This is a genomic window from Ruegeria sp. CDSC079, assembly GCF_059610505.1.
Genome location: NZ_JBXWNT010000002.1, coordinates 453331 through 538714, shown reverse-complemented (window position 1 = coordinate 538714; position 85384 = coordinate 453331). Strand labels below are relative to the sequence as shown.

The window sequence follows — 85384 nt, the reverse complement described above, 5'->3', positions numbered from 1 at the left end:
CCAATCTCCTGAATCGGCTTCTTCTTCGCCTCACGCGCAATTTCGATGTCAGATTTATAGCTCATTGGGTTTCGGTCCCTGATTGAATTCCGTGCAAACCCGACGCAGAACGCCGGCGCTGCTCACTCCATACCGTTGTGTACCAAATTGGTGGCTATGGATTCCGACATAATTGCGCCTTGAAACGTCGTAGCGTCACATCGGCACCTTCCGATCGGAAATTGCGGTCCCTTATGGTGTCCAGGCTCTCTGATCGGGGACAAACAGTGTAAGCTCATCGCCCAGATTCAGCTCTCCGGGTCTTTCGACCCAAGCCGTGACCCCCCTCCGTCCCTGCGCTGCGGGCTTGAAGGCAGCACCATATCCGGGCAAGTCAGCCTCGATCTCGCGCCCTGGCAGGATACAGGGCCGGTTTTCCATGTCGATCGTCAGCGTCAGGCCATTTTCCACCTGCAAACGAGACGAGGGCGGAATATGGGTGAAATCCGGAATGCCGCGCAAGACAATGCTGACACCCAGATGGGACGGGTCCAGCTTACCCAAGCCCATTTCCTGCGCGATGGCATCAAGTTCTTCTGCGGACAGGATCGATAACTGCCGCACATTGCGAATTTCGGTGCCTACCGGGTACAGGTTTTTGACCCGCACACAAGAAGTACGATTCACCCCTTCGTGACGCGCGCCTTGATCACCCGAGAAACCCAAATCCAGACTGTCCACGGAATTGGCCCGGAGAGTTTTACCTGCTGGTACGTGGCCCAACCAAACAACTTCGCCCGTGAATTCGGTTTCGCGCAATACCGGCATATTTATCCCTTTTTCAGAACTGACATCTGATGCGGTATAAAGGGCAAACCTTCGCGATTGAAAAGAAAAAAGACCCGGGACAGGCCCGGGTCTTTGAAAGTTTAAGCCGTTGGTTCCGGCTCCATCCCGCCATCGGGCGGAGTTTTCTTAACCTTGGTTTTCGGAATGGCTGTCACGCTGGGGGCGCTGCCCTCATCAGGTTTGTCGCCCTCGTCATCGCTTTCGCTGGGCGGCTCGCCATTCATGACGCGTTTGATCTCGTCACCGGTCAGGGTTTCATATTCCAGCAGCCCTTGGGCCAGACGTTCCCATTGCTCGTTCTGTTCTGACAGGATCTGATGCGCACGCTCATATCCTTGCTGGATCAGGCGCTTGACCTCTTCCTCGATCAGTTCCTTGGTATGGGCCGAGACCGAGAACCCGGCAGTGTTGCCAGAATAGCCATCATGCGCTTCGGCATAGTCGATATTGCCGACCTTGTCCGACATGCCCCAGCGCATCACCATCGCCCGCGACAGTTGGCTGGCCTGCATGATATCGCCCGCCGGACCGTTCGAGACATGGTCCTCGCCATATTTGATCACCTCAGCCGCCTTACCGGCCATGGTCATGGCCAGCTTTTGCTCACACTCATCGCGGTGATAGTTTAGGCGGTCCATTTCTGGCAGTGACACCACCATGCCCAGCGCACCACCACGCGGAATGATCGTTGCCTTATAGACCGGATCACACAACGGCAGCGTCATACCAACAACGGCATGCCCTGATTCGTGATAGGCAGTCTTTTCCTTCTGGTCCTGGGTCAGCACCATCGAGCGGCGCTCGGCACCCATCATCACCTTGTCCTTGGCATTCTCGAAATCTTCCATGGTAACAAAGCGGCGACCGACGCGGGCGGCCATCAGCGCGGCCTCATTCACGAGGTTGGCCAGATCAGCACCCGAGAAGCCCGGAGTCCCGCGCGCGATGATGCGCAAATCGACATCAGGTCCGAGAGGCGTCTTGCGTGCGTGAACGCCCAAGATCTTCTCGCGGCCTTTGATGTCGGGGTTGCCGACAGTCACGTTGCGGTCGAAACGGCCCGGACGCAGCAGCGCAGGGTCCAAAACGTCCTTACGGTTGGTGGCCGCCAGGATAATCACGCCCTCATTGGCCTCGAACCCGTCCATCTCGACGAGCAACTGGTTGAGCGTTTGTTCACGTTCGTCATTACCCCCGCCATAACCGGCACCACGATGGCGGCCAACGGCGTCAATCTCGTCAATAAAGACGATACAGGGAGCGTTTTTCTTGGCCTGTTCGAACATGTCGCGGACACGGGATGCACCGACACCGACGAACATCTCAACAAAGTCCGAACCCGAAATGGTGAAGAAGGGCACACCCGCCTCACCCGCAATGGCGCGGGCCAGCAGCGTTTTACCGGTCCCCGGAGGGCCCACCAACAAAGCGCCTTTTGGAATCTTGCCACCCAGACGACTGAATTTCTGCGGATTGCGCAAGAATTCTACGATCTCTTCCAATTCTTCCTTGGCCTCGTCGATGCCAGCGACATCATCAAAAGTTACACGGCCATGCTTTTCGGTCAGCATCTTGGCTTTGGACTTGCCAAAGCCCATCGCGCCACCTTTGCCGCCACCCTGCATCCGGTTCATGAAGTAGACCCAGACACCGATCAGCAGCAGGAAAGGAAGAAGAGTGACCAGGAAAGACTGAATGCCCGATTGCTGTTGTTTCACAGCCTGAACCGGGATGCTTTCATCGATCAGCAGTTTGGTCACCTCGGCATCGCCGGGCTTGATCGTGACATAGCTTGCGCCGCTTTGCGTGGTATAGCGAATTTGCTCGCCATCCAATGTCACGTTTTTGACTTCGCCGCCTTCAACAGCGGTCACGAAATCAGAATAGGTTCTTTCATTGCTCTGAAGCGTTCCACCTGGTCCGCTGAACAGATTGAACAGTGCAAGGATCAGCAAAAACAGAACGACCCAAAAGGCGATGTTACGAGCGTTGCCCAAGAAAAATCTCCCAAAAGATTTCGGCAGATGGGGATCTGCCGGGTTGCTCTTTAAAATAGAGATGATTCAAGCAGGTTCAATGCGATAAAACCGAAGAGTGAAACTCGGGCTCTTCTGGCGTCAGTTCTGCAAGCCAACCATTTGAGAAACCCACCATAGGTGCAGATACCAAGACCTCTCCACTCCAGACGGACGGAGACGCCAGAAGCGCGGCGCGCGGTTTTCCAAGTGCACGCCAATCTGGCACGGCCTGCAAACCAGCCGCACCTAACGGGTGAACCTGCGCGTCGGGAATCGCCGGGCCAGACAGGATCCACCGTCCATCCCAAATCTGACCGGGTGCGCCGGGTGCGCTCTCAACGGCATTTAGCTCTCTGCAAATCCACATTTTATCGGCTTTTGGGATCAAGAGGCATCCACCAATCGTTGCCGCCTCACCCTGATCAATCGCGAGCAGCGCCCGGTCTGTTGCAGCCTGACGCGGTGGATATCCGCGGCCCGCAATCCAGCGGACACAACCTGTAAGAAGACGACGTCGAATTTCCGCAGGCAGAGTGGAAAATTTCGCGCGATCGACACAGATATCGCCGCCATCGACACTCAGGACCTGACGGGCGGAATCCTGCGTAATCTGCTCTAATGCTTCACGGGCTTGAGCAAGGTTTTCAGCAACGCGGGACAGAGAATGCGCCGAAATCCCAATTTCGGACAAGCCGGTCAACGCGTCGCGCGCCTTGATACGATCAAACCGCCGGTCGTGATTCGATGGATCCTCGATCCAATCTGTGCCAATCTCGGCAAGATAATCGCGCAGTTGTTGCCGGGTGATCCCCAACATCGGTCGCAGCAGCATGATCCCTTGATAGCTCCGCATTGCGGGCATGCCGGACAATCCCGTCACACCAGCAGCGCGCGCCAATCGCATCAGCATGGTTTCGGCTTGATCATCGGCGGTGTGTCCCAGGGCAATCGCGCCGATCTGCTTGTCACGCGCCCAGTCTGACAGCAACTGGTACCGGGCCTGCCGCGCCCTATCCTGCAGGTTACCTGTCTGGTCCCACCCCTGCCAGTGCAACGTCTCATGTGGAAGGCCCAGACCCTGGGCAAGCTGCGCCACCCAATCTGCCTCCGCCACCGCTTCGGGGCGCAGATTGTGGTTCACCGTGGCGACAAACAGCTCAACCTGTTCCTCTTGGGCGATGTGCTTCAACAAACTCAGCAAAGCAACTGAGTCACCGCCACCGGATACCGCAACACCTAGACGGCGCGGAAGGTTTTCCGGCAATCGCGCGCGGAGTTCGGATTTCAGGAGTGTGCCTTGTGTGGTCAAGTACAACCCAGTGACGTCATTTCCTGCGTGGCGCTGGAGACCAATGCCGAGGCCGGGAACCGGACGCTAACCTCGCTCAGTGTGATACACGCCTGTTCGGTCTGTCCCAGACGGCCCAGCGCAGCACCCAGTTCGAACAAAGCCTCAGGCGCATAGGCGCCTTCGGAATCGCCGGTGAAGCTGGCAAGGAATGCCTTTGCCGCTTCGCGGGTGTCGCCAATGCCCTCCAACGCCTGTCCGCGCTTTAGGTGTGCTTCGGGCGCAAGCGGGCTTCCGGGATATGATGTATCGAATACTGCGAACTGATCCGCGGCGGCCTGGAAGTTTCCATCGGCCAGCGCCTGAGCAGCGGCATTGAAATCCGCTTGCTCGCCTACTGCCAACTCACCCAGGTCGGCATCGGTTGGCGCTGTCGGAGCAGTAGGGGCTGCGGATGTGATGTCCGTTTCTCCGCCCAGAGTTGTTGTATCACCGAGCGTACTCAGGTCGCCGCCTTCCAGTTCGACCAAGCGAAACTCAAGATCACCGATGCGGTTGGTGCCGTCGGTTACAATATTCTGTACACGCTGGTTCAACTGCTCGGTCTGGCGCGTCAGGCGCTGCAACTCGGCCTCTATGGCATCAACGCGTTCAAGTATCGAACTGCCGGACAGGTTCGGGGCCGGAGAGCCGGTTGTTGAAAACTCGCGCTTGAGCCGCTGAATTTCCACATGCAGCACCGTCAGTTCCTGCCGGATATCCGCCAAGGTTTGCTGATCCTGTGCTTGTGCCAAACCGGCGGTCGCCAAAACTGCGGCCAGAACCCATCCTGCTAGTTTCATCGTCTTATCCCAAAGTTGATCCGGTCAGCACCGTGACTGCACGACGGTTTTTCGAATAGCAGTCCTCGGTGCTGCAAATCTCGATCGGACGCTCTTTGCCAAAACTGACAGTTGTCAGCCGGTTGCCCGCTACTCCGCGGGAAATCAGGAACTCGCGGGCGGCATTTGCCCGGCGCGCACCCAGTGCGAGGTTATACTCACGCGTGCCCTGCTCATCCGCATGGCCTTCGATCGTTGCCACAAAGTCGGGGTTGGCCATCAGCCAGTCGGCCTGCCCCTGCAGCACTGACTGCGCCTGCGGAGTAAGCGTCGACTGATCGACTGAAAACAGAACCCGGTCACCAACAGTTTGCTGGAAATATGCAGGCGAGCGCGGATCACTTGGAGAGCCCGCGGCCAGCCCGCCATTTGCGCCATTGCCAAAGCCGCCGCCCAGCGCAGACGGATCGTTATTGGTGCAGGCTGCCAACGCGCCAAACACACCTAGTGCTAGGATTTTGCCCAATACGTTCATCTCAGGTGCCTCGTTGTTTTTTCTCTTTATTGCCGTCTCTGTAGCATAGTGCAGGTTCCTTGTGAACTTTTCCTGCCAGCAGCCGTGATCAATTCTGCAGTGGACCCCATGACGGATCGCTGCCCCCATCCGGGGTGCGGATCGGGCGCAGGTTGCGTCCCGAGATATCAACCGAATACAGCGTCGCCCGGCCACTTGCGCCCTGGGTTTCTCGGGTGAACATGATCACGCGACCATTAGGGGACCATGTCGGTCCTTCGTCCAGAAACGACGAGGTCAGCAAACGCTCTTCGCTGCCATCTGTTCGCATGACACCGATATGAAATCGGCCTTTGTTCTGCTTGGTAAACGCAATCAGATCGCCACGGGGGGACCAGACCGGCGTTCCATAACGGCCCTGACCAAAGCTGATCCGCGTCGCCTCGCCCCCGTTTGCGGGCATGATGTAAAGCTGTGGCGTGCCCGAACGGTCGCTTTCAAACACGATCTGGGAACCGTCTGGCGAATAGCTGGGGGCGGTTTCGATCGCGGGCGTATTGGTCAGCCGCACGCTTTGCCCGGAAGCCAGATCCATTTTCCACAGGTCCGTATTGCCGCCCTGAATAAGCGAATAGACGATCGACCGTCCATCCGGCGAAAACCGGGGCGAAAAGCTCATCGTGCCGCCCTGGGTGTTCAACTCAGTCCGCCTGACCCGCTCGATATCCAGAACATAGATGCGCGGCTGACCGGATTCGTAGCTGGTATAGAGCAGTTGATCACCGGCAGGTGAAAAGCGTGGTGCCAGAACAATGGCGGCGCTGTCGGTCAGGTACTGCACATTCGCACCATCATAATCCATGATCGCCAGCCGTTTCAGGCGCTGGTTTTTGGGGCCGCTTTCCGAGACAAAGGCAACGCGACTGTCGAAATAGGCGCCCTCGCCCGTTACACGGCTATAGACTTGATCCGCCACTTTATGGGCCATGCGCCGCCACCCTTCAGTCGTCCCGGCAAACTGCAGACCGTTGCCCAGCTCCTGCCCAGAAAACACATCCCAGACCCTGAACCGCACCGTCAGGTGATTGCCCGACACATTCACAGCACCTGTCACCAAAGCCTCGGCATTGATGGCTTTCCAATCCGCAAACCGAACGGGATCTTCAAAGCTGGCCACTTGGCTGATGAAAGCATCAGACAGAATTTCGCGAAACAGCCCCGTTCCGGTCAGATCCGCCGCCACAACCCGCGAGATATCCTGGGCGTATTGGGCTGCCGCCGTACTATCGGGAACAAAACTTGGAACCGCAAAGGGCAAGGGTTCGATGATCCCCTGATCCAACTCCAGGCGGAGCGGCCCACTTTGGGCGTGAACGGGTGCCGACACCAGTGTCAGGCCAAGCAACAGGCTGGTCAGAAGTCTCATCATTTGATCCGCATCCTCTCGGGATTGAATGTAATCTCAATATCCTGCCAATGCTCGTATTTATCGGTTGGCAGGTCATATCCTTTGGCTCCACAGCGCAAAATGGCACGTCGAGCGGCCTCATAGGCTTGTCTGGCTGCGCCGTCAGAACCGCCTGAGCTGTCGATCATGTGCAAGCTGCCGCCAACCACCTTGCCATCACGGGTCAACGAAAATCCGACAACAACAACTGTCTGCAGAGCATCCGTGGACAAGGACCCGACGTTCCAGCATTGGGAAACGGCCAATCGCATCGCGTCCTTTTCGCCGCTGGTCAAGGGCGGACCAGAGGGTTCACTCCCTTGTCCCAACGCCTCGGCCAGCGCATCTTTGATGGCTGTTTCCGTCTGCGCGGGCTCTGTGGGTTCGGGCTCGGGCGTCTCCGCCACTTCGGGCTCGACCGGTGGCGTCGGGCGGTTGGGACGGATCCGCGGGCGCGGCGATGTTCGGGGAGCGTTTTCTTTGGGCTCTTCCGCTTCGGTCACAATCTCGTCAGCCTTTTCCTCGGGGGCGGTCTGATCCTGCTGTTCCTGCTGGGTCTCGGCTCCCTCGTCCAAAGATACGGCCGGGGTTTCGATTTCATCAGGCGCGGCCTCGGGCGGAGGCGGCGCAACCGGCACCGGCGCAACATTCTCGGCCGGGCTGGGCTGTGCTTCTGGCCCAGAAGGCACCGTAAGGTCGACGGTCTCGGGGGCGGGAGTGTCCAACACCGGTGGCTGTTCAATCACCACCGGTTCTGGCGGCGGCTCAACCGGTTCAGGCTCAGGATCCGGGTCCGGGTCGGGTTCAGCAGGTTCCGCCTCTTGCAACGAAGGCTGCTCCTCCACTACCGGTTCCGACGCTGGATCCTCTTCTGTTGGGGCCTCAGGCGGCTGCAGCGCTGTTGGCGTCGGCACTTCGGGCGCATCCCGCTGAGCGGTCATTGCCGCAAATTGCTCAGCCGAAATGACCGAGACATCCTGCACGGCCATAGGTAATGGTTCGGACCGGAAGGTGCCGCCGAAAAATGCCCAACCAATCAGACTGACATGGGCAATCGCCGAGATCTTGGTGCCGGTATCCACCGTGCGGCCTCACTCTCCACCGTCGTCCAGTGTCGGGCCGCCCGTATCGGTCACCAGCCCCACATTGGAGAACCCACCCGCATTAAGCGCGCCCATTACCTGCATCACCTGCGCATAAGGGATCGCACCATCCGCGCGCAAAAACACTCGGTCGCTACTGCGTTCTGCTGCGATGGCACGCAGTTTTCCAATCAGCTCTTCGCGCAGAATATCCGTGGTTTGGATTTGCACCCTGCCATCCGCGGTCAGCGTGACGGTCAAAGGTTCCTCGTTATCGCCGGGCAGCGCACTGGCCGCCGTTTTAGGCAGATCAACCGGGACACCAACAGTCAGCAAGGGCGCAGCCACCATGAAGATGATAAGCAGCACCAGCATAACGTCCACAAAGGGTGTGACGTTGATCTCAGCCATCGGCTGCGCGCGACCGCGACGCCGACCCCGCCGGCGTCCATTCCCGCCCGAGGATTGCTGTACCGCAGCCCCCATCTCAGCTGTCCAGCTGGCGCGACAGAATGGTGGCGAACTCATCGGCAAAGGCTTCATAGCCTCCAACGATCCGATCACTATCTGCGCTGAGTTTGTTATAAAAAATCACCGCCGGAATCGCGGCCAACAGGCCCAGGCCGGTGGCCAGCAACGCCTCGGCAATACCGGGCGCGACAACAGCCAGGTTGGTGTTCTGCTGCTCGGCAATCTCGATGAACGCATTCATGATACCCCAAACCGTTCCGAACAGACCAATGAAGGGTGCAGTTGAGCCGACAGTGGCCAGAATGGGCAGGCCCTTTTGCAGCGCCTCGGCCTCTTTCGCGATGGCCACATCCATCGACCGATCAATGCGTGCAGTGGCACCAGCTATCAGCCCGCCATCAGTGCGGTGCGAGCGGCGCCATTCGATCATGCCCGAGGCAAATATCTTCTCCGAACTGCCATCGGGTTGGGTACCGATCTGCTCGAACAGTTCATCCAGGGGGTTCCCGGACCAGAAAGCCTCATCAAAAACCTGAGCTTCACGCCTTGCAGCACGGTAATTGATCAGTTTCTGGATGATGATCCCCCAGGACCAGACTGATGCGCCAATCAGCATCAGCATTACCAGTTTAACGATAAAAGTCGCGCGGGCAAAAAGCCCCCACATGGAGAAATCGATCTCCTGCGCCAGCGCCAGCGTTTCAGCTTCCATGAACCTGCTCTTTGTTTTGCCTGACAGCCTTACGGCCTTGTTTTGTCAAACGCTAACGCAGATGGGGGCGAATTGCCAACAGAACCACCCGGGCCCTGCAAATTGTTACAACAATGCGCGAATCTCTGCCGGAAGGCGTACGGGCTTGCCCTGCGCATTCATACAGACGGCGGTAACGATGGCGCGAAAAATCTCCTCTTCGCCCCGTTTGACCACTTGCGCCATGATCAGACGGACACCGGACAGAGACTTGATTTCGGTCTCGATCTCCAGATCGTCGTCAAATTTGGCCGGGGCCAGGTATTCCGCCTCGATCCGGCGTACGACCCAGACGATACCCGCGTCGCGCATGGCATTCTGGTCGTTGCCCAAACGCCGCACATAATCAGACCGGGCGCGTTCGATGTATTTCAGATAATTGGCGTGATAAACGACCCCGCCCATGTCGGTGTCTTCATAAAATACTTTAACGGAATAAACGTGCTTCATTGCGGTTGATCCAATCTGGCAAACAATCTCAGCGCATGAGAGGCATCCTGCGCCGCGCCCGGCAGGACAGGATCGTATGCCGCCCGGATCAACCCGGCAATGTCTGGTCGCAATATCGTCGCGTCACCCGCCACTGCCAAGGGCGACTGGTTGCGAAAAGCGGTATCGGACCAGAGCAGCACCGTTTGCACCACCTGGCTGAGCGCAAGCGTTTCAGCGGGGATTTGCGACAATTCATTGTCCATCCGCAAAAACACAAAGGCCGCACGAATGGCGCCGTCTTCTTCAAAACGGAATATCCGGTACTGGTTGGCATCGGCCGCGATCAACCGATCAACCAACGGCCCCAGATCAGGGACCAAACGGTCCAGATCGGGCACTTCTGTCAGTTCTTTCCAGTCGCGGAAGAAAAAGACCATGCAGTTGGCGCCAAGCTCGGGGTCGGTTTCTGCCATCTGATGCCCTGCCAGTGTTACCACTGCCTCGAACGCGCCTTTGACCGTGGCCAAACTTTCATCTTCGACCCCAAAGACGATCGGCACGATGGGGCGGCCCCAGCGCGCAAACAGGAACTCTCCGCTTTCGCGGGTGAACAGGGCTTGAATGTCTTCGGGTGTCACGCGCAATCCTCGGCAATCGGACATTGTTTGGCGGAACCCTTAAAAGCTCACACGCGCGGCTTCAACCAAACAGATCGTTTTGCCCCTTGGGTGCGGCCATGCCCAGATGCGTCCACGCCTTCTGCGCCAGCATCCGGCCACGCGGTGTGCGTTGGATCAGGCCTTGCTGCAAGAGGAAGGGTTCGATCACCTCCTCCAGCGAGTCCCGGCTTTCCGACAAAGCTGCCGACAAGGTTTCGATACCTACCGGCCCGCCCGAGTAATTCTCGGCGATCAGCTTCAGATACCGGCGGTCCGCGCCGTCCAGCCCCAGATGATCGACCCCCAGCCGCGTCAACGCCCCATCAGCCAAATCGCGGGTGATCCGTCCATCGCCTTCGACGATTGCGAAATCCACCACCCGCCGCAGCAGGCGCCCGGCGATCCGAGGCGTTCCGCGTGACCGGCGCGCGATCTCTCGGGCACCACTGTCATCAGCCGGTGCTCCAAGCTTGCGCGCGTTGCGGGTGACAATCTCGTGCAATTCATCAACGGTATAGAACTGCAGGCGTGTCGGGATGCCAAAGCGGTCGCGCAGCGGCGTGGTCAGCAGCCCCATCCGGGTTGTGGCCCCGACCAGAGTAAACGGCTGCAACTCGATCCTCACCGTGCGCGCGGCCGGGCCTTCACCAATCACCAGATCCAGCTCGAAATCCTCCATCGCCGGGTACAGGACCTCTTCGACCGCTGGATTCAATCGATGGATTTCGTCAATGAACAGCACATCGCGCGCTTCCAGATTGGTCAGGATCGCCGCCAGATCGCCCGCCTTTGCCAGAACCGGGCCAGATGTCATCCGAAAATTCACGCCCAACTCACGCGCGATGATCTGCGCCAGCGTGGTCTTGCCCAGACCCGGAGGGCCATGGAACAGCGTATGATCCATTGCCTCACCCCTTTGGCGAGCTGATTGAATAAAGATACGCAGATTGGCGCGCGCCTCGGCTTGACCGATGAATTCGTCCAGTCCCTGCGGGCGCAAGGCGCGGTCATTGTCTTCCGGCAACGGCTCGGGGCGCAGGGTGGGATCGGCATCTACCATTCAATCACCCTTTCGGAGCCAATAGTTTCAACGCAGCGCGGATCAGGTCCGCCTCACCCGCTTCGGGCAAGCTTGCCGCGGCTTCGGCCACGGCTGACGCGGCCTCGGACGGGCCGTAGCCCAGATTGGAGAGTGCCGACAATGCCCCGGCAGATGCTGCTGCATTACCTGATGCGCTTATGGTGGGCCGCTTTGGCACAGGTGTCGGTTCAGTCAGTTCCACCACATCCAGCGCGGGGCCATCCATTGCCTCGGTCACCGTGCCGCCCATGGCCATAACGCCGGGCGCCTTGTCTTTGAGGTCCAGCACGATCCGCTGCGCGGTTTTGGGGCCTACGCCCTTGGCTGCCTTGACCGCCCCCCAATCGCCCAGAGCAATCGCCCTGCTGACACCATCGGGGCCCAAGGCGCTGAGGATTGCTAGCGAAACCTTGGCCCCGACCCCTTGCACCGAGCACAGCAGGCGATGCCATTCCTTCTCGACCAGCGAAAGGAACCCGTAAAGCTGCATCAAATCCTCGCGCACCACCATGTCGGTGTAGATCGAGATCGCCTCACCCACGCCCGGCAGCGCAGCCATCGTACGGTCCGAGCAATAGACCAGATAGCCGACCCCACGCACGTCGATCAGCACGTGATCCGGCGCGCGGTAATCCAACCGGCCTGTCAGCTTGCCAATCATGCCCGCACCTGTTTCATCCGCGACTGTGGCGTTGCCCCGTAAAAGGAATGACAGATCGCTATCGCCAGCGCATCCGCGGCATCCGCGCCCTTGGGCTGACAGCCCGGCAGTTGCAACTTGACCATATGAAGAACCTGTTCCTTTTCGGCATGGCCCACGCCCACAACCGTTTTCTTGACTCGATTGGGCGCATATTCTCCCACTGGCAACCCGGCCTGCGCCAGCGTCAACAACGCCACACCCCGCGCCTGACCCAGCTTTAGCGTACCGGCCCCGTCCTTGTTCACAAAGGTCTGTTCGATGGCGGCCTGATCGGGCTGATGCTCGGCAATCACTTCGACGATCTGATTATGGAGCGATAGCAACCGCTCTCCCAGATCATCCCCGTCCGATTTACATAACCCATTGGCAACATGACTGAGACGGCTGCCATGTGATTCGATGACGCCCCATCCCAGGGTCCGTAGCCCCGGATCAATGCCCAGAATTCGCATATATAGCCTCGGCCTGCTCGGATTTGTGTGTTCTTTTTTACCGACTAGCACGAAACAAGAACATTTTCCAAGCGAATTGACTGATGGTCAGATTGCGACACGGTCGTCCTGTCTCCGACAGAATGAGCTGATTACGACCGGAAAATGTCGGGTTTCGACCAGTTTGATGAAGGCAAAATTGCCAATAAATTAAGGCGTTTCCATGTTTTTCGAGCGTTGCAAAAAACGCATAGGACACATGCAATTTCTATGCTTGTGCAGTCAGAAAACCATCCCTAAATGCCCGTCAGATCGCAAGATCAGAGTTTAACACAAACCGGAAGGAAACAGGATATGGCTGCACTGGACACAACCCGCACCACCACTGGCTCATTTGGCCTCGTCGGCCGTATCGGTACGACTTTCGCAATGGTCGTAAACGCCGTTGTCGAATGGAATGATGCCCGCGTTACACGCAACGCGCTGAGCGGTCTGTCGGACCGCGAGCTGGAAGATATCGGCCTGTGCCGTGGCGACATTGAAATCGTCGTGGAAGGCCGCCGTTAAGGCAAAGCAAACCTACCGTTGATTTTCCCCTTCTCCCTCGGGGCAAAGAAGAACGCCGCGTATCCCCGGATACGCGGCGTTTCTAATCAAAGCGGAAGAAACTTAGCGGAGAACTTTGCTGAGTTGAGACGAGAGGGCCTGTGATACCGGGTCGATCTGCATGATCCATGCCCCCGCCTTCTCCACTTCGGTCCCTTGCGCAAGGCTATCGACACGATACTGGTAGGCCGACGACCCCAAGCTGGTCAGCAAAAGCGTTTTGAATGCGAACAGCCCAGCCAAGCAGATCAGCAGAGCCTTTGCAGGCACCGCGGACTGAACCCGCTGTGGTTTCATTACAACCAAGCCATCTTTGCGCATAGTCGCACGATAACCACGGGTCATCTTCGAATGTTTCTTGTTCAGCCGATGAACGCGCTGATCAAATTCAATTTGTTTTCCAGTCATGGCAGCCTCCAAATCAACCGCCCCCCAATTCCACGTCATTGACGGTAAAAACAGATTGCGACAAAAAAGAGGCGAAACTCTACAAAACTCCTGCAAATGGCCCGATTTTAGCCCTGTTTGGTTAAGACTAGCGACGTCCATTCACCAATTTGGTCATTTCTAGAGGCATTGAAGCCATTTTGGAGATAAACGGAAACAACGTCCTCGGCTTGCTCGTTAAGGATTCCCGATAGAATCGCCTTACCCCCAACCCGCAGATTCGCTGAAATTTCGGGCGCCAGGGCCACCAATGGGCCCTTGAGGATGTTGGCGAATATCAGGTCATAGGGCGCAAGAGATTTCAGCTCCGGATGATCGAACCCCGCAGCCTCGACACATTGAACCTTCCCTGACATGCCGTTTGCCTTCAGGTTGGCTTCAGCAACTTCGACAGCAACCTGATCAATATCGCTGGCGATGATGTCCCCCTCCCAAACACGAGCGGCGGCCATCGCAAGAACGGCGGTGCCGCAACCGATATCTGCAACTTTTGTCGCGGTAAAACCCTGATCGAGCAGAAAATCCAGAGCCTTGAGACACCCAAGGGTGGTGCCGTGATGCCCGGTACCGAAAGCCATTGCAGCCTCAATCAACAAAGGGATACGGCCTTCGGGCAGCTTGTCGGCATCGTGACAGCCATAGACGAAAAAGCGGCCAGCCTCGACAGGCGCCAATTCACGGCGGACATGGGCGACCCAGTCGGTTTCGGGCAGTTCCGAGATTACAAAGGGTTTGGATCCGAACGCAGCCGCCAGAACCGCCAGTGCCGTTTCATCCGGCGCTTCGGTGAAGTAACCGCCAATCTCCCACAGGCCCGAGCCATCTTCGACTTCGAATACGCCCACGCCCGTGGGTTCGGGATCAAGACGCTCCATGGCTTCGCCCAGACCATCGGCTGATTTTTTGCCGGTCAGGGTGGTAAGCGCGGTGAATGTGGGCATGGGAGCCTCCTGTGTCAGCTGACACAGCGCCTAGGGTGCGGGCCCGCGAAGGTCAAGCATTGGCAGCTATTCCGCCGGAGCGGGCGCGTATTTCGACAGTATCGTCTCATTCCCAAGCTCTGGGTGGCGCGGGATCAGCAGCGACAGCGATAACGAAATCAACGCCATCGCTGCAGCCACTGCAAAGACCGCTCCGGGCGAGTACACCCAGAGCAGGCCCAGAAGCGCTGGTAGGAATACCGCGGCGATATGGTTGATCGTAAAGGCAACCGCTGCGGTTGGCGCAATATCTGCCGGATCGGCAATTTTCTGGAAATAGGTTTTAAGCGCCAGAGCCAGAGCGAAAAGCACATGGTCAATCACATAGAGAGTAGCCGCCAGAACAACGCCCCAACCGAACCAATAAATGCCGCCATAGGCTGCAAATACAACGGCCAGGCCTGCATATTCGAAAATCAAAGTGCGACGTTCACCGAATACGGACACAGCTTTGCCTAGCATCGGCGCAACCGAAATGTTGATAACCAGGTTGATCAAGAAAAGACCGGTGAGTTCGTGGACCTCAAACCCGAATTTCTCGACCATCATGAAACCGGCGAAAACGACAAAGATCTGACGACGCGCGCCCGCCATGAACTGAAGCGCATAGTACAGCCAGTATCGGCGGCGCAGCACAATTTTTTTGGTTTGCGGAGTCGGCGCGTCGAACTGCGGATAGGCGACCAGACAGAACAACGCCAGCAAAGCCGTCAGCCCACCCGCAGCCATGAATACAGTGTTATAGGACAGATCGAACCGATCCCACGTCAGGACAATCAGCCCATAGATAACCAATGTCGAAGCTGATCCCATGGCGACCATCCAGCCCAGAAATTGCGGCGCTCGGTCCTTGGGCAACCACTGCAGCTGAAGGGATTGGTTCACGGTTTCATAATAGTGGAACCCGATCGAGCTCAGCAGTGTGACGAACAACAAGCCACCAAGGCTTGGGAACCACGCTGTCACCGCAGTCGCAACACCCAGCATGATCAGCGAGATCATCGCCAGCACCTGCTCCCGAACAAACAAGATCACGGCAATTACGCCTACAGCCAGAAAGCCTGGGATCTCGCGCACGGTATGCAGCAGGCCGATGTCGGCACCGTCGAAATTCGCCACTTCAATAACGAAATTGTTCAACAACGCGCTCCATGCGTTGAAAGCAATGGGCATGGTCAGTGCCATCACGAATAAAAGCGTGATGGGACGGCGCCAGAACGGAAGGCTTTGCGCCTCGGAAAGTGGCATGGGTTTCAGCATGAGAGTCCCTCTACGCCCATTTTCAGGTTTTGGCGAGTAGGAAGAAGGGCACGCACATTGGCTCTGCATGAATGCAGAGGTCAGTAGAAATTTTGCGGGTCAATATCAACGGTCAGCCTGATGTCACCTTTCAGCCGCAGCGGTGCTATCCAACGGGCGATGGCATCCTGAATTGGCGCTCCTTTGGGGGCTTTGACCAGCAGCCGCACCCTGTGTCGCCCGCGGATACGCGCAATGGGCGCAGGCGCTGGACCAAAGACCTGCGCACCGATCTGCCGCAACGGGGCGTCGTTGCGGGCCATGGCGTTGCCGATGTCAAAAACAGGACCGACCTCGAGGCCAGACAGAACGATACCGGCCATGCGTCCATAGGGGGGAACACCGGCGGCCAACCGTCCGGCGGCCTCGGCTTTCCAGAACCCTTCTTCATCGCCCGAAAGGATGGCGCGAATGACGGGATGTTCCGGTTGAAAGGTCTGCAACAGCGCCTGTCCGGGCTTATCCGCGCGCCCGGCGCGGCCAGCCACCTGCCGCATCAGCTGGAATGTGCGTTCGGCGGCGCGCAGGTCCGCCCCATGCAGACTGAGATCGGCGTCAATGACACCCACCAATGTCAGTTTCGGAAAATTGTGCCCCTTGGCCACCAGCTGCGTACCAATGACGATATCGGCGTCACCGGCAGCAATCTCTTCGATCTTTGCTTTCAATGCGCGCGCCGATCCAAACAGATCGGATGACAGCATGGCAATATTTGCCTCGGGAAATGTTGCCTCAGCCTCTTCAGCCAGCCGTTCGATCCCCGGCCCGACCGGGGCCAGCTTGCCCTCGACCTGACAGGAGGGGCAGACCTCGGGCATGGGTTTGGTCTCACCGCATTGGTGGCACATCAGACGCTTGAGAAACCGGTGTTCAACCATGCGCGCATCGCAGTGATCACAGGCAATCTGCTCGCCACAAGCCCGGCACAGGGTGACCGGCGCATATCCCCGGCGGTTAATAAACAGAAGGGATTGTTCACCCCGCTCGATCCGCTGATGGACGGCCTGCCGCAGCGATGGAGAAATCCACGTCCCCGGCTGCATCTTCTCGGCCCGCATGTCGATGGGCTTCATCTCGGGCAACACCGCATCGCCAAAGCGCGAAGTCAAATCGAGCCGCTCATACTTGCCTGCTTCGGCATTGGCCCAGCTTTCCAGTGACGGCGTCGCACTTGCCAGAATAACGCGCGCGCCGCAAATGGCGGACCGCAGCACAGCCATGTCACGGGCGCTGTAATGCACACCATCTTCCTGTTTGTACGAAGTGTCATGTTCTTCATCGACCACGACCAACCCAAGATTGCGAAACGGCAGAAACAGGGCCGAGCGCGCGCCGACAACAAGCTGTGCATCGCCCTGCCCCACCATGCGCCAGACTCGTCGGCGTTCGGTCATCGTCGCGCCCGAATGCCACTCTGCCGGGCGCGCGCCGAAACGTGCCTCAACGCGCGTCAGGAATTCGGCGGTCAGGGCAATCTCGGGCAGCAGAACCAGCGCCTGCCGCCCCTGGCGCAACGCTTCGGCGACGGCCTCAAGATAAACCTCGGTCTTGCCCGACCCGGTGACGCCTTTCAGCAAGGTCGTGCCATAATCACCCGTTCGCAGACCAGATTGCAGGGTTTCCACTGCTGAGGCCTGATCATCGGTCAACGCCTTGCCCGGCAGATCCGGATCCAGATGTGGATAGGGCAGATCGCGCGGGCTGTCTTCTTCGCGAACCGCACCGAGTTTGACCAACCCCTTCACGACTGAAGAGGTCACACCCGCCTGTTCGGCCAGTTCCTTCAGCGTAAAGGCCAACCCGCCGTAGTCGCGCAGCAACTCCAACACACGGGTCCGCGCGTCGGTCACCCTGTCAGGGTCCCTGTCGCCAAGCCGATAGACCTTGCGCATCGAAGGCGGATCGCCCAATCCGGGTGCGCGCGTAGCCAATCGCAACATCGCAGGCATCGGAGTCAGCGTGTAATCGGCGACGCGCCCCAGAAACAGGCGCATCTCTTCGCGCATCGGCGCGACTTCAAGCACCCGGATCACCGAGCGGGTCTTGGCAAGGTCAAAGCCACCCTGCCCCGGCCCCCAGACCACGCCCAAGACTTTGCGCGGGCCCAGCGGCACCTCGACAAAAGCGCCCAGAAAGCACCCGCCCTCGGGCGCCTTATAGTCCAGCGTCCGGTCCAGCGGTTGGGCGGTCAGCACCGCCACCAACTCACCTTGGTCGAAAAACTCCTGAGTGCTCAATGCATATCCTTGGCAAGGGGTTCCAGCATGGGTCTCTTTGAGGTAAAGCCATCCGCGACCAAGGCCAACCCATCAAAGGACTGCCCGCATGAAATTCTTCGTAGACACAGCCGAGATCGACGCAATCGCCGAACTGAACGATCTGGGCATGGTGGACGGTGTCACCACCAACCCTTCGCTGATCCTGAAATCGGGCCGCGACATTCTGGAAGTGACCAAGGAAATCTGTGATCTGGTTGACGGACCGGTCTCGGCCGAGGTCGTGGCAACCGAAGCCGACGACATGATCGCCGAAGGTCGCAAGCTGGCCAAGATCGCCCCGAATATCGCTGTCAAAGTGCCGCTGACATGGGCGGGCCTGAAAACCTGCAAAACGCTTAGTGACGAAGGCCAGATGGTCAATGTGACCCTCTGCTTCTCGACCAATCAGGCGATTCTGGCCGCCAAAGCCGGCGCAACTTTCATCTCGCCCTTCATCGGACGTCTGGATGACATCAACCTAGATGGCATGGACCTGATCGCTGATATCCGTCAGGTCTATGACAATTACGGATATGAGACCGAAATCCTCGCCGCATCGATCCGCACCGTGAACCACGTGACCGACAGCGCCCGCATCGGCGCTGATGTCATCACCGCACCACCCGCTGTGATCAAAAAGCTGGCCGATCATCCGCTGACCGATAAAGGCCTTGAAACCTTCCTGTCCGATTGGGCCAAAACGGGTCAGAAAATCCTCTGATTCTGCGCGAACCCGCGCGGCGCCCCTGGCGCCGCGCTCGGCCCAGCTGCTTTGAATCTGATCTCGGATCAGATCTCTGCAGACCGGAGTTTTCCCGACCACATTCCCCGCGAAATTCAAATTGACGCTCATTTTTCCCGAGGCAGATCCGGCAAGCCGTGCTATAAGGCCGAAAAATAAAAAAGACCGGACAGGACATGAGCAGCAACACCATACTCAAGGACACCTTGCGCGAGGCGATTCTGGCCGAACCAGATGCCATTCTGGATGACAAGGACCTGATGCAGGCCCTCGTCACCGCAAATGAGCAGGCGCGCGGGAATAACGTCATCGACCTGCGCGGCATAGCCATGCAACGGCTCGAAGCCCGGCTGGACCGGCTGGAGGATACGCACCGCTCGGTCATTGCGGCAGCCTATGAAAATCTGGCCGGCACAAATCAGGTTCACCGGGCCATTCTTCGGCTACTTGAACCGGTCGGATTTGAGGAATTCCTGCACATACTTGGTGCAGATGTGGCTGACATACTGCGTGTCGACCGCATTACGCTGGTTCTTGAAACGACGGCAGTCCAGAAAGACCCGGCAATCTCAAGACTTGCAGGCGTGCTGGCCATCGTCGAACCCGGTTTCGTCGACAACTATCTGACCTTTGACCACAGCGGCCCAGCACGCGAGGTCGTCTTGCGTGAAATCATCCACCCCGCACACAGGATATTCGGCAGTGATGCGGATCACCTGCGCTCCGAAGCTTGTCTGAGGCTGGATTTGGGCGAAGGCCGACTGCCTGGCATGATCATCATGAGCGCAAAAGACCCCAGGCACTTTACGCCAAAGCTGGGCACGGATCTTCTGACTTTCTTTGCTGGTGTCTTCGAACGGTCGATGCGCCATTGGCTGTCGTGAGCCTTATTTCTCCGGCTTGTCGTGACGCACTGCAAAACTGGCTTGATGGCCTGGGGGCCTTGTCAGGCCGGTCCGAAAACACGCTTACCGCCTATCGGGGGGATGTGTCCGAATTTCTGTCCTTCATGACACTGCACCATAGCGAAAGTCAGGGGATGGCGGCGATTGCACGGATTACAATCTCGGACATGCGGGCATGGATGGCCGATCAGCGCGCATCCGGCGTTGGCTCGCGCTCGCTTGCGCGCAAACTTTCCGCCGTAAAAACCTTCTACCGTTGGCTTTCCGAGCGTGAAGGGTTTGAGCCGACCGCAGTTCTGTCGACGCGCGCCCCCAAATTTACCCAAAAACTCCCTCGACCCATGGCCGAGGATGCCGCACGTGCGATGATTGAAACGGTCGAGATGCAATCCGCCAGCGACTGGGTTTCTGCCCGCGACGTTGCGGTCGTTACTCTTTTATATGGCTGCGGTTTGCGTATTTCCGAGGCTCTCTCACTGACCGGAGCGGATACCCCTTTGCCCAACTCGCTGCGGATCACCGGCAAGGGCAACAAAGAAAGAATCGTTCCGGTCCTGCCGGTCGCGCAAACAGCTGTAGATCAATATGTAAAGCTGTGCCCTCACCCCCAATCCAGGGAGAAGGCACTGTTTCGCGGGGTTCGCGGAGGCCCCCTGAACCCCCGAGCCATTCAAGGTGTGATGGCCAAAGCGCGCCAGCAGCTTGGGCTGCCCTCCACTGTAACACCCCATGCCATGCGCCACAGTTTCGCGACCCACCTGCTGTCTGCGGGCGGTGATCTACGCACCATTCAGGAATTGCTGGGCCACGCATCGCTGTCCACCACCCAAGCATATACTGCGGTCGACACGGCGCGCCTGATGGAAGTTTACAACCGCACCCACCCAAAAGCCTAAGCAAACACTATCCAAATTGACCGGGCTTTTGGTTTGCATCTGGCCCGCGCATCATTCAAGAGACACCATGACACACAGATTCAAAGCTCTTTCCGTACATCTATTCACCGCGACCGGCGCCGTATTTGCAATGCTCGCCATGCTGGCCGCCGTCGAAGAGAAGTGGAGCCTGATGTATCTGTGGCTGGTCGTCTCGTTTATTGTGGACGGTATCGACGGCCCCTTGGCGCGGCACTATCACGTCAAAAAGAACGCCCCGGAATTTGACGGCGTGCTTCTGGATCTGATCATTGATTACCTGACCTATGTGTTCATCCCGGCCTTTGCCCTGTTCAAATCGGGCTTGATGGACGGCTGGACCGGCTGGTTCGCCATCATCGTCATCACCTTTGCCAGCGCCATGTATTTCGCCGACACGCGGATGAAAACGAAGGACAATTCCTTTTCCGGCTTTCCGGGCTGCTGGAACATGTTCGTCATTGTGATCTTCGCGCTCGAGCCCAATTTCTGGGTTATCCTGCTGCTGGTGACGCTGCTTTCGCTGGCGATGTTCCTGCCATTGAAGTTCATCCACCCAGTGCGCACAGAACGTTGGCGCAATGTGTCATTGCCGATGGCATTTGCCTGGACCTTCTTCGCCGGATGGGCTGCCTGGGTCGATTTCCACCCCGAAAGCTGGGCCCATTGGGGTCTGGTGATCACCAGCTTGTATCTGGTGTTCGCAGGAATTGCCCAGCAGGTGATCCCGCCGCGCAAAGCTTAAGGTCACAGGACCTCCTGCACCTCGAACTCGGTTCCGTTATGGGCGAACACATCACCCTGTTGCAGGCCAGCCATCGCCAAGTAAATCGGGCTTTGGGTTGAGATGCCCATATAAGTTTTGCCGTCCACTTCGAACCGCGTGGTCGAGACGCAGACCACAAAGCGCCGGTTGTTGAACTTGACCACCGCACCCGGTTGCACCCTGTCGGTCAGATCAAAATCCGTATTCTCGATCACATCGATCTTGGCATGATGAGCATGAACCGGCGCATCGAAGGCTGCTGCCAGATCGGCATTCTCACGCGAGGCTGCGATGTCATCCTTGTCATGCCCTTCCCGGTCATCAAGCTGCGAATCTTTCAGGAAAGCGTCGTAATGCGCCTGCGCGGTCGCAAGCTCTTGCTCTTCAAGCGACATAAGGCGGTCGATGATGGCCTTTTTACGAGCTGCCAAGTCTGGTTGATCGGTCATACCATGCGATCCTTTGAAATCTCTATTTGAAACAAATTGGGCATCAACCAGCGGGATTGCAACAGAATTCCGCTTTCTAGATCAGCAGACCGGCGGCGCGTTCATGGCGTAACAGCGCGACTTTGGTTTCAATCCCGCCATCACCTGAAAACCCGCCCAGCCCGTTTGCGGCCAGCACCCGGTGGCAGGGGATAATCACCGGAATGGGATTGGCGCCACAGGCCTGCCCCACCGGTTGCGGGGGCTGACCGAGTTCCTTCGCGAGATCACCATAAGTTCTGGTTTCGCCCAGCGGAATGGCAAACATCAGGTCGCAAACCTGACGCAGGAATTCCGACCCCTCGATACGGTAAGGCAGATCGAACCTGTCCAACCGCCCCTGATCATAGGCGCGCAGCTGCGCGGCGGCCTCCTGCAACAGGGGCGTGACTTCGCCCTGATTGCCGCCATTCCAGATCAGACGCGTCACCGCGCCATCTGTTCCTTCAACACCCAAAGTCCCGAAACGGGTCTCAACCGCAATCATTCCCATGCGAACAGGCTGACAGAAACCGCGCGCATCACAACCCGAATTCTGCGGATCCGGATCTTCATCTGGCCAAAAATACCTCGGAGCGCGAGGCAGAGCCTCGCAAAAGACTCCGCCTCAGCCGCAGAACACTGATTAGCTCAGCGCGTCGTTACAACGCCCGCACACGCCGTCATGCGCATGGCGCCCAACATCAGGCAGGATTTTCCAGCAGCGCTGACATTTCTCGCCCTCAGCCTTTTCGAACACCACGGCCACGCCCTCGATTTCCGGCACGCGGAACGCCTCGGCCGGGGCCGGATCTCCGGTGACGGTCAAACCGGACGTGATGCACATGTCATCGACGTCAAACGTTGCCAGAAGATCGCGGGTTTCACCATCTTCGACATGCACGATCGGTGCGGCCTCAAGGCTGGAACCGATGACCTTATCCTGTCTCTGAACTTCGAGCGCGGCAGTCACAGCGCGGCGGACCCGGCGGATCTTGGCCATGCCAGCCTCAAGCTCGGTATTGCGCCAGTAGGCAGGCGTCTCCGGGAAGTCCACCAGATGGACCGAGCTGTCGTCACCCGGGAAACGCTCCAGCCAGACCTCTTCCATAGTGAAGACCAGAACTGGGGCCAGCCATGTGGTCAGACGGTGGAACAGTATATCCAGCACGGTGCGCGCGGCACGACGGCGCAGATTGTCGCCGTCGCAATACAGCGCATCCTTGCGGACGTCGAAATAGAAGGACGACAGATCAACGGTTGCAAAGGTGAACACCGCACTGAATACGCCCTGGAAGTCGAAAGACGCATATCCTTTTCGCACCTGTTCATCCAAATCGGCCAGACGGCTGAGCACCCAGCGTTCCAGGCGCGGCATATCCGCAGGGTCCACCCGGTCGGCCTCAGAAAAATCAGCCAGCGAGCCCAGCATGAACCGCATGGTGTTGCGCAACCGACGATAGCTGTCGGCGGTGCCCTTCAGGATTTCAGGTCCGATCCGCTGGTCAGCGGTGTAATCGGTCTGAGCCACCCACAGGCGCAGGATATCGGCACCGTATTGCTTGATGACCTCTTCGGGCACGATGGTGTTTCCCAGCGATTTGGACATCTTGTTGCCCTTGGCATCGAGCGTAAAGCCATGGGTCACCACGTTGCGATAGGGCGCGCGGCCCTTGGTGCCGCAGGCCTGCAGCATGGACGAATGGAACCACCCACGATGCTGGTCGGTGCCTTCCATATATACATCGGCGATGCCGTCCTCGGTGCCGTCCTCACGGTCGCGCAGCACAAAGGCATGGGTCGAGCCCGAATCGAACCAAACATCCAGAACGTCGAACACCTGATCCCAGTCATCCGGGTTATAGTCATTGCCCAGGAAGCGCTCTTTCGCGCCGTCAAGATACCAGCAATCGGCCCCGTCCTGTTCAAACGCTTCTTTGACGCGCGCATTCACGCCAGGGTCGCGCAGCAGAAAATCGGGATCGGTCGGCAAAGCGCCCTTCTTGGTAAAGCAGGTCAACGGTACGCCCCAGGCGCGCTGGCGCGACAGAACCCAGTCTGGCCGGGCCTCGATCATGGAATACAGACGGTTCCGGCCGGTCTGCGGGGTCCATTTCACCAACTCGTCGATCGAACGCAGGGCGCGTTCGCGGATGCTATCGCCCATTTCGCCCATGCCGTCGTCCAGTTTGCGGTCGACCGAGGCAAACCATTGCGGCGTGTTGCGATAGATGATCGGAGCCTTCGAGCGCCAGGAATGCGGATAGCTGTGCTTGATCTTTCCGCGCGCCAGCAACCCGCCAACCTCAACCAGTTTATCGATCACGGACTTGTTGGCATCACCCTCACCGCCCTTGCGGGACAGGATGTATTTGCCGCCAAAGAACGGCAGATCAGCGCGGAACGAACCATCGTCCATCACGTTATAGGTGATGACCTGCTCCAGCATGCCAAGATCACGGTAGAGCTCAAATTCCTCCATCCCGTGCGACGGCGCGCAGTGAACAAACCCCGTTCCTTCGGTGTCGGTCACGAACTCAGCCGCGCGGAAGTCACGGATGTCGTCCCATTCGCCATTACCGCCCTCGGCCCCGGCCAGCGGGTGGGCCAGTTGGACAGATGACAGCTCATCTGCTGTGATATCACGGACGCGGGTCCACTGGTCGTCGTTCAAGCGGGCGCGGCCCAGCACGTCAGCGGCCAGATTGTCCGCCAGCAGGAACTTGTCGCCAACAGCAGCCCAGCATTCCTCTGGTGCATCAGTGACTTCGTACAGCCCGTAGGAGATGTCCTTGCCATAGACCACAGCCTTGTTCGAGGGCATGGTCCACGGGGTTGTCGTCCAGATCACAACAAACGCGTCATCCAGATCGCCCGCATTCACAACCTTGAACTTCACCCAGATGGTGAAGCTTTCCTTGTCGTGATACTCGACCTCGGCTTCGGCCAGCGCGGTTTTTTCAACCGGCGACCACATGACTGGCTTGGACCCCTGATAGAGCGTTCCGTTCATCAGGAACTTCATGAACTCATCCGCGATCACAGCCTCGGCGTGATAGTCCATGGTGATGTAGGGATCGGCCCAGTTGCCGGTGATGCCCAGACGCTTGAACTCTTCACGCTGGATGTCGATCCAGCCCTCGGCGAACTTGCGGCATTCCTGACGGAAGTCGACAACGTTCACCTCGTCCTTGTTCTTGCCCTTCTTGCGGTACTGTTCCTCGATCTTCCATTCGATCGGCAGACCGTGACAATCCCATCCTGGCACATAGCGCGCGTCGTGGCCCATCATCTGATGGCTGCGCACGATCATGTCTTTGATCGTCTTGTTCAGCGCGTGACCGATATGAAGGTGACCGTTCGCATACGGAGGGCCATCGTGCAGGGTAAAGGGCGTGCGGCCCTGTTTTTCACGCAGGCGGTCATAGACACCGATCTCTTCCCAGCGTTCCAGCCATGCGGGTTCGCGCTTGGGCAGGCCTGCGCGCATGGGGAAATCGGTTTTCGGCAGGTTCAGCGTGTCTTTGTAATCAGGTGTTTGGGTCGTGTCGGCGCACATTGGGGGCGTCCTTTGGATGATCTGGTCGTATTGGGATCGAAGCGGTCGGTGCGAGTTCTCAAACACCTTTGCCCGGCGTCTCAGTGGTCAGAGCGCCGGGGAAATAATTCGAATAATGATGGCCAGACGGGCATACATGGCCGCGCTTATAGGACGCTCACAGCTAATGGTCCAGAGGTTCCGCCCCTTGTGGCGATTGGCGCAGCTTTGCCCAGCGATTCAGCCACGCCAAACCGGCCAGTGCAAGCCCCAGCGCCAGCAGCGAAAAGACCCGGATCAGGCCGCCCAGCCCGGCGATGTCGATCAGAAATACCTTAGCCACGGCCAGTCCGATCACAGCCAGCCCCACTTTGCGCAACAGGTCGGACCGACGGGCCAAAGATTGATAAAATAGCGCCGCGCCTGCAATCAAAAGGGCCAAGGTATAGGTGTAAAGCTCTGGTTGGCTGACCCCAGCCCCGACATACATGCCACCGGGACCCTGCCAGAAATGACGAATAGAAGCACCCAACCAATATGCTGCAAGCGCACCCGCAAGACCGAAACAGCCCTGCCGCAACCAAACCGGCATCGGTTCAACGCGCCAGGCTGACATGGCAAGGACCCCGGCAGGAAGAAGGTAGGCTATGGCAAGCGTGTTCATCAGCGCAGGCCCCAACACGGGATCACTGTGCAAATAAAGAACGGGATTTGCCTCGGTCAGCGCTTGCGCAAGTCGGAACAGGGCATGGGCGGCAAAGAACGCCGCCAGCCCATAGCGGACATAGTTCAACGGCCCGCCCAAAGCGAACCGCCGTATCTGTGCCGCCGCCAACAGCAGCCAGATCACCGCCATCAGGCCCAACCCCCAATGGCTGTCCTCCATCCCTCCTTGACCGAACCCTTCCAGCCAGCGCAGCAGCAGCAATGACAGCAATATCCCCGCGGTTGCCCAGGCTGCGCTTTCCAGTAGCAAGATTGCAACGGGGCGGTTCAATCCCCGGATCAGGCCCCAGGCGAGAACATATCCAAGGGTGGCGGCGCCATAGACCAACGTCATTTCACCGACCGGCACCGTATTGGCCCAGTACAGGCCCGGGTTCAGGATCAGCCGCACAGTCACCGTGAAGACCCCGGCCCAGATAAACCAACTGAGCTGAGGCAGGTTGAACCGACGATCCAGCGCGGCAGCGGCTACAACGGTCACAACCAGCGCAATCGTCAAGGCGCCAGAACTCAGCACGATGACACAGGCAAATGCAAGACAGGACAGCGCGGATAACGTGGCCAGCGCAGGACGTATACGTTGTTCACCATCCACGCGCGCATAGCGTTCGGCAAAGACCACCATCAAGGCACCCAGAGCCATTGCGTGCAGCCCCCAGAAATACGCGCCCAAAACCTCGGCCGGGCGCCAAGCGATCTCAAGAGCGATGGCAAGTATCGGTGCGGTTATTACCGCCCCAGCCGCCCAGACCACGCCATAGCGCCCCTGCTGCATCGACCGCCACGCCGCCGCAACCGACAGGGCTGCACCCAGTGCCACAAGCAATGTCACGACAAAGGGAAAATCCGCCTCGGGGGTTTCGGCATAGGTCTCAGCAAAACGCTGTGCGACTTTGCCACGATCCAAACCCTGGAGAAATACGAGCCAGACAAGGCCAACAATCGGGAAAACACTGATGTCCTGAAGCGCCCTCGCCCCGCTTGTCCAAACGATCATCGCAAAAGCCAGACCAGCCAAAAGCGTCAGGCTCAACCAGAACTCACCGGCGGAATCCGGCCAGTGCAGCGCCAGGATGGCCGAGCTGACCGCAACCGCACCGAATGCCAGACGCGTCGGAAACTCGGGCCATGCCTCGCCGCTTTGGCGTCGGATCATTTCGCTGACCATCGGGCCGGTGTGATCAGGCCAAATTCGCCGGACCGGAATTGCAGTAGTGATGAGCGCAAAGGCGGTGATGCAGGTCAGATAGCCCGGCTCTGTCATCGGTTCCGACAGGACCAGCAGCAGACACGAAGAATAACCTCCGACCAGTGTCAGAACCGAAATCCACGCCCATCGGCGCACTGTATCTATGCCCAGGCCCAGAACCGTTATGGTCAGGAAGTAGCCATATAACCAGGTCGGATCATCCGAAGAGCCACCGACCAAGAATGGGGCGGCAAAGGCACCTGTCAGTCCGACAGCTGCCAATAGCGGACCATGGAACCAGCCCAAAACCAGCCCGACAGATGCAACGCCAATCATGGCGACAAGCGCAAATTCAGGGCCGATCAAGCCATATAGTTGCCGCGCCGCCAGAACGCCGCCAAACAGTGTGACCAGCCCCGCGCCTGAGAACACCGAGGGCAAATAGGCGCTCGCGGAGTCCACGCCATCGCCATAGCGCCTGCGAATGACCTCTCCGCTGACAATCAGCGCCGCGCCAAACAGCAATGCGGCAACGACACGTGCCGACGGCGGCAGCAACCCGTTCTCGACGCCGTATTGCACCAAGAAAATTCCGGCCAGTGCCAGCGACAGTGCCGAAACGACATAGAACCAGTTTTCCTGCAGCCATTCCTGCAGCAACGCGAAACGGTCAGAGCTGAAAACCAGTGCTTCTTGAGGAGATTGCGGGGGGATTGGCTGTTCGGTCTCAGGTTGGTCGGCTATCGGCCACACTGGAGGCGCTTTGGTCGGAATATCCTGCGCCTTGGGCTCGGGCTCTGTCGCGGGTTCTGGTTCAGTATTGGTGCCTTGTTTCAGTGACAGGATGTCCGCCTCTAACCGGACGACCCGCCGCCGCAACCGAACCTGACTGACAAGCAGCAGCACAATGGCCAAAGGAATAGCCAGCGCAACCAACGCAAGAAGGACCAGAAGGGATTCCAACCTGTTTCTCCTATCAAATTCTCTGCAGGCTAACCTGATGCATCAGGTAGAAACAGTCCGGAATACCGTCCTGCATACCGCGACATGGCCTGAAATCAAAACAGGTCTATCGAAGGGCGGGAAATCATGAGCCAGACTATGGCCAAAACGGCCAGAAATGCGGGGATCCCACATGCAAACCAAAGCCGGAACAATATGAAATACGAACGCGGCAGAGCAGTATCGCGATCTGCCGCCTCTTGCGCGAGGTTCCGCATCTTTATCTGCATCCAGACGACCGGCAGCCAGAAGACCCCGGTCAAGACATACAGCAATAGTGACAGCAGCACCCACCCTTCGACCAGTGACCAGCCCAATCTGAAGGCGAGCAAGCCACCTGAAATTGGCTGCAAAACAACGGCGGTTGTGGTGAACAGCATATCGGCCAGCACCACGATTGCCGCCGTCTGGGCAATGAAACGCGGGTCGCGTGACCGATGGGCCATCAGCATGAAGAATGCGATTCCGGCCCCGGTTCCCAACAAGACGCAGGCCCCGATCACATGAAACCAGCGCAAGATCAGATCCGGGTCCATCATCGGCTTTTCACCATTGGCAGTGCGACCAGCGACAACATGATCGCGGGAATGACTTTAACAAGCGGTCCAAGCGGGTCGAGCCACAAAGCAGGAACCATAAATGAGGCCGCCAACAGGTAAAAGATCGACACACCGAGCTGAGCCATGCAGGCGCGTTCTGCCCAGGGACGCCAAAGGATCGCAAGCCCCAGAAAGATATCGACACATGACCAGAACAGCACACTGACCACAGCGGCACCACTGGTCCAGCCTGCGACGGTTAGGACTTGTGTGGCTTGCGGCAGGCTCAGCAATCCGAAAACACCTGAGAGAACCCAGAAAAGGCTGAGCACCGCAACCGTCAACGGCATCAGCAACGACATCCGTGCAGCCAACCTGTGTTCGCGGGAACAGGCCATGCTGCGATAAATCTCGGGCATCGAACCCATGGATTCGCCTGTCACCCTGCGAAAAGGGGCCGGGTCGCCAAGAACTCCGGTAGCCATGACTGTCATTGCGTTGCTGCGAAGGGGCGAACGCCACCCCAAGCGCCCAAGTTGATCGGCGCAACCGGCGGCGAACTTAGCAACCACAGCCGGTGCCGTTATCCGAACACGTGCCTTAGGGAACCCCATCCAACGGCGGGTTTCGTCCAGAACCTCGGACAGCGAATGAGCCTGATCCTCGACCAGATCATAGGTTCCCTGTGGCAACGTCTCATCAACGGCCGCCGCCACGGCGCTGCTCAAATCGGCCAGTCCAACACATTGAACCAGCGTCTGCGGAAAGGCGATCGGTTGCACAAGCGGAATTGCGGCCAGCATGCGCAACAAGGTCGTTCCACCATAGTCAGTCTGCCCGATCACAAGGCCCGGCCTTAGAATCCACAGCGGCACACCACTGGCCTGCAAGGCGGCATCCCCGGAGGCTTTGGTGCGCATAAATTCCGTGTCGGCCTCTGGGCTGCTTCCGGTTGCAGAAATCTGTATCACGGCAATGCCGCGCGCGGCGCAGGCCTGCCCGAGGGCGGCAATCGCAGTGTGATGCACCGCCTCGAGATTGTCCTTTGGTCCGTCCTGCAACGCCCCGGCGCAGTTCACGATACAATCAAAACCTGACAGAATTTCCCGCCAATCGTGTGGGTGCGTGAGCTGGCGCAAATCTCCCTGAGCCAAAGACATCCCGGGCAGGATTTTCTCACCCAGGTTTGTATCGCGCACAAGGCCGCATACATTGGCACCTCGATCCGAAAGAGACCGCATCATCGCCGCGCCGATAAACCCATAAGCGCCTAGAACAAGTATATTTTTCCCAGAACCTTGCATCGGGCACCTTACCTGCTGAAGTTGCGCCCCAACCTAGCGGGTCGAGCGGCAGCCGTCTGCGGCACCGGGCAAACTGCGACAATTCCGACCGCTAGGGGTGAAACAGTGAACCGACGAAATAGGCGATTGCGGCAGCGGCCCCACCAATCAGCAGCGTTTCGATCCCTGACCGCCACCACGGAGCCAGCGACCAGCGGCTTTTGAGGGCACCAATGGCAAAGAAAACACCCATCGTCATCCAGGCCGAAGCAGCAAATGCCCGGTCCACCGAAAACAGAAACGGCAAAAGCGGAACCATGCCGGCCACAAGAAAGGCAAAAAACGTCGCCACCGCAGCTTTGCGCGGATGCGGATCGACGTTGCCCAGGCCATATTCTCCCTCGATCATCAGGTCGATCCAGTTGTCATGGTTTTCCGTGATCGCATCGGTGGCTTCGTCCAGCACACGGCCCGACAGTCCTTTCTGGGCTAAAATCTCGCGCACCTCGTTCCGTTCACCATCGGGGTAAAGATGTATATGACGCTCCTCGATCGCGCGAATGCGCCGGATGTTATCCAGTTCAGCCTTGGTGCCCGAGTAATTCCCCGCCGCCATCGAAAACCCGTCAGCCAGCACATTGGCCAGCCCCAGCGCGATGATGATGAACGGTGACAACCCCGCCCCGGCAACGCCCGCAACGATGGCAAAAGTGGTGACTGATCCATCGATCCCGCCGTAAACCACATCACGCAAAACGCCACGCCCCGGCGGCGCGTTGATACGTGCCGCGATTTCTTGCTGGCTGTGTCCATGGTCTGTCATGGGTGCCTCCTGCTTTGTTATGATGCGCGGCTGGCAGGAACGCTTTGTCTCAGGTCAAGTTTTCGAAAACAGCCCCGCCAGCGCACGCTTGATCATCGACCGGGTCGAGGGCTTGTGACGGTCCGAGAACGGTAAAGGACGGCAGACCTCCATCGCGGCCACGCCGACGCGCGCGCTAAGCGCCCCGTTAACCAGGCCTTCGCCAAACCGCCGCGACAGTTTGCTTAGGACAGAGCCGCCCAGCACCGGTTCCAGCAAGTCATCGCCCATAGCCACGGCGCCGGTTGCAACCAGATGCACAAAGACCGCCCGGGTCAGGCGCCAACTGCCCAGAAAACCGGCCCGCCCACCATAGATCTCGGCAACGCGGCGGATCATCCGCAGCGAAGCGGCCAAAGCCGTCGCCACATCCGCAAGAGCCAAAGGAACCAGAGCGGTCACCGTCGCGACCTGACGCGCGGCGGCCTCGACTTCTCGACTGGCCGCGGCATCCAGAGGGGCCAGCAGCTCATCCTCGGCCAGAGCCATCAGATCTGAGGCATCGAAAGGCTCAGCGATTCGTTTGGCCAGCCTATCGCGGCCCCATCGAACGTCCTCGCGCCCGTTGTAAAATGCCAACAACCGGTTGGTTACGGCGCGGGCTTGCGTCAGATCCGCCTCTGCCAACGCGGTGTCTGCGGCGCGACGGATTCCATCAACACGCGAAAGCCGCCCGATCGCGGCAAGTTCTCGCAAAGCGATGATCAGGGCAACCAGCAGCAACGCGCCAATCAGGCCAGTTACGACCCATCCCAAAACCGGCGCGCGCAACAGCAAAGCGGTCACAAAATCCCATGCCGCCACCGAGACAACCGCGCCGATGACCGCCGCCGCCAGTCCCCAGAACCAGCGTGACAGGGCCGACGGTTTCCGTGCAGCCAGACGCGCGGCGGCCTGCATCGCCTTCCCCTGTGGTTCGCCCGCATCCGGAACGGGCGGTGCCAAAGCGACATCCGCAACAGGTTCCTCGGGATCAAGATCGATCAGAACCGGACCCTTAGCCATCAGCAGCCCTTTCTCTGTTCCAGACAAATTTGATGTCCGGCAGGTTTTCGTCATTATCGGCCCCGTCACCGCGGGCAATCTCGGCAAATCCGTTGCGCTCGTAGAATCTTCGCGCGCCATGGTTGGCCTGAAAGGCGAACAGGGACAGCTTTTGTCGGCCAGATTTCGCCTGATCCAACAGGCGCTGCCCAATGCCCTGATTGCGCGCTGACGCACGCAGGTAAAGCGAATGGACCTCTGAACCATTCAATGCCAGAAAACCAACTACACCATCCTCGTTTTCAGCAACGGTGATCCAGTCGCGATCAATCATCACGCCGCAAAAGGCGATGGTTTCGGCACAGGAATGCAGCTCTGGCATCCACTCATTTTCACAAGCAAAACCATGCAGGATTTTCCCCGTCGCGCCAGCATCCGTGCTGCGCGCAGGGCGGAGCGTTACGGTCATAGCCGGTCTCCGATCAGGAACTGGGCCGCGCGATCAAGTCGGATATGGGGCGGGCCGTCACCCGATCGCAGGGTCAGGTTCGCAGGCGCAAAACTCATGAACCCATAGTCTTCGCCCAGCCAGCTTTCTGCTCCGCTGCGGGCTGCCCCCAACAAATGAGCCGGGTCTTCGGGCAACTCACCGGGGTAGAAGGCCGCCTGCTTGCCGTCAAGCAAAGTGCCCCGCACGCAGGCAAGCGGCACTCCTTCATGGGTTCGCATCTCTTCGGTTGTTGCCCGCAAAGCCGCCAGTGACACAGCCGAGGTCTCGGCCCCGGCAAAACTGGCGCGGTCACGGGCGTCGCGGGTCAATGCCTCCATGATGCTGGTCAGACGTGGATGTTGCAGGTGGTGCAAATGATCGGCCTTGGTGGCGGCAAATAAAATGCGCTCGACCCGTTTGCCCAGAAGATACTGGCTGAGCCACGCGTTGCGCCCCGGACGGAAGGCCGACAGGATATCTCCCATCGCTCGGCGCATATCCTCAACCGCTTTCGGCCCTTTGTGAATCGCACCCAGCGCGTCGACCAGAACAACCTGTCGATCGATCCGGGCAAAATGTTCGCGAAAGAACGGTTTGACCACGCGCAATTTATAGGCTTCGTAGCGCCGCGCCATTTCGCGGTGCAGGCTGTTACGGGTGGCGACCCCTTCGACTGGCAGCGGCGCGAAGGTCAGAACCGGTGATCCCGCCAGATCACCCGGCAACAGGAACCGTCCCGGCGTACAATCGTAGAACCCGGCATCGCGCGCCGTGTTCAGATAGCCCGAGAACGCCTGCGCCAAAGATTGCGCCACCGGCTCATCATGTTTTGCCTCCGGCGCGACCGCTTTGGCCTGCGCCAGAAACTCTTGTGCCTCGGCCCGCTCTGTGATGCGGGTCAGCGTTTCGGTTGACCAGTCGTCATATGATTTGTCCAGCAGGGCCAAGTCCAGCAACCATTCGCCCGGATAATCCACAATATCCAGATGCACGGTTCGCGGCCCCTTCAGGCCAGACAGCAGACCGGCAGGGCGAACCTTGAACGACAGGCGCAGCTCGGACACGGCGCGGGTGCTTTCCGGCCAATGCGGGTTTGGCCCGGTCAGCGCAGCAAGGTGGTTTTCATAGTCGAACCGGGGCACGGTATCATCCGGCTGCGGCTGAAGGTAAGCTGCGTTGATCCGTCCCTCATGCTGCGCAACAAGGCCCGGCATTCGCCCACGGTCCAGCAGGTTTGCAACAAGCGAGGTGATGAACACCGTTTTGCCCGAACGCGCTAACCCGGTGACACCAAGGCGGATGACCGGCTCGAACAGAGCTTCGGAAACGCTGTCGCCCACGGATTCCATGCCGCGCACAAGACTGTCTGCCATAGATGAGATGACCAAGCCGTCGCCCCGCTTTTATCGTTTCGCTCAAGATAGGTAGCCACCGTCCGACATGCCAGCGCTTTCCGGCCCCTTGCCCGCCGTCGCGCAGCACGGTACCAGCAGCCCATGCCCAGATACGCGTTGAAAGTCGAATATCACGGAAAGCCGTTTGCCGGGTGGCAGAGGCAGAAAGATCAGCCCTCGGTTCAGGGGGCGATCGAAGAGGCATTGTCGCGGATACAACCCGGGGACCACACGATCGCTGCGGCAGGTCGCACCGATGCCGGTGTCCACGCGCTAGGACAGGTCGCCCATTGCGACCTGATCAAGGAATGGGACCCTTTCCGACTGTCCGAAGCGCTGAACTATCACCTCAAGCCGCAACCAGTGGCCATCGTGAAAGCCGCACGGGTGGACGATGACTGGCATGCGCGGTTCTCGGCGCTTGAACGGCAATATCTGTTTCGCATCCTGATGCGCCGCGCGCCTGCTACCCATGACGCGGGGCAGGTTTGGCAAGTTAGTCACCCGTTGGATATTGATGCGATGCAGGCCGCGGCGGACATGCTGATCGGACGGCATGATTTCACCACGTTCCGGTCCACGATCTGTCAGGCCGCCAGCCCGGTCAAGACGCTGGATGAATTGCGCGTGGAGCAGGTACAGGGCTTTTCAGGCCCCGAGGTTCATTTCCACGTCCGGGCACGGTCATTCCTGCACAATCAGGTGCGAAGCTTTGTTGGCACGCTGGAACGTGTCGGCGCCGGGTCTTGGACGCCCGAAGATGTGCGCGACGCGCTGCAAGCTGAGGAGCGTGCCGCCTGCGGGCCGGTTTGCCCGCCACAGGGGCTGTATCTTGCGCGGGTCGGCTATCCGAACCCGGTGTTCGACTAAAGCGCGCGCAGTAAAAGGCCACCAGCTATCACCGCAATCAGCAACCCGGCGACCAGTTCGATGGTTGGGGCCAGCACCTGTGCAAACCGCGTCGCTGAGGCCGAGGCCAGCATCCCCCCGCGCAGACCGAAAGAGGTCCACCCTACCAGAGTGGTGACAGTCGCAGTGCCCAGCGCCATGCAGAACGCCCCGGCGATGCCAACGATGGCGATGCCCATCTGCCAGGTCAGGATCAACACAAACAGCGCCCCGGTACAGGGGCGTGCGGCGATTCCAGCGATCAGCAACGCCGCCTCGCGCAGGCTACCGACCTGCGCCACCTCATCCGCAGACGGACCATGCCGGTGGCCGCAATCCGAACAGGTTTCGTGATCGTGGTGATGATGATCTGCGCCGTGATCCCGGCTGCGTTTGGCAAAGCTCCGCAAGGCGCGAAACACTAGCCAAAGCCCGATCGCAGTGATCGCCCCATAGCTGACTGGGGCCATGATTTGCTCCGTTGTGTCGACCAGTCTTTCCCGAGACATCTGGAACACCAGCACACCGGCATAGACCAGAACAATCGCGGTTACGGCCTGTCCAAGGCTGGACAACACACTGATCGCTGAAAGCCGCCAGAACGCCACACGCCGACCAAGCCCATAGCCACCGATCAGGACTTTGCCATGCCCAGGACCGATGGCGTGGAAGAACCCGTAAGCGAAGCACACCGTCAACAAAGTCATGACCGCCTGAGGTTGTTCGGCGCGGGCAGCGCGCAGAGACCGCGCAATCTGGTTCTGAAATGCACGCTGTTCACCGGCAGCCCATGCCGCAAGTTGGTCAAACCCGCCGCTGAACCAGAACCAGAGCAGAACTCCGACCGCCAGAACAAACGGGACAATTAGGTATTTGGACATGAAATACGGATCTCGGTTGCAAAGTTTTCGCCCACCATCGGGATGTCATTTTCCTCAAGGTCGTAATTGGCATCCAGCGTCAGCAGAAACGCCTGCATTTGGGCAAGCTGTCCGTCGACATCCGGCTCGACGCGGTCAATCTGGCAGGTCTTACTCCCCGAAACCGTCACCGGGCGCGTCAGGTCATATGCGGTGTAATATGTCTCATCAAACGCCTTGGCCGATAAGGCGGTGGCCGGTACAGGCCCCCCTTCGACACTGCGCAGATGCGAGGTCACGATGCGCCCGTCCTCCATCAATGCTTTCGGCTCCAGTGGGCCAGAAAGCGGCAATACCTCAGCCTCGGACCAGACGACCAGATCGCCGTTATAGCCTTGATCCCACTGTGCATCGAACCCGGACAGGAAATCCTGTTCGCTTTCACTTAGAAGACCGTCGCCATCCTGATCCAGCTTCATGTCTTCGAGGACAAGCAATGAGTAGAACTCGTCATAGGCCCAGGTCACACGGACATGGGTCAGCTGCCCGGAATCGTCCACAATGAATTCCAGCCCCGTGTCGATAAAGACATGCGGGTGCGTCATCGCCGGGATCGGCAAACAGCAGGTCACTAGGGTCACAAGCCAGCGCATGGGCGAAAGATAGGGTGTCGGCCTGCGCCCGGCAATCCCATTTGGGCCGGGCGCGCAGAAGCTGGCCGATGGCTCAGGCAGGTGGGAACAACACAAGGGTCTGCAGGGCTGTTCCAACCGGCCCTTCGGTGTCATACAAAACCGATTGCGACATGCCGATACCCGAGGGCTGCCAATGGCAGACAGACTCGGAGGCCAGCCAATCCGAGACCGGCTCGCGGTGCACCTGAACCGTCAAATCGGTATTCATGAACCCCATCTCGGTTGTGGGGGCATTCCACGAAATGCCATTGCCGCAATCTGCCAGTGGACACAGCGCCTGAATCGGAGATTGCACCTCGTCCCCAAGCAGCGGAGGCGTGCGCATCCAGATCGTTTTGGGACCGACGCCCTGATTTCCACCCTTGGGATAGAGGACATCGGAATAGGTCGCGAACCCAGGAAGATCGTGCCGAATTTCGCCGATGGGAAATGGGCCGTCCACCGAGTCCGCCAGTTGCGGAGATGAGAGAGCGACATTGGGAACCGGGCCAAGGTCGCGGCGGGCAAGGTGCATAGTTGTGGCTACGGCGCATAAAGTGTTGTCCAGATCGTGCACAGTAACCCGAGTGGTCGCCAGCGTTCTGGTGTGCCGCATCGTCTCGGCCGCAACCCGCAACCCGGACAGGGGCAGCGGGCGCAGCAGATCGACCGTCAGCCGGGTCAGCATCTTACCGGGACCAATTTCAGATTCCGCGGCGCGCACGATCAGACCGCTGACCGGACCAGCATGGCAATGTTCGGCAGACCACGGACCCCGCGCCGGGTCATTGCCGACAAAAACCCCATCCGCGCGTAGTCTGAAATAGGGCAACCTGAACATATCAGATTTCAAATCCACTTGGGACCTCAGACCTTTTCCTGTGTATGCTTTTTCAGCTCAGTCCGTGCGACCTGACGACGATGCACCGCGTCCGGCCCATCGGCCAGCCGCAGGGTCCGTACATGCGTCCACGCGGTCGCCAGCGGCGTGTCCTGACTTACCCCTTGCCCGCCATACATCTGCACCGCCTCATCAATCACTTTCAATGCGACCCGCGGTGCCACGACCTTGATCTGGCTGATCCATGGGGCCGCCGCGCGCGCATCGCCCTGATCCATGTACCAAGCAGCCTTGAGGCAAAGTAGCCGGGCCATTTCGATCTCCATCCGGCATTCGGCTATGATATCGAAATTCGCCCCAAGCTGCGCCAGCTTCTTGCCAAATGCTTCGCGTTGCAGCGACCGTTTGCACATCTGCTCCAGGGCCATCTCTGCTTGCCCAATAGCGCGCATACAGTGGTGAATACGTCCCGGCCCCAATCGACCCTGAGCGATCTCGAACCCGCGCCCTTCGCCCAGCAGGATATTCTCGGCAGGCACCCGGACATTGGTAAAGCGAATATGCATATGCCCGTGCGGCGCATCATCATGGCCGTAGACTTCCATCGGGCGCAGCACCTCGATCCCGGGCGTTCCCGCCGGCACCACGATCATCGACTGGCGTTTGTGAACAGGCAAGTCATCACCGCCAGTCCGGACCATGACGATATAGACCTTGCACCGCGGATCACCGGCGCCTGAGGCCCACCATTTCTCGCCATTCAGAACGTAGGATTCGCCGTCCAGCACACAGGACATCGAAACATTGGTGGCATCGGACGAGGCGACATCCGGTTCGGTCATCAGATAGGCCGAACGGATTTGCCCATCGAGCAGCGGCTTGAGCCACACTTGCTTCATCTTTTCGGACCCGTACCGCTCGAATACTTCCATGTTGCCCGTATCTGGGGCCGAACAGTTGAAGATTTCGGCACCCAGCGGGGTCTTACCCATTTCTTCAGCAAAAAAGGCGTATTCCACAGTTGTCAAACCCAGCCCTTTTTCACTGTCGGTCAGCCAGAAGTTCCACAATCCCGCCGCCTTGGCCTTGGCCTTCAACCCTTCAAGGATATCCGCCTGCCGGTCGGTATATTGCCAGCGGTCACCTTTGTTGATTTCAGCATGGAACTCTTCTTCCAGCGGCATGACTTCATTTCGGATCATCTCTGTTACGCGGGTCAGCAGTTCGCGGTTTTCCTCGCGCAGGCCGAATGACATGTTCATGAGTTTTCTCCTCCGCCCCGACACGCGGGCATTACCTTTGGGCCGAGAATGACTTAGCCACCGTCATGATGTCCAGTTGGGTGACGGGACGTCACCCACCCCATATGAGATTAAACGGGTGCAGTAACCGGAGACTGGCGACCGTATAGCCGTCAATAACCTGCGTCGCGCGCGGGTGTAGCAACCCAATTAGGGTGTGAAAATCCAGTTACCATTGGCATCTTGGCACCTGCGGGTTCTGATCTCACGGGTCTGCTCGGCACTCGGAGGTCGGATAAAATGCTGCAGATGCACGCAATTATCGCGGACCTCGCGCACACGGACGGTGCCCTTGGCCCCGGTCTCGGTGCTGATCCATTCACTTTCGGCACCAACCTGCGGCACACCACTGTCCAGCATGGTGTCTGTGGTTGCACTCAGCAATGTGAAATCATCCGGGCTCAACCCCGACTCTGCGATGATGCGAGACAGCGGTTTCGCGCTGCCGGCAACACCAATGCTCAGCACCAGAACACCTGCAACTAATAGTGATCCCCAAATTCTCATACCGCCTCGCAATTCTGCAACCAATTTACATTCAAGGATATACCCGGGAAGGCACAGGGCCAAGCCCTAGTCTGCAACCTTCAAATTATCCCGAAGAAACCTATTGCAACTCTGACGCTAGGCCATGCCGAGCGTCCCTCGCATAGTGCACGAAACACGAACCAGAGGCATTTGATGGCACACCCGACTTATTATGCGCCCCATGGCGGACACCCCGGACAGGACACCCTGTTAACAGATCGCGCCATGTTCACCGAGGCCTATGCCGTTATACCCAAGGGTACGATGCGCGACATCGTCACCAGCTATTTGCCCTTCTGGGAAAACACCCGCCTGTGGGTTTTGGCACGCCCCCTTAGCGGGTTCGCCGAAACCTTTTCGCAATACATCATGGAGGTCCAACCCGGTGGCGGTAGCGATACGCCCGAAACGGACCCCGCAGCGCAGGCGGTGTTGTTCGTTGTCGAAGGGGCGGTCACATTGACGCTTGAGGGAAGTGTTCACGTTTTGGAAACTGGTGGATATGCCTATATCCCCGCTGGTTCCAAATGGGCGTTGCGCAACCATACGGAGCAGCCAGCGCGGTTTCATTGGGTTCGAAAGGCTTATGAGGCAGTGCCCGGCCTGCCCAAGCCGGACCCGATCATCACCAATGAACAAGAGGTCGCCCCGATCGAAATGCCGGGCACCGAGGGTCGCTGGGCCACAACACGTTTCGCGGATCCGCAAGACCTGCGCCACGACATGCATGTCAACATCGTGACTTTTGAACCCGGCGGCGTGATCCCATTTGCCGAAACCCACGTCATGGAACACGGGCTGTATGTGCTGGAAGGCAAAGCCGTTTACCGGCTGAATCAGGACTGGGTCGAGGTCGAAGCCGGAGACTTTATGTGGCTGCGCGCCTTTTGCCCTCAGGCGTGCTATGCGGGCGGTCCCGGGCGGTTCCGGTATCTGCTGTACAAAGATGTGAACCGCCAGATGCCTCTTTCACCAGGCGGGCGCTAGGATAAATTCGGCCTTGGCGGAACTGGGCAAGCGCGGTAATCTGGTGGAATAATAAACGGTTTTAGTTCAGGAGATTGTACGATGGCACTGCGCAATGTAACGCTGGCACTGGCGGCTGCAATCGGCCTGACGGCCCTTGATGTGACCCCTGCAACCGCCAAAGAGACGAATACCGTCAACGTCATGAGCCGCACCTGGGCCATTACCCAGGTTTCGGAAGCTCCGGTCGTATACCGTGCCACACGTGATAACAACAATCTCAACCCATTCGGCCCCCCGCCCCGGCTGCGCACTATTCAGGCCATCGCGGCGATTCAGCAGGCAACCGGGTGCAAGCCGATTGTGGCCAGCATGTACCAGAACATCTCGGGCCAGTTCTTTTCACAGGTCAGCTGTAACTGACCCGGACAGGAAACTGGCATTGAGGTTAATTCAAGCCCCTGCCATAGCTTGCGCATGAAACTCGCAATTAACGGATTCGGCCGCATCGGCCGCACGATTTTGCGGCAGCTTCTGGCCATGCCGCTCGGTCACGACATCGAACTGGTGCTGATCAACGACATCGCACCGCTAGAGACCTGCGCCTATCTGTTCAAGTACGACAGCACCTTCGGACCCTATCCGGGCAAAGTGGAACAGGGAACTGCGCAACTGGTTGTCGATGGGCACGCCATTCCTGTTACACACAGCCCCAACCTCAGCCGGGTTGATCTGTCCGGTGTAGATGTCCTGATGGACTGCACCGGCGTTGCCCGGACATCGGATGTTGCCAGTCAGGGCCTGACCGCAGGGGCAAGGAAAGTACTGATTTCCGGCCCCTCGCCCGCGACCGAGGCCACAATCGTTCTGGGCGCAAATGAGGATCATCTGGGCAATGCGCGGATCGTGTCAAATGCCTCTTGCACCACCAACGGGCTGGCTCCGCTGGTCAAGGTTCTGGACGCGATCGCTGGTGTCGCGTCGGGCCATATGACCACCATCCACTGCTACACCAACAGCCAACCGATGATCGACGCTCCGCGTGGTGATCTGGCACGGTCACGCGCCGGAGCGCTGTCGATGGTCCCGACCACCACCAGCGCTATGCACTTGATAGACGAAGTCCTGCCCCATCTGGCCGGGCGCATCTCGGGCGCGGCAGTCAGGGTGCCGACCGCAAGCGTCTCGGCAATCGATCTGATCGTGACATTGGAACGCGGGATGAGTGCCGAGGGTTTTGAAACCGCCCTGCGTGCAGCCGTTGCAGAGTCTCCCGTTCTGGGTTGGACGGATGAGCCGCTGGTGTCATCCGATTTGCGGACGCGGCCGGAATCTCTGATCATTGCAGGGCCAGAAACCCGGCAGATCGGGGAAACTCAGGTTCGTGTTTTTGGCTGGTATGACAATGAATGGGGGTTTTCAGCCCGCATGCTGGATGTCGCTCGTTTGATGGCCGACACATAGGCGGATCGCGACCTAACGCGATCCGCCGGTTTTCTTTCCGTTACTTGCCGGGAAGGCTGCCCGACCCGTGCCCCGACATGCCGCCCGAGACCTCTTCGGTTGCCTCATCCGCCAACTCATCCGGCAGGATCAGGTTCAGCACGATGGCAATCAAAGCCGCAGGCAGCAGCCCGCTTTTCATCAGGATGCCCAGAGTATCGGGAAGATGTTGCACCGCGCCCGGCTCAAGCTGCAGACCGAAGCCGATTGACAGAGCGATGGCAAAGATCACCATGTTGCGCCGATTCCAATCCACATCGGACAACATCGAAACACCCGCGGCGACAACCATCCCGAACATGACGATGACGCCACCGCCCAGTACTTCGATCGGAACGGTGCGGATGATCGCGCCAACCTTGGGCACCAGGCCGCACAGGATCAGAAACAAGGCGCCGATGGTGACAACATTTCGGCTCATGACGCCGGTCATTGCGATCAGCCCGACATTCTGGCTGAACGACGTGTTGGGTAAGCCGCCGAACACGCCCGCCAGGGCCGAGCCGAAGCCGTCAGCATAGGTTGCACCGGTGATTTCCTTGTCCGTGGCTTCGCGCCCGGCTCCGCCTTTGGTCACACCCGACACATCCCCCACCGTCTCAACTGCCGAAACAAAGGCCATCAGACAGAACCCGATTATGGCGGCGAATGAGAACTCGAATCCATACTTGAAGGGCACAGGCAGGGCGAACGTTGCAGCGCGGCTCCAGCTTGTTCCGATTGCCTCAAAAGTGATCATGCCAACCATCAGGGCATAGACATACCCAACCGCAAGACCAATCAGAACGGCAGAAACCGAAAGCATTCCGCGCGTAAAGAACTTCAGCCCCAGCGTTACCACAACCACGACCAAAGCAGCCGACCAGTTCAGCGCCGAGCCGTATTCAGGCGTTCCAATGGCCGGAACCCCTCCGGCGGCGTATTGAATGCCGACCTTGACCAACGCCAGACCAATCATCGTCACCACAAGGCCTGTGACCAGAGGTGGCAAGGCAAAACGGATTTTGCCAATCACCGTGCCCAGCAGGGCATGGAACACCCCACCGATAATGACACCGCCAAACAATGCGGCCAGACCATCGACGCCTTTGCCGGCAACCAGCGGGATCATGATCGGCAGAAAGGCAAAGCTGGTGCCCTGAACAATAGGCAAAGCCGCTCCTACCGGGCCAATCGTCACCGTTTGCAGCAAGGTCGCGACGCCGGCAAACAGCATCGACATCTGGATCAGGTACAGCAGTTCGGGAAAATCGGGGGAGTTCGAACCGAACCCGAACCCGGCGGCCCCTGCAACGATGATCGCAGGCGTCACGTTCGAAACGAACATCGCCAGAACATGTTGAATGCCCAGCGGAACTGCCTTGTGCAGCGCCGGGGTATAATTTGGATCCCGAAGTTGTTCGGGTGTCCCTATTGAAGTGTCAGCCATGAGTTACTGTCCTCTCTGTCAGATTCACGGGGGTCTTACCGCTTATGCTGCGGCTTCATTTGGCTACGACACCACCTGATAAGGGGTATCGAACCAGTATTCTTCCAGGTTGGGCCCATCGCCGATCCGATCAACAACGGCGAACAATCCAGGGCCATGCAACGGTGTCAAAACGCCGTGCCAAGTCCCACGATGATAATTCACCGCCTGACCGGGCCGGGTGACAAAGACACACGGCTCGCCCGGCTGCCCGTCAACATCTGGTGCTACAACGACCAGAAAGGGTTGATGGGTCATGGGAACAAAGGCCTGACTGCCATCAGGATGCCGTTCAACCATATCCAAATGGTACGGCAGGGTTCGGGGGTTGGCGTTAAACAGGCTGATCCCGGCGCGGCCGCCCGCGAAATCAAGGGCCGCCCGGTCGTGAAAACGCCCGCACTGGCCCTGGTTGATGATCTTGTCCGGGTCGCCCGATGCCTCGATCACATCTCCGAACGGGGCAAAAGCGTCAGGCGTTAAAGGAACAGTCCGGATCTGTTTCATGAAGGCAACACATCCCTCAGGCGGAATTCTGCTATACGCTCGACCTGTCGGCAGGCCTCGGCGAATTCTGTGTCCCGGTCCTGATCTATCCGCCGCTGAAACGCCTGCTGGATAGAGGCTTTGTCATGATCGCGCACAGCAATAATGAAGGGAAATCCGAACTTGTCGGTATAGCGCCTATTCAGATCGGTGAAGGCATCGCGTTCGGCATCCGTCAACGCATCCAGCCCCGCCGAGGATTGTTCCGCCGTGCTTTCCTGCGTCAGTCGCTTGGCCTGTGCCAGCTTGCCTGCCAGATCCGGGTGCGCGGTCAGCACGCCCAGCCGCTCCTCTTCCGAGGCCGAACGGAACATGCGCGTCAGTGCGTTATGCAACCCGCCGGCAGTATCGTGAGCCGCGCCGAGTTCCAGCCCATGGGCGCGCTCTGCAATCCAAGCCGAATGTTCGAAGATCCCGCCATAAGCGGCAACGAAAGCGTCCCGCGCCATTTCTGACGGCTTTGGACCTGATACAGGCGGGTGCTGCGCTGCCCAATGCTGGGCGATCTCCAGACGGGTCGCGAACCAGACATCCGAGTGCCCACGCGCATAATCCAGAAACCGTTTCAGCGCCATGACCCGACCTGGACGACCGATCAGGCGGCAATGCAGACCGATCGACAACATCTTGGGCGCACCGGCTTCACCCTCGGAATAAAGCGCGTCGAAACTGTCTTTGAGATAGGAATAGAACTGATCGCCCGAATTGAAACCTTGCGGCGTTGCAAAGCGCATATCGTTACAATCGAGAGTATATGGTACGATCAACTGGTCCCGGCCAGAGGCCTGCATCCAATAGGGCAGATCATCCGCATAGGTGTCCGCCACATAGGCAAAGCCGCCCTCTTCGGCCACCAGACGCACGGTGTTCTCGGAACACCGGCCGGTATACCAACCATAGGGACGTTCCCCCACGACCTCGGTATGCAGGCGGATGGCCTCTTCTATTTGAGCGCGCTCTTCCGCCTCAGACATATCCTTGTGTTCGACCCATTTCAGGCCGTGACTTGCGATCTCCCAACCTGCGTCTTTCATGGCGGCAACCTGATCGGGCGACCGTGCCAGCGCCGACGCGACACCGTAAACGGTTATGGGCAAGTCCTGCATCAAGCGGTGCAGACGCCAGAACCCTGCCCGCGATCCGTATTCATAGATCGATTCCATGTTCCAATGACGCTGGTCTGGCCATTGCGCTGCGCCGACAATCTCGGACAGAAAGGCCTCGGACGCGGCATCACCGTGAAGCACGCAGTTCTCGCCACCCTCTTCGTAGTTCAGCACAATCTGAACGGCCAGATTTGCTCCGCCAGGCCACTGGGCGTTTGGCGGGTTGGCTCCGTATCCGATCATGTCACGGGGATAGCGAGGGGGCTGCATGAATGTTCCGTCTCAGTTGTGTTACACTACCTACGCTTTACCGCAGAATTGGAAGCAGTATTATCAAATCAATCCGAACGCTGTTTCCTTTTCTTTCGGCATTCCCAAAGTCTCGGGTTTCGCCCCAGACTGCGTCAAACAATACTCGATTGCAGTTTGCGGTTTTCAACAACCACTCGTTGCGGTGATCGGAATATGAGGAGAAACGCGTGGCAGGATACCTGACAACCCATGTTCTGGACACCGCCAAAGGCTGTCCCGCAAAGGGGCTGAAAATTGCTCTGTACGCGATTACCCAGGACGGACGCCACAAACTGGCTGAGATGCTGACCAATGCAGACGGGCGAACAGACAGCCCAATACTACCGCAAGCAAACTTTGAAACCGGGGAATATGAACTTGTTTTCAGCGCGGGTGACTATCTGCGCGCCTCTGGCCAGGCGGATGACGAACCGCTGTTCCTGGATGAGATTCCAATCAGGTTTGGTATGTCTGAAGCAGACGCCCACTATCATGTGCCGCTCTTGCTTTCGCCATACAGCTACTCCACGTATCGTGGCAGCTAACTGACCGGGCGAACCTCCCACCCGTCGATCGCCCCTGCCGGGCCTCCTCCTGTTGAGCCGGGCGCCGCACCTGTTGGGCGCGGCGCGGATAGTGACGGTTACAGCTCTTCGAGAAAATTTACGCGCGGCCGGGAGCCTTTGCTAACCGTTGATGTCCGAGTTTTGCACAACCTTGCCAATTCGCGCGATCATGAAATCCATGAACAAACGCGCCTTGGGATCCTGGTGACGTCGATGGGTATAGAGACACGCCATCTGAACAGAGACAGGAGGTGTCTCCTTCGCAACCACCACCAGACGTCCTGCCTTGAGATGTTCCGCTGCCTCAAACACAGGTTTCATCGCGATCCCCTGCCCTGACAACGCCCAATCGGTCAAAACATCTCCGTCATCGCATTCAAACCGGCCCGACACGGCATAACGTTTTGGCCCGTCTGGAGTTTCCAGCATCCACTGAAACTCCGCAGCGCCGGGATACCGCAGGTTAAGACACTCGTGCTTGTCGGACACAAGATCGGCTCCGTTTTGCGGCATCCCCCTGCGTTTTACATAGTCCGGTGCGGCACACAGAACCCGCGCGCAATCCGCGATCTTGCGAATACGCAGGGTGCTGTCCTCGGGCTGACCAATGAAAAAGGCCAGATCCAATCCTTCGGTCGTCAGGTCCACTGACCTGTCGGTCAGGCGCAATCGCACATCAATTTCGGGGTATTCCGAGAGAAAATCCGGCACATGTGGGGCTAATAACCTGCGCCCGACGCCCAAAGGCGCGGCTACGAACAGTGACCCGCGGGGGGCTTCGGTCAGGTGAACAACCTGCGCCTCGGCTTCATCTACGGCATCCAGGACCGCAACCGCTCCGGGGTAAAACGCACGTCCCTGCTCGGTCGGGCTGAGGTTACGTGTAGTCCTCTGAAACAGACGCACGCCCAAATGATCCTCAAGCTGTGATATTCGCGCCGAAGTCACCGCCGGTGAAACACGCAAATCCCTCCCGGCAGCAGACATGCTGCCCAGATCATAGACACGAACGAAGGTGCGAATATTGTCGAGATAGGACATCTTATCGTTTTTTTTGATACAGTTTGACAATATACGGGAATACCGAAGAAAAGCCAGTTTGCCTAGGGTGACGATAACCTACTGGAGAGAACTCTCATGTTTGAATTCGCCGTGTTCTGGGATTGGATGGCATTTGCTGTGCGCTGGCTGCACGTAATCACTGCTATCGCCTGGATCGGATCATCCTTTTACTTCATCGCTCTGGACCTTGGCCTGAATCGGGATATCCCCGGCCCCGCCGACGGGGAAGAATGGCAGGTACATGGCGGCGGCTTTTACCATATTCAGAAATACCTCGTCGCACCCGAGCGGATGCCGGATCATCTGACCTGGTTCAAATGGGAAAGCTATGCCACCTGGCTTAGCGGAGCTGCGCTGTTGATGATCGTCTACTGGGTTGGTGGAGAGCTTTATCTGATTGATGCCCAAAAGGCCGATCTGGCGCTGTGGCAGGGCATTCTGATCTCGGCTGCCTCGTTGACTATGGGCTGGCTTATCTACGACTTCCTATGCAAATCCGGTCTGGGTGAGCGCCCAACATTACTGATGGTGCTGCTGTTTGTCCTGCTGGTGGTGATGGGCTGGGGGTACAACCAGATATTCACCGGGCGCGCGATGATGCTGCATCTGGGCGCATTCACCGCCACGATCATGACAGCGAATGTATTCTTCATCATCATGCCGAACCAGCGCATCGTCGTAGACGACCTTAAGAATGGCCGAACCCCGGACCCGAAATACGGCAAGATCGCCAAGTTGCGTTCGACTCATAACAACTATCTGACCTTGCCTGTGGTTTTCCTGATGCTTTCGAACCACTACCCGCTGGCCTTTGCCACCCAATACAACTGGATCATTGCGGCGCTGGTATTTCTGATGGGTGTCACAATCCGTCACTACTTCAATACACGCCACGCCCGCGCCGGTGATCCGACCTGGACCTGGCTGGTGACCGCTCTGCTATTCATCGCCATCATGTGGCTGTCCACGGCGCCTATGTACAAACCTCTGGAGGAGGCCGAGGCGCAGCCGCTCACCGCATTTGAACAGAAATACGCAGCAGCAGACGGGTTCGAACAGGCACATGATGTCGTTCTGGGGCGCTGTTCCATGTGCCATGCGCGCGAACCGGTTTGGGACGGCATCCTGTGGGCGCCAAAGGGCATTCTTCTGGAAACCCAAGGTGACATCGCCCGCAATGCGAAACAGATTTACCTGCAGGCCGGTGTCAGTCACGCCATGCCACCCGCAAATGTCACCTATATGGAACCGGAAGATCGCGCGGCGATCATTCGCTGGTTCCGCAATGCTGGCCTTTGAACTGGCACTGAGCCATCACTTGTTCCGCTAATTTTCTTGGCCAAACGATAAACGCTTCCCCTACACGATTACAGATGTTCTAACTATCCTTAAGGGGCCGCCACATCCGAAAAGGCGCCGAAATTAATTTCTAGTTGGGGCAGCTGGAGCCAATAGATGCAGCGAATAAGACAATGCAGCTTTGTGAGAAATTGTCTGTTCGGAATAGTCGTCGCCACATTACCCACATCGCTGGCCGCATTGGAAACCGTCCTCACGGCACCGGGCGCTCCGAAAGCGCTGGTTGAACGGATCGAAGATACCGCATCGGTGACAACCGCAGAATCCCGCGGGCTGGACACACCGCTTGAACTTTTGTCAGCGGCCCTGTCGGACTATACCACCATTGTTCAGATCCTTTATGACGAAGGCTATTTCAGTCCCGTCGTCAGCATTAAACTGGACGGGAAAGAGGCGGCGGAACTCAGCTCACTCAACGTGCCCAATCAGATCAACAAAATCGTGATTGCTGTTAAAACCGGCCCAACCTTCACATTTGGCCAGGCGGTGGTCCGGCCGATCGCGACCGAAACGGTTCTTCCCGAAGACTATGCGACGGGCAAACTGGCCACCACCGGCGCCATTCAGCAAGCCGCGTCAGCAGGCGTGCAGGGATGGCGTGACGCTGGTCATGCCAAGGCCGAGGTCAGCGGCCAGAAAGTCATTGCCCGCCACGCCCAGGCAAAGCTGGATTCCCGCATTGACCTCGCCCCAGGACCGCGTCTGAGCTTTGGAAAAATGTACATCAAAGGCGACAGCGATGTTCGCCACAGGTCCGTCGAACAAATCGCCGGCTTCCCAACCGGAGAGGTGTATTCCCCCCAGCAGGTGCAAAAGGTCGGAACCCGGCTTCGCCGCACCGGCACGTTTAATATTGTCTCGATCGAAGAGCACGACACTCCCAACCCTGATGGCTCCCTGGATTTCGATGTCTATCTTGAAGACATGCCCAAACGCCGCCTGACCTTTGGTTTGGAAGTGGCCTCGCGCGATGGGATGGAGCTGTCGACAACCTGGACGCATCGCAACGTGTTCCGCCGCGCCCAACGCCTGCGGTTTGAGGCATCGTTGCGCAATATTGGCGGGGCCGAGGATCTGGACGGGCGCATCGGGCTGCGGCTGGATCAGCCCGACCGGCTGGGCCCCGATGACAGCACGTTCTGGAGCGCCCTTCTGGAACGTCGCAACACCGACAATTACAACGTGACGGTGACGTCTCTGGCCTATGGTGCAAGACGCACATTTTCAGACCGCCTATACGCCGAAGCATCCGCCGGGTTTCAGTGGTCGGATGCAGATGACGCCTATGGCGACGGGCGTAAGTTCCGCTATTTTATCATGCCGTTCCGATCAGAATGGGATGAAAGGGACAGCAAGGTCAGCGCCACCAATGGCTATTACCTGGATGCCCGTGTGATGCCATTTGTCGGCCTGTCCGACACAGAAACAGGCCTCAGGATGTTTGCGGACGCGCGTGCCTATACCAGTCTGCGGACGCAAGGTCGTCTCGTGCTGGCAGGACGGGTCCAGATTGGGTCAATTGTAGGACCCGCCTTGGACGGGGTCACACCCGATTTCCTGTTCTTTTCGGGCGGTGCGGGCACTGTGCGCGGTCAGCCCTATGAAAGCCTCGGCATCCCTGTTGGCAATGAGGTTGCTGGCGGCAAGTCTTTCCTCGGGCTGTCCGGCGAGGTTCGCGGCAAGATCACCGAGACAATATCGCTGGTCGGGTTTTATGATTATGGTGTTGTAGACACGTCCTCTTTTGTCAGCAGCGCCGCTGAGAGCCATTCCGGCGCCGGGCTTGGGATCAGATACGACCTTGGCGGCTTTGGCCCCCTGCGTCTGGATCTGGCCCTTCCCGTTCAGGGCGACACCGGAGATGGTCTGCAGTTTTACATCGGAATTGGTCAGGCATTTTGACACATCGTTTCTCATATCCAGTTGTTGCGGCGGTTCTGCTGTGGGTGCCGTACCCCGTTCTGGCGCAGGACGAAGGCGGCAGTATGCTAGAGCAGTTTCTGCAGGATACCCTGTCCGGTGATGATCAGAACGTAACCGTCAAAGGCTTGCAAGGCGCGCTGAGCGCACGGGCCACAATCGCAGAGATCACGGTATCGGATGATGAGGGCGTCTGGCTGACCATCAAAGATGCCGAACTGGATTGGAACAGACTGGCCCTGATACGGGGGCGGTTCTCGGTCAATGCGCTGACAGCGCAAGAGATCGACGTAGCCCGCGCGCCGGGCACCACAACCAAAGATGCCCCTCCTCCTTCTGCGGAAACCCAGACATTCCAGCTGCCCGAGCTGCCTGTCGCAGTTGAAATCGGCGAAATCCGCGTGGATCAGTTGTCGCTGGGGCAGCCGCTGATTGGGGTGGCCGCCGACTTATCCGTCACCGGAAATCTGTCGCTTGCTGATGGAACGCTGGACACCAATCTCGACGTGGTGCGGCTGGACCGTGCCGGAGATGAGATCAGATTGACCGCCGGGTTTGACAACTCGACAAGCGAGATCAATCTGGACCTGAACGTGGCCGAGGCATCCGGCGGGCTTATTTCGACCGCTTTGAACATTCCCGACAGCCCAACGATCGAGCTGACGGCAAAAGGCGCCGGACCGCTGACGGATTTCACCGCCGATATCGGGCTGAGCAGTGACGGGCAGCAGCGTCTGGCCGGGCAGGTTCGGCTTGGTTCGACCCCTGACGACACTGCGGAAGGCATAGCATTTACCGCCGATCTGAACGGAGACCTGACTCCTTTCGTCGGCCCTGCCATCGACCCGTTTTTCGGGACGGACTCGCGGCTGTTCGTGCAGGGTCAGACCCTGCCCGAAGGGGCGCTGGACCTGTCCGATCTTCAGCTTGCAACGCAGGCCCTAAACCTTGAGGGGAAGTTGGCCCTTGCCGAAGGTGGCACATTGCAGTTTGCCGCCTTGCAGGGACGCATTACCCCGCCGCAGGGACAGGCGGTCACGCTTCCGGTTGGCGGTGGTGACAAAACGATCAAGTCCGCGCAGATCTCGACCTTGTTTGATCAGAAGAACGGCAATCTCTGGGATCTTAGCCTGACAGCAGATAAGTTCAAATCCCCCCAGGCCGAACTTGAGAGCATGCAAATTATCGCGCAAGGCGTGCTCGATCAGACCCTTGGATTTACGGTGAACGGCGATCTGCAGGCCAGCGTCACTGGCATAGATCTGACCGATCCGAACCTGAACACAGCCGTCGGAGACCGCATCACGCTGGACGGGCAATTTGAGTATGGCGATGACCAGTCGCTGACATTGTCCGGTTTCGAACTGGTCGGGTCGGATTACACTCTGGCCCTGGACACGCTGATTAGCGGATTAACCAGCGGATTGGCTGTTGATGGCAAAGCAACGCTGGACGCTACCGACCTGTCCCGGTTCTCTGGCCTTGCCCAGTTGGAACTGGCAGGGTCGGCGTCGGCAGAGGTTCAGGGCAAGGGCTCTCCGCTTGAGGGCAGCTTTGATGGCAAAATTGTTGTTCAGGGCAACAACCTGTCTACGGGCCGCAACGATATCGACCCCGTAATCACCGGCCAGACCACCATCGCTCTGGATGCTCGCCGTGGGGCGGATGGAATATCCATACGCGAGTTCAAACTGAACGGTCAGGCCGCGCAGGCACAGGCAAGTGGCGAAGTGACCACGCCTGATGGCAATCTGACAATCGACGGTCAGGCCAGCCTCAACGCGCCCGACCTCTCGGTCTTTTCCGGGCTGGCCCAGCGGCAGCTGGGCGGGTCGCTCAGCGCCCAAATGGACGGCAAAGGCACCCTGCAGACGCAAGAGTTTGATGGCACGGCCAGCATTACGACGCAGGATCTGCAGACAGGTATGTCCGAAGTCGATCCTCTGCTTGCAGGCAAAACCGTGATCACCTGGGATGGTGCGAAAACGGGAGACCTTATCGACATACGCAAAGCCACCATCAACGGACGGGCCCTGACAGCACAGGTGAGCGCGTCGATCAATGACCCAACCGGCAATCTGGTTCTTGATGGTCAGGCACAGGTGACTGTCCCTGATCTTTCGCTATTTTCGGACCTCGCGGGCCGGGATCTTGCCGGGTCGGTTACCGCGGATATCAATGGCAACGGAGCTTTGTCCAGCCAGACCTTCGACATAGCCGGCGATGTCGATGCGCAGGACGTCCAGATTGGCATCAGTCTCGTCGACAAACTGATCGAAGGTCGAACGACGCTGCGTGTCGATGCCGAGAACAGTGATCAGAGTCTGAATGTCCAAAACTTCAAACTGCGGGGCACCGCCTTGACCGCAGACGCTTCGGGTCAGGTCAGCAAAGAGACCGGCGGGCTGAGCTATTCGGTAAAACTGGACGATCTGGCGCGGATTTCCAAGACGTTGTCAGGACCACTGACGCTGGAAGGCAACGCCGCACCAACAGCTTCGGGCCTTGAAGGAAGAGTCAGCTTGCGTGGGCCGGACAGTTCATACGCGTCGCTGACGGGGTCGGTCGGCTCTGACGGATCGGCAGACTTGGACTTTGACGCCGAGCTAAACAAGGTCGAGCGTTTCGCCCCAGACTTTCCAGGTACAATCACCGCCAATGGGACCGCAAAGCGCAAGGCAGGCGTCTGGACCATCAACTCTTCGGCGCAGGGTCCGGCACAGATCACCGGCGAAATCTCGGGCACGTTCGATGAAACCACAGGAAACGCCGATCTGAATGCGCAAGGCGGGGTTAATATCGGTATCGCAAACCTGTTCATCACCCCCAACCAAATCGACGGGACTGCGCGGTACGACCTTAGCTTGAATGGCCAACCCTCGCTTGAGGCGCTCAGCGGGTCGATCACGACCTCTGGAACCTCGTTGGCGATACCGGGTGCCGGTCAGACCATTACCGGCATCAGCGGCGCGGTCGAGTTGGCCAACAACCGCGCCAACATCTCCCTAAATGGTGGAACCCGCGCCGGGGGTAATTTCACCGTCGCGGGCCCGATTGACCTGACGCCTCCGTTCAATGCGCAAATTACGACCACGCTCAATCGTCTCGTGCTGACGGATCAGCTTTTGTACGAGACGATCCTGAACGGGCAAATCGCAATGACCGGAGCTTTGGCCGGCAACAGCACAATAGTCGGGCAAATTACATTCGAAGAAGCCAATATTAACCTCGCCGCCGCCTCGGGTGCGGTCGGCGCTGCACCCATACCAGAGATCGAACATATCAACGAAAACGCGGCCAGCTATCGGACTCGGGAACGTGCCCGTTTGGTAAAACAGGACGATGCCACCCAAAGCGATTCCCGTATTGCGCTGGACATCGCTCTGCTCGCCCCCAAGGCCGTGTTTGTCCGAGGTCGAGGCGTGAATGCCGAACTCGGCGGACAGCTGTACATAGGCGGTACAACAACCTCGATCATTCCTTCGGGCCAGATCGCTCTAATCCGAGGCAATTTCGACATTCTGGGCCGCAGGCTGGCCCTGACAAAAGGGATCGTGACCCTACAAGGCGACTTGACACCCTATATCGAATTTGAATCCTCAAACAGCACCTCGGACGGGACCGCTACAATCGAAATCGCCGGGCCGCTGGACGCCCCCGAGGTCAACGTGTTCTCGGATCCGGAACGGCCAGCAGAAGAGGCGCTGGCCATGCTGTTGTTTGGCAACCGTTTCTCTGAGCTGTCCCCCTTTGTCATTGCCCAGATGGCGGCTTCGCTGGCGCAGCTCAGCGGTGCAGGAGGAGATGCAACCAAGGGTCTGAGGGAGTCGACCGGTGTCGACACAGTCGATATCGGAGCAACGTCAAGCGGCGGAATTTTGGGCGCCGGGGCGTATCTGGGTGACAATCTCTATACCGACTTTAACGTGAACACCGAAGGAAATACCGAAGTGAACCTCAATCTGGACGTCACCGATAATATCACCATGCGCGGAACCGTTGACGGGCGGGGGGAAACGGGATTGGGTGTCTTTTTCGAGCGCGACTACTAATCCTGCGCGAAACTCTGCATCTGTGACAACAGTTTCGGGCCAAATCACAGGAAGGCAGGGAATTTCATTAACCCCTTAACTATCAACTTCTTAACATGACAGCGAATGCACAAGTCGCTCTATTCATTTCGTGCGACACGAATTTTCATTGCCATTCGTTTCGAATTTTTGACGTTTCGTACCAATTTCATTGCCAGGTCCGTGCCTATGCAGGAAAAGAAGGCAGCGCCTGGTTTTGCGGCGCCTTTATCGAGTGACGTGTTGACCAGTACGACCTGATTATAGAGGGGGAAAAACTCAAAATCGGGGAAAGCAAAAGATCAAAATTCAAGTCTTTTCATTACTAAAAATATTGAACTGCCCACCTTCCCATCCACTGCGTATTCTGTACCCAGTAGCGATGGGAAGGTGGATTATCTAAACGAACCGATAAGCCGGATGTTTCTGCCGAACGATGTCAGGTTTGTTGTGGTGAAGCTTTGACTGTTGCCGGGCTTTCCGCTGACGCCATCTCGGACAGCCAATCACGCACGGCGCCGTGCCGACTACGGGCGATAGCGATCTTTTTGCCGCAGCCCAGAACCAGATATCCGACTTCATTCAGGCTTTGAGCAATATCCACACACCGATTGGCAACCCAAAAGGACCGATGCACCTGTAGGCCATAGCATTCTGGCATTTGCGATAGGATGCCTTTGAACGTTGAACGCACCAGCACTTCTTTTTCATCTACACGCAGGGTGACATAGTGCTGCTGAGCCTGAACGAACAAAATGTCCTTGGCCAAAAAATTTTGCCCATTGGCGGACACTAAACCATTGGCCACAGGAACACGGGATTCGACTCTGCTATCCGGCTCGTCCTCGGGTTGCGGATCGCCGGCGCGCAGGCGGGCCAGATAAGGTGGAAAAACCCAAACGATTACGATCACTTCAATTCCAACGACGAGAAAGTACTGAGGCAGCAAAAGCGGCGAGTTTTCAAAGCTGAAAGACAGAAATGTACTGAAAACCATTGTCGTTGCGAATTGGGCAAACTTCATCGCCCCATACGCAATGGGAAAACATGTCAGCGGGGTGAAAAACCGTTTGATGCCCAGATATCGGCTGCAGAATGCTTCAAAAAGCAACATCAGCACCACCGAGCCCATATACCCCAGCAATCCGCACATCCAATAGATCGTGCGCCCCAGCCCGTTTAGCGGTTCAGCAAACAATGACGGCGTCGCACCAATGAGCAGCAGCATCAAAGCAGGCAGAAACATCAGGAAGTTTCTGGACAGGAAAAAACTAAGGACTTCGCTCAGGATCGCATCAACCGACATACCCGGCAATACAACAAACGAAAGCTCAGCCTGTTTCAAATCGTTATACACGTCTTGCGGTTTCATTCAGCCCTTGTTGCTCTGATCGCGCTACTACCATCTATTTCGGCTTCGGCGCCTAGGCCCGACTGCCCACAGGTTCGGGCCCTGCGCAATCGGTTCCCCAATTTCGTTTCCAAACCCAATCAAGACCTAACCTGACGACCGCAAAATGGGCGCTTTGGTGGCGTTTTCTTAGGCTCAAAATTGCTGAAACCAGAGAAATATGGCGCAAATGGCGCAAAGCTGAGTGGGAAATGCCTATTTCCGCGTTGACGTCGCGGAAACCTAAAAGGGCGACCTCGCAAGGCCGCCCTCAAAAATTCTACTCCGACACTCTTACTCAGCCGCGATTGCGTCTTCGATCTTTTCAACTCGAATGGCCGAGAATTTGAACTCAGGGATTTTACCATAAGGGTCGATGGCCGAGTTGGTCAGGATATTCGCCGCCGCCTCAACATAGGCAAAGGGGATGAACACCATGTCCTCTGCAATCGCCCGGTCGGCACGCACCATGATCTCGATCGAGCCGCGACGGGTGGTCAGGCGAATGGTCTCGCCCGGTTCAATTCCCATCAGCTTCAACTGGCGCGGGTTCATCGAACAGTTGGCCTCTGGTTCAACCGCATCCAGCACCGTGGCTCGGCGGGTCATTGACCCTGTGTGCCAATGTTCAAGCTGACGACCCGTGGTGGCGATCATCGGATACTCCTCATCCGGCGCTTCATCCGGCTGGATCACACTGGCAGGAGTGAACTTGGCCCGCCCATCGGCACGAGGGAAGCCATCACCAAACACAATCGCTTGGCCCGGATCGGTCTCAGACAGCGACGGGTAGGTGATTGTTTCGGTCTCCAGCCGCTCCCAGGTGATGTTGTCGAGAGACTCCATCGTCAGCTTCATCTCGGCAAACACTTCGGACACATCCGAATAAGACCAGTTCAGACCAATGCGCTGCGCAAGTTCGACGGTGATTTTCCAATCCTCGCGCGCCTCGCCCGGAGGCGCCACAGCCGGACGCACTCGTTGTACCTGACGGTTGGTGTTCGACACGGTGCCGTTCTTTTCATACAGCGCCGAGGCAGGCAGGATGATGTCGGCGTAGTTCGCCGTTTCGGTCAGGAAGATGTCCTGCACGATCATCAACTCCAGCTTGGCCAGCGCGTCCCGCGCGTGGCCAACATCGGGGTCGGACATGGCTGGGTTTTCACCCTGAATATACATGCCCTTGATATTGCCCGCATATGCTTGATCGATGATTTCAGTGACGGTCAGGCCTTTTTCGTTCGAGAAATCCTCAGATCCCCAGACCGAGGTGAACTGTGCCCGGATGTTGTCATCGGTCACCGTTTTGTAATCGGGCAGGAACATCGGGATCAGGCCCGCGTCCGACGCGCCCTGCACGTTGTTCTGACCGCGCAGCGGGTGCAGGCCCGCGCCGGGTTTACCAACGTTGCCGGTCATCAACGCCAGCGAGATCAGGCAGCGCGAATTGTCAGTGCCGTGGATATGCTGACTGACACCCATACCCCAGAAAATAAGCCCGGCCTTGGCCTGTGCAAAGATGCGCGCCACGCGGCGCAACTGATCGGGTTCGATACCGCAGATCGGGGCCATCGCTTCGGGGGTGAAGGCGCGCAGGTGTTCCTTCTCGGCCTCCCAGTTCTCGGTCCAGCGGTGGATGTACTGGCTGTCATACAGCTCTTCCTCTACGATCACGTTCATGATCGCGTTCAGCATCGAGACATCGGCACCGGGGCGGAATTGCAGCATCTCATCGGCAAATTTACGCATGCCGACACCACGTGGGTCCATCACGATCAGCTTGCCGCCGCGCTTGGTGAACTGCTTGAAATAGGTCGCCGCAACGGGGTGGTTCTCAATCGGGTTGGCCCCGATGATGATGGCCACATCCGCGTTTTCGATCTCGTTAAAGGTTGCGGTCACAGCACCCGAACCGACGTTTTCAATCAGCGCCGCCACCGATGAGGCGTGGCACAGACGCGTGCAGTGGTCGACATTGTTGTGCCCAAATCCCTGACGAATGAACTTCTGGAACAGATATGCTTCTTCGTTGGTGCATTTGGCCGAGCCAAAGCCCGCGACATTGCGTGGGTCCTGATCGCGCAACACCTTCAGTCTGGAGGACGCCAGGTCCATCGCCTCTTCCCAGGTCGCTTCGCGGAAATGGGTCGACAGGTTCGAAGGGTCGACATTCAACCCCTTGGCGGGCGCATCCTCACGCCGGATCAGCGGTTTGGTCAGGCGGTGTGGGTGGTGGATGTAGTCGAAACCAAAGCGGCCTTTGACGCACAAGCGGCCTTCGTTGGCCGGGCCGTTGATGCCTTCGACATACTTGACCTTGCCGTCCTTGACCTTCAGCGAGACCTTGCAGCCGACGCCGCAGAACGGGCAGACGCTTTCGGTCTCGGAATCATAATCCTTGCTGTCGCCCTGCTGCTTTTCGTCCAACACAGTGGCTGGCATCAATGCACCGGTCGGACAGGCCTGAACGCATTCACCACAGGCCACACAAGTTGAATCGCCCATCGGGTCGTTCTGATCGAACACCACTTGCGCGGTGTGACCACGCCCGGCCATCCCGATCACATCATTGACCTGCACATCCCGGCAGGCCCGGACGCAGAGGTTGCAGTTGATGCAAGCATCCAGATTAACCCGCATCGCGATATGGCTGTCATCCAGCAACGGGATTTTCTCGGCCTCTTTGGCAGGGAACCGGCTGTTGCTGACATCGTTCAGTTCGGCCATGTCCCAGAAATGGCTGGATTTATCGTGCGCCTCTTCGGGTTGATCGGCGACCAGCAATTCCATGACCATTGCGCGCGATTTCTCGGCACGGTCGCTGTCGGTTTTCACCACCATGCCGTCCGCCGCAGGGCGAATGCACGAAGCGACAAGAGTGCGCTCGCCTTCCACCTCGACCATGCAGGCGCGGCAGTTGCCGTCGGGTTTATAGCCCGGCTGCGGCTTATGACACAGGTGCGGAATGGTGAACCCCTGCCCCTTGGCGGCTTCCCAGATGGTCCAGCCCTCGGGGACGGTGACGTCATCGCCGTTCAGGTTGAAGGTGACGGTCTTGGTTGGGCTTGCATCAAGCATGGCTCTGTCTCCCTCAGATTTCGTCAGCGAAATGTTTCATGACCAGGCGGATCGGGTTCGGGGCCGCCTGCCCCAGACCGCAGATCGAGGCATCGCCCATGACCTGACACAGGTCTTCCAGTAAATCCTGGTCCCACGTGTCAGCCTGCATCAGCTTAACCGCCTTTTCGCAGCCCGCCCGGCAGGGCGTGCATTGGCCACAGCTTTCATCCTCGAAAAACCGCAGCATATTCAGCGCCGCGTCGCGGGCAGTGTCCTGATCGGACAGCACCACCACGGCGGCCGACCCGATAAACGTACCCAGAGGTTGCAGCGTGTCGAAATCCAGCGGCACGTCGTCGATTGACGCAGGCAACAGGCCCGAAGACGGCCCGCCCGGTTGATAGGCTTTGAAAACGTGACCCTCGGCCATGCCACCAGCGGCCTCAATCACATCCAATATGGTCGATCCCGCAGGCAACAGATAGACGCCCGGCTGCGCCACCCGGCCCGAGACCGAATAGCTGCGCAGACCCGTGCGCCCATTCTTTTCCGTGCTGTTCAGCACTTGGGGCCCTTCGCGGCAGATTTTCGACACCCAATAGAGCGTCTCGACATTGTGCACCAAGGTCGGACGGTTAAAGACCCCAACCTGCGCCACAAACGGAGGCCGGTGACGCGGCAGGCCTTTCTTGCCTTCGATCGACTCGATCATCGCGGATTCTTCGCCGCAAATATAGGCACCGGCGCCCCGGCGCAGATCGATATATCCTTTTTCAACCAGGCCAGCCTGTTCCAGCGCGGCAATCTCGCGGCGTAGAATTTCCAGCACCGCCGGATATTCATCGCGCATATAGATAAAGCAGGTCTCGGCCTCTACCGCCCAGGCAGCTATTAGCATGCCTTCAAGGAAGACATGCGGCGTGCGTTCAAGGTAGTAGCGATCTTTGAACGTACCAGGCTCGCCTTCATCGCCATTCACGGCCAGATAACGGGTGCCTTCGTTCATGCGAACGAAGCCCCATTTCTTGCCGGACGGGAAGCCAGCTCCACCCAGACCGCGCAAGCCCGAGGACAGGATGTCTTCCTGTACTTTCTCCCAATCACCGCTCTCGCGCAGCTCTTTCAGCTTGGCATAGCCGCCGTTTGCTTCATATGCCGCAAAGGTTTCATAGGCGGGCAAATGGGCGTGGGTATCATCCGCAGCAATCGCCGCCTGCACCTTTTCAGGAGTGGCATAGTCGATATGGTTATGCCCGATTTCCAGCACCGGCGCAGTATCGCAACGACCCATGCAAGGCGCACGCAGGACACGGACGTTGGAAGGATCAAGACCGTCTTCCAACGCCTTTTGCAACTGCTGGGCACCGGCCATTTCGCAGGACAGGGAATCGCAGACGCGGATGGTCAGCGCGGGCGGCGGGGCTTCATCCTCTTTCACCACATCGAAATGGGCATAGAAGGTGGCGGTCTCATATATCTCGGCCTGACCAATCCGCATCTCGACTGCAAGCGCGGCAATGTGGTCAGCGCTGATATGGCCGTGTTCGTCCTGAATCAGATGCAGAAATTCGATCAAAAGGTCGCGACGGCGGGGGCGATCCCCCAGCAAGCGCGCAATCTCGGCCGCCGCCTCATCCGTGAACTGACGGCCTTTGGGCGTGTGCCGCCCCTTGCCTTTACCTGACTTCCAGACGCCCTTTGGCGCGCCTGATGGCTTGGTATCTAATGGTGCCATGATGCCCTCCGATTCAGGCCCCGTGTCTCATCAGACTAGCATATCGTCAAATCGCATATTTCAATCGCACGATAACGACACCTTATCACCGCAAAGACGTCACCACCGCGCGCAGCGCTCCAACCGTTGGCAGTTCCGGATCGCGTGTCAGGGTCGCCAGACAGATAGGTTTGCTGACCACCGGATCGACCAAAGGCAGAACCTTTGTTCCCTTCAGATCCCCCAATGCCCGTACCAACACGCGTGGCACCACGGTGGCCGCCAATCCCTCACGCGCCATGACCATTGAGGCAGTGAACCCGCTGGTTTCCGCGACCACATGAGGATGCAGGCCCTGTTCGGCGAAAATCCGGTCTAATATGCGGCGGTTCTGCATCTGCGGTTCAAGTAGGCTGACCGGAAATTCGGCGACCCGTGCCCAGGGAATTGGCCCCGTCTCGTCTGTCATATGAGACGGGATCAACAGGACATAGGTTTCTTCATACAGCGACTGTACCTGCCGCAAATCGGTGCCGATACTGTCGCCATATGTGATGCCCGCATCCAGACTGCCTTCGTCCAGCCGATGTTGAATGGCCGTAGCCGACATCGTTTCGATCCGAGTGATGATGCGCGGATGCGCCTGCTGCAGACGCTTGATCAACCGGCCCGTAAAGGCGATTGCAGTCGGGATCACGCCCAGTATCAGAGTCCCCGTGATTTCCCCCTTTGCCGCCTGCACCTGCTGTTCCAAGGCCTTGGTGTCGTCCAGAATGCGCCGCGCCCGCTGGACAATCATCTCGCCCTCTTCGGTCAGGCCCTGAAACCGGTTGGCACGGCGGACGATGGACACGCCCAACCGATCCTCTAGGTTGCGAATACGCATTGAAAACGCAGGCTGGGAAATCCCGCATTCCTCGGCTGCCTTTGCAAAATGCCGGTGCCGCGCCAAAGCGCTGAGCAGTTGCAGGTCGCGGATTTCGATCATGTGGCGGCATCACTCATATCAGGTCGGTGCCGACACTAGCGGAATTCCTTGGGATGAGGAAAGCAGGAGTTAAACCCGGCCCCTCAACTCCGCATTCAACATCATGCGCCAAACGTTGCCACGCAATGTCTGAAGGACCCCGGCGCTTTGGAGGTGTTCCTCTTTTTGTAGCCCGCTACTGGTGATGCTGTTTGATGTTTCTTCGCTCACCTCTGCGAGAATGAAACCACTGCAGGTCTGTTCGAGGCATACCCCCGGTGAGGCGTTCCTCGAACAGGCTTTTCACGTCGCTACGTGGGATACATCTTTGTCTGGTGAGTATATGTCCAAGATGTTCCAATGTCCGGTCGTTGGTGTCGGATTATTGATCATTGGGACATCAAGAACAGTGGGTTTGCCGCTGGCTATCGCCGCTTCCAATGCGGGCAACAGCTCGTCAGCAGCGCCCAGCCTGTGCCCCTCTGCGCCGTAGGCCCGTGCAATTTCTGCATAACCCGGTCCGTTGGCCGGCGCTTCGGCCGACCCTGGGAAGGTTGTACCATAGGTTAAACCGTAATGCGCCTTCTGAAGACCTGCGATCGTGCCGAAGGCGTTGTTGTTCATAACCAGCCAGATGATACCCAGATCAAGCTCGACCGCAGTCGCAAGCATCGACGGGTTTTGGCCGAAACCACCATCACCAACCAGGCTGATCACCACACGATCAGGTGCTGCCAGCTTCGCGCCGATCGCGCCCGGAGGGCCAAAACCCATTGTAGCAAAACCACCTGGGGTCAGGATCGAACCGGGTTTCAGGATATCGAATTGTTGTCCGACGCCGTTCTTGTTCCATCCGACATCCGTTGTGATGATGGCATCCTCGGGCAGAGCCTTGCGGGTATCTGCCAGAATACGCTCGGGCATCATCGGAAACGCTGATGAAGTGGCCATTTCCACATTGCGCGCTTTGAAGCCCATCCGGAAATCAGCAATCTTTTGTTCAACAGCGGGGCGCTTGAAACCGCCCGGATACATTTTGCGGGCAACCCGGTTGAGCACGCGCAACGCGGCCTTGGCATCCGCAACAACGCCGATCTCGGTGGGATAGTTCCGACCGATCTCCTGCGGCTCAATGTCGATATGAATGACCTTCGATCCGGGAATGTTGAACGTGTAGCCAGGGTACCAACTTGAACAATCAGCCTCTTTGAACCGAGTGCCCACGGCAAAGATGTAGTCCGCGTTCAGGCAGGACTGGTTGACCAATTCGGTGCCCCAAAACCCAGTCATTCCCAGCACAAGTGGATGGTCGTCCCGCAACGCGCCTTTCCCCATCAGGGAATGCGCGACTGGTAGGCCCATATGTTCAACGAATTCTCGCAACTCTTCGCTGGCCTGTGCCAGAAGAATACCACCACCGACATAAGCGACTGGGTTTTCGGCTTTAACCAACGCTTCGACAATCTCTCGCGCTGTCTCGTCGTCAATCGACGGTTTCTTGAGCGCGCGCGTGTTGTCGCGGATACGGTCGAAACTGTCCGCGGGGATCACCTCTGAGAAGATATCCATGGGGACATTGACCAGAACCGGTCCAGGCTGACCACTTTCGGCCAGATGGAACGCCTTCTCCAGTATCTCAGCCATCAGGTCTGCGCGGTCCACCCGCCAGGCGCGTTTGACAAAAGGCCGATAGATCTCCCACTGGGCGGCGTCTGCGTGCAGGTTAACCTCCTGATGCGGATGCTTGCCATAGTAATGTGTAGGAATGTCACCCGCGATCACGACCATGGGGATACAATCCAACGCCGCATTGGCGACCCCGGTGGCGCAATTAGTTAGTCCCGGGGAGAGATGGGACAGCACCACCGAGGCCTTGCCCGTCACCCGCGCATAAGCGTCCGCCGCGTGGCTGGCGATCTGTTCGTGCCGTACGGTGACGAAATCGATGGGACTTTCCGCCAGCGCAGCCAGAACCGCGATGTTCGTGTGGCCGCACAGGCCGAACACATGCCTGACCTCACGGCGTTCGAGAAAGTCAACGATATGTTCAGCGACGGTTTTGCCGTCCAATTTACTTGCGTCCATCACGCGACCTCCTGTCCGTAGAACTCACCGAACAGGTCTGGCTCCGAGGGGCGATCCTCGGGGATCGGACGGCTGACCCAAGTGTAGTTCATCATGTGTTTCATGGTGACGTTTTCATTGGTGATATTGCCGCCCCAGATGCCGCAGCCCAGGCTGCTGGTCATGGGCATGCCATTGGTCCAGGCGCCCGCATTGGCCTTGGACTGAGGCTGTCGAACCATCATACGGCTGACCGGAGCCAGACGCGCCAACCGATCAATGTGATCGTCATTATGGCTATAAATCCCGCAGGAATGGCCCTTACCTCCGGTGTTGTAAATCTGGCCGACCGTTTCCAGCGCGTCATCGAATGTGTCGAAGTGATATAGCGCCATCAGCGTGGTCAGTTTTTCCTTGGAGAACTTGTGCTGCGGCCCGATTTGCCCCTGATTTTCAACCATCAGGAATTTGCGATCTTCTGGGATCGAGAAACCGGCGACTTTGGCCGTTTGCTGAGGCGGACAGGCGATGGTCGGGAACGTACGGTTTCCTTTCTCATCCCACATGGCTGCTTCAAGCATGGCCTTCTCTACGTCAGAACAAAGATAACCACCTTCGGCTTCAAGCGCCTTGACCATATCATCGTAAACCGAGCGCTGGATGATAATGTTGCCATCTGCCGAACAACCAGACCCAAAGTCAGACGTCTTTGAAATCCGTGTATTCTGGGCAGCGATATCCAGATCCGCAGTTTCATCAATGACGATAGACGAATTGCCTGCGCCGACACCGTAAGCCGGACGCCCTGAACTATAGGCCGCTTTGACCATTGGCTTCCCACCTGTTGCCAGCGTCAGATCACAAATCTCCATCAGGTGCTGGGTAAGAGGGATCGAAGGTTTGCGGATCGATTGGAACAAGTCTTCCGGGGCTCCTGCTGCTCGACAGGCTGCGCGCATAACCTCGACCATTTCATAGGTCGTGACTGCTGTGCGTGGATGCGGGCTGAAGATGACCGCATTACGGGCGTTAGCGGCGGAAACACCGGTCACCGGTGGTGTCATCGCCGGGTTTGTCATTGGGATCAGGGATGCGATCACACCCGCAGGCTTGGCGTATTTCACCAGGCCTTTTTCCTCATCAACCTCGACGATCCCAGTCGACGGGGTGCGCAGGACATCGCGCAGTACCATGTGTATTTTGAACCGCTTTGCAGGGCGTCCTTCGCGGTCACCAATGCCGCTTTCGTCCACCCCCTGCTGAGCCAATCGCGTAAAGGTTTTTTCGTTCCCCGCGTACCACGCTATGGCCTGAGACAGACAGTCCAGCCTGTCCTGTTCCCAATCCTCGATTTTGGCCATGGCCGCGCGGGCACGTTCCAACATATCAGCCGCCAGTCGGCGGTCGTCTTCAGTGAGCTCTTTGCCCATGATGATCCTCTTGGTGTTTTAGAATTGCTGCATTGGGCATGCGGCGCTGAGATCGCGCCTCACCGAATGTTCGCTTGGCGTGGCTCAGACAGCGACGCGCGTGCTCTTCGTATCCCAACTCGGCAACGCGGCTTTGGTTGGGCAGTTCAATGGAATAGTCGACAGGGGGCATCCGCTCGATGATGCCGGTGAAATCAATCCAACCTTCACCGGGATAAAGCCGCGCATCGCGGGCCAGTTGGATCATGCCCTCACGCGTATCCGCGATGCCTGGTAGACAGTCAGAGATATGCAGAAAGTGAAACAAGTCCGAGGGGACGTGCAGCAGTTCTCCTAGATCCACCCGGCTTAGGTGCAGATAAAGCGTATCGACCAGAATACCGCCATTCGGCTGATCGGAGGCGCGGACAATATCCAGCGCCTCATCCAGAGTACGCAGGCGTGAAAAGCTGGGGAACTCCAGATCGACCGTCAGCCCGTAGGGCGCGGCCAGTTCGCAGGTCTCGGAATAGACGTCAATCAGGAAGTCGCGATCATCGCGGGTGTTGGTCCACGCGCTCATGATCATGCGCTTTGCACCAAGCTCTCCGCCTATTTCCAGAGAGGGTTCAAAACTGCGCGGGTCGACATCTTCGGTGATGCGCGCAAGCTCGACATCAAGAACTTTCAAGCCCGTCGTGGAAAGAGCGGTTTTAGTGGCCTGCACCTGTGCCTTGTCGATCGGGGATTGAGTAAACTCACCGGGCACATGCATCGGAATGAAACGCGGGCTGACGGCATCGTAACCGGACCGGGCAGCAATGTAGACTAGCTCGGGCGGCGTGCAGCCGATCAGCGTCAGATGCGCCAAGGAATAGAGAGAGGGGCATGAGCCGGCCTCTTCGGGTTTCACCATGAACGACAGCTCCATACGTCTGCGAATCTAATTTTCATCATATTTAGTAAAAAATATCTGATATTTTTTAAAATATCAACTCTTAGCGACGCGACTTAAACTGAAACCACCGGACGGGCTCTCGAGCGGGTTTAATCATTTTTTTACAAAAGCTTATATGATGATCCAATCGTTCTGAACTGGCGAGGCCCCACAGAGGCATCGTTAAATCGGACGCGTCTGCGCCGTGATCACCACCGGGATAGGCAGGCCAATCAGCCGGAACCCTGGCGCCATCAAGGCGCGCAGGCTCTGGCGATGCCGTATTGATCGGCCTTGGTGCGGTTTTCTAGAAGATCGAGGTTGCCGCAGATCATGACTTTGGCATTGGGAATTTTTGAATGTGGTTTTAGATCGACATCGTTTACACGACCAACGCCAACAGGGCCGGACCGGAAAGATTTCGATGTCTCACATCTCATCATTCCTGTCTTCGTAGAGGGGTAAGTAATTCGGGGGCACAGGGCCTTTGTTCCGACCGCCCTGGTTCATCTGTTCCCAGGCGTGGGCAAGTATTCCAACCGAACGGGACAAGCAAAACAGCCCCCGCGACAGGGGCGCGGGAAAGCCAAGTTCGCAAAAGATCACGGCTGTCGCGCCATCGATGTTCATCGCAATCGGCCGACCGCCCCGTTGACGACCAAGTTCGGCCTGAACCCCTTCTCCGATGTCTGCAAAGCGACCTGAAACGGTGCCTTCATTTGCTGCATTGCGAACGAGCTGCATCAGCCGGGGTGCACGCGGATCGACGGGCTTGTGAAACCGGTGTCCGAAACCTGAAACGATCTTGCCGTAAGTCTCGCGCCAACTGTCCAGACCATTCCGAACAGCATCATTCAGCGATGCCCCGGCATCTATGCGATCGGCGATATCATAATAAAGCTCGGCGCACTGCTCGCCTGCTCCGCCATGTACATCGCCCAGCATATTCACTGCAGTCGCCATCGCATTATTGAGACCTACTCCACAAGTAGCAGCCATGCGCGCAGCCGCAATCGAGGGAGCCTGCGGGCCGTGATCCACACCGGCGACCAGAGCGGCCTCAAACAGGCGCGCCTGAGCATCGCCCGGCAGATCGCCTCGCACCATCATCCAGATCATCTGCGGAAAGGATACATTCCCGATCAGGTCCTCTATGGCGTTGCCACGAAATGCGATGTACCCGGGCTTCATATCGATGATGGAGGTGCGCCACCATTGGCGAACGGCGCGCTCATCACTTGTCATGTTTTCATCCAGTGCGCTCATGGCGTTTGCACCTCTTTCGCCGCCTGAGTTTTCCTTTGCGCGGCGAGGCGAATAGGGGCGTTGCGCGCGCCAAAACCTGCATATCCAGCGCGGCGTTCAACGATTTCAAAGAAAAAGCCGTTGAAAACGGGACGGCTATAGATCTGAAAATACTCTGCTCCCCCCGCGCGATCATAGAGGATATTGCTCCCATGCAGTTGGGTGATCAGGTCGTCACTCACCCCAAAAGTCGCCTGCAGATCAGCATAATAGTTTTCTGGAATAGTCAGGCTGGGGAAACCAGACTTAAGCAGTTGAGCAGAGGTTTCAAAAATATCGTCGGACTGGAAGGCGATATGTTGAACACCTGCCCCAAAGCCTTCTTCAAGGAACGATGCCGCCAGCGTTCGGCGACCGACGGCCCCGTTCAAGTTCAGACGCACTTCGCCTTCGGGGCTTTCGATGGCCTGGCTTTGCACGACGCCCGACGGGTCGGCCACGTTCACGATTGGCGACTTTGCCATGTCGAAGGTCGAGATGTAATACAGCAGCCAGCTTTGCATTTCATCGTGGCGCATTGTCTGTGCCAGATGGTCGATACGGCGCAATCCGGCGGGTTGCATGGCTTTGGTTTTGGCAACCGGTTCGAATTCGATATCCCATACCCGATGCAGATCGGATTTCTCATCGATGAAATGAACGACGTTGCCACCAACACCACGGATTGCAGGGATATCCAGCTCTCCTGTTCCTACCGGTTGTAAGAAATTCGGGGCGCCCAGCGCGGTTGCACGTTGAACCGTCTGATCCGCATCTTTGACACGCAATCCCATGTCACAGACTGATGGGCCATGGCCCAGAAACGCCGAATGGGCAAAGCCTTCTTTTTCGGTATTCAAAACGATGTTGATCGCGCCTTGCCGCCACAATTCGACAGACTTGGTGACGTGCTTTCGCTCCATTCGAAAACACATTGCTGACAGCAAGTCTGCCAGTTGTGCCCCGCTTGTTTCATCGGCTGCAAACTCTACGAATTCGAAGCCGGACGCATAAACGCGTTCTGGCAGGTTTGGGGTTCCAAAGTCTGCTTTCGGCTCGGTCCGTGATACCTCGTCCAAAAGGTTGACCAGGGACCTATAGCTGTCCCGGGCCAGTGTTCGGGCACCGGGCTGTGCCGCCACTTCGTTCACACGGGCGATAGACCAGGGTCCTATGTAGCCTGCCCTGGCCAGCACGCGCACGAAGCCTGCTAGGTTAAGTGATCCAAGCCCAGGTAGAAGCCCGAAGTGCCGTTTGAGTCTGCGAATATCCATCTCAAGCCGGGGCGCATCGGACAGTTGCACATGGAACAGTCGCTCTCCGGGAATGTCCCTAAGGCGGGCGGGTTTGGAACCGTCAGCGAGCGAGAAGAAAGAGTTTAAAGCCAGTCCAAAGTAAGGGCTGTCAATCGCCTCGACGACGCGCAACGCCTGTTCGTCCGAGCGAATGAGATCGGACCACGGCAAACCCATATAGGCCAAGCGAAGCCCCATCGCTTTTGCAATCTCGGTCGCTTCGCTGAGGTCTGAGATCACCTGATCCTCGGTGGCAGCAGGGTCCACTTCGAATGCAGAGCCAATTAGCAGCAGATCCGTTCCCAACTCGCTCATCAGATCGAGTTTGCGCTTAAGCCGATCAAAGGCACGTTCCCGCTCGCTGTCGGCCTGGCCTTCAAGGTTATGGAAGGGTTGCAGCAGACAAATCTTTTGTCCGAGATCTGATGCAATGTCCCGAATTCGCGATGGTGGCCCGTCAAAAGCGGTCAAATCCGGTTCATGCAACTCGACACCGCTAAAGCCCGCATCAGCGATTGCACTTAGTTTTTCGGCCAGATCACCGGGGATCGACGTTGTCGAAACCGAGAGACACATTACCCCTGATACCCAAACATACGCGGCAACCACAGAACCAGATCGGGCATCAACATCATGATCACCAAGGCGAAAATCAACACCGCCAAGAAGGCCCAAATCTCGGAAATGATTTCACGCAGTGGAATATCCGAAACAGCATTAATTACGAACAGCAGAATCCCGTAGGGCGGCGTGATCAGACCGATCATCGAATTCACGACGACCAGCACACCGAAATGCACCAGATCAATACCAAGCGCTTCGCAAGTCGGGATGAACAAGGGCACAATCACCAGAATGATCGTTGTCGCGTCCAAAACGCACCCCAGGGCAAGGATCAGCAGGTTGACGAGGATCAAGAAGACGATCGGACTGACATCCGAACCTTCCAGCAGCGCCGAGATAGACTGTGGGATTTGCTCCTGAATCACGATGAAGTTCAAAATGAACGCTCCACCAATGACAACTCCAACCGCTGCAGAAGAACGGGCGCTGTCAACGAAGACCTGATAAAGGCCACGGAACGACAAGGCGCGATAGAAGAACCCTGCCAGCAGCAGGGCATAGAGTGCGGCCACGGCCGCGGCCTCGGTCGGTGTCGTGACACCCCCGTAGATGCCATAGAGCAGGATGGCGGGCATTAGCAGCGCAGGAAACGCATTGGCGGTTTTGGCGGGCAATTCGCGCAACGGAACAGGTTCTTCCAAGGCAAAGTTCCGCTTTCCTGCCAGATAATAGTTCATCGCCATGAGGACGACGCCCATTATCAGGCCTGGCAGAATACCGGCCAGAAATAACGAACCGATAGAGGCCTTGGAAACAAGCGCGTACAATACCATCGGGATTGAGGGCGGAATGATAGGGCCGATTGTTGCCGAGGCCGCCGTGATTGCGGCTGCATAGCCTCGGCTATAGCGGCCATCTTTGGTCATCATCTCAATGATGATTTTACCAATTCCCGCCGCATCCGCGACAGCAGAGCCGGACATGCCGGAAAAGATCAGAGATGCCACTACGTTTACGTGTCCGAGGCCACCCTTGAAACGCCCGACCGCCGCAACGCAGAAGTTCAGCAGGCGGTCAGTGATCGACCCCGCATTCATGATATTGGCGGCGACAATGAACAAAGGCACGGCAAGCAGGATCGTGCTTTTGTAGAAGCCTTGTAGGATCTTCTCGCCCGCTAGGGCGACATCCAGTCCGGCCGTGCCTAAATACACCAATGAGGCTAAGAGGATGGAATACCCAATAGGTGTCCCAATGCCCGCCAGAAGAAAAAGAGCGAGCAGGCAGGAAATAAGTTCGATACTCATTTATTTGCTTCCTCGTCGTCTACGACGTCGACACGGGGATGATCGTCAACCACGTTGTACCCAACGACCAGTTCCAACTCTGTTTTTGGAGGGCCATTGCGCAAAACGTCGAAGAATAACCACGCGTATCGCGCTGCTACGACCAGCATGAATACCGCATATATCGAAAACACAGTGCGCAACGGTATCTTCTCGCCCGAGAACGGATTGCGGACAGTCGCTGTCTTGCGGATTTTCATCCAGTCGATGTAGTCCCAGGTCGGCAGGAAGCTATAGAGCATCCCGATCACGATCGCTGCGGCCGCCAGCATTGCAAAGATCTGGCGAACGCGCGTCGGCACCGAAAGATAGATGATGTCGAACTTCACATGATCCCGTTCGCGCACGATAAAGGCGCAGCTGAAGAAGATCACCCAGACCCAAAGAATGCCGATCAATTCTAGCGTCCAACCGGCGGGTGTAAAAAAATACCGCAAGAGAATTTGCAGAAGGAAGATCAGGAAGATTGCCGCCAGCATCCCGCCGGCAATCGCTTCGGTCAGTCGGGAGAACCCCTTGATAAAGGCCTTCATTGCGGTTCTCCCTCTCTTGTCTTGCTGGACTTAGTTGCCCAGAGCGTTAATCCGATCCAGAACCCCCTCGGGCCAAGAGCCAGCGAATTCGCTGTCCAGATACATGGACTGTACCTGATTGCGGAACGCAGCGAGATCAGGTTCGTAGATCTCCATCCCTTGCTCTTTCAGGAAGCTGACAAGGTCCTCTTCTTTCTGAAGCTGCTTTTGGCGACCAGATTCCGCGGCTGCGTCTGCGGCTTCCTGAACTTTAGCCTGCTGTTCCGGTGTCAGCCCGTCCCAGACACCCTTGCCAATGGCGATATAGTTAAGGTCCACCAGATGCGACGTCAGAACGATCTGATTGGTCACTTCATAGAACTTGGCGTCCACCACGGTCGGCAGTGGGTTGTCCTGACCGTCAACCGCACCTGTCGATAGAGCGGTGTAAACCTCTGAGAAGGCCATTGGCGTCGGGGCTGCACCCAGAGCCTTGCCTAGAAATTGCCATGCGTCTGTGCCCGGCATCCGAAGATTCACGCCGTCCAAGTCCGCTGGTGTCGTCACAGTCAGTTCATCTTTGGGCTGGCGCAGGTTCACCTGACGTCGGCCCAGATACATAACCGACAGGAGTTTAACACCCAGCTCTTCCTCAGCCTTTTGCTTGAACGCATCCATCAAGGGATCGGTAAAGACAGCCACCTGATGCGCGGCGTCCTGGTGGACATAGCCAGCAGTAAAGATCGAAAACTCGGGGAAGAACTGCGCGAGTTCCTGCGCCGAGGTAATCGACATTTCCAGGTTGCCCCGGCTGATGGCGTCAAGTTCGGTGCCCTGTGCAAAGATTGTGCCGTTATAGCTGGGCTCATAATTTGCGAACTCGGCAACCATTGGCGCGAAGACATCTGCCATGGCGACCGAGCGCTGGTCGGTTTCCGATCCTGATGTTGCGAGGCGAAGTTGCACTTTGTCTTCCGCCAGCGCACCACTTGTTGCGCTAAACAGAACACCGGTTGCGACAAGGGCTGATACTGCAGCCCTACGGGTAAGTTTGGTAATCACTTTGCTCCTCCCTGAGACATCATCAAGCTTCTTTTTTGCGATTCAGAGTTTTGACCTATTTTGGACATTTTGCAAGATTTTTTACAAAATATCAGATATTTTATACTACTGATACATTTGCCTTTGGTGTATTTAGCAGGCTTTTTATCCTGACCTTCTCGCCCATTCTGCAGGAATTCTGTATAGCTTCAATGACTTGAAGTGTTCTGAAACCTTCCCATCCGGACACAATCGGATCTGCTTCGTGCCGAGCAACTTCAACAAAGTGCCTGAGTTGATTGACCAGCGGATCAGATGCACCCTTCTTCAACACGGTTGATGAGATTGGCGTCCACCAATCCCGTTGATCACCTTGGTAGTTCCATAGTCGAAGATCAGGTACGGACAACGATCCATGAGAACCACCGATCATGTAGCTACTCTCCGCTGTCGACGGATAGATTGGATATTCCCGAGACGTCATCTCCCAGCTCCACGGGGCGACGATGCTGTCGGACACGCTTATGGTCCCAATCGCTCCGCTTTCAAACGTCAACAGCGCCCCGGCGACATCTTCGTTGTCATAACCGCGTTGCGATAAAGCCGACTGCGCCTGTACCGTCACGACCTCTCCGGCCAGATACCGCAGAAGGTCCACATCATGGACAAGATTGACCGAAATGGGTCCTGCACCGGGTTTCTTTCGCCAGGGCGCGGCATCAAAATACTCGTCGGGCTTATAGAACCAGCAATTCGCGTGGACAGCACGAACATCCCCAATCCTCCCATCAACAATAGCTTCTTTGGCTGACTTGATCAGGGGGTTATGCCGACGATGATGTCCGACCATCAGAGGCACATTGGCCCTCTCCGCTTCCTGGACAAGCTCCAGTGCTGCGGCAGCTTCCACGGCGATCGGTTTTTCGACGAGAACAGGACACCCATGTCGCACACATGTAAGGCCTTGTTCGACATGAAGCGTCGTAGGGGTCGCAAGCACAGCGCCGTCCGGCGTCTGAGTTGCAAACATTTCCCCAAGGGTCTCGTAGCATGCCACCCCGTGCTCAACGGCGTAAGCACGACCTTCGTCACTGGGATCGACGACCGCAACAAGGTCAACATGGCGCAACGCCCGGATAGCGTCTGCGTGGCGGCGTCCAACAAGGCCAATGCCAACAATGGCAATGCGAAAGTTCTTAGACACTTTTGCTTCCTTCCGGATGGTTCGAAAAATCCCGAAACCGACATTTGCGACTGAGCTGCATTGCTCAATTTGGACATGAAGGTATTGGGGTTTTCGCGATTCCGCAATAATGTATGATATTTTTATTTTTACCATACATCAGTTGGGATTGCTGATGTCTCCGAAAAATGCTAATTGAACGAAGAAACTGAGAATATCGGGTGAAACGCATGGCGAAACAGCCGTCTACGATAGGTGCAAGCACCTATCAGCGCATCAAGCGGGATATCATCTTCGGGGCGCTGCAACCCGGTTCCAAACTGAAGCTGGACGCATTGAAGGAACGCTATGCGGCGAGCCTTTCGACACTTCGTGAAACCCTAAACAGGCTTGCCAGCGATGGGTTTGTCGAAGCTCCCGAACAACGGGGATTCCTGGTTGCGCCGGTCTCCCGAGAAGACCTGACCGAAATATCAGAGCTGCGTGTCCTGTTGGAATGCCACGCGTTGGAGTTGTCCATTGCGAACGGCGACACGGATTGGGAAGGCAACCTCGTTGCCGCACATCACAAACTGCACCTGATAGAACGGCAACTTCTCAAGGGCGACGAATCCGAGAAAGAAACCTGGAAACGTTATGATTGGGAGTTCCACCAAGCGATGATCGCGGCCTGCAACTCCAAGAACCTTCTGTCTCTGCACTCGATCATCTACGACAAATACTTACGTTATCAGATGCTCGTGCTGACCAATCGTGGCGAAGAAGCCATCAAGGAGCATAAGGGTATGTTCGATGCAGCATTGGCCAGAGACGCGAACACGGCAAAGAGGTTATTGGAAGACCACATTCGAAATGGCCTCGCGCATACCTTGGAGGCTATGTGACCTCTCCCCCCTTTACTGTGACACCGGTACTTTTAAGCTAAGAGCTTAATACGGTGATGCAGTGCTTCCGATGGCGTCTCAGGATCTAGTTAGAAATCTACATCTTCAGAGTGTCCCTGAGCAGCTTTCCATCATCCGATGATCGTAAAGCGCTTCTTCTCGCTCTCTTCGACAATCCTGTGCAGTTCCTCGAACCGATCCTTGTTCCCATTGGTAATGCCAAGTTTGGGCCTTAGCTGTTTTCGTATCTTTTCATTACGCAATAACGGATTGCGCCAAACGGAACTTGATTGCCGACGCAGCGGTTTGTCAAAGCGAGATAGGTTCCCTCTTACAAAACTGCTGCGTGCTTGGCTGCATCAAAGGCTGTCGGGTCAGCTTGTACGTTGCTTGTAATAAGTATCTTTATGGACAATCAGCCCGTCTCGGTAGGTCAGGATGTCAACGCTTAGAAACTCTTCTTTTGAACCATCCTTGTGCACGGCTGTACGGCGATATTCGCAATAAGCCTTGTTGCCGGAAATAGCGCAGTCGAGCGTTTCCCAATGCACGTTCGCGACCTTTTCAAACAGGGCTGCAAAAGCACCACGAATGGTTTCGGCTCCTTCCAGACGCACGCCATGTTCTTCGGGGCCAACAGCGTGATCAAATGTAGCGTCGGTTGCGAAGTGTCTCATTACGGCATCGATGTCATTGGCGTTAAACGCGTCACCGACAGAGTCGACTAGGTCTCGGGTCAAAGCGGTCATGATTTCGGTCCTTTTCCTTGAAGCATATCGCAAGTGTGTTTGAAGAAGGGGCTCGTCGGGTCGACCAGCACATTCAGTTCGTCAAAGTGATCCACATCGGGCACGAAATAGAGACCCATCTTGCGGTCTGCTGTTTCGTATTTTTCGACATACATTCGTGCCTGTCTGTGGAACTCATCGGTTTCCGCGCCGCCGACGACGACCAGCTGAGGGGCATTGGTACCCGGAGGGTGCTTGGTCATCGGGCTTTCGGCCTGGGCTTCTGCCGGATCCATTCGGATGCCCGCATTCAAAGCCTCGGTCAGGCGGACCGGCTCAAGATAGCTGAGCGGTGAGACCGGAATGCCAGATTTAATCAGGTCTGCGGGCAAGTCATCGTCAAATGCCGGCCAATCGGTCGCCATCATCATCTGGGTAATATGGCCGCCAGCGGAATGGCCCATAACGCAGAGACGGTCTGGATTGATGCCCAATGCGCCCGCGTTGCGCCAGACAAAGGACATGGCCTCACGCGCTTCTTCTGAAATTCTTGTGATGGTCACAGACGGGCAAAGATCGTATCCGATGACAACAACATTGAACCCCGCCTCAACAAACGGCGGCGCAATGAAGCTGTAGATCGATTTGTCGCCACGCTGCCAATAGCCGCCGTGGAAATAGACCAATGTCGGTGCGGCGGTGTCCGCGCAGCGGAAGACATCCAGCTTTTGTTTTTCGCCTTCTCCATAGCGGATATCTAGGCTGCAATCGGATGTTGCACGCGCGTGCGCGCTGTCGCGGCTCCACCCGGGAATGACGGTCACTTCATAGTCCGGCCGCCCAGCCCGCAAATTGTACTGCGCGTCGAATTCGTCAGGGCTGAACCGAGTGTGGAAAGTCAGGTGATCACTCATGATACTGCCTCCGATTGGGGCGCGGAAAAGAACGCGCCGCGACAAAAGACCAGCGGAGGAACGGGTGCATGGGCATAGTTCACGACACGTCCCAAGAGGATTTCATGATCACCCGCATCAACCCGGTTGTGCACGGTGCATTCCAGATGCGTAGATGCACCGGGGACCAAAGGCGTCTTGGCCCCAGGAGTCCATTCCGTATCGGCAAACCGGTTTTCCACATTGCTGGCAAAATGCAACGCCAAAGCTTTCTGATCCGCGGACAGGATGTTGACCGCGAAATGATCTGACCTGGACAGCGTCGGGAACACACGACCCGATTTTGCGACACAGACAGAGATCACAGGCGGTTCGAGTGAGACCGAGGTGAAGGAGTTGGCGGTCAGGCCCCATGGCATGCCCTCGGGGTCATAAGTGGCCACGATTGTGACCCCTGTCGGAAAAGCGCCAAGCGCACGGCGAAAGTCACGCAGGTCCATCACAGAACTCCTTCGCTGACGCAGGCCTTTTCAAGGGCGGCCCACTCATCCGGGTTTGTGCCGAAATGACGCATGACGTGACCCCGGTATGCGGGGCGTTCCGCCAATCGTTCGTACCACGCTTCGACATTGGGCAACGGTGGGCGGTCGACCTCGACATTGAAATAGCGATACGCCACGCAACCCAGCGGAATATCCGCCATGGTAAAGCTGTCGCCACAGACATAGGCCTTATCCGCAAGGTGCTGATCCAGAATGGTCAGCGCTTCATGCGCCTCATCGCGAAGTTTGGCGATCTGTTCCTGGTCCCGTTGGTCGGATTGGGTGCGCACAGTTGCAAAAAACAGGTAAATCACCGGCCCGAAGGCGCGGCTGGCGGACCACTCCATCCATTGATCCGCGATGGCGCGGGTCTGTAGGTCAGAGGGGCTAAACGTTCCCGCGCCGTACCGGTCGCAGAGATACCGCACAATGGCGAGGCTTTCCCAAAGCGCGAAATCCCCATCGCGGATCGCCGGGATCATTTTGTTGGGATTGATCTGCGCGTACATATCAGTGTCGAGCTTGCCAAAGCTGCCCCCGGCCAGTTGCAGCGTATAGTCCAATCCCAACTCATTGGCTGTCCAAATCACCGGAATAACGTTTGACGAATAGGGCCGCCCCCAAATCTCAAGCATGCTCCAACATCCTTTTCTGCGCGATGGATTGTGTCCCGAATTTTGGAACGACATGCTCAAACAGTCGATGCCAACTGGACAGGATTTTCTCGTAGGGAACGCCAGTGTATTGCTGCATCAACATGAGGTGGTCGAGGCCGATGGTTTCCTGCCGCTCGGCAAAACGATCCGCTACATATTCGGCGTCACCAACCACAATGATCCCGCGTTTATTGAGGAAATCGAACCAATCCATCTCTTCGTCCTCAGAAGTCATCTCTTCACCGACATCAAGATAGCCATGTTTTGTCCACTCGCCCTTGGGGCGCGACCCGCCGAGGAATTCGTAATAGGCATTGATCGGGCCACGAATGGTGTTCACCGCTTCCTCCATGCTTTCACCGACATAGAAGGCCGTGCAGACGCCAACGCCTTCCCCTGGTTTCACATTGCGCCCTTCACGTTTGGACAGCGCCTCGCGGTAGGGTTCCCAGCAGGCCAGTGTCGCCTTGGGTCCAGCGGCCATCGAGATCACACCCCATCCCTTTTCACCAGCAAGCTTGAATGTGGGAGGCGCATTCGACATGAGCCAGACCGGCGGGTGCGGATCAGAATACGGGCGTGGATGCACGTATATCGCTTTGTACTCGCCATTCTCGTCGTGATAGCGCGGGTCCAGCGGTTCAAAAAAACGGTTGGTTTCTTTCCAGCCTGGAACTGGGAACTCATAGAACTCACCTTGATGGGTGAAGGCGTCGTTGGTCCACGCTTTCAGAATAATATCCAGGCTCTCTTGATAGAGGCGCATCACCTTGGCGTTGTCGCGCCGATCCGCATCCGAATTGAACTGGATGGTCGAGCGCTCATTGATGCCCTTGGCGACACCAAAATCGAACCGGCCCAGCGACATGTTATCCAGCATCGCCGCGTCTTCGGCCACGCGCAATGGGTGCCAGTCCGGCAAGATGATGGGCGCCGTTCCAACCCGCAGTTTTGTGCAATGAGCAGCCACATGCGTACCCATCTGGATCGGGTTGGGCGGCGCGTTCATATAGCCGTTATGGGCAAAGTGATGTTCTGTGAACCAGGCGGTCGTGAATCCAGCCTGCTCTGCCAGCGAACATTGTTCGAGGATCATCTCCAGTGTCCGGGTCCAGGGAATCGTCTCACCAGGACTGAAATTGGCAATCAAATCAAAGCGCATAGCGATCTCCCGGACAAATGTGGTAAGTTGAATTATCACCCAATTTTCAACTAAGTTGAATTTTACTCGAAAAATCAACAAAAATCTCTTATCCCGAATGCATGAATAGCAACGTTACTGATACTGACACTCAACGGCTTGGCAGCGAAATCCGCGAAGTGCGCAAGGCGCGTGGCCTGACGTTACAAGACCTTTCGGAAACGGTATCCTGCTCGACGGCGTATCTGAGCCGGATCGAGCTGGGATCAGCAAAAGCATCGGCGGAGCTTCTGCGAGAGATCAGTGAAGCGCTCTCGGTCGATCCCAACTGGTTCTTTCCCAAGCAATCGGGTGTCGGACCATTGGAACGCAAACATGTCGTACGCAAAGAAAATCGCAGGGCGCTTTCCAACATGTACACGCGAACAACCCAGGAGTTGGGATTCGAAGACGAACTGCTATCCAGCACACTATCCGGACAATGCTATCTGATCCTGTCACGGTTCCGCCCAGGAGCCGGTACACCGCCTGAACCCCAGGAAGGTTATTCTTTCGAGGGCGAGCAACATGCGATCGTCTTGAGTGGCGAAGTGGAGCTGCGCCTTGGTGAAGAAATCATAGTTCTTCGCAAAGGCGACAGCTTTTCCTACCCTTCAATGATCGCGCATCGGTTCCGCAACCGGACTGACAAAGAGGCCACAATGGTCTGGGCGATGTCGCCAATACGAATTACTTGGTGATTGTTGGCCAGCTATCACTATTGCGAGAATTGCTTTTGACACAAAGCAACGGATAATGGCATTCGGAAAAGCCCACAGATCTGACCTAACTGCTTGGGCCAAAACCAGTCATTTGGTCAATAGAGACAACAGTTGGCTTTGTCCTGCGACCTGGAAATTCGACCACTAATCGTCGCTACGGTCTGCATGAATGGTTATCCTTTCCGCTGAACAGCTGCACCAGATCCTCCACTCGCGCTGCATTTGAGACGCTGCGTGCGCTTGCAGCTAACCAACGCGATCTCGCTCTCTTCGATATGACCATCGACAGTAAATTGTGCGGCTGTGACTTGGTCACGATTGAAGTCTTTTATGTCCTGGCTTCTGGTCAGCCCCATGAGCAGGCTTCAGACCTGCAAAGCAAGACTCGGAGACCCCTCCACTTCGAGATTCTTGAAGGTACCAGAACCTCAGTCGTGAGGTGAATGGAAGACGAACCTAGGGTCGGGTTTGATTACTTTTTAGCAGGGCGTTTCCATGAGCGTTTGGGCATTTCAATGCGCAGATCGTGCGTGATTGGGCCACGTCTATAGGTTTTTCGAACTCGTTGGTGCTGTCGTGTTGCTCTGCAGCGGAATTTGGTCTCTGTTGCAAGAAAGCCGTCTTATGAGAGGTCACAATGCCCCAAGCATCCGCCACCAATCGTCGTATTGTTCTCGCCAATCGCCCAGCCGGACAACTGGACGAGAATACATTGCGCCTGGAAACCACGAGCGTTCCTGAACCTGGACCAGACGAAATGCTGGTACGTACGGTGTACCTGTCGTTGGATCCTTACATGCGTGGCCGAATGAATGACGCAAAATCCTATGCCGAACCCGTTCCGATTGGCGGTGTTATGACGGCGCAGGTCGTCGGGCAGGTGGTCAAATCCAACATCGAAGGATACGAAGTCGGAGAGTATGTGCTCAATACAAGCGGGTGGCAGGATTTTGCTGTCTCAGACGGAACGCAGGTCGTTAAGTTGGGTAAATCTCCGGACAACCCGTCTTGGTCGCTCGGAATTCTCGGAATGCCAGGCTACACGGCTTATGCCGGGCTTCTGAAAATCGGGGAGCCAAAAGCCGGTGAAACAGTTGTTGTGGCTGCCGCAGCCGGCCCGGTAGGCGCAACAGTCGGTCAGATCGCAAAGCTAAAAGGATGTCGTGTAGTGGGCATCGCAGGCGGTTCTGAAAAATGTGCTCATGTAGTCGAAAACCTTGGATTTGACGCATGTTTGGACCATCGATCTGATGATCTGGCAGCGCAACTGCGCGAGGCTTGTCCAAGTGGAATTGACGTGTATTTCGAAAACGTTGGCGGCAAAGTTCTCTATGCCGTATTGCCGCTCTTGAACCCGTTTGCACGGGTGCCCGTCTGCGGGATTGTATCCTGGTACAACCTGCCCGGCCTACCGGACGGCCCGGATATGGGCCCTGCGATCATGGGCACGATCCTGCGGATGAAAGTCAGAATGCAGGGTTTCATAATCTTCGACAACTTTGGTGCCGACGTGTATCAGGAGTTTGTCCGCGATATGACGGCTTGGCTCAAAAACGGTTCAATAAGCTACAAGGAACATATGGTTGAGGGGCTGGAAAATGCTCCGGAAGCATTCAATCAACTGCTGGCCGGGGGAAACTTTGGAAAGATGGTCGTAAAAGTTGGTTAGCCGGACACACAGCCAGACATTGCATCGTTCTTTGGATGGTTCCATCGTCAAAGTAACGGCCCAAAGCTGCAGTTGAGCCAAAGGTTCGATCTTCTCGGCTGATCCCGAAATCTGCCATTCGGGCTACTGGAAGGATGCGCCACTTTCAGAAGTTTAGTCGCCCGTCACGGCATTCGGATGACGCTCGAAAGGGATTTTGCGTGCGGGCACATTGCTCTGGGAGGCGTATATGTCGCCAGCGGCGACGCAAATGCAGCCGTCGACGCTGTGCATCAGTCACTTATCCTCGAACCTAACGGATACGAGGCTAACCTCTTCATGGGTTTCTATCTCCAGTTTGCGGGGGACGCCGCAAGTGCCGTGGACTATCTGTTGATCGCCAAACGTCTTAGTCCTGTGCAGACTTACGTGTAGACGCTGCCCTATGAATGTTCGCTCCAACAACCCGGTCTCTAGGTTGGTGCATCTCACCTTAGTGCAGACTGGGCTGATCGTGTTGAAAAACTCCGATTTTCGTGAAGATGGGTGAAATACTTGCTTGCAGGAGGCCTTTCCGAGAATTCGTCGAGGGGGAACTCGCGTTGACATTGTCCGGAGCTCTCAGGGCCCCTACCAAGCACAGGGTTTCAATTTAGCCGCCGTAACGGATTCTGGCGGAAAAATGCAGCCGTCAGATACTCGAGTTTTTCAACACAATCGGCTCATAGCGGCCATCGAAGCAAACGCAGCATTCGATGATATTGTAATACGTCAACGTCGGGTTGGCGCTGACGTCAGACATCTCCCATCCCTCTTCAGGCGGAATTTGTCCGGCACCTTGCATGTAAATTTTCTGCACCGGATCGCCATAGAAGCCGAGACAGAAGCCTAGTGAAACCGCCTGCGCCACTTCGCGGAGCGCATCCACAAAGGCCGGGTCTGTGTCCTGACTTTCATCGACAAAGATGATCGGAAAGCCTGCTGTGCGCGTGGGCCTCCGGCTTGTGCGCCAAGGACTCCGCTTGCAGGCCATGGCAGTTCCTGATGACGTGCCGGTCCGCAACGGCCTAGACACAATGGCCGACAACCGAAAGATTGCCCAAAAAAAAGAAAGTGTTGCGCCATACATTCAACTTATGGATAGTTGATCCCACTCGAAATGTTCTACGGGCGGACAAAGGCAAGCAAAGCCTCTCGCTTGGTGCTTGTCTGCGACCAACTCAAGTTTCACTGTTAGCGAATGTGAGGGAGTGACCGATTATGCCAGTTTCGTATTTGAACAGGGCCGTCGCGGCCGGGTTCCTGATTTTAAGCATTGGGATTGCGCCGGCGCTTGCCCAGGAAGGCAGCGCGGGCGGCAAGCCGAACGTTCTCGTCATTTGGGGCGACGACATCGGCCAGTCCAATATCTCCGCATACACAATGGGGTTGATGGGTTATCAAACGCCGAATATCGACCGGGTTGCCAGAGAAGGTATGATCTTCACCGACTACTACGGTGAACAATCCTGCACGGCTGGCCGGTCATCCTTTATCATGGGCCAGTCGGTCTTCCGCACCGGCCTTTCCAAGGTCGGCCTGCCCGGTGCCAAGGAAGGTATGCAGATCGAAGATCCCACCATTGCCGGCCTCCTCAAAGCCGAAGGCTATGCCACCGGTCAATTCGGCAAGAACCATCTGGGAGACCGGGATGAACACCTTCCGACGAACCACGGTTTCGATGTGTTTTTCGGAAATCTCTACCATCTGAACGCCGAAGAAGAGCCTGAAAACGAGGACTACCCGAAGGATATGGTGTTCGCAGACGGCACGACGTTCCTTGAACGGTTCGGTCCGCGTGGTGTTTTGAACGTGACAGCGACCTACGGCGAAAATGAAATCACGCAGAATATCGAGGATACCGGGGCTCTGACCCGGAAGCGGATGGAGATTGTGGACGACGAGACATCAGATGCTGCAATTGCCTGGATGGAAGAACAGACCAACGCCGGCACCCCGTGGTTCCTGTGGTGGAGCGGCACACGGATGCATTTCCGTACCCACGTCAGCGAAGAGAACCGCGCGCTCGCGGATGAGTTATACAATGGGGAAAAAGCTGATGAATACACTGCCGGCATGATCGAACACGACATGGATATCGGCAAGTTCCTCGAAAAGCTTGACGAGCTCGGCATCGCCGATAACACCATCGTGTTCTATTCCACTGATAACGGCGTCCATATGAACACATGGCCGGATGCCGGGATGACCCCGTTCTGGGGCGAGAAGAACACCCAGTGGGAAGGCGCCTGGCGGGTGCCTGCTATGGTCCGCTGGCCCAGTAATATCGCGCCCGGAACGATCTCGAACGAGATCGTTCATCACATGGATTGGCTGCCAACATTCCTGGCCGCTGCAGGCAATGAAACCATCAAGGACGATTTGCTCGAAGGCATCACAGTTCCGGAAATGGCAGGCCGCGAGTATCGCGTCCATCTCGACGGCTACAACCTATTGCCGATGCTCAAGGGTGACACGGACAAGAGCCCGCGTAATGAGATCTTCTACTTCACTGATGACGGCGACCTCGCGGCGATCCGGCTCAACAACTGGAAGATCACCTTCCTCGAGCAGAAGGCCTGGGGGACTTTCCGGGCCTGGATGGAGCCGCTGACGCCGCTGCGCGTGCCGCTGATCTTCAACCTGCGCCGCGACCCTTATGAACGCGGTTACCGGACGTCGAACACCTATTACGACTGGCTGCTCGACCATGCCTTCATGCTGGTGCCGGCCCAGGCTTATGTTGGGCAGTTCCTGGCAACCTTCGAAGAATACCCACCGCGGCAGGAGGCGGCTTCGTTCAGCCTCGACAAGGTAATGGAGAAGCTGTCGCAGCCGGGCGGCTCGCAGTAGACTCATCCCACTTCGCCCCGACGGAGTATTCCATCGGGGCGCGTAATTTTCCGGTTGCCTCGGCATCCCTTTCCCTGCACTTGCGGAGGTTGTCCCTATGCGTGCTCTGCTATTTTCAGTTCCTTTGACAATTCTGTTTGCATCAGCTCCGCTCGCTGACCCTTTGCCGTCTTGGACGGACACGGCCACCAAGGATCGGATCATTGCGTTTGTCGAAGGCATAACGGACCCGGATTCACCTGATTATGTCACCCCGGCCGCGCGTATTGCGACCTTCGACAATGACGGCACGCTCTGGGCAGAACAACCGGTCTACTTTCAACTGCTATTTGCCATCGACCGATTGAAAGAAATGGCCGCCGCTGATCCCGGGGTGCTCACGTCTGACGTGCTGCGGGCCGCAGTCGAAGGCGACATGGAGACAGTGGCCGCCTCGGGCACTGAGGGACTTTTGGAAATCGTCTCCACCACCCACTCCGGCCTGACGGTGGACGAGTTCCAGGCCGCCGTGCGCAGCTGGCTGGACACGGCCAGGCATTCCGGCACAGGCCTGGCCTATGACCAAATGGTCTATCAACCCATGCTGGAGCTATTGACCTATCTGCGCGATGAAGGCTTCCGTACCTACATCGCCTCAGGCGGCGGCCTGCATTTCATCCGGGTGTTCTCTGAAAGCGCCTATAACATTCCGCCCGAGCAGGTCATCGGATCCATCGGAAATGGCAGTTATTCCGCCGGGGACGGACCGCCGCGGGTGATGAAGGACCCCGGTTTATTCTTCATCGACGACAAGGCAGGTAAGCCCGTTGCTATCGAGGCCCGCATCGGGCGCCGGCCGGTGATCGCAGTGGGAAATTCCGATGGAGACTTCCAGATGCTTGAGTGGACTACTGCGGGCGATGGTGCGCGGCTGGGCATCCTGCTGCACCATACTGACAGCGAACGCGAATACGCTTACGGCCGTGAAAGCCATATCGGGCAGCTTGCACGCGGACTTGATGAAGCAGCCAGCCGCGGTTGGCTGGTAATCGACATGGCCCGTGATTGGGAGCGGATCTGGCCGAGCCGCGAATGAAGCCCTGCACCATCCCTGTGCATGAACGACCCAGAAAATCGGATGGCCCTCTGAAAATGCAGATTGTAGTCTTGATCCTTCTCTTGCTGCTGGGTCTGCCAGTGATGGCCCAGAGCCTTGACGGCTACTTGGGGTCGGATCGTTGCACCGGTTGCCATAAGGACAGTGCCGCAGGCTGGGCAGGATCGCATCACGCTCAGGCCTGGACAACGCCGTCGCGGGAGACGGTCGCAGGTGACTTCGGCGGAACGGCCTTTCACCATGACGGTATGACCGCCCGGTTTCAGACAGGAGCGGAGGGCGAATACTACGTCGAGGTGATCGAAAAGGATGGATCGCAGGCGGAATACCAAGTGCATTCGGTTGCGGGGATCGAACCACTGCAGCAATATCTTCTCGAGACCGAACCGGGGCAGCTGCAGAGTTTTGACGTGGTCTGGGACACCGAAGAGGGGAAGTGGTTCCACCTTTATCCGGACCAGACCCTGCCTCCGTTGGATGGTCTGCATTGGACGGGTCCCTACAAGACCTGGAATGCGCGCTGTGCAGAGTGCCACGCCACCGGGTTCCGCAAAAACTACGACGCACGCCGTTTAAGCTATGCATCAACCCAGGTCGAAATAGGCGTTGGCTGCGAGGCCTGCCACGGACCGGGAAAGGACCACGTTGATTGGGCTGATACATGGGAAACGACAAGGACACCGCCGCCCGCAAACCATGGATTTCCTGTGGATTTCGCCGATCCTCGGCAGGCAGTCGAACAATGCGCGACGTGCCATTCCAGACGCGAAGCCAACTTGGACGGCAACCCGGTGCCAGGCACGCGTTTTCATGATGCCTACACGCTCGCACTTTTGCGCCCAGGACTTTACCACGCGGACGGGCAGATCCAGGACGAGGTCTATGTCTACGGCTCCTTTCTGCAATCTAAGATGCACGCTCGGGGCGTGACTTGCCTGAATTGCCACGGCGCACACAGTCTGGACCTGAAGGCAGAAGGCAACGGCCTTTGCACCCAATGCCACAGCCCAGCGGGTAATCCGGACTTCCCAACACTCACAGCAGCGGACTACGACAGCCCTGCACATCACTTCCACCCGGAAAGCAGCGCCGGAGCGAAGTGCCAGTCCTGCCACATGCCAGAACGCGTCTACATGGGCAACGACTGGCGCGCCGATCACTCCTTCCGCATTCCCCGGCCGGATCTTTCGCCGGTGACGGGAGCACCGGATGCCTGCACCGCCTGCCACCGCGGCCAGGACGCAGCCTGGGCAGCTGCACAGATTTCCGCTTGGTATCCGGACGACAGAAACCGTGGCCGGCATTACGGGGAGGTGCTGGCGCGGGGACGTGCCGATGCAGCAGCGGCGGCCGGCGACTTGACCACGCTTGCGCAGAATACCAGCCAGCCGGGCATCGTGCGGGCCACTGCGCTCTGGCTTCTGGAGCAGTCCAACGACCCGCTGTTCGCCGCTAGGCTGACGGACCTGCTGCGGGACCCGGATCCGCTTGTCCGCGCTGCCGCGGCCTCT

Annotated in this window: 75 protein-coding genes (1 of these 75 cut by a window edge); 19 read left to right on the top strand and 56 right to left on the bottom strand. The window is 57.5% G+C overall.

What is annotated here, in order from left to right; genetic code table 11:
* Positions 1-231: 231 nt before the first annotated feature.
* The 14 genes from AC2FIC_RS05870 to ruvC all read right to left on the bottom strand — a co-directional run bounded on the left by AC2FIC_RS05870 (position 232) and on the right by ruvC (position 12547).
* A complete protein-coding gene (locus AC2FIC_RS05870; RefSeq protein WP_496692340.1) occupies positions 232-807 on the bottom strand; it encodes an MOSC domain-containing protein in 576 nt (191 codons plus the stop codon).
* 101 nt (positions 808-908) lie between these two features.
* On the bottom strand, positions 909-2825 hold the full coding sequence (gene ftsH, locus AC2FIC_RS05865; protein WP_142640196.1) for an ATP-dependent zinc metalloprotease FtsH: 1917 nt from the start codon (positions 2823-2825) through the stop codon (positions 909-911).
* Between the two features lie 76 nt (positions 2826-2901).
* Positions 2902-4155, bottom strand: coding sequence for a tRNA lysidine(34) synthetase TilS (gene tilS, locus AC2FIC_RS05860; RefSeq protein WP_496692339.1), 1254 nt, complete (start codon positions 4153-4155; stop codon positions 2902-2904).
* On the bottom strand, positions 4152-4976 hold the full coding sequence (gene ybgF / locus AC2FIC_RS05855; RefSeq protein ID WP_496692338.1) for a tol-pal system protein YbgF: 825 nt from the start codon (positions 4974-4976) through the stop codon (positions 4152-4154). The genes tilS and ybgF overlap by 4 nt, the downstream gene beginning before the upstream one ends.
* A 4-nt stretch (positions 4977-4980) precedes the next feature.
* A complete protein-coding gene (pal, locus tag AC2FIC_RS05850) occupies positions 4981-5490 on the bottom strand; it encodes a peptidoglycan-associated lipoprotein Pal (protein ID WP_281973807.1) in 510 nt (169 codons plus the stop codon).
* 88 nt (positions 5491-5578) lie between these two features.
* The gene (gene tolB, locus AC2FIC_RS05845; RefSeq protein WP_496692337.1) at positions 5579-6898 is read right to left on the bottom strand and encodes a Tol-Pal system beta propeller repeat protein TolB; all 1320 of its coding nucleotides are present in this window, start codon (positions 6896-6898) and stop codon (positions 5579-5581) included.
* Positions 6895-7998: a cell envelope integrity protein TolA gene (gene tolA / locus AC2FIC_RS05840; RefSeq protein WP_496692336.1), complete on the bottom strand. Its 1104-nt coding sequence runs from the start codon at positions 7996-7998 to the stop codon at positions 6895-6897. The genes tolB and tolA overlap by 4 nt, the downstream gene beginning before the upstream one ends.
* Positions 7999-8007: 9 nt before the next feature.
* Positions 8008-8484, bottom strand: a complete 477-nt coding sequence (gene tolR / locus AC2FIC_RS05835) for a protein TolR (RefSeq protein ID WP_142640204.1) — start codon at positions 8482-8484, stop codon at positions 8008-8010.
* A 1-nt stretch (position 8485) separates the two neighbouring features.
* Positions 8486-9181, bottom strand: coding sequence for a protein TolQ (gene tolQ, locus AC2FIC_RS05830; protein WP_142640185.1), 696 nt, complete (start codon positions 9179-9181; stop codon positions 8486-8488).
* Positions 9182-9286: 105 nt separating this feature from the next.
* The gene (gene ybgC / locus AC2FIC_RS05825; protein ID WP_496692335.1) at positions 9287-9670 is read right to left on the bottom strand and encodes a tol-pal system-associated acyl-CoA thioesterase; all 384 of its coding nucleotides are present in this window, start codon (positions 9668-9670) and stop codon (positions 9287-9289) included.
* Positions 9667-10290: a hypothetical protein gene (locus AC2FIC_RS05820; protein WP_496692334.1), complete on the bottom strand. Its 624-nt coding sequence runs from the start codon at positions 10288-10290 to the stop codon at positions 9667-9669. The genes ybgC and AC2FIC_RS05820 overlap by 4 nt, the downstream gene beginning before the upstream one ends.
* Positions 10291-10351: 61 nt before the next feature.
* Positions 10352-11371: a Holliday junction branch migration DNA helicase RuvB gene (gene ruvB / locus AC2FIC_RS05815; RefSeq protein ID WP_496692333.1), complete on the bottom strand. Its 1020-nt coding sequence runs from the start codon at positions 11369-11371 to the stop codon at positions 10352-10354.
* A 4-nt stretch (positions 11372-11375) separates the two neighbouring features.
* Entirely contained in the window at positions 11376-12053 is a 678-nt protein-coding gene (gene ruvA / locus AC2FIC_RS05810) for a Holliday junction branch migration protein RuvA (protein ID WP_142640177.1), read from the bottom strand.
* Positions 12050-12547: a crossover junction endodeoxyribonuclease RuvC gene (ruvC, locus tag AC2FIC_RS05805; protein ID WP_142640175.1), complete on the bottom strand. Its 498-nt coding sequence runs from the start codon at positions 12545-12547 to the stop codon at positions 12050-12052. The genes ruvA and ruvC overlap by 4 nt, the downstream gene beginning before the upstream one ends.
* A 333-nt stretch (positions 12548-12880) precedes the next feature.
* Between ruvC and AC2FIC_RS05800 the strand changes: the two genes are divergently transcribed.
* Positions 12881-13093 (top strand): DUF1127 domain-containing protein, encoded by a 213-nt coding sequence (locus tag AC2FIC_RS05800; RefSeq protein WP_496692332.1) that lies wholly within the window; start codon positions 12881-12883, stop codon positions 13091-13093.
* A gap of 102 nt (positions 13094-13195) precedes the next feature.
* On the opposite strand, the gene AC2FIC_RS05795 is transcribed toward AC2FIC_RS05800, so the two are convergent.
* From AC2FIC_RS05795 to AC2FIC_RS05780, 4 genes are all read right to left on the bottom strand, one after another.
* Positions 13196-13540 (bottom strand): hypothetical protein, encoded by a 345-nt coding sequence (locus tag AC2FIC_RS05795; protein ID WP_142640171.1) that lies wholly within the window; start codon positions 13538-13540, stop codon positions 13196-13198.
* 107 nt (positions 13541-13647) lie between these two features.
* Positions 13648-14520, bottom strand: a complete 873-nt coding sequence (locus tag AC2FIC_RS05790; protein ID WP_496692331.1) for a 50S ribosomal protein L11 methyltransferase — start codon at positions 14518-14520, stop codon at positions 13648-13650.
* A 66-nt stretch (positions 14521-14586) separates the two neighbouring features.
* On the bottom strand, positions 14587-15819 hold the full coding sequence (locus AC2FIC_RS05785) for an MFS transporter (protein WP_271952281.1): 1233 nt from the start codon (positions 15817-15819) through the stop codon (positions 14587-14589).
* 80 nt (positions 15820-15899) lie between these two features.
* A complete protein-coding gene (locus AC2FIC_RS05780; RefSeq protein ID WP_496692330.1) occupies positions 15900-18095 on the bottom strand; it encodes a primosomal protein N' in 2196 nt (731 codons plus the stop codon).
* An 88-nt stretch (positions 18096-18183) separates the two neighbouring features.
* Here AC2FIC_RS05780 and fsa point away from each other — a divergent pair, with 88 nt between their 5' ends.
* From fsa to AC2FIC_RS05760, 4 genes are all read left to right on the top strand, one after another.
* Positions 18184-18837, top strand: a complete 654-nt coding sequence (gene fsa, locus AC2FIC_RS05775) for a fructose-6-phosphate aldolase (protein ID WP_142640163.1) — start codon at positions 18184-18186, stop codon at positions 18835-18837.
* Between the two features lie 197 nt (positions 18838-19034).
* Positions 19035-19742 carry a DUF484 family protein gene (locus AC2FIC_RS05770; RefSeq protein WP_496692329.1) on the top strand — a complete coding sequence of 236 codons (708 nt, stop codon included), beginning with the start codon at positions 19035-19037 and terminating at the stop codon, positions 19740-19742.
* Entirely contained in the window at positions 19739-20659 is a 921-nt protein-coding gene (locus AC2FIC_RS05765) for a tyrosine recombinase XerC (protein ID WP_281973813.1), read from the top strand. The genes AC2FIC_RS05770 and AC2FIC_RS05765 overlap by 4 nt, the downstream gene beginning before the upstream one ends.
* Positions 20660-20726: 67 nt before the next feature.
* A complete protein-coding gene (locus AC2FIC_RS05760; protein WP_271952286.1) occupies positions 20727-21422 on the top strand; it encodes a CDP-alcohol phosphatidyltransferase family protein in 696 nt (231 codons plus the stop codon).
* A gap of 2 nt (positions 21423-21424) precedes the next feature.
* Here the strand turns inward: AC2FIC_RS05760 and AC2FIC_RS05755 are convergent, their stop codons facing one another.
* The 10 genes from AC2FIC_RS05755 to AC2FIC_RS05710 form a co-directional block, all read right to left on the bottom strand.
* Positions 21425-21892 (bottom strand): GreA/GreB family elongation factor, encoded by a 468-nt coding sequence (locus AC2FIC_RS05755; protein WP_142640155.1) that lies wholly within the window; start codon positions 21890-21892, stop codon positions 21425-21427.
* Positions 21893-21968: 76 nt separating this feature from the next.
* Positions 21969-22424, bottom strand: coding sequence for a methylated-DNA--[protein]-cysteine S-methyltransferase (locus AC2FIC_RS05750; protein WP_496692328.1), 456 nt, complete (start codon positions 22422-22424; stop codon positions 21969-21971).
* Between the two features lie 132 nt (positions 22425-22556).
* Complete coding sequence (gene ileS, locus AC2FIC_RS05745) at positions 22557-25469, bottom strand: isoleucine--tRNA ligase (RefSeq protein WP_496692327.1); 2913 nt, start codon at positions 25467-25469, stop codon at positions 22557-22559.
* A 163-nt stretch (positions 25470-25632) separates the two neighbouring features.
* Complete coding sequence (locus tag AC2FIC_RS05740; RefSeq protein WP_496692326.1) at positions 25633-28326, bottom strand: DUF2339 domain-containing protein; 2694 nt, start codon at positions 28324-28326, stop codon at positions 25633-25635.
* A gap of 95 nt (positions 28327-28421) precedes the next feature.
* Positions 28422-28901, bottom strand: a complete 480-nt coding sequence (locus AC2FIC_RS05735; protein ID WP_282022407.1) for a DUF2269 family protein — start codon at positions 28899-28901, stop codon at positions 28422-28424.
* Positions 28901-30208 carry an SDR family oxidoreductase gene (locus AC2FIC_RS05730; protein ID WP_282022401.1) on the bottom strand — a complete coding sequence of 436 codons (1308 nt, stop codon included), beginning with the start codon at positions 30206-30208 and terminating at the stop codon, positions 28901-28903. The genes AC2FIC_RS05735 and AC2FIC_RS05730 overlap by 1 nt, the downstream gene beginning before the upstream one ends.
* 91 nt (positions 30209-30299) lie before the next feature.
* Entirely contained in the window at positions 30300-31010 is a 711-nt protein-coding gene (locus tag AC2FIC_RS05725; RefSeq protein ID WP_496692325.1) for a VIT1/CCC1 transporter family protein, read from the bottom strand.
* Between the two features lie 54 nt (positions 31011-31064).
* Positions 31065-32054 (bottom strand): YcjF family protein, encoded by a 990-nt coding sequence (locus AC2FIC_RS05720; RefSeq protein ID WP_281996070.1) that lies wholly within the window; start codon positions 32052-32054, stop codon positions 31065-31067.
* The gene (locus AC2FIC_RS05715; RefSeq protein ID WP_142640138.1) at positions 32047-32502 is read right to left on the bottom strand and encodes a GNAT family N-acetyltransferase; all 456 of its coding nucleotides are present in this window, start codon (positions 32500-32502) and stop codon (positions 32047-32049) included. The genes AC2FIC_RS05720 and AC2FIC_RS05715 overlap by 8 nt, the downstream gene beginning before the upstream one ends.
* On the bottom strand, positions 32499-33911 hold the full coding sequence (locus AC2FIC_RS05710; protein ID WP_496692324.1) for a YcjX family GTP-binding protein: 1413 nt from the start codon (positions 33909-33911) through the stop codon (positions 32499-32501). Before AC2FIC_RS05710 ends, AC2FIC_RS05715 begins: the two co-directional genes overlap by 4 nt.
* 108 nt (positions 33912-34019) lie before the next feature.
* On the opposite strand from AC2FIC_RS05710, the gene truA reads away from it, so the two are divergent.
* Positions 34020-34787 carry a tRNA pseudouridine(38-40) synthase TruA gene (gene truA, locus AC2FIC_RS05705; protein WP_496692323.1) on the top strand — a complete coding sequence of 256 codons (768 nt, stop codon included), beginning with the start codon at positions 34020-34022 and terminating at the stop codon, positions 34785-34787.
* Here truA and AC2FIC_RS05700 read toward each other — a convergent pair.
* The 5 genes from AC2FIC_RS05700 to AC2FIC_RS05680 form a co-directional block, all read right to left on the bottom strand.
* Entirely contained in the window at positions 34784-35686 is a 903-nt protein-coding gene (locus tag AC2FIC_RS05700; protein WP_142640132.1) for a nickel/cobalt transporter, read from the bottom strand. The genes truA and AC2FIC_RS05700 overlap by 4 nt on opposite strands.
* The gene (locus tag AC2FIC_RS05695) at positions 35671-36318 is read right to left on the bottom strand and encodes a DUF1007 family protein (protein ID WP_281996060.1); all 648 of its coding nucleotides are present in this window, start codon (positions 36316-36318) and stop codon (positions 35671-35673) included. Before AC2FIC_RS05695 ends, AC2FIC_RS05700 begins: the two co-directional genes overlap by 16 nt.
* A 73-nt stretch (positions 36319-36391) precedes the next feature.
* Entirely contained in the window at positions 36392-37198 is an 807-nt protein-coding gene (locus AC2FIC_RS05690) for a thioesterase family protein (RefSeq protein WP_496692322.1), read from the bottom strand.
* Positions 37199-37206: 8 nt separating this feature from the next.
* Positions 37207-38442 (bottom strand): acyl-CoA dehydrogenase family protein, encoded by a 1236-nt coding sequence (locus AC2FIC_RS05685; RefSeq protein ID WP_496692321.1) that lies wholly within the window; start codon positions 38440-38442, stop codon positions 37207-37209.
* A gap of 189 nt (positions 38443-38631) precedes the next feature.
* Positions 38632-38988: a hypothetical protein gene (locus AC2FIC_RS05680; protein ID WP_496692320.1), complete on the bottom strand. Its 357-nt coding sequence runs from the start codon at positions 38986-38988 to the stop codon at positions 38632-38634.
* Positions 38989-39162: 174 nt separating this feature from the next.
* On the opposite strand from AC2FIC_RS05680, the gene AC2FIC_RS05675 reads away from it, so the two are divergent.
* The 3 genes from AC2FIC_RS05675 (at position 39163) to AC2FIC_RS05665 (ending at position 41439) form a co-directional block, all read left to right on the top strand.
* Complete coding sequence (locus AC2FIC_RS05675; RefSeq protein ID WP_496692319.1) at positions 39163-39996, top strand: bifunctional allantoicase/(S)-ureidoglycine aminohydrolase; 834 nt, start codon at positions 39163-39165, stop codon at positions 39994-39996.
* 81 nt (positions 39997-40077) lie between these two features.
* Complete coding sequence (locus AC2FIC_RS05670) at positions 40078-40398, top strand: hypothetical protein (protein ID WP_142640120.1); 321 nt, start codon at positions 40078-40080, stop codon at positions 40396-40398.
* A 54-nt stretch (positions 40399-40452) separates the two neighbouring features.
* On the top strand, positions 40453-41439 hold the full coding sequence (locus AC2FIC_RS05665; protein ID WP_496692318.1) for a type I glyceraldehyde-3-phosphate dehydrogenase: 987 nt from the start codon (positions 40453-40455) through the stop codon (positions 41437-41439).
* A 40-nt stretch (positions 41440-41479) separates the two neighbouring features.
* On the opposite strand, the gene AC2FIC_RS05660 is transcribed toward AC2FIC_RS05665, so the two are convergent.
* From AC2FIC_RS05660 to puuE, 3 genes are all read right to left on the bottom strand, one after another.
* On the bottom strand, positions 41480-42907 hold the full coding sequence (locus AC2FIC_RS05660; RefSeq protein ID WP_142640116.1) for a nucleobase:cation symporter-2 family protein: 1428 nt from the start codon (positions 42905-42907) through the stop codon (positions 41480-41482).
* A 63-nt stretch (positions 42908-42970) separates the two neighbouring features.
* Entirely contained in the window at positions 42971-43453 is a 483-nt protein-coding gene (locus AC2FIC_RS05655; RefSeq protein WP_496692317.1) for an ureidoglycolate lyase, read from the bottom strand.
* Positions 43450-44868, bottom strand: a complete 1419-nt coding sequence (puuE, locus tag AC2FIC_RS05650) for an allantoinase PuuE (protein WP_496692316.1) — start codon at positions 44866-44868, stop codon at positions 43450-43452. The genes AC2FIC_RS05655 and puuE overlap by 4 nt, the downstream gene beginning before the upstream one ends.
* A 209-nt stretch (positions 44869-45077) precedes the next feature.
* On the opposite strand from puuE, the gene uraH reads away from it, so the two are divergent.
* Entirely contained in the window at positions 45078-45434 is a 357-nt protein-coding gene (gene uraH / locus AC2FIC_RS05645) for a hydroxyisourate hydrolase (RefSeq protein WP_496692315.1), read from the top strand.
* Positions 45435-45575: 141 nt separating this feature from the next.
* Here the strand turns inward: uraH and AC2FIC_RS05640 are convergent, their stop codons facing one another.
* Entirely contained in the window at positions 45576-46496 is a 921-nt protein-coding gene (locus AC2FIC_RS05640) for a LysR family transcriptional regulator (protein ID WP_142640107.1), read from the bottom strand.
* A 96-nt stretch (positions 46497-46592) separates the two neighbouring features.
* Here AC2FIC_RS05640 and AC2FIC_RS05635 point away from each other — a divergent pair, with 96 nt between their 5' ends.
* The 3 genes from AC2FIC_RS05635 (at position 46593) to AC2FIC_RS05625 (ending at position 53848) form a co-directional block, all read left to right on the top strand.
* Positions 46593-47816, top strand: a complete 1224-nt coding sequence (locus tag AC2FIC_RS05635) for a urate hydroxylase PuuD (protein WP_496692314.1) — start codon at positions 46593-46595, stop codon at positions 47814-47816.
* Positions 47817-47972: 156 nt separating this feature from the next.
* A complete protein-coding gene (locus tag AC2FIC_RS05630) occupies positions 47973-49778 on the top strand; it encodes an autotransporter assembly complex protein TamA (RefSeq protein WP_496692313.1) in 1806 nt (601 codons plus the stop codon).
* Positions 49775-53848, top strand: coding sequence for a translocation/assembly module TamB domain-containing protein (locus AC2FIC_RS05625; protein ID WP_496692312.1), 4074 nt, complete (start codon positions 49775-49777; stop codon positions 53846-53848). The genes AC2FIC_RS05630 and AC2FIC_RS05625 overlap by 4 nt, the downstream gene beginning before the upstream one ends.
* Positions 53849-54305: 457 nt before the next feature.
* Here AC2FIC_RS05625 and AC2FIC_RS05620 read toward each other — a convergent pair whose 3' ends face one another.
* From AC2FIC_RS05620 to AC2FIC_RS05560, 13 genes are all read right to left on the bottom strand, one after another.
* The gene (locus tag AC2FIC_RS05620) at positions 54306-55238 is read right to left on the bottom strand and encodes a LytTR family DNA-binding domain-containing protein (protein WP_496692311.1); all 933 of its coding nucleotides are present in this window, start codon (positions 55236-55238) and stop codon (positions 54306-54308) included.
* A 312-nt stretch (positions 55239-55550) separates the two neighbouring features.
* On the bottom strand, positions 55551-58334 hold the full coding sequence (fdhF, locus tag AC2FIC_RS05615; RefSeq protein WP_496692310.1) for a formate dehydrogenase subunit alpha: 2784 nt from the start codon (positions 58332-58334) through the stop codon (positions 55551-55553).
* Positions 58335-58347: 13 nt separating this feature from the next.
* Complete coding sequence (locus AC2FIC_RS05610) at positions 58348-60051, bottom strand: NAD(P)H-dependent oxidoreductase subunit E (RefSeq protein ID WP_496692309.1); 1704 nt, start codon at positions 60049-60051, stop codon at positions 58348-58350.
* 85 nt (positions 60052-60136) lie between these two features.
* On the bottom strand, positions 60137-61018 hold the full coding sequence (locus tag AC2FIC_RS05605; RefSeq protein WP_142640095.1) for a LysR family transcriptional regulator: 882 nt from the start codon (positions 61016-61018) through the stop codon (positions 60137-60139).
* Positions 61019-61300: 282 nt separating this feature from the next.
* Positions 61301-63082 (bottom strand): thiamine pyrophosphate-binding protein, encoded by a 1782-nt coding sequence (locus tag AC2FIC_RS05600; RefSeq protein WP_496692308.1) that lies wholly within the window; start codon positions 63080-63082, stop codon positions 61301-61303.
* Entirely contained in the window at positions 63082-64491 is a 1410-nt protein-coding gene (locus AC2FIC_RS05595; RefSeq protein WP_496692307.1) for an aldehyde dehydrogenase family protein, read from the bottom strand. The genes AC2FIC_RS05600 and AC2FIC_RS05595 overlap by 1 nt, the downstream gene beginning before the upstream one ends.
* The gene (locus tag AC2FIC_RS05590) at positions 64472-65401 is read right to left on the bottom strand and encodes a sugar phosphate isomerase/epimerase family protein (RefSeq protein WP_496692306.1); all 930 of its coding nucleotides are present in this window, start codon (positions 65399-65401) and stop codon (positions 64472-64474) included. Before AC2FIC_RS05590 ends, AC2FIC_RS05595 begins: the two co-directional genes overlap by 20 nt.
* 435 nt (positions 65402-65836) lie before the next feature.
* Entirely contained in the window at positions 65837-66673 is an 837-nt protein-coding gene (locus AC2FIC_RS05585) for a citryl-CoA lyase (protein ID WP_496692305.1), read from the bottom strand.
* Positions 66670-68562, bottom strand: a complete 1893-nt coding sequence (locus AC2FIC_RS05580) for a bifunctional sugar phosphate isomerase/epimerase/4-hydroxyphenylpyruvate dioxygenase family protein (RefSeq protein WP_496870044.1) — start codon at positions 68560-68562, stop codon at positions 66670-66672. The genes AC2FIC_RS05585 and AC2FIC_RS05580 overlap by 4 nt, the downstream gene beginning before the upstream one ends.
* Positions 68562-69857: a TRAP transporter large permease gene (locus tag AC2FIC_RS05575; protein ID WP_496692303.1), complete on the bottom strand. Its 1296-nt coding sequence runs from the start codon at positions 69855-69857 to the stop codon at positions 68562-68564. The genes AC2FIC_RS05580 and AC2FIC_RS05575 overlap by 1 nt, the downstream gene beginning before the upstream one ends.
* Positions 69854-70429 carry a TRAP transporter small permease gene (locus tag AC2FIC_RS05570; protein WP_496692302.1) on the bottom strand — a complete coding sequence of 192 codons (576 nt, stop codon included), beginning with the start codon at positions 70427-70429 and terminating at the stop codon, positions 69854-69856. The genes AC2FIC_RS05575 and AC2FIC_RS05570 overlap by 4 nt, the downstream gene beginning before the upstream one ends.
* A 30-nt stretch (positions 70430-70459) precedes the next feature.
* Positions 70460-71470, bottom strand: coding sequence for a TRAP transporter substrate-binding protein DctP (dctP, locus tag AC2FIC_RS05565; RefSeq protein ID WP_496692301.1), 1011 nt, complete (start codon positions 71468-71470; stop codon positions 70460-70462).
* A 100-nt stretch (positions 71471-71570) separates the two neighbouring features.
* Entirely contained in the window at positions 71571-72788 is a 1218-nt protein-coding gene (locus AC2FIC_RS05560) for a Gfo/Idh/MocA family protein (protein WP_496692300.1), read from the bottom strand.
* Positions 72789-72862: 74 nt separating this feature from the next.
* On the opposite strand from AC2FIC_RS05560, the gene AC2FIC_RS05555 reads away from it, so the two are divergent.
* Positions 72863-73516 (top strand): GntR family transcriptional regulator, encoded by a 654-nt coding sequence (locus AC2FIC_RS05555; RefSeq protein WP_496692299.1) that lies wholly within the window; start codon positions 72863-72865, stop codon positions 73514-73516.
* A gap of 374 nt (positions 73517-73890) precedes the next feature.
* Here the strand turns inward: AC2FIC_RS05555 and AC2FIC_RS05550 are convergent, their stop codons facing one another.
* From AC2FIC_RS05550 to AC2FIC_RS05530, 5 genes are read right to left on the bottom strand one after another with little or no spacing between them, the layout of a single operon-like run.
* Complete coding sequence (locus AC2FIC_RS05550; protein WP_271952617.1) at positions 73891-74265, bottom strand: nuclear transport factor 2 family protein; 375 nt, start codon at positions 74263-74265, stop codon at positions 73891-73893.
* Positions 74262-75158: an alpha/beta hydrolase gene (locus AC2FIC_RS05545; RefSeq protein WP_496692298.1), complete on the bottom strand. Its 897-nt coding sequence runs from the start codon at positions 75156-75158 to the stop codon at positions 74262-74264. The genes AC2FIC_RS05550 and AC2FIC_RS05545 overlap by 4 nt, the downstream gene beginning before the upstream one ends.
* On the bottom strand, positions 75155-75637 hold the full coding sequence (locus tag AC2FIC_RS05540) for a flavin reductase family protein (protein ID WP_496692297.1): 483 nt from the start codon (positions 75635-75637) through the stop codon (positions 75155-75157). Before AC2FIC_RS05540 ends, AC2FIC_RS05545 begins: the two co-directional genes overlap by 4 nt.
* The gene (locus AC2FIC_RS05535) at positions 75637-76314 is read right to left on the bottom strand and encodes a glutathione S-transferase family protein (protein WP_496692296.1); all 678 of its coding nucleotides are present in this window, start codon (positions 76312-76314) and stop codon (positions 75637-75639) included. The genes AC2FIC_RS05540 and AC2FIC_RS05535 overlap by 1 nt, the downstream gene beginning before the upstream one ends.
* Positions 76307-77497 (bottom strand): LLM class flavin-dependent oxidoreductase, encoded by a 1191-nt coding sequence (locus AC2FIC_RS05530; protein ID WP_496692295.1) that lies wholly within the window; start codon positions 77495-77497, stop codon positions 76307-76309. The genes AC2FIC_RS05535 and AC2FIC_RS05530 overlap by 8 nt, the downstream gene beginning before the upstream one ends.
* A 101-nt stretch (positions 77498-77598) precedes the next feature.
* On the opposite strand from AC2FIC_RS05530, the gene AC2FIC_RS05525 reads away from it, so the two are divergent.
* Entirely contained in the window at positions 77599-78216 is a 618-nt protein-coding gene (locus AC2FIC_RS05525; RefSeq protein ID WP_496692294.1) for a helix-turn-helix domain-containing protein, read from the top strand.
* Positions 78217-78874: 658 nt separating this feature from the next.
* A complete protein-coding gene (gene curA, locus AC2FIC_RS05520; protein WP_496692293.1) occupies positions 78875-79906 on the top strand; it encodes an NADPH-dependent curcumin/dihydrocurcumin reductase in 1032 nt (343 codons plus the stop codon).
* Between the two features lie 670 nt (positions 79907-80576).
* Here the strand turns inward: curA and AC2FIC_RS05515 are convergent.
* Entirely contained in the window at positions 80577-80918 is a 342-nt protein-coding gene (locus AC2FIC_RS05515; protein ID WP_496692292.1) for a hypothetical protein, read from the bottom strand.
* A gap of 227 nt (positions 80919-81145) precedes the next feature.
* Between AC2FIC_RS05515 and AC2FIC_RS05510 the strand changes: the two genes are divergently transcribed.
* The 3 genes from AC2FIC_RS05510 to AC2FIC_RS05500 all read left to right on the top strand — a co-directional run.
* On the top strand, positions 81146-82777 hold the full coding sequence (locus tag AC2FIC_RS05510) for an arylsulfatase (protein WP_496692291.1): 1632 nt from the start codon (positions 81146-81148) through the stop codon (positions 82775-82777).
* 97 nt (positions 82778-82874) lie between these two features.
* On the top strand, positions 82875-83852 hold the full coding sequence (locus tag AC2FIC_RS05505; protein WP_496692290.1) for an HAD family hydrolase: 978 nt from the start codon (positions 82875-82877) through the stop codon (positions 83850-83852).
* A gap of 56 nt (positions 83853-83908) precedes the next feature.
* Positions 83909-85384 carry the 5' portion of a multiheme c-type cytochrome gene (locus AC2FIC_RS05500; RefSeq protein ID WP_496692289.1) on the top strand. It continues 468 nt past the right edge of the window, so the window shows 1476 of its 1944 coding nt (coding positions 1-1476); its start codon is at positions 83909-83911; its stop codon lies off the right edge, out of view.

Bases quoted from the DNA above. Each gene is read 5' to 3' on its own strand.
- AC2FIC_RS05505 (WP_496692290.1), top strand. From the start codon at position 82,875: ATGCGTGCTCTGCTATTTTCAGTTCCTTTGACAATTCTGTTTGCATCA.
- pal (WP_281973807.1), bottom strand. From the start codon at position 5,490: ATGAACGTATTGGGCAAAATCCTAGCACTAGGTGTGTTTGGCGCGTTG.
- AC2FIC_RS05535 (WP_496692296.1), bottom strand. From the start codon at position 76,314: ATGCTTGAGATTTGGGGGCGGCCCTATTCGTCAAACGTTATTCCGGTG.
- AC2FIC_RS05750 (WP_496692328.1), bottom strand. From the start codon at position 22,424: ATGGGAATGATTGCGGTTGAGACCCGTTTCGGGACTTTGGGTGTTGAA.
- AC2FIC_RS05610 (WP_496692309.1), bottom strand. From the start codon at position 60,051: ATGGCACCATTAGATACCAAGCCATCAGGCGCGCCAAAGGGCGTCTGG.
- AC2FIC_RS05720 (WP_281996070.1), bottom strand. From the start codon at position 32,054: ATGGCTAAGGGTCCGGTTCTGATCGATCTTGATCCCGAGGAACCTGTT.
- AC2FIC_RS05790 (WP_496692331.1), bottom strand. From the start codon at position 14,520: ATGCCCACATTCACCGCGCTTACCACCCTGACCGGCAAAAAATCAGCC.
- fsa (WP_142640163.1), top strand. From the start codon at position 18,184: ATGAAATTCTTCGTAGACACAGCCGAGATCGACGCAATCGCCGAACTG.
- AC2FIC_RS05635 (WP_496692314.1), top strand. From the start codon at position 46,593: ATGTTTGAATTCGCCGTGTTCTGGGATTGGATGGCATTTGCTGTGCGC.
- AC2FIC_RS05800 (WP_496692332.1), top strand. From the start codon at position 12,881: ATGGCTGCACTGGACACAACCCGCACCACCACTGGCTCATTTGGCCTC.
- AC2FIC_RS05725 (WP_496692325.1), bottom strand. From the start codon at position 31,010: ATGACAGACCATGGACACAGCCAGCAAGAAATCGCGGCACGTATCAAC.
- AC2FIC_RS05675 (WP_496692319.1), top strand. From the start codon at position 39,163: ATGGCACACCCGACTTATTATGCGCCCCATGGCGGACACCCCGGACAG.
- AC2FIC_RS05560 (WP_496692300.1), bottom strand. From the start codon at position 72,788: ATGGTAAAAATAAAAATATCATACATTATTGCGGAATCGCGAAAACCC.
- tolB (WP_496692337.1), bottom strand. From the start codon at position 6,898: ATGATGAGACTTCTGACCAGCCTGTTGCTTGGCCTGACACTGGTGTCG.
- AC2FIC_RS05620 (WP_496692311.1), bottom strand. From the start codon at position 55,238: ATGAAACCGCAAGACGTGTATAACGATTTGAAACAGGCTGAGCTTTCG.
- AC2FIC_RS05630 (WP_496692313.1), top strand. From the start codon at position 47,973: ATGCAGCGAATAAGACAATGCAGCTTTGTGAGAAATTGTCTGTTCGGA.
- AC2FIC_RS05785 (WP_271952281.1), bottom strand. From the start codon at position 15,819: ATGCTGAAACCCATGCCACTTTCCGAGGCGCAAAGCCTTCCGTTCTGG.
- AC2FIC_RS05530 (WP_496692295.1), bottom strand. From the start codon at position 77,497: ATGCGCTTTGATTTGATTGCCAATTTCAGTCCTGGTGAGACGATTCCC.
- AC2FIC_RS05655 (WP_496692317.1), bottom strand. From the start codon at position 43,453: ATGAAACAGATCCGGACTGTTCCTTTAACGCCTGACGCTTTTGCCCCG.
- curA (WP_496692293.1), top strand. From the start codon at position 78,875: ATGCCCCAAGCATCCGCCACCAATCGTCGTATTGTTCTCGCCAATCGC.
- AC2FIC_RS05695 (WP_281996060.1), bottom strand. From the start codon at position 36,318: ATGCGCTGGCTTGTGACCCTAGTGACCTGCTGTTTGCCGATCCCGGCG.
- AC2FIC_RS05660 (WP_142640116.1), bottom strand. From the start codon at position 42,907: ATGGCTGACACTTCAATAGGGACACCCGAACAACTTCGGGATCCAAAT.
- AC2FIC_RS05595 (WP_496692307.1), bottom strand. From the start codon at position 64,491: ATGGGCAAAGAGCTCACTGAAGACGACCGCCGACTGGCGGCTGATATG.
- ruvB (WP_496692333.1), bottom strand. From the start codon at position 11,371: ATGGTAGATGCCGATCCCACCCTGCGCCCCGAGCCGTTGCCGGAAGAC.
- tolQ (WP_142640185.1), bottom strand. From the start codon at position 9,181: ATGGAAGCTGAAACGCTGGCGCTGGCGCAGGAGATCGATTTCTCCATG.
- AC2FIC_RS05665 (WP_496692318.1), top strand. From the start codon at position 40,453: ATGAAACTCGCAATTAACGGATTCGGCCGCATCGGCCGCACGATTTTG.
- AC2FIC_RS05590 (WP_496692306.1), bottom strand. From the start codon at position 65,401: ATGGAGCTGTCGTTCATGGTGAAACCCGAAGAGGCCGGCTCATGCCCC.
- AC2FIC_RS05730 (WP_282022401.1), bottom strand. From the start codon at position 30,208: ATGCAAGGTTCTGGGAAAAATATACTTGTTCTAGGCGCTTATGGGTTT.
- truA (WP_496692323.1), top strand. From the start codon at position 34,020: ATGCCCAGATACGCGTTGAAAGTCGAATATCACGGAAAGCCGTTTGCC.
- AC2FIC_RS05670 (WP_142640120.1), top strand. From the start codon at position 40,078: ATGGCACTGCGCAATGTAACGCTGGCACTGGCGGCTGCAATCGGCCTG.
- AC2FIC_RS05700 (WP_142640132.1), bottom strand. From the start codon at position 35,686: ATGTCCAAATACCTAATTGTCCCGTTTGTTCTGGCGGTCGGAGTTCTG.
- AC2FIC_RS05585 (WP_496692305.1), bottom strand. From the start codon at position 66,673: ATGAGCGCACTGGATGAAAACATGACAAGTGATGAGCGCGCCGTTCGC.
- AC2FIC_RS05515 (WP_496692292.1), bottom strand. From the start codon at position 80,918: ATGGCCTGCAAGCGGAGTCCTTGGCGCACAAGCCGGAGGCCCACGCGC.
- ileS (WP_496692327.1), bottom strand. From the start codon at position 25,469: ATGTGCGCCGACACGACCCAAACACCTGATTACAAAGACACGCTGAAC.
- AC2FIC_RS05550 (WP_271952617.1), bottom strand. From the start codon at position 74,265: ATGACCGCTTTGACCCGAGACCTAGTCGACTCTGTCGGTGACGCGTTT.
- AC2FIC_RS05755 (WP_142640155.1), bottom strand. From the start codon at position 21,892: ATGACCGATCAACCAGACTTGGCAGCTCGTAAAAAGGCCATCATCGAC.
- AC2FIC_RS05510 (WP_496692291.1), top strand. From the start codon at position 81,146: ATGCCAGTTTCGTATTTGAACAGGGCCGTCGCGGCCGGGTTCCTGATT.
- AC2FIC_RS05795 (WP_142640171.1), bottom strand. From the start codon at position 13,540: ATGACTGGAAAACAAATTGAATTTGATCAGCGCGTTCATCGGCTGAAC.
- AC2FIC_RS05640 (WP_142640107.1), bottom strand. From the start codon at position 46,496: ATGTCCTATCTCGACAATATTCGCACCTTCGTTCGTGTCTATGATCTG.
- AC2FIC_RS05555 (WP_496692299.1), top strand. From the start codon at position 72,863: ATGGCGAAACAGCCGTCTACGATAGGTGCAAGCACCTATCAGCGCATC.
- AC2FIC_RS05600 (WP_496692308.1), bottom strand. From the start codon at position 63,082: ATGGACGCAAGTAAATTGGACGGCAAAACCGTCGCTGAACATATCGTT.
- AC2FIC_RS05525 (WP_496692294.1), top strand. From the start codon at position 77,599: ATGAATAGCAACGTTACTGATACTGACACTCAACGGCTTGGCAGCGAA.
- AC2FIC_RS05545 (WP_496692298.1), bottom strand. From the start codon at position 75,158: ATGAGTGATCACCTGACTTTCCACACTCGGTTCAGCCCTGACGAATTC.
- AC2FIC_RS05540 (WP_496692297.1), bottom strand. From the start codon at position 75,637: ATGGACCTGCGTGACTTTCGCCGTGCGCTTGGCGCTTTTCCGACAGGG.
- AC2FIC_RS05575 (WP_496692303.1), bottom strand. From the start codon at position 69,857: ATGAGTATCGAACTTATTTCCTGCCTGCTCGCTCTTTTTCTTCTGGCG.
- ybgC (WP_496692335.1), bottom strand. From the start codon at position 9,670: ATGAAGCACGTTTATTCCGTTAAAGTATTTTATGAAGACACCGACATG.
- ybgF (WP_496692338.1), bottom strand. From the start codon at position 4,976: ATGAAACTAGCAGGATGGGTTCTGGCCGCAGTTTTGGCGACCGCCGGT.
- AC2FIC_RS05685 (WP_496692321.1), bottom strand. From the start codon at position 38,442: ATGAACATGTCATTCGGCCTGCGCGAGGAAAACCGCGAACTGCTGACC.
- AC2FIC_RS05680 (WP_496692320.1), bottom strand. From the start codon at position 38,988: ATGAGAATTTGGGGATCACTATTAGTTGCAGGTGTTCTGGTGCTGAGC.
- tolR (WP_142640204.1), bottom strand. From the start codon at position 8,484: ATGGGGGCTGCGGTACAGCAATCCTCGGGCGGGAATGGACGCCGGCGG.
- ruvA (WP_142640177.1), bottom strand. From the start codon at position 12,053: ATGATTGGCAAGCTGACAGGCCGGTTGGATTACCGCGCGCCGGATCAC.
- AC2FIC_RS05570 (WP_496692302.1), bottom strand. From the start codon at position 70,429: ATGAAGGCCTTTATCAAGGGGTTCTCCCGACTGACCGAAGCGATTGCC.
- puuE (WP_496692316.1), bottom strand. From the start codon at position 44,868: ATGCAGCCCCCTCGCTATCCCCGTGACATGATCGGATACGGAGCCAAC.
- AC2FIC_RS05605 (WP_142640095.1), bottom strand. From the start codon at position 61,018: ATGATCGAAATCCGCGACCTGCAACTGCTCAGCGCTTTGGCGCGGCAC.
- fdhF (WP_496692310.1), bottom strand. From the start codon at position 58,334: ATGCTTGATGCAAGCCCAACCAAGACCGTCACCTTCAACCTGAACGGC.
- AC2FIC_RS05735 (WP_282022407.1), bottom strand. From the start codon at position 28,901: ATGGACCCGGATCTGATCTTGCGCTGGTTTCATGTGATCGGGGCCTGC.
- AC2FIC_RS05770 (WP_496692329.1), top strand. From the start codon at position 19,035: ATGAGCAGCAACACCATACTCAAGGACACCTTGCGCGAGGCGATTCTG.
- AC2FIC_RS05870 (WP_496692340.1), bottom strand. From the start codon at position 807: ATGCCGGTATTGCGCGAAACCGAATTCACGGGCGAAGTTGTTTGGTTG.
- ruvC (WP_142640175.1), bottom strand. From the start codon at position 12,547: ATGCGAATTCTGGGCATTGATCCGGGGCTACGGACCCTGGGATGGGGC.
- AC2FIC_RS05580 (WP_496870044.1), bottom strand. From the start codon at position 68,562: ATGTGTCTCTCGGTTTCGACAACGTCGATCCCCGGTGATCTGGCCGAA.
- AC2FIC_RS05760 (WP_271952286.1), top strand. From the start codon at position 20,727: ATGACACACAGATTCAAAGCTCTTTCCGTACATCTATTCACCGCGACC.
- AC2FIC_RS05715 (WP_142640138.1), bottom strand. From the start codon at position 32,502: ATGACCGTAACGCTCCGCCCTGCGCGCAGCACGGATGCTGGCGCGACG.